At 60.3% G+C, this 115,343-nt stretch carries 103 protein-coding genes and 1 pseudogene (2 of these 104 only partly in view); 40 read left to right on the top strand and 64 right to left on the bottom strand.

The genetic code is table 11. The features are described 5' to 3' along the window. Window positions 1-1,309: the 5' portion of a HipA domain-containing protein gene (locus HU739_RS18060; RefSeq protein ID WP_186546153.1), read on the bottom strand. The gene continues 41 nt to the left of window position 1, outside the view; 1,309 of the gene's 1,350 nt are visible here — the first part of the coding sequence; the start codon lies at window positions 1,307-1,309; its stop codon lies beyond the left edge, outside the window. Window positions 1,310-1,672: 363 nt separating this feature from the next. Between HU739_RS18060 and HU739_RS18055 the strand changes: the two genes are divergently transcribed. Beyond that, window positions 1,673-3,862: an autotransporter outer membrane beta-barrel domain-containing protein gene (locus tag HU739_RS18055; protein WP_186546154.1), complete on the top strand. Its 2,190-nt coding sequence runs from the start codon at window positions 1,673-1,675 to the stop codon at window positions 3,860-3,862. 197 nt (window positions 3,863-4,059) lie between these two features. On the opposite strand, the gene oadA is transcribed toward HU739_RS18055, so the two are convergent. Beyond that, a complete protein-coding gene (oadA, locus tag HU739_RS18050) occupies window positions 4,060-5,868 on the bottom strand; it encodes a sodium-extruding oxaloacetate decarboxylase subunit alpha (protein WP_186546155.1) in 1,809 nt (602 codons plus the stop codon). A gap of 11 nt (window positions 5,869-5,879) precedes the next feature. After that, a complete protein-coding gene (locus HU739_RS18045; protein WP_186546156.1) occupies window positions 5,880-7,295 on the bottom strand; it encodes an acetyl-CoA carboxylase biotin carboxylase subunit in 1,416 nt (471 codons plus the stop codon). 189 nt (window positions 7,296-7,484) lie between these two features. Between HU739_RS18045 and HU739_RS18040 the strand changes: the two genes are divergently transcribed. After that, window positions 7,485-8,447 (top strand): LysR family transcriptional regulator, encoded by a 963-nt coding sequence (locus HU739_RS18040; RefSeq protein ID WP_186546157.1) that lies wholly within the window; start codon window positions 7,485-7,487, stop codon window positions 8,445-8,447. Here HU739_RS18040 and HU739_RS18035 read toward each other — a convergent pair. From HU739_RS18035 to HU739_RS18025, 3 genes are all read right to left on the bottom strand, one after another. Further along, entirely contained in the window at window positions 8,389-8,592 is a 204-nt protein-coding gene (locus HU739_RS18035) for a PA3496 family putative envelope integrity protein (protein ID WP_186546158.1), read from the bottom strand. The two genes, HU739_RS18040 and HU739_RS18035, sit on opposite strands and share 59 nt — an antisense overlap. A gap of 242 nt (window positions 8,593-8,834) precedes the next feature. Next, window positions 8,835-9,701, bottom strand: coding sequence for a transcriptional regulator HexR (hexR, locus tag HU739_RS18030; RefSeq protein WP_007962240.1), 867 nt, complete (start codon window positions 9,699-9,701; stop codon window positions 8,835-8,837). Between the two features lie 127 nt (window positions 9,702-9,828). After that, complete coding sequence (locus HU739_RS18025; RefSeq protein WP_186546159.1) at window positions 9,829-12,702, bottom strand: putative bifunctional diguanylate cyclase/phosphodiesterase; 2,874 nt, start codon at window positions 12,700-12,702, stop codon at window positions 9,829-9,831. A 258-nt stretch (window positions 12,703-12,960) separates the two neighbouring features. Here HU739_RS18025 and uvrD point away from each other — a divergent pair, with 258 nt between their 5' ends. From uvrD to HU739_RS18010, 3 genes are all read left to right on the top strand, one after another. Continuing rightward, window positions 12,961-15,144 carry a DNA helicase II gene (gene uvrD, locus HU739_RS18020; protein WP_186546160.1) on the top strand — a complete coding sequence of 728 codons (2,184 nt, stop codon included), beginning with the start codon at window positions 12,961-12,963 and terminating at the stop codon, window positions 15,142-15,144. Window positions 15,145-15,433: 289 nt separating this feature from the next. Then, window positions 15,434-16,309, top strand: coding sequence for a Tim44 domain-containing protein (locus tag HU739_RS18015; RefSeq protein ID WP_186546161.1), 876 nt, complete (start codon window positions 15,434-15,436; stop codon window positions 16,307-16,309). A gap of 135 nt (window positions 16,310-16,444) precedes the next feature. Next, on the top strand, window positions 16,445-16,852 hold the full coding sequence (locus HU739_RS18010; RefSeq protein WP_003187120.1) for an SMI1/KNR4 family protein: 408 nt from the start codon (window positions 16,445-16,447) through the stop codon (window positions 16,850-16,852). A 21-nt stretch (window positions 16,853-16,873) separates the two neighbouring features. Here HU739_RS18010 and HU739_RS18005 read toward each other — a convergent pair whose 3' ends face one another. Further along, on the bottom strand, window positions 16,874-18,637 hold the full coding sequence (locus HU739_RS18005; protein WP_186546162.1) for a cation:proton antiporter: 1,764 nt from the start codon (window positions 18,635-18,637) through the stop codon (window positions 16,874-16,876). 280 nt (window positions 18,638-18,917) lie between these two features. Here HU739_RS18005 and HU739_RS18000 point away from each other — a divergent pair, with 280 nt between their 5' ends. Continuing rightward, on the top strand, window positions 18,918-19,400 hold the full coding sequence (locus tag HU739_RS18000; RefSeq protein WP_041073853.1) for an acyl-CoA thioesterase: 483 nt from the start codon (window positions 18,918-18,920) through the stop codon (window positions 19,398-19,400). A gap of 117 nt (window positions 19,401-19,517) precedes the next feature. Here the strand turns inward: HU739_RS18000 and pdxY are convergent, their stop codons facing one another. Further along, entirely contained in the window at window positions 19,518-20,390 is an 873-nt protein-coding gene (pdxY, locus tag HU739_RS17995) for a pyridoxal kinase PdxY (protein WP_186546163.1), read from the bottom strand. 117 nt (window positions 20,391-20,507) lie between these two features. Between pdxY and HU739_RS17990 the strand changes: the two genes are divergently transcribed. Then, window positions 20,508-20,921, top strand: a complete 414-nt coding sequence (locus tag HU739_RS17990; protein WP_186546337.1) for a DUF3301 domain-containing protein — start codon at window positions 20,508-20,510, stop codon at window positions 20,919-20,921. A 6-nt stretch (window positions 20,922-20,927) separates the two neighbouring features. On the opposite strand, the gene HU739_RS17985 is transcribed toward HU739_RS17990, so the two are convergent. Further along, the gene (locus HU739_RS17985) at window positions 20,928-21,893 is read right to left on the bottom strand and encodes a CobW family GTP-binding protein (protein WP_186546164.1); all 966 of its coding nucleotides are present in this window, start codon (window positions 21,891-21,893) and stop codon (window positions 20,928-20,930) included. Window positions 21,894-21,934: 41 nt separating this feature from the next. Between HU739_RS17985 and HU739_RS17980 the strand changes: the two genes are divergently transcribed. After that, entirely contained in the window at window positions 21,935-22,291 is a 357-nt protein-coding gene (locus tag HU739_RS17980) for an NADH:ubiquinone oxidoreductase (RefSeq protein WP_186546165.1), read from the top strand. Window positions 22,292-22,294: 3 nt separating this feature from the next. On the opposite strand, the gene HU739_RS17975 is transcribed toward HU739_RS17980, so the two are convergent. Further along, the gene (locus HU739_RS17975) at window positions 22,295-22,945 is read right to left on the bottom strand and encodes a DUF1826 domain-containing protein (RefSeq protein ID WP_186546166.1); all 651 of its coding nucleotides are present in this window, start codon (window positions 22,943-22,945) and stop codon (window positions 22,295-22,297) included. Further along, window positions 22,945-24,150: a zinc metallochaperone GTPase ZigA gene (zigA, locus tag HU739_RS17970; RefSeq protein ID WP_186546167.1), complete on the bottom strand. Its 1,206-nt coding sequence runs from the start codon at window positions 24,148-24,150 to the stop codon at window positions 22,945-22,947. The genes HU739_RS17975 and zigA overlap by 1 nt, the downstream gene beginning before the upstream one ends. A gap of 179 nt (window positions 24,151-24,329) precedes the next feature. Between zigA and HU739_RS17965 the strand changes: the two genes are divergently transcribed. The 7 genes from HU739_RS17965 (at window position 24,330) to HU739_RS17935 (ending at window position 30,093) form a co-directional block, all read left to right on the top strand. Beyond that, on the top strand, window positions 24,330-24,707 hold the full coding sequence (locus tag HU739_RS17965) for a glutamine synthetase (protein WP_186546168.1): 378 nt from the start codon (window positions 24,330-24,332) through the stop codon (window positions 24,705-24,707). A 179-nt stretch (window positions 24,708-24,886) separates the two neighbouring features. Further along, entirely contained in the window at window positions 24,887-25,783 is an 897-nt protein-coding gene (folE2, locus tag HU739_RS17960) for a GTP cyclohydrolase FolE2 (RefSeq protein WP_186546169.1), read from the top strand. Further along, window positions 25,780-26,448: a metal ABC transporter ATP-binding protein gene (locus HU739_RS17955; RefSeq protein WP_186546170.1), complete on the top strand. Its 669-nt coding sequence runs from the start codon at window positions 25,780-25,782 to the stop codon at window positions 26,446-26,448. The genes folE2 and HU739_RS17955 overlap by 4 nt, the downstream gene beginning before the upstream one ends. Then, on the top strand, window positions 26,448-27,314 hold the full coding sequence (locus HU739_RS17950; protein ID WP_186546171.1) for a metal ABC transporter permease: 867 nt from the start codon (window positions 26,448-26,450) through the stop codon (window positions 27,312-27,314). The genes HU739_RS17955 and HU739_RS17950 overlap by 1 nt, the downstream gene beginning before the upstream one ends. An 11-nt stretch (window positions 27,315-27,325) precedes the next feature. Beyond that, on the top strand, window positions 27,326-28,201 hold the full coding sequence (locus HU739_RS17945) for a metal ABC transporter substrate-binding protein (RefSeq protein ID WP_186546172.1): 876 nt from the start codon (window positions 27,326-27,328) through the stop codon (window positions 28,199-28,201). Further along, window positions 28,198-28,758: a gamma carbonic anhydrase family protein gene (locus HU739_RS17940; RefSeq protein ID WP_186546173.1), complete on the top strand. Its 561-nt coding sequence runs from the start codon at window positions 28,198-28,200 to the stop codon at window positions 28,756-28,758. The genes HU739_RS17945 and HU739_RS17940 overlap by 4 nt, the downstream gene beginning before the upstream one ends. Window positions 28,759-28,761: 3 nt before the next feature. Continuing rightward, entirely contained in the window at window positions 28,762-30,093 is a 1,332-nt protein-coding gene (locus tag HU739_RS17935) for a dihydroorotase (RefSeq protein WP_186546174.1), read from the top strand. A gap of 71 nt (window positions 30,094-30,164) precedes the next feature. On the opposite strand, the gene HU739_RS17930 is transcribed toward HU739_RS17935, so the two are convergent. Then, window positions 30,165-30,683, bottom strand: coding sequence for a DUF3617 domain-containing protein (locus HU739_RS17930; RefSeq protein WP_186546175.1), 519 nt, complete (start codon window positions 30,681-30,683; stop codon window positions 30,165-30,167). A gap of 131 nt (window positions 30,684-30,814) precedes the next feature. Here HU739_RS17930 and cls point away from each other — a divergent pair, with 131 nt between their 5' ends. Beyond that, complete coding sequence (cls, locus tag HU739_RS17925; protein ID WP_186546176.1) at window positions 30,815-32,254, top strand: cardiolipin synthase; 1,440 nt, start codon at window positions 30,815-30,817, stop codon at window positions 32,252-32,254. A 29-nt stretch (window positions 32,255-32,283) separates the two neighbouring features. Here cls and cfaB read toward each other — a convergent pair whose 3' ends face one another. The 5 genes from cfaB to hflK (HU739_RS17900) form a co-directional block, all read right to left on the bottom strand. Beyond that, entirely contained in the window at window positions 32,284-33,471 is a 1,188-nt protein-coding gene (gene cfaB, locus HU739_RS17920; protein WP_186546177.1) for a C17 cyclopropane fatty acid synthase CfaB, read from the bottom strand. A gap of 177 nt (window positions 33,472-33,648) precedes the next feature. Continuing rightward, window positions 33,649-35,556, bottom strand: a complete 1,908-nt coding sequence (locus HU739_RS17915; protein WP_186546178.1) for a heavy metal translocating P-type ATPase — start codon at window positions 35,554-35,556, stop codon at window positions 33,649-33,651. Next, complete coding sequence (hflK, locus tag HU739_RS17910) at window positions 35,553-36,602, bottom strand: protease modulator HflK (RefSeq protein WP_186546179.1); 1,050 nt, start codon at window positions 36,600-36,602, stop codon at window positions 35,553-35,555. Before hflK (HU739_RS17910) ends, HU739_RS17915 begins: the two co-directional genes overlap by 4 nt. Then, window positions 36,599-37,639, bottom strand: a complete 1,041-nt coding sequence (gene hflC, locus HU739_RS17905; protein WP_186546180.1) for a protease modulator HflC — start codon at window positions 37,637-37,639, stop codon at window positions 36,599-36,601. The genes hflK (HU739_RS17910) and hflC overlap by 4 nt, the downstream gene beginning before the upstream one ends. Continuing rightward, window positions 37,636-39,594 (bottom strand): protease modulator HflK, encoded by a 1,959-nt coding sequence (hflK, locus tag HU739_RS17900; RefSeq protein WP_186546181.1) that lies wholly within the window; start codon window positions 39,592-39,594, stop codon window positions 37,636-37,638. Before hflK (HU739_RS17900) ends, hflC begins: the two co-directional genes overlap by 4 nt. Window positions 39,595-39,802: 208 nt before the next feature. On the opposite strand from hflK (HU739_RS17900), the gene lpdA reads away from it, so the two are divergent. After that, complete coding sequence (gene lpdA / locus HU739_RS17895; RefSeq protein ID WP_186546182.1) at window positions 39,803-41,203, top strand: dihydrolipoyl dehydrogenase; 1,401 nt, start codon at window positions 39,803-39,805, stop codon at window positions 41,201-41,203. Between the two features lie 102 nt (window positions 41,204-41,305). On the opposite strand, the gene HU739_RS17890 is transcribed toward lpdA, so the two are convergent. After that, entirely contained in the window at window positions 41,306-41,779 is a 474-nt protein-coding gene (locus HU739_RS17890; RefSeq protein ID WP_186546183.1) for an Lrp/AsnC family transcriptional regulator, read from the bottom strand. 143 nt (window positions 41,780-41,922) lie between these two features. Between HU739_RS17890 and HU739_RS17885 the strand changes: the two genes are divergently transcribed. After that, the gene (locus tag HU739_RS17885) at window positions 41,923-42,552 is read left to right on the top strand and encodes a LysE family translocator (protein WP_186546184.1); all 630 of its coding nucleotides are present in this window, start codon (window positions 41,923-41,925) and stop codon (window positions 42,550-42,552) included. Here HU739_RS17885 and HU739_RS17880 read toward each other — a convergent pair. From HU739_RS17880 to HU739_RS17850, 7 genes are read right to left on the bottom strand one after another with little or no spacing between them, the layout of a single operon-like run. Beyond that, window positions 42,549-44,684 carry a hypothetical protein gene (locus HU739_RS17880; RefSeq protein WP_186546185.1) on the bottom strand — a complete coding sequence of 712 codons (2,136 nt, stop codon included), beginning with the start codon at window positions 44,682-44,684 and terminating at the stop codon, window positions 42,549-42,551. The genes HU739_RS17885 and HU739_RS17880 overlap by 4 nt on opposite strands. Continuing rightward, complete coding sequence (locus tag HU739_RS17875; protein ID WP_186546186.1) at window positions 44,671-45,855, bottom strand: DUF3142 domain-containing protein; 1,185 nt, start codon at window positions 45,853-45,855, stop codon at window positions 44,671-44,673. Before HU739_RS17875 ends, HU739_RS17880 begins: the two co-directional genes overlap by 14 nt. Window positions 45,856-45,906: 51 nt before the next feature. Next, a complete protein-coding gene (locus HU739_RS17870; RefSeq protein WP_186546187.1) occupies window positions 45,907-46,734 on the bottom strand; it encodes a class I SAM-dependent methyltransferase in 828 nt (275 codons plus the stop codon). Continuing rightward, on the bottom strand, window positions 46,728-47,882 hold the full coding sequence (locus tag HU739_RS17865) for an acyltransferase family protein (RefSeq protein WP_186546188.1): 1,155 nt from the start codon (window positions 47,880-47,882) through the stop codon (window positions 46,728-46,730). Before HU739_RS17865 ends, HU739_RS17870 begins: the two co-directional genes overlap by 7 nt. Continuing rightward, window positions 47,879-48,754, bottom strand: a complete 876-nt coding sequence (locus HU739_RS17860) for a class I SAM-dependent methyltransferase (protein WP_186546189.1) — start codon at window positions 48,752-48,754, stop codon at window positions 47,879-47,881. Before HU739_RS17860 ends, HU739_RS17865 begins: the two co-directional genes overlap by 4 nt. Then, entirely contained in the window at window positions 48,751-50,055 is a 1,305-nt protein-coding gene (locus HU739_RS17855) for a glycosyltransferase (RefSeq protein WP_186546190.1), read from the bottom strand. Before HU739_RS17855 ends, HU739_RS17860 begins: the two co-directional genes overlap by 4 nt. After that, window positions 50,049-51,665, bottom strand: coding sequence for a glycosyltransferase (locus HU739_RS17850; RefSeq protein ID WP_186546191.1), 1,617 nt, complete (start codon window positions 51,663-51,665; stop codon window positions 50,049-50,051). The genes HU739_RS17855 and HU739_RS17850 overlap by 7 nt, the downstream gene beginning before the upstream one ends. A 428-nt stretch (window positions 51,666-52,093) precedes the next feature. Between HU739_RS17850 and HU739_RS17845 the strand changes: the two genes are divergently transcribed. From HU739_RS17845 to HU739_RS17810, 8 genes are read left to right on the top strand one after another with little or no spacing between them, the layout of a single operon-like run. Beyond that, window positions 52,094-53,008, top strand: a complete 915-nt coding sequence (locus tag HU739_RS17845; RefSeq protein WP_186546192.1) for a GDP-mannose 4,6-dehydratase — start codon at window positions 52,094-52,096, stop codon at window positions 53,006-53,008. Continuing rightward, window positions 53,005-53,976 (top strand): GDP-mannose 4,6-dehydratase, encoded by a 972-nt coding sequence (gmd, locus tag HU739_RS17840; protein WP_186546193.1) that lies wholly within the window; start codon window positions 53,005-53,007, stop codon window positions 53,974-53,976. Before HU739_RS17845 ends, gmd begins: the two co-directional genes overlap by 4 nt. A 3-nt stretch (window positions 53,977-53,979) precedes the next feature. Further along, the gene (locus HU739_RS17835) at window positions 53,980-55,422 is read left to right on the top strand and encodes a mannose-1-phosphate guanylyltransferase/mannose-6-phosphate isomerase (protein ID WP_186546194.1); all 1,443 of its coding nucleotides are present in this window, start codon (window positions 53,980-53,982) and stop codon (window positions 55,420-55,422) included. Continuing rightward, window positions 55,423-56,220 carry an ABC transporter permease gene (locus HU739_RS17830; RefSeq protein ID WP_186546195.1) on the top strand — a complete coding sequence of 266 codons (798 nt, stop codon included), beginning with the start codon at window positions 55,423-55,425 and terminating at the stop codon, window positions 56,218-56,220. Next, the gene (locus HU739_RS17825) at window positions 56,220-57,485 is read left to right on the top strand and encodes an ABC transporter ATP-binding protein (protein WP_186546196.1); all 1,266 of its coding nucleotides are present in this window, start codon (window positions 56,220-56,222) and stop codon (window positions 57,483-57,485) included. The genes HU739_RS17830 and HU739_RS17825 overlap by 1 nt, the downstream gene beginning before the upstream one ends. Then, window positions 57,482-58,858, top strand: coding sequence for a glycosyltransferase family 4 protein (locus tag HU739_RS17820; RefSeq protein ID WP_186546197.1), 1,377 nt, complete (start codon window positions 57,482-57,484; stop codon window positions 58,856-58,858). Before HU739_RS17825 ends, HU739_RS17820 begins: the two co-directional genes overlap by 4 nt. Beyond that, on the top strand, window positions 58,842-59,972 hold the full coding sequence (locus HU739_RS17815) for a glycosyltransferase family 4 protein (RefSeq protein ID WP_186546198.1): 1,131 nt from the start codon (window positions 58,842-58,844) through the stop codon (window positions 59,970-59,972). The genes HU739_RS17820 and HU739_RS17815 overlap by 17 nt, the downstream gene beginning before the upstream one ends. Beyond that, on the top strand, window positions 59,973-61,103 hold the full coding sequence (locus HU739_RS17810) for a glycosyltransferase family 4 protein (protein ID WP_186546199.1): 1,131 nt from the start codon (window positions 59,973-59,975) through the stop codon (window positions 61,101-61,103). It abuts the gene before it with no gap. Between the two features lie 131 nt (window positions 61,104-61,234). On the opposite strand, the pseudogene HU739_RS17805 reads toward HU739_RS17810, so the two are convergent. From HU739_RS17805 to serC, 9 genes and pseudogenes are all read right to left on the bottom strand, one after another. Next, window positions 61,235-61,966, bottom strand: a pseudogene (locus HU739_RS17805) (flavin reductase family protein); the annotation flags it as partial. 16 nt (window positions 61,967-61,982) lie between these two features. Further along, window positions 61,983-62,117, bottom strand: a complete 135-nt coding sequence (locus HU739_RS26915; protein WP_264082155.1) for a hypothetical protein — start codon at window positions 62,115-62,117, stop codon at window positions 61,983-61,985. A gap of 22 nt (window positions 62,118-62,139) precedes the next feature. After that, window positions 62,140-62,766 (bottom strand): glutathione S-transferase family protein, encoded by a 627-nt coding sequence (locus HU739_RS17800; RefSeq protein ID WP_186546200.1) that lies wholly within the window; start codon window positions 62,764-62,766, stop codon window positions 62,140-62,142. A gap of 103 nt (window positions 62,767-62,869) precedes the next feature. Further along, window positions 62,870-63,796 (bottom strand): LysR family transcriptional regulator, encoded by a 927-nt coding sequence (locus HU739_RS17795; protein ID WP_186546201.1) that lies wholly within the window; start codon window positions 63,794-63,796, stop codon window positions 62,870-62,872. A gap of 348 nt (window positions 63,797-64,144) precedes the next feature. Further along, a complete protein-coding gene (glyA, locus tag HU739_RS17790; protein WP_186546202.1) occupies window positions 64,145-65,410 on the bottom strand; it encodes a serine hydroxymethyltransferase in 1,266 nt (421 codons plus the stop codon). 25 nt (window positions 65,411-65,435) lie between these two features. Beyond that, window positions 65,436-66,617: an aspartate aminotransferase family protein gene (locus tag HU739_RS17785; RefSeq protein WP_186546203.1), complete on the bottom strand. Its 1,182-nt coding sequence runs from the start codon at window positions 66,615-66,617 to the stop codon at window positions 65,436-65,438. Window positions 66,618-66,640: 23 nt separating this feature from the next. Further along, on the bottom strand, window positions 66,641-67,486 hold the full coding sequence (locus HU739_RS17780) for a YggS family pyridoxal phosphate-dependent enzyme (protein ID WP_186546204.1): 846 nt from the start codon (window positions 67,484-67,486) through the stop codon (window positions 66,641-66,643). Beyond that, window positions 67,486-68,739 carry a benzoate/H(+) symporter BenE family transporter gene (locus HU739_RS17775; protein ID WP_186546205.1) on the bottom strand — a complete coding sequence of 418 codons (1,254 nt, stop codon included), beginning with the start codon at window positions 68,737-68,739 and terminating at the stop codon, window positions 67,486-67,488. The genes HU739_RS17780 and HU739_RS17775 overlap by 1 nt, the downstream gene beginning before the upstream one ends. A gap of 123 nt (window positions 68,740-68,862) precedes the next feature. Beyond that, entirely contained in the window at window positions 68,863-69,945 is a 1,083-nt protein-coding gene (gene serC, locus HU739_RS17770; RefSeq protein ID WP_186546206.1) for a 3-phosphoserine/phosphohydroxythreonine transaminase, read from the bottom strand. Window positions 69,946-70,079: 134 nt separating this feature from the next. Here serC and pdxR point away from each other — a divergent pair, with 134 nt between their 5' ends. Then, complete coding sequence (gene pdxR, locus HU739_RS17765; protein ID WP_186546207.1) at window positions 70,080-71,576, top strand: MocR-like pyridoxine biosynthesis transcription factor PdxR; 1,497 nt, start codon at window positions 70,080-70,082, stop codon at window positions 71,574-71,576. Here the strand turns inward: pdxR and HU739_RS17760 are convergent. Together HU739_RS17760 and HU739_RS17755 are read right to left on the bottom strand one after the other, a co-directional pair. Continuing rightward, on the bottom strand, window positions 71,573-71,749 hold the full coding sequence (locus tag HU739_RS17760; RefSeq protein ID WP_186546208.1) for a hypothetical protein: 177 nt from the start codon (window positions 71,747-71,749) through the stop codon (window positions 71,573-71,575). The two genes, pdxR and HU739_RS17760, sit on opposite strands and share 4 nt — an antisense overlap. A 30-nt stretch (window positions 71,750-71,779) precedes the next feature. After that, the gene (locus HU739_RS17755) at window positions 71,780-73,078 is read right to left on the bottom strand and encodes a serine hydroxymethyltransferase (protein ID WP_186546209.1); all 1,299 of its coding nucleotides are present in this window, start codon (window positions 73,076-73,078) and stop codon (window positions 71,780-71,782) included. A 259-nt stretch (window positions 73,079-73,337) separates the two neighbouring features. Here HU739_RS17755 and HU739_RS17750 point away from each other — a divergent pair, with 259 nt between their 5' ends. The 5 genes from HU739_RS17750 to HU739_RS17730 all read left to right on the top strand — a co-directional run bounded on the left by HU739_RS17750 (window position 73,338) and on the right by HU739_RS17730 (window position 77,922). Further along, a complete protein-coding gene (locus HU739_RS17750; RefSeq protein ID WP_186546210.1) occupies window positions 73,338-74,552 on the top strand; it encodes an MFS transporter in 1,215 nt (404 codons plus the stop codon). 156 nt (window positions 74,553-74,708) lie between these two features. Next, window positions 74,709-75,671 (top strand): AurF N-oxygenase family protein, encoded by a 963-nt coding sequence (locus tag HU739_RS17745; RefSeq protein ID WP_186546211.1) that lies wholly within the window; start codon window positions 74,709-74,711, stop codon window positions 75,669-75,671. Then, window positions 75,668-76,729: a 2Fe-2S iron-sulfur cluster-binding protein gene (locus tag HU739_RS17740; RefSeq protein WP_186546212.1), complete on the top strand. Its 1,062-nt coding sequence runs from the start codon at window positions 75,668-75,670 to the stop codon at window positions 76,727-76,729. Before HU739_RS17745 ends, HU739_RS17740 begins: the two co-directional genes overlap by 4 nt. Before the next feature lie 37 nt (window positions 76,730-76,766). Continuing rightward, a complete protein-coding gene (locus tag HU739_RS17735) occupies window positions 76,767-77,477 on the top strand; it encodes a glutamine amidotransferase (protein ID WP_186546213.1) in 711 nt (236 codons plus the stop codon). A 76-nt stretch (window positions 77,478-77,553) separates the two neighbouring features. After that, window positions 77,554-77,922, top strand: coding sequence for an antibiotic biosynthesis monooxygenase family protein (locus HU739_RS17730; protein ID WP_186546214.1), 369 nt, complete (start codon window positions 77,554-77,556; stop codon window positions 77,920-77,922). A 200-nt stretch (window positions 77,923-78,122) separates the two neighbouring features. Here HU739_RS17730 and glmS read toward each other — a convergent pair whose 3' ends face one another. From glmS to rpmH, 21 genes are all read right to left on the bottom strand, one after another. Beyond that, a complete protein-coding gene (glmS, locus tag HU739_RS17725; protein WP_186546215.1) occupies window positions 78,123-79,955 on the bottom strand; it encodes a glutamine--fructose-6-phosphate transaminase (isomerizing) in 1,833 nt (610 codons plus the stop codon). A 2-nt stretch (window positions 79,956-79,957) separates the two neighbouring features. Continuing rightward, window positions 79,958-80,734, bottom strand: coding sequence for a DeoR/GlpR family DNA-binding transcription regulator (locus HU739_RS17720; RefSeq protein WP_186546216.1), 777 nt, complete (start codon window positions 80,732-80,734; stop codon window positions 79,958-79,960). A gap of 211 nt (window positions 80,735-80,945) precedes the next feature. Further along, on the bottom strand, window positions 80,946-82,313 hold the full coding sequence (glmU, locus tag HU739_RS17715) for a bifunctional UDP-N-acetylglucosamine diphosphorylase/glucosamine-1-phosphate N-acetyltransferase GlmU (protein ID WP_186546217.1): 1,368 nt from the start codon (window positions 82,311-82,313) through the stop codon (window positions 80,946-80,948). A 117-nt stretch (window positions 82,314-82,430) separates the two neighbouring features. Further along, window positions 82,431-82,856 (bottom strand): F0F1 ATP synthase subunit epsilon, encoded by a 426-nt coding sequence (locus HU739_RS17710; protein WP_016772407.1) that lies wholly within the window; start codon window positions 82,854-82,856, stop codon window positions 82,431-82,433. Window positions 82,857-82,901: 45 nt separating this feature from the next. Then, window positions 82,902-84,281 carry a F0F1 ATP synthase subunit beta gene (atpD, locus tag HU739_RS17705; RefSeq protein ID WP_034152182.1) on the bottom strand — a complete coding sequence of 460 codons (1,380 nt, stop codon included), beginning with the start codon at window positions 84,279-84,281 and terminating at the stop codon, window positions 82,902-82,904. A 27-nt stretch (window positions 84,282-84,308) separates the two neighbouring features. Next, on the bottom strand, window positions 84,309-85,169 hold the full coding sequence (gene atpG, locus HU739_RS17700; RefSeq protein WP_007911960.1) for a F0F1 ATP synthase subunit gamma: 861 nt from the start codon (window positions 85,167-85,169) through the stop codon (window positions 84,309-84,311). Window positions 85,170-85,219: 50 nt separating this feature from the next. Further along, window positions 85,220-86,764 carry a F0F1 ATP synthase subunit alpha gene (atpA, locus tag HU739_RS17695; protein ID WP_103302851.1) on the bottom strand — a complete coding sequence of 515 codons (1,545 nt, stop codon included), beginning with the start codon at window positions 86,762-86,764 and terminating at the stop codon, window positions 85,220-85,222. Between the two features lie 21 nt (window positions 86,765-86,785). Then, entirely contained in the window at window positions 86,786-87,322 is a 537-nt protein-coding gene (locus HU739_RS17690) for a F0F1 ATP synthase subunit delta (protein ID WP_016772404.1), read from the bottom strand. Window positions 87,323-87,334: 12 nt separating this feature from the next. Then, window positions 87,335-87,805, bottom strand: coding sequence for a F0F1 ATP synthase subunit B (locus tag HU739_RS17685; protein WP_016772403.1), 471 nt, complete (start codon window positions 87,803-87,805; stop codon window positions 87,335-87,337). Window positions 87,806-87,863: 58 nt separating this feature from the next. Then, the gene (gene atpE / locus HU739_RS17680; RefSeq protein ID WP_003097235.1) at window positions 87,864-88,121 is read right to left on the bottom strand and encodes a F0F1 ATP synthase subunit C; all 258 of its coding nucleotides are present in this window, start codon (window positions 88,119-88,121) and stop codon (window positions 87,864-87,866) included. A 133-nt stretch (window positions 88,122-88,254) separates the two neighbouring features. After that, complete coding sequence (atpB, locus tag HU739_RS17675; protein ID WP_016772402.1) at window positions 88,255-89,124, bottom strand: F0F1 ATP synthase subunit A; 870 nt, start codon at window positions 89,122-89,124, stop codon at window positions 88,255-88,257. 16 nt (window positions 89,125-89,140) lie between these two features. Then, window positions 89,141-89,548, bottom strand: coding sequence for a F0F1 ATP synthase subunit I (locus HU739_RS17670; protein ID WP_008084411.1), 408 nt, complete (start codon window positions 89,546-89,548; stop codon window positions 89,141-89,143). A 148-nt stretch (window positions 89,549-89,696) separates the two neighbouring features. Next, entirely contained in the window at window positions 89,697-90,569 is an 873-nt protein-coding gene (locus HU739_RS17665; RefSeq protein WP_186546218.1) for a ParB/RepB/Spo0J family partition protein, read from the bottom strand. Between the two features lie 9 nt (window positions 90,570-90,578). Beyond that, window positions 90,579-91,376 (bottom strand): ParA family protein, encoded by a 798-nt coding sequence (locus tag HU739_RS17660; RefSeq protein WP_186546219.1) that lies wholly within the window; start codon window positions 91,374-91,376, stop codon window positions 90,579-90,581. Window positions 91,377-91,394: 18 nt separating this feature from the next. After that, entirely contained in the window at window positions 91,395-92,039 is a 645-nt protein-coding gene (gene rsmG, locus HU739_RS17655) for a 16S rRNA (guanine(527)-N(7))-methyltransferase RsmG (protein WP_186546220.1), read from the bottom strand. Then, window positions 92,036-93,934, bottom strand: a complete 1,899-nt coding sequence (mnmG, locus tag HU739_RS17650) for a tRNA uridine-5-carboxymethylaminomethyl(34) synthesis enzyme MnmG (RefSeq protein ID WP_186546221.1) — start codon at window positions 93,932-93,934, stop codon at window positions 92,036-92,038. Before mnmG ends, rsmG begins: the two co-directional genes overlap by 4 nt. Before the next feature lie 552 nt (window positions 93,935-94,486). Then, window positions 94,487-95,854 carry a tRNA uridine-5-carboxymethylaminomethyl(34) synthesis GTPase MnmE gene (mnmE, locus tag HU739_RS17645; protein WP_186546222.1) on the bottom strand — a complete coding sequence of 456 codons (1,368 nt, stop codon included), beginning with the start codon at window positions 95,852-95,854 and terminating at the stop codon, window positions 94,487-94,489. A gap of 81 nt (window positions 95,855-95,935) precedes the next feature. After that, window positions 95,936-97,618 (bottom strand): membrane protein insertase YidC, encoded by a 1,683-nt coding sequence (gene yidC / locus HU739_RS17640; RefSeq protein ID WP_093096467.1) that lies wholly within the window; start codon window positions 97,616-97,618, stop codon window positions 95,936-95,938. Window positions 97,619-97,620: 2 nt separating this feature from the next. Beyond that, window positions 97,621-97,866, bottom strand: coding sequence for a membrane protein insertion efficiency factor YidD (gene yidD, locus HU739_RS17635; RefSeq protein ID WP_010465488.1), 246 nt, complete (start codon window positions 97,864-97,866; stop codon window positions 97,621-97,623). After that, window positions 97,859-98,260 (bottom strand): ribonuclease P protein component, encoded by a 402-nt coding sequence (gene rnpA / locus HU739_RS17630; RefSeq protein ID WP_217844315.1) that lies wholly within the window; start codon window positions 98,258-98,260, stop codon window positions 97,859-97,861. Before rnpA ends, yidD begins: the two co-directional genes overlap by 8 nt. Before the next feature lie 16 nt (window positions 98,261-98,276). Next, on the bottom strand, window positions 98,277-98,411 hold the full coding sequence (rpmH, locus tag HU739_RS17625) for a 50S ribosomal protein L34 (protein WP_003213577.1): 135 nt from the start codon (window positions 98,409-98,411) through the stop codon (window positions 98,277-98,279). Window positions 98,412-98,976: 565 nt separating this feature from the next. Between rpmH and dnaA the strand changes: the two genes are divergently transcribed. Genes dnaA through gyrB form a run of 4 tightly spaced genes read left to right on the top strand, consistent with a single transcriptional unit; the run spans window position 98,977 to window position 105,187 of the window. Further along, window positions 98,977-100,503, top strand: a complete 1,527-nt coding sequence (gene dnaA / locus HU739_RS17620; protein WP_186546223.1) for a chromosomal replication initiator protein DnaA — start codon at window positions 98,977-98,979, stop codon at window positions 100,501-100,503. Between the two features lie 39 nt (window positions 100,504-100,542). Beyond that, on the top strand, window positions 100,543-101,646 hold the full coding sequence (gene dnaN / locus HU739_RS17615; RefSeq protein WP_186546224.1) for a DNA polymerase III subunit beta: 1,104 nt from the start codon (window positions 100,543-100,545) through the stop codon (window positions 101,644-101,646). 14 nt (window positions 101,647-101,660) lie between these two features. Beyond that, entirely contained in the window at window positions 101,661-102,764 is a 1,104-nt protein-coding gene (gene recF / locus HU739_RS17610; RefSeq protein WP_016772389.1) for a DNA replication/repair protein RecF, read from the top strand. A gap of 5 nt (window positions 102,765-102,769) precedes the next feature. Next, window positions 102,770-105,187, top strand: coding sequence for a DNA topoisomerase (ATP-hydrolyzing) subunit B (gene gyrB / locus HU739_RS17605; RefSeq protein ID WP_186546225.1), 2,418 nt, complete (start codon window positions 102,770-102,772; stop codon window positions 105,185-105,187). 105 nt (window positions 105,188-105,292) lie between these two features. Here the strand turns inward: gyrB and HU739_RS17600 are convergent, their stop codons facing one another. Further along, entirely contained in the window at window positions 105,293-106,012 is a 720-nt protein-coding gene (locus HU739_RS17600) for a response regulator transcription factor (RefSeq protein WP_186546226.1), read from the bottom strand. Window positions 106,013-106,179: 167 nt separating this feature from the next. Here HU739_RS17600 and HU739_RS17595 point away from each other — a divergent pair, with 167 nt between their 5' ends. After that, window positions 106,180-107,712 carry a sensor histidine kinase gene (locus HU739_RS17595; protein ID WP_186546227.1) on the top strand — a complete coding sequence of 511 codons (1,533 nt, stop codon included), beginning with the start codon at window positions 106,180-106,182 and terminating at the stop codon, window positions 107,710-107,712. A gap of 166 nt (window positions 107,713-107,878) precedes the next feature. On the opposite strand, the gene HU739_RS17590 is transcribed toward HU739_RS17595, so the two are convergent. From HU739_RS17590 to glyQ, 4 genes are all read right to left on the bottom strand, one after another. Continuing rightward, on the bottom strand, window positions 107,879-108,658 hold the full coding sequence (locus HU739_RS17590) for a lysophospholipid acyltransferase family protein (protein WP_186546228.1): 780 nt from the start codon (window positions 108,656-108,658) through the stop codon (window positions 107,879-107,881). 82 nt (window positions 108,659-108,740) lie between these two features. Continuing rightward, complete coding sequence (gene gmhB / locus HU739_RS17585) at window positions 108,741-109,280, bottom strand: D-glycero-beta-D-manno-heptose 1,7-bisphosphate 7-phosphatase (protein ID WP_186546229.1); 540 nt, start codon at window positions 109,278-109,280, stop codon at window positions 108,741-108,743. 4 nt (window positions 109,281-109,284) lie between these two features. Continuing rightward, window positions 109,285-111,339, bottom strand: a complete 2,055-nt coding sequence (glyS, locus tag HU739_RS17580; protein ID WP_186546230.1) for a glycine--tRNA ligase subunit beta — start codon at window positions 111,337-111,339, stop codon at window positions 109,285-109,287. After that, entirely contained in the window at window positions 111,336-112,289 is a 954-nt protein-coding gene (gene glyQ / locus HU739_RS17575) for a glycine--tRNA ligase subunit alpha (protein WP_003187265.1), read from the bottom strand. The genes glyS and glyQ overlap by 4 nt, the downstream gene beginning before the upstream one ends. 81 nt (window positions 112,290-112,370) lie before the next feature. Here glyQ and tag point away from each other — a divergent pair, with 81 nt between their 5' ends. The 3 genes from tag (at window position 112,371) to HU739_RS17560 (ending at window position 114,178) form a co-directional block, all read left to right on the top strand. Further along, window positions 112,371-112,928, top strand: a complete 558-nt coding sequence (gene tag / locus HU739_RS17570) for a DNA-3-methyladenine glycosylase I (protein ID WP_186546231.1) — start codon at window positions 112,371-112,373, stop codon at window positions 112,926-112,928. 40 nt (window positions 112,929-112,968) lie between these two features. Further along, window positions 112,969-113,856: a lysophospholipid acyltransferase gene (locus HU739_RS17565; RefSeq protein ID WP_083367454.1), complete on the top strand. Its 888-nt coding sequence runs from the start codon at window positions 112,969-112,971 to the stop codon at window positions 113,854-113,856. Between the two features lie 82 nt (window positions 113,857-113,938). After that, window positions 113,939-114,178, top strand: coding sequence for a PilZ domain-containing protein (locus tag HU739_RS17560; RefSeq protein ID WP_186546232.1), 240 nt, complete (start codon window positions 113,939-113,941; stop codon window positions 114,176-114,178). A gap of 1 nt (window position 114,179) precedes the next feature. Here the strand turns inward: HU739_RS17560 and HU739_RS17555 are convergent, their stop codons facing one another. Both HU739_RS17555 and trkA read right to left on the bottom strand, forming a co-directional pair. After that, on the bottom strand, window positions 114,180-114,494 hold the full coding sequence (locus tag HU739_RS17555; RefSeq protein WP_186546233.1) for a tetratricopeptide repeat protein: 315 nt from the start codon (window positions 114,492-114,494) through the stop codon (window positions 114,180-114,182). Between the two features lie 134 nt (window positions 114,495-114,628). Then, window positions 114,629-115,343, bottom strand: partial view of a Trk system potassium transporter TrkA gene (gene trkA / locus HU739_RS17550; protein WP_186546234.1) — the 3' portion only. 662 nt of this gene lie beyond the right edge of the window; the window shows 715 of its 1,377 coding nt (coding positions 663-1,377); its start codon lies beyond the right edge, outside the window — the gene reads right to left on this strand; it ends in the stop codon at window positions 114,629-114,631.

The raw sequence follows: 115,343 nt of genomic DNA, 5'->3' as shown, positions 1-115,343 counted from the left end.
TCAGATGAATGCCCGGGTGGTTCATGGTTCTGGCGGGCAAACCGCTGGCCGCGAGAATATCCGGCAGCGCGGCCAGACGTCGGGCATCCGCGCGTAATTCATCGAACAGCTCCGAGGCATCAAGTACTGCCAAAGGTTCGTCCGGATCTGCGCTATCGGCCAATATGCGACAGACACCTCGCCAATCGACATCTCCCGCCCGCTCCAGCTCTTTTGGCCATTTGGTCGTACGGGTCACACCTTCGTCATCCATGACCATCGGGGCCAAGTCGTAAATCGGTGCCAGTTGAAATGCGTTCTCCCGACGGATGATCGCCGTGTTACGGCCGTGGTTATCCGAGTTTCCGAGGATCTTGTTGATCAGATCCCGGCGAAGGTAATCCGCGACCAGAGCAGGAATCTGGCTGGCCTGCCCCGCTTGGCGCCAGAACCCGGCGAGCATGCGGATGACTTCCAGATGATTCATGGCGCTGCCTGGCGTCGTCACTCCCGCCAGGGAGTAAATCGATTCGACGGCATACCGGCTGACTGCGCCGTCCTTAACTTCTCGATCAAAACGCTGCATCCACAAACTCGGTTTGTTCGCCTCTTCCAAGGCAAGGCCTTCTGCCGCGACCGTTTCGATTCCCAATATCTGCAACGCTTTGTAGTAATGGAATTCACTGCGCAGGATGTCCTGATCGGTCTGCCCCCCCTTGTTTCTGGCAAATTTCACGAACCAGTGCTGTTGGACGTCAACGTCATCCAGCACTGCATCCGGATACAGAAGACCGGCATGGTTCTGCGCCAATAAAAGTTTCGGAGCTTCACCGCCCGCTCCTGTCGCGCCACCAATGGCCGCACCCTGCTCGTAGGCGTATTCAAGAAAGCGGTTGTCGCGGTGGATAACCTCCGCGCGCTTGAATCCGATCGGCCTTCTTTCATCGACTGCTTCTGCCGATTCCTTGATTCGCATGTTGCCAATGGGAGCCGGTGTGCGGCGGCCCAGCAGAAACAGATCGGGGCTGATCTCAGCGGGTCTTTCCTGGCCTAAGCGAGCGAGCAGAAATCGCTTGGCTGCGCCTGCCGGAGCGATGTCATGTACAAAGGCTGGCGTTTTCGAGCGCTGACCATCCCAATCCAGAGGATAGAGGGCGCTCACGGCTTTGGAAAAAGGCGACCCGATGGATTCAATGTTATTCAACAGATAGCCCGCCTCGTAACCGAAACTGCAGCGGCTTTCGAAGCCTTTTTCAGGATCATCGAAGTTGAGAACCATCGCGTCCTGCCAATACCCGGCGGTGAAAATCTGTAGCGTCAGCTTATGCATGTCGGTCCAATGTGCATTTTAATGCGCGTCAAGGAGGAAAAATCTTCAATAGATGCAATATAGTGCATTCAAGCAGCTTCATGTGCGGGTGAATCTGCAACAAAATGCAGATAACCACTTGAGCGCTTCAGCATGCGTAAAACGATGCAGCACTTGGTCATGTGCTATAGGCGACCACTGCGGTAATGAACGGCTGTAGGAAAAAGAACAGGCGCCGCGGCGCAAAAGCTTTGTTTGCGAAATCCAGTGAGGATTTACTACAGAATGATCCGACGTCGGCTGCATGGCTACGGGAAGCGGCCGACAGCGCTTTTTGTGGTGCATCAATAGAGTTGGGGCCTCCATACAAGGAGGTTGAACTCGATGACCGCTCAATACGTATTCGCACCAAAACACTTGGCTCTGGCTATTTCGCTGGCAATGGGTTGCGTAGCACTGGCCAACGCCGAGCAATCCGCTGAAGGCACCGAGCCGCCCCCAAGCGTGGACGCGACCGAGGTGCCGGAAACAAGCCCTAAAGAAAAAGCCGTGCAACGACTTCAGGGCTTTCTCAGCGACGCGAGCACGGTCCCCATCACCTTCACAGCACCGGAAACCGCTTTCAACGGTACCGACGTCAACGACCTGATCATTCTCAAGGACGGCGCCAGCTTCACTGGCCGGCTGGATGGGGGTAAGGGCGATAACGTGCTGCTCCTGGATGCTGCGAACGGCGGCACGCTGAGCGACACGCGCAACTTCAATGGACTATTCATCGCCCAGGGCGACTGGACGCTGAGCCCAAAAGGTAGTTTTCAGGAAGGCGTGCTGGTAAACAGCGGCGCAGCCCTGACCAACCTTGGAAGCATCAAGGGTCATGTTTATGTCCAGAAGGGCGGCGGCTTCGCAGGTAAAGGCACAGTGGGAAATCTTGAGGTCGACGGGTTGCTCACCGTCAATGAAGCCCTCGGCAGTCCGCGAGTGAAAGGCAATCTGCATTTGTCCCCCACTGCCGAACTGGCTTACGAGGTTACTCCCGGCGGCGCTCAGACTATCAAGGTCGATGGCACCGCCCAGCTGGAAGGCGCCACCCTGAAAATCGTTGCAGCTCCCGGTGAATATCCACAAAGCAGCCAATACAAAATCATTGAAGCGCGCGAGGTGAAAGGCCAGTTCGGCAGGATCGAGAACGATCTGGCGTTCATGACCGCCACAGCCCAGTACAACAAGAAATCCGTCGGACTGACTTACGCTCGCAACGAGGTAGAGCTGCCGAGCGTTGCCACCACAGACAACGGCCGGGCAATTGCCGAAAGCATTATCGAAGCGCCGACAGCCCCTCTATCGCCGTCGCCATCAGCATCGGCACTGCCATCCGCGATACCGGCATCAGCGGTTGCATCGACCCCCGCTGCAGGTCCGGTGGCATCTTCATCAACCGCCCCTCTGCCCTCGCCAATGCTTGACGAGACTGTCACCGCACAAATTGACGAGGCGCCCGAACAGCCAATCGTCGAGCTTGCGAAACCCGCTAACGCAGCCGTCGCTGCATTGCTGACCAGCGATAAAACCACTGCTCCCATTGCGCTGGAACAACTCGCCGCCGGCAGCAACGCCAACCTCGCCAAAGCCACGCTGAACAGCATCATGCCGGTCAGTGCGAGCATGCTCTCGGCGATGCGGCAACTGGACAACCGTTCCGGCGCAACTTACGGCTCGCGCAGCTCACCTCGCCAAGCGGCGGGCGGCGAAGATTCCGGTCGGGTCTGGATTCAGGCGCTGGGTCATGGCGGCAACGTTGATCGCAACGTCGACACCACTCTCAAGCACGCCACCCAAGGCCTGGTCATGGGCGCCGACTGGCGACTCGACGAGCAATGGCATGTCGGCCTGCTCGGCGGCAAATCACAGACGCAGCTCGATGCCCGTCAATACGATGGTGATCTCGACAGCTGGCATCTCGGCGCCTACGCCGTGCGCCAGGACGGCCCGTTGTCTCTGCGCCTCGGCGCCACCTACGCCCGCCATGACGGCAGCAGCACACGGCGGGTCGCCTTCAAGGGCTTCAGTGATCGCCTCAAAGGCAACTACGACGCCACTACTCAACAGGCGTTTGCCGAGGCCGGGTTCAATCTGGGCCGCGACCATCTGACCCTCGAGCCTTTCGCCAGCCTGGGTTATCAGCGCTATCAGCGCGACACCTACAGCGAAAAGGGCGGCGACGCGGCGCTGAAAGTCTACGGGCAGACCCGTGACAATTTCAGCAGCACCTTCGGCCTGCGGGTTGCGAAGATCAATTCGCTGGATAACGGCATGCACCTGACTCCACGGCTGAGCGCGGGCTGGAAACACACCTTCGGCGAGATCGAAAGCGATACCCGCCAGCAACTGCTCAAGGGCGGCAAGCGTTTCGAGGTGGCCGGTGCCGCGCTGGATCGAAACAGTCTGTCCATGGAGGCGGGGCTGGATCTCGGACTGTCGGCGGCGCACACCCTCGGTGTAGGGTTAACCGGCGAAATGGGCAATGACAGCCGAACGTATGGCGTGGCGGGTCAGTGGCGCATGGCGTTCTGACAGAACGCGTTACTGTGTAGGAGCGAGCCTGCTCGCGATAGCGGTATATCAGACGATAAATCATTGACTGACACGACCCCATCGCGAGCAGGCTCACTCCTACAAGGGGATCTGCGTAATAGCGGCAAAATCGCAGGCAAAAAAAAGGGGAGCACATGCTCCCCCGAGGTTTAAAGCGTTGGATCGCGGCGGTTATCTCAGCCTTCGATCTCGATGAGAATTTCGCCCGGATTGACCCGGTCACCCTTGGCCACATGGATCGCGGCGACCTTGCCGGCAATGGCGGCCTGGACTTCGGTTTCCATCTTCATGGCTTCAGTGATCAACACAGCCTGGCCAGCCTTGACGGTGTCACCCTCCTTGACCAGCACATCGACGATGTTGCCCGGCATGGTGGTGCTGACGTGGCCCGGTGCCGAAGCCTGTTTGCGTTTGCTGCTGCCCCCGCCGACAAATTCGTTGAGTGGCTCGAACACCACTTCTTCCGGCATGCCGTCGATGGACAGATAGAAGTGACGCTTGCCTTCGGCCTTGACGCCGACACCGGTGATGTCGACGCGGTAGGTTTCGCCGTGGACGTCGATGACGAACTCGGTCGGCACGCCTTCACCGCCCACCGAGGCGACCGCGCCCGCTTCCGGAATCGGCAGCAGCACTTCGGGCGTAAGGGTGCCGGCAGCGCGCTCTTCGAGGAACTTGCGGCCGATGTCGGGGAACATGGCGAAGGTCAGCACGTCTTCCTCGGACTTGGCCAGTGCACCGATGTCGGCACGCAGCTTGGTCATTTCCGGTTTGAGCAGGTCCGCCGGACGCACGTCGATGACGTCTTCGCTGCCGATCGCCTGACGGCGCAGCTTCTCGTTGACCACGCCCGGCGCCTTGCCGTAGCCGCCCTGCAAATAGAGCTTCACTTCGTTGGTGATGGTCTTGTACCGCTCACCGGCCAGCACGTTGAAGAACGCCTGGGTGCCGACAATCTGCGACGTCGGGGTCACCAGCGGCGGGAAGCCGAGGTCTTCACGCACCCGCGGGATCTCCGCGAGCACTTCGGCCATGCGGTTCAGTGCGCCCTGTTCTTTCAACTGGTTGGCGAGGTTGGAGATCATCCCGCCCGGCACCTGGTTGACTTGCACGCGGGTATCGACGGCAGTGAACTCGCTTTCGAACTGATGGTACTTCTTGCGCACCGCATAGAAGTACAGACCGATTTCCTGCAGCAGTTCCAGATTGAGACCGGTGTCGTACTCGGTGCCCTTGAGCGCGGCGACCATCGATTCGGTGCCCGGATGGCTGGTGCCGGAAGCGAAGCTGGAGATTGCGGTGTCGATGTGATCGGCACCGTTTTCGATCGCTTTAAGCTGACACATTGCCGCCAGGCCAGCGGTGTCGTGGGAGTGGATGAACACTGGCAGCGACTGTTCGGCTTTCAACGCGCGCACCAGTTCACCGGTGGCGTATGGCGTCAGCAAGCCGGCCATGTCCTTGATCGCCACCGAATCGCAACCCATGGATTCCATTTGCCTGGCCTGCGCCACGAAGGCATCGATGGTGTGCACCGGGCTGGTGGTGTAAGCGATGGTGCCTTGCGCATGTTTGCCGGCCGCCTTCACCGCTTCGATGGCGACACGCAGGTTACGCACATCGTTCATGGCATCGAAGATGCGGAATACATCGATGCCATTGACCGCAGCCTTGGCGACGAAGGCCTTGACCACGTCGTCGCTGTAATGGCGATAACCGAGCAGGTTCTGCCCGCGCAGCAGCATCTGCAGGCGTGTGTTGGGCAGCGCCGCACGCAGTTGGCGCAGACGCTCCCACGGGTCTTCCTTGAGGAAGCGCACGCAGGCGTCGAACGTCGCGCCGCCCCAGCATTCCAGCGACCAGTAGCCGACCTTGTCGAGCTTGTCGCAGATCGGCAGCATGTCTTCGGTGCGCATGCGGGTGGCGAGCAGCGATTGGTGGGCGTCGCGCAGGATGGTGTCTGTTACGAAGATCTTCTTGCTCATTCGGGTATTCCTCACAGGCCTGCGTGGGCGGCGATGGCGGCGGCGATGGCCAGGGCCAGCTCTTCGGGTTTGCGCTTGATCGAGTAGTTGGTCAGTTCCGGGTGGCTTTCAACGAAGCTGGTGTTGAACTGGCCGCTGCGGAATTCCGGGTTGCGCAGGATTTCCTGGTAATACGCGGCGGTGGTTTTCACACCTTGCAGACGCATGTCGTCGAGGGCGCGCAGGCCACGGTCCATCGCTTCTTCCCAGGTCAGTGCCCAGACCACCAGCTTCAGGCACATCGAGTCGTAGAACGGCGGAATGGTGTAGCCGGTATAGATTGCCGTGTCGGTGCGCACGCCCGGACCGCCGGGAGCGTAGTAGCGGGTAATCTTGCCGAAGCTTGGCAGGAAATTGTTCTTCGGATCCTCCGCATTGATGCGGAATTGCAACGCGAAACCACGGTGCTGGATGTCTTCCTGCTTGACCGACAGCGGCAAGCCGGAGGCGATGCGGATCTGCTCGCGGACGATGTCGATGCCGGTGATTTCTTCGGTGATGGTGTGTTCCACCTGCACCCGCGTGTTCATCTCCATGAAGTACACCTCGCCCTCGGCGAGCAGGAACTCCACGGTACCGGCATTTTCGTATCCCACCGCCTTGGCCGCCCGCACCGACAGGTCACCGATATAGGCGCGCTGTTCCGGAGTCAGTTGCGGACTCGGTGCGATTTCAATGAGCTTCTGGTTGCGCCGCTGGATCGAGCAGTCACGCTCGAACAGGTGCACGACGTTGCCGAAGCTGTCGCCGAGAATCTGCGCTTCGATGTGCTTGGGATTGACGATGCATTTTTCCAGAAAGACTTCCGCCGAACCGAAAGCCTTGGTGGCCTCGGAAATCACTCGGGGAAAGTTCTGTTCGAGTTCTTCGCGACTGTTGCAGCGGCGAATACCACGGCCGCCGCCACCGGAAGTGGCCTTGAGCATCACCGGGTAACCGATGCGGTCGCCTTCGATCAGTGCCTCCTCGATACCGGCAACGTTGCCTTCGGTACCAGGCGTCACCGGTACGCCGGCCTTGATCATGCTGCGGCGCGCTTCGGTTTTGTCGCCCATGCGCCGGATGACTTCCGCCGACGGGCCGATGAATTTGATACCACGCTCGGCGCAGATTTCCGCCAATTCGGCGTTCTCGGAGAGGAAACCGTAGCCGGGGTGCAGCGCATCGCAGCCGGTTTCCACCGCCAGATTCACCAGCTTGCGCGGGTTCAGGTAGCCAGCCAGTGGCTCGGCACCGACACTGTGGGCCTCGTCCGCACGCTTCACATGCAAGGCATGGCGATCAGCGTCGGAGAAAATCGCCACCGAGCGAATGCCCATTTCGGCGCAGGCTCGTACGATTCGTACGGCAATCTCACCACGGTTGGCGATCAGGATCTTTTTTATCACTTGGAGGTTCCCTTGAGCCGGTGGCACCACGACCTGCTAGAGCAGGTCGACGCGTGACCAAATGTTTCAATTCAGTCGCAGGCCCACACTAGCGCTCACAAGGGATTAACAAAAATGAATAAAAATTGGGTCAGGCATAAGTAAACACTTATAGTTGAAGCATCCGCTTGTGCCCAGAGCCAGAATAAAATGCGTAAGTCATTGATGCGTATGACGTTGCGTCAGTTGCAGATCTTCAATGAAGTGTGCGATTTGCGCTCTTACAGCCGCGCCGCCGAAGAAATGTCGTTGACCCAACCGGCCGTCAGCCTACAGATTCGTCAGCTCGAAGAGCTGATCGGCCAGCCATTGTTCGATTATGTCGGCAAAAAACTCTACATGACCGAGGCCGCCGAAGCCCTTCAGCGCGCCAGTCGTGACATCTTCGGGCGGCTGGAAAACCTCGATATGCAGCTGTCGGATATGCAGGGCTCGCTACAGGGTCAGCTGAAACTGGCGGTGGAATCCAGCGCCAAATACTTCGTGCCGCACCTGTTCGCCGCTTTCAAGCGCCAGCATCCGGAAGTGAACCTGCAACTGACCGTGGTCAACCGTGGCCAGGTGATCCGGCGCCTGTCGGACAACCGCGACGATCTGGTGATCATGTCGATGGTGCCGCAGGACATGGGCCTGGAGTTCTTGCCATTTCTCAACAACCCGATTGTCGCCGTGGCCCGTCCGGATCACCCGTTGGCACATCTGGGGCCGCTGCGTCTACAGGACCTTGAGCCCTACACGCTGTTGATCCGCGAATCTGGCTCAGGCACGCGACTGGCGTGCGAAGAGTATTTCAAGGAAAAGCGCGTGCATTTCACCCAGACCCAGGAAGTGGCCTCGGCCGAAGCTCAGCGCGAATGCGTACTGGCGGGTCTGGGCCTGGCGCTGTTGACGCGCCACGCCCTGAACCTGGAGCTGGCGACCGGCGGGCTGGTCGAGCTGCCGGTCGAAGAGTTGCCACTGCTGCGCAGTTGGTGCCTGGTGCAGGCCAAAGCCAAACGGCTGTCACCGGTGGCGCACGCCTTCCTGGCGTTTATCCGCAGCGAGCGCACGCAGATCAGCGCGTTGGTTGAGCGTTTCGACGGGAAGCTGCGGGCGCTGCCTGCCAATGAGTGATCTCGGGGAAATCGCCGATTTCAGCCTGAAGCTGGCGAAGTTCGAAGCGATCCTCAATCGCGCGGCGAAATTCCATGCGGCGCTGGTCTTCCTGCTGACGGCGGGTTTTCGCGGCGCTGTTGCGTTCTTCGTAGGGCTGAGCCATTTCGAGTCTCCCAAGGCGATGACGGGAGTTTCAGGATAGGCAGACAGGATGACGGTTTGGCTGCGCCGGGGTTACAGACTGATGAAAGTTTCGCAAATGTGCGGTGTGGTTGAGGACGCCTTCGCGAGCAGGCTCGCTCCCACATTTGATCTCGACATGATATGGAAATTTGTGTTCACAGGGAGATCCCCTGTGGGAGCGAGCCTGCTCGCGATCAAGGTCGGAACGACCTTGTGATGACATCAGTCATCCAAGGCTTTCACGGCTTTGGGCGACAAGCGCAAACTGCGCAAACTGCGTTTCACACTCTTGAGGTGATTGACCAGACTCGGCCCACGCGCCATGGCCACGCCCATTGCCAACACGTCGATCACCACCAGGTGGGCAATCCGCGAAGTCAGCGGCGTATAGATCTCGGTGTCTTCGTGCACATCGATCGCCAGGTTCACGGTCGACAATTCCGCCAACGGCGTCTGGCTCGGGCAAAGGGTGATCAACGACGCTCCGCTTTCACGCACCAGATTGGCGGTAATCAGCAAATCCTTGGAGCGCCCCGACTGGGAAATACAGATCGCCACATCGGTCGGCTTCAAGGTCACGGCCGACATCGCCTGCATGTGCGGATCGGAATACGCCGCCGCTGTCAGCAGCAAGCGGAAGAACTTGTGCTGCGCATCCGCCGCCACCGCACCCGAGGCACCAAATCCATAGAATTCGACCCGCTGGGCCTGGGACATCAGCGTTACCGCACGCTGCAGCTCCACCGGATCGAGCTTCTCGCGAACCTCCATCAAGGTGTGCAGCGTGGTGTCGAAAATCTTCAGGCTGTAATCGGCGACAGAGTCGTCTTCGTGGATCGCGAACTGGCCGAAGCTGGCCCCGGCCGCGAGGCTTTGCGCCAGTTTCAGTTTCAGATCCTGAAAGCCCGAGCAACCGATGGCGCGACAGAAACGCACGATGGTCGGCTCACTGATACCGACGCTGTGGGCCAGATCGGCCATGGAACTGTGCATCACGGCCGCAGGGTCAAGCAGCACGTGGTCGGCGACCTTGAGCTCCGACTTGCGTAACAGGTGACGTGACTGGGCGATGTGTTGCAGCAGATTCAAGGGGCTGGACTCTTCTTATGGGCAGGGATGTAGCACGCTTGTAGTTATACTACATGAATTGGCATTTTGCCTGCTCAATGCGTAACTCGATGTCCCCGAATCAGGCATGATCAAGTGCATGTAGCCCTTAAAACGGATTGAGCTGTTCACGCAAAATCCCGGCCAGCCCAGCGGCCTCCACGGGACGGCTGATCAGATAGCCTTGCACTTCATCGCAGCCTTCGGCGCGCAGAAACGCCAGCTGATCTTCGCGTTCGACGCCTTCGGCCACCACTTTCAACGACAGCCCGTGGGCCATGGCAATGATCGCCCGGGTGATCGCCGCGTCTTCGCTGCCCTCGCCCAGACCGCGGATAAAAGCCTGATCGATCTTCACGTAATCCACCGGAATCCGCTTGAGGTAGCTCAAGGACGAATAACCGGTGCCGAAATCGTCGATGGCCAGTTTCACCCCCAGCTCACGCAATTGCCGGAACGTCGCAATGATGTGCTCGACGCTGTCGAGCAAGTGACTTTCAGTCAGTTCCAGTTCGAGGTAGTGCGGCGCCAGACCGGTTTCCTCCAGGACCTGACGCACCAGGCTGACCAACTTGCCCTGACGCAGTTGATGCACCGACAGGTTCACCGATACGCGGATCGGCGCCAGCCCCTCGCGCTGCCATTGGCACGCCTGCCAGCAAGCCTGACGCAGGACGAACTCGCCAATCGGCCCGATCAGCCCGGTTTCCTCGGCCAGCCCGATAAAATCCCCCGGCGGGACCTGACCCAGCGTCGGATGGTCCCAACGCACCAGCGCTTCGGCGGCGTTCATGCGCCCGGTGGCCAGGCACAACTTCGGCTGATAGAACACCTTGAGGTGTCTGTCTTCAATGGCTTTGCGCAGCTGATTCTCCAGTTGCAGACGCTCCAGCGTGCTCGCTTGCAGACTGTCGGTGTAAAACTGGAAATTGTTACCGCCCAAGTGCTTGGCATGTTGCATGGCCATGTTCGACTGACTGACCAGTGCGGCAATTTCCCGCGCATTGTCCGGCAACAGGCTAATGCCCATCGAAGCGCTGACCACCAATTCATGCCCGTCGACGCTGAGTGGCAGACGCAACTTGGCCGATAACCGCGTCGCCACCCGAGCCAGACTGGAAAGATTGCCGTACGCATCGAACAGCACCGCAAACTCGTCGCCGGACAAGCGAGCGATGGTGTCCGCCTCGGGTAACGCGTTAACCAGTCGACGGGCCATTTTTTGCAGCAACTGGTCGGCGATTTCGTGGCCCAGACTGTCATTGAGCAACTTGAAACGATCCAGGTTGATGTGCAGCAGCGCCAGACTGCGCCGCCCGCCCTGCCGAACCCGCTGATGGGCTTCGTGCAGGCGCTCGCGGAACAGCGAACGGTTGGCAAGGCCGGTGAGTTCGTCGTAGTGGGTCAGGTAGCGCATCCGCTCTTCGGACTCGCGCCGAGCCGAGAGATCAGCGAAAAAGCCGACGATATGGCTGACATTGCCTCGGCTGCCGCGCACGGCATTGAGTTGCAGCCATTGGGGATACAACTCACCGTTCTTGCGCGTTTCCACCAGTTCGCCCTGCCAAGTGCCGTGCTGCTCCAGCGCGTGGCGGATCGCGACGTAGTGACGACGGGCATCGCGACTGCACGGCAGCTCGACGACGTTGCGCCCGAGCATGTCGTCGATTTCATAGCCGGTGACGCGGCTGAAGGCCTGATTGATCGCAATCAGCGCGTAATTCGGGTCCAGAATCACGATGCCTTCGCTGGCTGCTTCGAATACCGTGGCTGCCAGCCGCTGCTGCTCTTCCAGGCTTTTGCTGGCGCTGATATCGCGACGGGTACCGACCATGCGGATCACCCGACCGCTGTCGCTGCGCTCCACGGCACGACCGCGGTCCTCGATCCACACCCAGTGGCCGTCGCCATGGCGCAGGCGGTATTCGACTTGATAGTCCTCCGTGCGCCCCTTCAGATGTTCGACCAGCGCGAACTTGAGTGACGGCACGTCTTCGGGGTGCAGTCGCGGTTTGAGGTCGCGCAGCAGCGCCGTGACGTATTCCGGGGCAAGGCCGAACAGTTCCTGAATCTGCGTGTGATGGACTTCATCGGTTTGCAGGTTCCAGTCCCACAGCCCGAGTTCGCTGGCCTTGAGTGCCAGTGCCAGCCGCGTTTCGCTTTTGCTCAAGGCCTGATTGGCGGCATCGAGTTCACGGCTGCGCTGGGCCACGCGGTCTTCGAGATCGACCTGCGCTTTACGCAACTGCGCTTCTGCACAACGGCGCTGTTCGATCTCCTTGCCCAATTCCTGGTTGAGCTGTTCGCTGCGCGTCTGCGCTTGCTGCAAATGCTCGATCAGGTGTTGATTCTGGAAACGCCGCAGCAATCCGCGATCGATCAGTCGATTGACCTGCCACGCCACCACACTCAGCGAGCCGAGCAGAATCAAGCCGAGCCAGCCCCAGCCACGCGCCTGATCGTCGCCGCCCCAGAACAGATAGCCGATCGCCGGCAGCAGGCACGGCAAGGTAAACGACAGGAATGCCGGCAGGCTCACCGCATAGGCCACGCTGGCCGACAGGGTCGCCGCGCCAATCAGGCCGAAAACCCAGGCTTGCTGGATAAAATTGTCCGCAGGCACCAAGGCGATGCCGGCACCGGCCAGGGTCAGGCCAGTCAAGGTCGAGCCGAGCAGGAACATGCGAAACCAGATTGGCTGGGCCTGGCGCTCGGGGATCGCCGAATCGAACGCGGCCACCTGTATCACCCGCAATGCGACGAGCGACAGCAACCACACCAGCCAGACACTGACCACGAAGTAGCGCTGCGGGCTCCAGAGCAAAGCGGCGCAGATCAGACCATTGATCAACATGAACAGCGTGGGCAGCAGCGAGCCCTGATACAGCAGTCGCGTACGCTCCACCGCCATTTCGACGGCATAGTGCTTGCGGATCACCCGGGGTTCCACGAAGGGGCCCGACAGTTCGGCGCTGAGGGTCATGGGCAACGTTCTTATTCTTATAAGGAAGGGCCTGCGCCCGAAACGTGGACGGAGCATACACAAGGCGATCCCGTTGCCAAACTGCTGCAGATCAGAATTTGCGCGAAATTTCCCGCTGCCCGGACGCCGCTTCACCCCCTCAAGCGAGACGGGCCGAAGCCTGCAGCCAGTGACCGACCGGTCGTCCTCGACGGCGCTTTCATCGGCTAATGCAAAGCTCGGTTTGCCCGGGCCTGCGGCGCACCCTAGAATGCCCCGATGCGCGATGATCTCTCCCTTCTGCTGAACTCCCTCAACGATGCCCAACGCCAGGCCGTAGCGGCCCCCGTTGGCCGTCAGTTGGTCCTGGCCGGTGCCGGTTCCGGTAAAACCCGAGTGCTGGTGCACCGTATCGCCTGGTTGATCCAGGTCGAAAACGCCTCGCCTCACTCCATTCTGTCGGTGACCTTCACCAACAAGGCCGCTGCCGAGATGCGTCACCGCATCGAGCAGTTGCTGGGCATCAACCCGGCCGGCATGTGGGTCGGCACCTTCCACGGCCTCGCGCACCGCCTGCTGCGGGCGCACTGGCAGGAAGCGGGCCTGAGCCAGACCTTCCAGATTCTCGACAGCGACGACCAGCAACGCCTGGTCAAGCGGGTGATCCGCGAGCTGGGCCTGGACGAGCAGCGCTGGCCGGCCCGTCAGGCCCAGTGGTTCATCAACGGACAGAAAGACGAAGGTCTGCGTCCACAACACATTCAGGCCAGCGGCGACTTGTACCTGGCGACCATGCGCGGCATTTACGAAGCCTACGAGGCAGCGTGCCTGCGTGCCGGCGTGATCGACTTCTCCGAACTGCTGCTGCGCGCCCTCGACCTGTGGCGTGACCACCCCGGCCTGCTCGCGCATTATCAGAAGCGCTTCCGGCATATTCTGGTCGACGAGTTCCAGGACACCAACGCCGTGCAGTACGCCTGGTTGCGCCTGCTCGGCAAGGGCGGCGACAGCCTGATGGTGGTCGGCGACGACGATCAGTCGATTTACGGCTGGCGCGGCGCGAAGATCGAAAACATCCATCAGTATTCGTCTGACTTCCCGGACTCCGAGACCATTCGCCTGGAGCAGAATTACCGCTCCACCGCCGGGATCCTCAAAGCCGCCAACGCCCTGATCGCCAACAACACCGGGCGCCTGGGCAAAGAGTTGTGGACCGACGGCGGCGATGGCGAAGCGATCAACCTGTACGCCGCGTTCAACGAACACGACGAAGCGCGCTACGTGGTCGAAACCATCGAAAGCGCGCTGAAAACCGGTCTGGCCCGTAGCGACATTGCGATTCTGTACCGCTCCAACGCCCAATCACGCGTTCTCGAAGAAGCCCTGCTGCGCGAGCGTATTCCGTACCGCATCTATGGTGGTCAGCGCTTCTTCGAACGGGCGGAAATCAAAAACGCCATGGCCTACCTGCGCCTGCTCGAAGGTCGCGGCAACGATGCGGCGCTGGAGCGGGTAATCAACGTGCCGGCCCGTGGCATCGGCGAGAAAACCGTCGAAGCGATCCGCGAACATGCGCGCCACAGCGACGTGTCGATGTGGGAAGCGATGCGCCAACTGGTCGCCAATAAAGGCCTGACCGGACGCGCGGCAGGCGCCCTCGGTGCCTTTATCGAGCTGATCGAAAACCTCGCCGCCAAGTGTGCCGAGATGCCGCTGCACCTGATGACCCAGACCGTTATCGAGCAATCCGGCCTGATCGCCTACCACGAAGCGGAAAAAGGCGAGAAAGGTCAGGCCCGGGTGGAAAACCTTGAGGAACTGGTCAGCGCCGCGCGCAACTTCGAGAACACCGAAGAAGATGAAGAGCTGACACCGCTGGCCGCGTTCCTCGGCCACGCTTCGCTGGAGGCCGGCGACACCCAGGCCGACGAACACGAAGACAGCGTTCAACTGATGACCCTGCACAGCGCCAAAGGTCTGGAGTTCCCTTACGTGTTCCTGGTGGGCATGGAAGAAGGTCTGTTCCCGCACAAGATGAGCCTGGAAGAACCGGGTCGCCTTGAAGAAGAGCGGCGTCTGGCCTACGTGGGCATCACCCGGGCCATGCAGAACCTGGTCATGACCTATGCGGAGACCCGCCGTTTGTACGGCAGTGAAACCTACAACAAGGTCTCGCGTTTCGTCCGTGAAGTGCCGAAAGGCCTGATTCAGGAAGTTCGCTTGTCGAACAGTGTCAGCCGCCCGTTCGGCGGCAACCAGTCGATGAGCGGCAGCAACCTGTTCAGTGGCAGCGAGATCCCGGAAACCGGCTTCAGCCTCGGTCAGACCGTGCGCCACTCGATCTTCGGCGATGGCGTGATCCTCAACTTCGAAGGCTCCGGTGCCCAGGCGCGGGTGCAGGTCAACTTCAGTGAAGGCAGCAAGTGGCTGATGCTCGGCTACGCCAAGCTGGAAGCCATCTAAAGCCCAACTCGATTGCTTTTCTGTAGGAGTGAGCCTGCTCGCGATAGCGGCCTGTCTATTATCAATGTATTGACTGACACACCCTCATCGCGAGCAGGCTCACTCCTACAGGAGGCGTTATCTTTCTGAACCAATCGTCTTTTCCTACAGCCAAAAGTACATCGGCCGATTGCCTCGCCAAGCTGAACGCAACCTGTCAGGCAAAAGCCCGAAACACTCTCTCGCTAGCCAGTAACACTTCAGCTGTGCAACATGACGCGCGAGTCTCCACAAAACGGGAATACCTTTTATGAAACGTTTTCTTAGCATCGCCATGGCGTTGTGCATCGGCCTGACGATGAGCCTCGACGCCAACGCCAAGCGCTTTGGTGGTGGCAAAAGCGCCGGCGCTGCGCCGACGCACCAGACCAGCCAGATGGCTCCTTCTTCTCCAGGCGTCGGCGGCGCTGCCGCAACCGCGGGTGCTGCCGGTGCGGCGGGCACTGCGGCCAAGGCCGGCGGTGCCTCGAAATGGCTCGGCCCGCTGGCCGGTATCGCTGCCGGTGGCCTGCTTGCCTCGATGTTCATGGGCGGCGGTTTCCAGGGCATGCAGATCTTCGACATTCTGATCATGGCCCTGATCGCGTTCGTGATCTTCCGCTTCATCGCCGCCCGTCGTCGCAAGCAGCAGGAGCAATTCGCTCCGGCCGGCGCGCCGATGCAGCGTGAAGCCTTCGAGCAAAAGCCTGCTGCCATGGGTTCGATCTTCGGTGGTTCGGCCGCGCCTGCCGCCGCCCGCCCAGTGATCAACGCACCGGCTTGGTTCAACGAGCAGAACTTCCTTGAAGCCGCGCGTAGCCACTTCCAGTCGCTGCAGCAGCACTGGGACGCCAACGAAATGGACAAGATCGCCGAGTTCGTGACCCCGCAAATGCTCGACTTCCTCAAGCGTGAGCGTGCGGACCTGGGCGAGGGCTTCCAGTCGACTTACATCGACAACCTGCAGGTGCAACTGGACGGCGTCGACGATCGTGCCGACAAGACCATCGCCACCCTGACCTTCACCGGCGTTTCGAAAACTTCGCGTTTCGACCAGGGCGAAGTGTTCAGCGAGAGCTGGAACATGGAGCGTCCGCAGGGCGAGAACCAGCCTTGGCTGGTGGCCGGTATCCGCCAGAACGGCTGATCCCTTCCTGCGCTTCACTTGTGGTAACAGACCCCGGCCCAGGCCGGGGTTTTTCATTTCACGGTTGCATCTATAGCGAGCTACTGTATAAACCGGCCCATATGAACCGCGCCATTCAGCAAGAGGATCCCGGACGTGGAAGAAATCATCGAACAACTGCGCGAAGCCAACGAACCCGTGCCGGTTCCGCTGGAGTTGCCTGACGAAGACCTGCTGGTGGAAATCGAAGAACAACTGTTCATCGATATCCCGTTTGTCTTCAGGGAGTTTTTGCTGACGGTCAGCGATGTGGTGTACGGCAGCCTGGAACCGGTGACGGTCACCGACCCGCAATCACACACTTACCTGCCGGACGTCGCCGCCAATGCCTGGGATGCCGGTGTCGATCGCAGCCTGATCCCTATCTGCCAGGACGGCGACGATTACTACTGTGTCGAAGAAGACGGCACTGTGGTGTTGTGGCAGGCCGAGGAAGAGCTGATTGCCGAAGAGACCTGGGAATCGGTCTGGCACTGGGCGCGGGACGTCTGGCTGGAAAGCTGATTCGCCTGACGCCCCGAGTGGTCAATGCCCCGACGACTCCTTGTGGTTGTCGAGGGTTTCCAGCAAGGCCACCTGCATCCGCGTATGCACACGGATGAACCAGCGCCAAAGCAGCGCCGCCACGGCGGCCGCGACCACGGCAATCAGCACCAGCAACTTGTTGGTCGGCAGGATACTGGCCGACAAGGCTGCCAACAGCAGGAAAATCACCAGCAGCGAGAGGATCGGAATCACTTCGGCGATCACCCGGCGCACTCGCTGCGTGTGACGCCCGGCCATTTCCGGCTTGACGCCCATCTCCGCCAATAGCATCGACAGCGCCTTGAGCTTACGGTACGCAGCTATCAGGAACGGCAGCGACACCAGCAGCGCCCCGCCCCAGATCAATGCCTTCTGCCAGCTCGGGTCGCCAATCCAGTCTTGCAGCCACAGCGACATGCGCTCGGCGAAATACGCGCCGGCAAAGAAGATCGCAATCACCAGCGCCAGATTCACCCCGACCTGCAAAAGAATCCGCCGGATCATCGACGCCAGCATCGCGCCCTCGCCTTGCGGCTGAATGCTGCGCAACCATTCGCCGTACATGCCCAGCACGCGGCCAAGACGCCTGGGCACGACGGCAGACAGCTTGATCGACAGCGGATCCGCCGCGCGGATCAGGTATGGCGTCAGCAGCGTGGTGATCACCGACACGGCCACGGCGACCGGATAAAGGAAGTTGCTGGTGACCTGCAAAGTCATGCCCAGCGCGGCGATGATGAAGGAGAACTCGCCGATTTGGGACAGACCCATGCCAACCCGCAATGAGGTTCGTCCGTCGTTGCCGGCGATAAACGCGCCGAGGCCGCAGGACAACATCTTGCCGAGCACCACAGCCACGGTGATTACCGCGATCGGCCAGGCATATTCGATGAGGATCAGCGGGTCGAGCATCAGGCCGATTGCGACAAAGAAAATCGCACTGAACAGGTCGCGAACCGGCTCGACCAGCCGTTCGATCTTCAGCAGTTGCCGCGACTCGGCCATGATCGCGCCGATCAGGAAGGCGCCGAGGACCATGCTGTATTCGAGCTTGACCACGAGCAGGCAGAAGCCGAAGCACAGGCCGAGCACGGTGATCAGCAGCATCTCGTTGCTGTCGAATTTCGCCACATAGGCCAGCAGACGCGGCACCAGGAGGATGCCGATGACCAGCGCGACAATCATGAACAGCGACAGCTTGCCGACTGTGGAAAACACCTCGCCGGAGCTCACCGTGCCGCTGACGGCAATGCTCGACAGCAAGGCGATGATGCCGATGCCAAGGATGTCCTCGACAATCAGCACGCCGAAAATCAGCTGGGCAAAGCGCTCGTTTTTCATCTTCAGGTCGTTCAGCGCTTTAACGATGATGGTCGTCGAGGAAATCGCGAGGATCGCGCCGAGGAACAGCGAGTCCATGGTGTTCCAGTCGAACCAGCGGCCGATTTCGTAACCGATCCAGATCATCAGGATGATTTCGAGAAACGCCGCGATAAACGCCGTGGCGCCGACCTTGAACAGCTTGCGCAGGCTGAACTCCAGGCCGAGGCAGAACATCAGGAATATCACCCCGAGCTCGGCGAGGGTCTTGATGGTTTCTTCGTCGTGGATCAGGCCGAACGGCGGCGTGTGTGGGCCGATGATGAAGCCGGCGACGATGTAGCCAAGCACCACCGGCTGCTTGAAACGATGAAACAGCACGGTCACCACACCTGCGACCAACATGATCACTGCCAGATCCTGAATGAAACTGATGGCATGCATGGCGTGGGCTCCTTGATCACGAGGCTCATGGACAGACGTCAGAACGGTCTGCGCGAGCAGGGTAAAAATCCGCTTTTGGTGTGGGAATTGCCCTTGGGCAGGGCTTTTGCAGGTTAACACCGCGACTTCCGTCTGAAAGCCGGTGCAATATATGGAAACAGATCGACACCCCGCGTGACGGCGACCCGTCGCCCGGCGTCCCGATAACGGTGCTTTTTGAAAAGCGACCAGGCGCCCGCAGAGGTGCTTCCAGCAATCAGCCTTGATCCGTGAGAACGTTATGGAACCCGGAAACGCCCAGCTGTCGATGACGGTACTGATGACCCCTGACATGGCCAACTTCTCTGGCAATGTCCACGGCGGCACCCTGCTCAAATACCTCGACGAAGTGGCCTACGCCTGCGCAAGCCGCTATGCCGGCCGTTATGTGGTGACCTTGTCGGTGGATCAGGTGATTTTCCGCGAGCCGATCCATGTCGGCGAACTGGTGACCTTCCTCGCCTCGGTCAACTACACCGGCAATACTTCGATGGAAGTCGGCATCAAGGTGGTGACCGAGAACATCCGCGAACGCTCGGTGCGTCACACCAACAGCTGTTTCTTCACCATGGTCGCGGTGGATGACCAGCGCAAGCCTGCCCCGGTACCGCCGCTGCAACCGCAGAACAGCGAAGACAAGCGCCGCTACATGCAGGCGCAGCAGCGTCGGCAGATTCGTCAGGAGCTGGAGAAGCGTTATCAGGAGATCAAGGGCGACGCTTGATCAGACGCTGGATTGATGCCGGCTGATAGATAGCTTTCGCGAGCAGGCTCGCTCCCACAGGTGGAACGCATTCCAAATGTGGGAGCGAGCCTGCTCGCGAATAAAGACGACTCGGTGTTACAGACTGATCGCTGTCGCCTCGAACTTTACCCGCGGATGCGCTATCCGGTCCTGCGCCCGCACCAGCTGCAACTCATAACTGGCGCACGCCTGAGTTTCCAGCAGCACCTCGTGCACCGCCGCTGCAGTGAACTCGAACGCCGCCAGCAGGCTGTCGCCGAGCAGCACCCGCGCCAGAAACAGGCCGGACGTCAGGTCGCCGACACCCACCGGCTGACGCGGAAACGCCAGCAATGGGCGGCGCAGATGCCAATTGCCCTCAGCCGTCACCAGCAGCATCTCGAAGCCATCCGCCGGTTTGCCCGGGTAATCCAGATGCTTGACCAGCACTGCCTTCGGCCCACGCGCCAGCAGCGCTCGCGCCATGGCCAGGCAATCGAACAGCGACTGCGGCTTGCGCCCGGAAAAGCTGTCCAGCTCCAGTTGGTTCGGACACAGGATGTCCGCCACCGCCGCCGCTTCGTCCAGCAGGAAATCGCTGACCTCGGTCGGCACGCTGCAGCCCTTCTCGGGATGCCCCATCACCGGATCACACAAGTAGAGCATTTTCGGATTGACCGATTTGATGCGCGCCACGCCGCTGAGAATCGCCCGGCCCTGGGCGGCACTGCCCAGATAACCCGACAGTACCGCATCGCAGTTGCCCAGTTCACCAATCGCGGCGATGCCTTCGATCAGCTGGGGAATCTGCTGCGGTGCCAACACTTCCCCGGCCCACTGACCATACTGAGTGTGATTGGAAAACTGCACGGTATTGAGCGGCCAGACGTTGACCCCGACCCGCTGCATCGGAAAAACCGCTGCGCTGTTGCCGGCGTGGCCGAACACCACATGGGACTGGATGGCGAGCAGATGAGGCGTACGTTTCATTCGGGGCATTCCGTAAAACGATTGAAATTCAAGCCGCGCAGTATGCGACGAAACACAGCCTGTACGACAGACCGGCGACGCAGTTAAGCTGATGCCATCTTTTGGAGTTCGATGTTGATGCTGACCCTGGAAAACATCTTTGTGCTGATGCTGTTCGCCGCTGCCGGTGCGTGGTTATGGCACAACCACGGCTTGCGCGAACGGGCGCTGGAACGGGTCAAGCAGCATTGCCTCAACGTTGGCGTCGAGTTGCTTGACGGCAACGTGGCCCTGAAAAAGATCGGCTTGATCAAGGACGCCAACGGGCGACGCCGCCTGGCGCGGGTCTACAATTTCGAGTTCACCGTGACGGGCGAAAGCCGCCATAACGGTACGGTCACACAATTCGGCGCGCACAGCGCACAGATCGAACTGGCGCCCTACCCCGCGCCGTTCGACGACACACCGCCGGTGGTTGAGGTGCAAAAGCCGCGGGCGCAAGTGGTGGAGCTCAGCCAGTGGCGGCAGGAACACACGAAGTGGAAACCTTAAGCTGATTCACCGAATCCGGCATCGCGCCAGACCCGCCTGTAACTCATCGACATTCTGCGGCTCGGTAAAAATCAGCTCAAGGCGCGAGTCTTTTCGCCATTCGCTGGCGCGCCAGGTCAGTTCGGCATTATCCAGCGCATTCGCCGACACCCAACCATCCGCGCTGTGGATAACCAGCTTGGCCCTTTGCCAATCAAGGCGTGTCAGCCACTTGATGATGCCTTGCTTATCGAACATCTGCCCCGGATGCCAGCGCCAACCGATGCTCCAGCCCCCCGCCTGGGCCTGACTCAGGCAGATCGGCAGCGCCGGATCGCTCCAGACGGCCGGGATCTGGCCCAGCCCTTTGGGCGTCACCAGCTTATCGACGCCCGTCGAGGCTCGTGCCGTCCGTCCCGGCAACTCGCTCAAGGACAACTGTGCCTGCTGCGTCCAGATCAGGCTGACGGGTGGCAACTGGCTGGCGATTTCTTCTCGCGCCGCTTGATCAAGGTTTTCCGCCTTGTTCAGCAGCAACAGACCTGCGTCAGTCAGTGCTTGCCGTTGGGCCTGCGGCAACGGTTTCCCAGCGTGCAGAGCCTGCGCGTCGAGCACCAGCACACAGGGCTGAACCGCCAGCACACCCAGCCACGGAGCCTCGTTCAACTGCTTGAGGAGCTGCGCCGGATGACCCAGTCCGGACGGTTCGATAAACAGCCGGTCTGGCCTGGCCTTGCGCAGCAATCGGCCAAGGCCGATCTGGAACGGCGCGCCGTTGACGCAACACAAACAGCCGCCGGCCACTTCGCCCAGTGCGATACCATCGGCGTCACTGCTCAGGAGCGCCGCGTCCAGGCCAATCTGGCCGAACTCGTTGATCAGCACCGCCCAGCGCTCGCCCTCCGGTCGCTGCGCCATCAGGTGGCGAATCAGGCTGGTCTTGCCGGCGCCCAGGGGGCCTGCGATGACATGGGTCGGAATGTTCTGCAGCATGGTGGGCATTTCTTTGAAGAACGTTTTTGAGGAGTTTGCAAATGCGCTGGATGGGATGGTCGTTGCTGTTGCTGCTGGTGTCGAGCGAAGCGTTGGCTCAGGCCTGTCTGGTGCACAGCCAGGGCGAGCGCCTCGATGTCAAAGTCTGCCAGCAGAATCGCTCCATCCCGAAAAAACTGTTCAGCGGCGGTTTCTGCCAACCGACGCTGGCCGGGCAGAAAGTCGAGGTGCAATACCTCGACCAGTGCCCGAGCGGTGCGTTCGGCGTGTGCAGCAACGCGCAGGTTGCCAATATGCCCTATCGCCAGGATATCCACTATTACGGCGTGGCGACCGATGCAGCCTACCTGAAGCCCTATTGCGAAGCACAAAGCCGCGGATCATGGCGCAAGCCTTGACGGTCAGCCGAGCCAGTCGAGGGTCACTATCAGCCGACGTTCGCCGACGGCCAATTGCGGCGAACGGTGGATCAGCCCGAACCCCTCGTTACCGTGCCACTTCTCGCCTTTCAGAAGCGCGACCTCGCCGCTGCCGAGTTGCTGAATCTGTGCGGCATCCTCAGGCTCTGCGTTGGCCTGACCCAGTTGCCTGCGATCCATCACGCCATCCTCAAGCCATTGGCTACCCACGCCGGCGTAGGTGGTGATCAGGCGTACGGGCACGTGATCGACATGGAAACGGGGACACATCGCCTTATCCAACGTGCGCAGACGCAGGCCGATGCGTCGCGCGCCTAACAGACAGGCGAAGGCACCAACCAGCCATTTGAGGTCGGCAATAAAACCTTCGTAGCCCTCAAGGTCGCGAAATCCTGCGGCCAGCCCGGCCAGGTCCGGCTCGCTGTCCTCATCCGCAAGCTCAAGGCACAACGACTCCGCCAGGGGTTCGTCGAGCGACAGCAACAAACGAGCAAAATCTGCGATGTGCACGGGTAATTGCCGCTGCCAGATGGCGAGGTTGACGTCGTCATCGAGGATTCGCGCCAGCGTTGTAGGCGTCGGCCCCTGATGGTGCAGGCGAGTTCGCTCTTGTAATGGTTTCAGTGCAAGCATCAGGCGGCCTCTTCGTCCCAGGCGCCGAACGGATCCGGCAACAACCGCCAAGCCTCGACACCCAGTGCCATTTCATCATCGGTCAGCAGGCATTCGTCCAGTTCGGCAGACAATCGGGCGAAATCGATGTTCTGCCCGATGAACACCAGCTCCTGGCGACAATCGCCGACGCTCGGCGTCCAGTTCTCCATGATGGCGCGGGTATTCTCCTGGTCCTGTGGCCACTGGTCCTTCGGCACAAAACGCCACCAGCGGCCGGCGAAACCATGGCGCATCAAACCGCCGGCCTGCGACCAACTGCCCGCGTCCGTGGGCTTGCTGGCGAGCCAGAAAAAGCCTTTGGAACGCAGCAGTTTGCCGTTCGGCCATGGACGGTCTATGAAACTGAAGAAGCGTTGCGGATGAAAGGGCCGGCGCGCACGGTAGGCCGTTGACGCGATGCCGTATTCCTCGGTCTCCGGTGTGTGCGTACCGCGCAACTCTTGCAGCCAGCCGGGTGCCTGTGCGGCTTTGTCGAAATCGAAACGACCGGTGTTAAGGATTTTCTCCAGCGGTACCTCACCCATCACCATCGGGATGATTTCGGCGTGGGCGTTAAGGCGTTGCAGGATCGCGATCAATTCTTCGCGTTCACGCTGGCTGATCAGGTCGATTTTGCTGATCAGCAACACGTCAGCGAACTCGATTTGCTCGATCAGCAGATCGGTGATGGAGCGTTCGTCTTCTTCCCCGAGAATCTCGCCACGCGAGGCGAGGCTTTCGGCAGCCTGAAAGTCCGGTAGAAAGTTCATGCCGTCGACCACCGTGACCATGGTGTCCAGACGCGCGATGTCACTGAGGCTTTGCCCGTGCTCATCGCGAAAGGTGAACGTTTCCGCTACGGGCAGTGGCTCGGAGATGCCGGTGGACTCGATCAGCAAATAATCGAAGCGATCTTCGCGGGCGAGCTTGCTGACCTCTTCCAGCAGGTCTTCGCGTAACGTACAGCAAATGCAGCCGTTGCTCATCTCGACGATTTTCTCTTCCGCGCGGTTCAGGCTGACATCACGCTGAACTTCACTGCCATCGATGTTGATTTCGCTCATATCGTTAACGATGACGGCTACACGCAGTCCGGCCCGGTTACGTAGTACGTAATTAAGAAGCGTACTTTTTCCGGCACCGAGAAATCCTGAAAGTACGGTCACAGGCAGTTCGGCTGACATTGGATAATCCTCTACAGGTGGCAGCCGATGTGCGCCTTTGCTGGCGCATTGCGTTTTAGCGCTGGTAATCGGCAGTGCCCAGGCTGGCTTCGAATTTATGTTATAGTATAACAACATAAATAAGCGAGCCCTCCTTTGGCTTCCCTTGGTAAAGAGTGAATCAGACTCAGGACGCGACGATGAAAACTACGCTGAGGCGCCTGATATTTAGCTTGGCGTTACTGGCGACGGGCAACGCGTGCGCGCAACTGCCGGAACTCGCCACCTGCACGCGTAGCGCAAATCTGCTGGCGTGTCAGGATGCCGAGGGCAACGCCTATAGCGTCAATACCGTCGGTACGACGCTGTACTTGCGCGGGTTCGAAAAGAACGGCAATCGGTATTGGGCACAGACCAATAGCCGCTTTGGCCAGTTGACCTTCTTCACCGGGATCGCCTCCGATGGCGAAGCATGGGTTGGCTACACCCGACGGGTGGGCTGGACCACCATCAATCGCTTCTCGAGTTCGGGGGGAAGCAGGGCGAAATTCACGTGCAGCCGGGTAACCGGCTGTTAGATCGTCGTTTTGCCCAATGCATTCCGGACGGGATTAGCCTTGGCTGTAGCGCAGAATGCGGTGTTTCACGTGGAACGCTCGGGCTGCGGATGTAACATGAAAGTGTGTTCATGAAAAAGCTATCGTGTTATTTATTGTTATAATATAACATTAAATGAAATCACACGATGAGTCTGAACATGAACGCGTTGACGCTACCGGACATCGCCGCGCAGGCCGCTCGTGAGGCCCTGCCCCTCGACTGGGTGGGCATGCGCGGCATCGCATTGCCTGTATGGCTGGAGGGGCAACGGCTGAACGCGAAGGCCGATGCAGGCGTCAGTCTGGATGATGGTGAGGCACGCGGCATTCATATGTCGCGCCTGTTTGTGGCATTGGAGCCTCTCGAGCAAGAGGCACTTTCCCCCGCTTTACTGCGCCAAGTTCTTGAGCAGTTTCTGCAGAGCCACGCGGGTTTATCGCACTGCGCGTACCTGAATATCCGCACCGAATTACTGCTGAACAGACCGGCGCTGGTCAGTCCTCTCGCGGGATGGAAATCCTATCCGGTGAGAGTTTCCGCGCGCTTGAAGAACCAAATGTTCCACGTGGAACTAGAAATCGAAGTGCCCTATTCCTCCACTTGCCCATGTTCTGCAGCATTAGCCCGCCAGCTGATTCAGCAGCAATTTATCGACGACTTCGCCAACCAATCACTTGAGCACGCGGATGTTTTGGCCTGGCTGGGTTCGACCAAAGGCATCGTCGCGACACCGCATAGCCAACGCAGCACCGCGCAGTTACGCCTGCACCTGAACGAGTCCCTCAGCGAGTTGCCGCTGATCAAGGTTATTGATGACGTCGAAGCAGCGCTCGGCACCGCCGTACAAACCGCAGTGAAACGCGCCGATGAACAAGCGTTCGCGCTCGCCAATGGCCAGAACTTGATGTTCTGCGAAGACGCGGCGAGGCGCTTGAATCTGGCGCTGCGCCGCACCCAAGGCGTCAGCCAGTTCCACTTGAAAGTCATCCACGCTGAAAGCCTACACGCCCATGATGCTGTGGCTGAAAGCAGTTGGCGTCGGGAGCAAGCATGATTCGCTGCCATTCCCTGAGTTGGGGTGCACCCGGCCAGCCACTGACGACACCGCTGGATCTTGAACTGGAAAGCGCGAGCCTGACCGCCATTATTGGCGCTAACGGCTGTGGAAAAAGCAGCCTGCTCAAGGTCATCGCCGGGCTGCAAAAACCCTTGGCGGGGCACGTGGCGCTGAGTGTTCCACGCCAGAGCGGGCTCTCGTTCCTGCCCCAGCAGCAGCACTTGGATCGACAATTCCCGATCAGCCTGGAAGAGTTGGTCGCCGCCGGGTTCTGGGGACGCAGGCTCTCGACGCAGCTGCGCACGCAACGCCTTAATGCCGCATTGGAAAACTGGCATCTGAGCGGCCTCGGCCATCGCCCGTTGATGGCCCTCTCCGGCGGTGAATTGCAACGTGCCCTGCTCGCGCGGCTAAGCCTCGCCGACGCCCCGATATTATTGCTGGACGAGCCTCATGCTGCCCTCGATGAACTGGGCCAGGCGCTGCTTTGGCAACACATCCACGCCTGGCACGCCGAAGGCCGAACGATCGTTGTGGTCTGCCACGATCTCAGCGCTGTGCGCCAACACATCCCCCAGACATTGCTGATCAAGAACAGCCGTTGCGTCTATGGTCCCAGCACCGAACTGATTCAACAGACACCGCATGCGCAGGTGGCCTGATGCTCACCCTCGCTCACTTCTGGCAACCGTTCAGTGAGTTCATGTTCATGCGTCGCGCCTTGCTGGGCGGATTGGTACTGGCTTGCAGCACGGCGCCATTGGGCGTGTTTCTGATTCTGCGGCGCATGAGCCTGATCGGTGACGCCGTCGCGCACGGTATCCTCCCCGGCGCGGCGTTGGGCTTCTGGTTCGCCGGCCTGAGCCTGCCGGCGCTAACGCTCGGCGGTCTCGGCGCGGGCATGAGCATGGCAGGGCTCGCGGCCTGGATCACTCGCCGCACCGGCCTGCGCGAAGACGCCAGCCTTGCCGCGATCTATCCAATTTCCTTGGCGAGTGGCGTACTGATACTGGGCATTGCCGGTAAACGTCTGGACCTGTTGCATCTGCTATTCGGCTCGGCACTGGCCGTCGACGGCCCGACACTCCACGGCATGCTGTGGGTCTCGGCGATCAGCCTGATCACCTTGCTGCTGATCTACAAACCGCTGCTGCTCGACACACTGGACCCGTTATTTCTGCGCACCGTCAGCCGCCTCGGCCCCCTCGCCCATGGCGTATTCCTGACGTTGGTCGTGCTCAACCTGGTGATCGGGTTTCAGGCCATCGGCGCGCTGATGGTTGTCGGACTGATGATGCTGCCCGCCGCCGCGTCTCGATTCTGGAGCCGCCGCCTGCCGATGCTAATCGCAATCGCCGCGCTGATCGGCTGCCTGTCGGTATGGCTCGGATTGTTGCTGTCGTTCTATTACTCGCTGCCCAGCGGCCCGGCCATCGTGCTGGTTGCCGGAGCGGGTTATCTGCTGTCCGTAGTGTTCGGGCCGGTTCACGGTTTGTTGCGCCGCCCTCCTTTGCTCACATCCCTATGAGGTGTTTCCCGATGCGCGTCTTGGTCGTGCTGTTCAGTCTGTTGCTGTCGATGTCATTGTCGGCGGCGGAAAAATTGCCGGTGGTCACCAGCTTCAGCATTCTCGCCGACATGGTTCATCAAGTTGGCGGTGATCATGTGCAGATCACCAGCATGGTCGGCCCGGACGCCGATGCCCACACTTACGAGCCGACCCCGGACGACGCCAAAGCCTTGCTCAAGGCACGCGTGATTATCAAAAACGGTCTCGGTTTCGAGCCTTGGCTGGATCGCCTCGTGGCCAGTACCGGCACCAAAACCACAGTCATCAGTGCCAGTCGCGGCGTGATTCCGCGCTCACTGGATGAAGATGGCGAAACCGTTCCCGACCCGCACGCCTGGCACAATCTGGCTAACGCCGAGTTGTACGTTGGCAACATCACCAAGGCGCTGATCGCTGCCGACCCGGCGAACAAGGCGGACTACGAGCGCAATAGCCAGACCTACCTCAAGCAGATCTACGCCTTGCTCGCTGAAGCAAAAACCAAACTCGGTGCGCTGCCAGCGGGCAACCGCAAGATCGTCACCAGCCATGACGCCTTCGGCTATCTCGGACAGGCCTACGGTATCGACTTCATGGCGCCACAGGGACTGTCCACCGAGCGCGAACCGTCGGCCGCCGAAGTAGCTGCACTGATTACCCAGATCCGTCAGGCCAAGGTCAAAGCGGTGTTCATGGAAAACATCAAGGACGCACGCCTGCTCAAGCAGATCGCCGATGAAAGCGGCGCGCACATCGGCGGCACGCTGTACTCCGACGCCCTGGCTGCCAGCGGGCCGGCGAGCACGTTCACCGGACTGTTCGAATACAACCTCAACACCCTTTACAACGCGTTGAGCCAACCATGATCCGCAAGAATCCTTCGGGCGATTTGCCAACCATCGCTGAGTCGGCCTACGTCGATAAAACCGCAATCATCTGCGGCAAAGTGGTGATTGGCGAAAACGTCTTCGTCGGTCCCTACGCGGTCATCCGCGCCGATGAAGTAGATGCGTCAGGCGAGATGGAGGCAATCACCATTGGCGCCAATTCGAACATCCAGGATGGCGTGGTGATCCACTCGAAATCCGGCGCGGCAGTGACCATCGGCGAGTTCAGTTCGATTGCCCATCGCTCGATCGTGCATGGTCCCTGCGTGGTCGGCGACCGGGTGTTCATCGGGTTCAACAGCGTGCTGTTCAACTGCGTCGTCGGCAACGGCTGCGTGGTGCGGCACAACTCGGTGGTCGACGGACGAGACTTGCCCGATGCGTTTTACGTACCGTCTACCACGCGCATCGGCCCGACCACCGACCTCACGCAATTCCCGCCGGTAAGCGTCAGCGCATCGGAGTTTTCCGAAGACGTGGCACGCACCAATGTCGATCTGGTACGTGGCTACAAAGCCTTGCAGAACGAGTTCTGAGCCATGAACAGCGTGCTGATTCGTAACGCAAGGCTGGTCAACGAAGGGCGCGAAGTAGAAGGCGATCTGTTGGTCAGCCATGGCCGCATCGTCAAAATCGCCCGCAGCATTGAAGGCGAACGGGCGACGCTGGAGATCGATGCAAACGGCCAATGGCTCGTCCCGGGCATGATCGACGATCAGGTGCATTTCCGTGAGCCCGGGGCGCCGGCCAAGGGCAGCCTTTACACCGAGTCGCGCGCAGCGGTGGCAGGCGGCATCACCAGTTTCATGGACATGCCCAACACCCAACCGGCGACGCTGACCCTCGAAGCGCTGGCAGACAAGAAGCACCGGGCGGCAACCACTTCGGTGGCCAATTACGGCTTTCACTTCGGTGTCAGTCACGACAATCTCGATACAGTGGCCGCGCTCAATCCCTGCGAAGTGGCCGGTGTGAAAGTGTTCATGGGGGCGTCGACCGGCAATCTGCTGGTGGACGACCCGGCGACGCTCGAGCGGCTGTTTGCCGAAGTGCCGACGATTCTGTTGGCCCACTGCGAACACACGCCGAGCATCGACGCCAATGCAGCCAACCTGCATGCGCAGTTCGGTGAACGTCTGCCGCCGGCAGCGCACGCACTGATCCGCAACGCCGAAAGCTGCTATCGGTCTTCAAGTCTGGCGGTGGAACTGGCCCGACGTCACGGCACCCGCTTGCATGTCCTGCACCTGACGACCGCGCGTGAACTGGCGCTGTTCGAAGATAAACCACTGGCGCACAAACGCATCACCGCGGAAGTCTGCCTGCACCATCTGCTGTTTGACGATCGCGACTATGCCGACCTCGGCAACCTGATCAAATGCAATCCGGCGATCAAGACCCAGGCTGACCGCGACGCCCTGCGTGCGGCGTTAAACAGCAATCGCCTGGACGTCATCGGCAGTGACCACGCACCGCATACCTGGGAAGAAAAACAACGGCCCTATGCCCAGGCGCCTGCCGGTCTGCCATTGGTGCAACACGCCTTGCCGGCGTTACTGGAGCTGGTCGAAGAGGGCGTGCTACCGATCACCACGCTGGTGGCGAAGACCAGCCATCGCGTGGCAGATCTGTTTGCGATTCCGGATCGTGGATACTTGCGCGAGGGCTACTGGGCAGATCTGGTGCTGATCGCTGCGCAGGCATTTGAAGTGAATCAGCAGCCGATTCTGTCGCAGTGCGGATGGACGCCATTTGCCGGGCGCAGCTTTCGGCACCGGGTGAGCCTGACCATGGTGTCGGGGCAAATCGCCTGGCATGAGGGTCGGATAAATGAGCAGTGTCGGGGGTTGGCGTTAAGGTTCATGCGCTGACTTGGCTGAGGTTTTCGCGAGCAAGCTCGCTTCCGCAAAAAACGGGAGAGCGAGCTGGCGGGCGACAGGGTTCAGGCGCGCGGTTTGACGGTGCCGCAGTCCTGACCCAGCCACACGGCGCGGGTTTCCAGGCTGCCTTTCTGGTTGATGCCGATGGCATTGAACGTGCCGTTGGCCACCGTGGTGAATTCTCGATCGCTGAGGAATGTCGCTACACCCGTCCCTTGGGCTTTCGGGCAACTGAAGCGGAATTTCCACTGGTTGCCGTTACGCTCGGTGATCTGCTGTTTGCAGCCCGATTGCGGGTCGGCCAAAGGGATATCGTTGGTCGCTACTTGCTCAGGTGTCAGGCAGGCACGGATCCCCTTGCCGCCGATATTGATGCCGTTCTTTTCCAGCGCAGCGCGCTGTTGCGGCGTGATCTGACCTTGAATCTGGCCAAGAATCGATTGCACATCCATCGCCTGGTCATCGACCTTCAGATTGCTCGAAGACATCTCCCACAGCCCTGGCTGCAGCATCTGCGCTTGCGCAACCACCGGCAATGCCAAACCCAGGCCCAGCGCCAAACCCAGCAGACGAACGTTCATCGAAAAACTCCTGATCAGTAGTGGCCGTTAGACGTCGGCCAATCGCTTCGGTTCATGCCCCAATTAAATAGCGACATTCGCGGTAGAACATGGTCTGTTAAGCATTGATTCTCGCGGAGCAAGGCTGCCCCATGGATTACTTCGGACCGCACCTTTTCGGTTATCTGATTGCCCTGCTACACACCCTCGGCCTTATCGCTGCCCTCCATGCGGTGCTCACCGTGCGCACTGCGCAAGGCTCGATCGCCTGGGCATTGTCGCTGATCTTCATTCCTTACCTCACGCTGATTCCTTACCTGGTGTTCGGCCGCAGTACTTTCGATGGCTATATCAAGGCGCGGCGCCAGGCCAACGAACAGATGCGCCTGGCGATTTCCGAGTTGAACTGGCGGCCGTGGGTGGAAGAAGCCCTCGCCGCTCGCGCATCGAATGCCTATGGTTCCTTGCGGGCCATGCCCAAGCTGGGCCGCATGCCCTGCCTGGCCAACAACGAAGTGCAATTGCTGATCAATGGCAACGCAACCTTCAACGCAATCTTCCAAGCGATCGAACATGCGAAGGAAGCGATTCTGATCCAGTTTTTCATCATTCACGACGACCGGCTCGGCCAGCGCTTGCAGGATTTGTTACTTAAAAAGGCCGCTGAAGGCGTGATCATTCATCTGCTCTACGATCGCATCGGCAGCCACGCCCTGCCCCACCGCTATGTGCAGGCCTTGCGCGATGCCGGCGTCGAGGTCAAAGCCTTCGCTACGCGCAGTGGCTGGCTCAATCGGTTCCAGGTCAACTTCCGCAACCACCGCAAAATTGTCGTGGTCGATGGCGTGCTCGGGTTTGTCGGCGGGCATAACGTTGGCGATGAATACATGGGTGAAAAGCCGCCGCTGGCACCGTGGCGCGATACCCATGTGCAGGTCCGTGGCCCGGTGGTCGCGTGCATGCAGGAGTCGTTTGCCGAGGACTGGTTCTGGGCCGCGCGGACCTTGCCGCCGTTGATCCTTCCGGACGCGTACCCCGAAGACGGCGTGCTCTGCCAACTGCTCGCCAGCGGTCCGGCGGACGCCTACGAAACCTGTTCACTGTTTTTCGTCGAAGCAATCCATGCGGCAACCGAACGGGTGTGGATCACCAGCCCTTATTTCATCCCCGATGAAGCCGTGTTCGCCGCGCTGCGCCTGGCGGTTTTACGCGGCGTGGACGTCCGTCTGTTGCTGCCGTCGCGGCCCGATCACCGCATCGTCTATGCAGCTTCCAGTCTGTATGCCTTCGAAGCGGTACGAGCCGGGGTGCGAGTGTTCCGCTATCAGCCCGGGTTTCTCCATCAGAAAGTGGTATTGATCGACCGCGAGATCAGCGCCATCGGCAGCGCCAACCTCGATAACCGTTCGTTCCGGCTGAATTTCGAAGTGATGTTGCTGACCGTCGACAGCGAGTTCGCCACGTCCGTGGAACAGATGCTGATCGATGACTTCGCCCAGGCCAGTGAAATTGCCAAAGAGGAAAGCCGGGAGATCCACCGCCTGCAACAGGTCGGCATGCGAATCGCCCGGCTGATTTCACCGATCCTCTGAACAGCCTCAGCGTCTCAACCAGCTGAGCATCAGGGGTGGTAGAGGTCGTCGCGCGTCCACGGCAATTCATGGCTACCGTCGGGATGCGCTTTCACCGCGAGAATCTGGTGCAGATTGATCCAGCCGCGTGCGAAAGCGTAAGCGCAACCGGCCAGGTAAAGGCGCCAGATACGCAGGGCTTGCTCTGGCACCAGTTTCGCGGCGGCTTCGAGGTTGTCCTCCAGCCGCTCACTCCAGTGGTCCAGCGTGCGCGCGTAATGCAGTCGCAGGCTCTCGACGTCGACGATTTCCAGCCCCGCTTCGCTGATCTCGGCGCTGATCATCGACAGGTGCGGCAGTTCGCCGTTGGGGAACACGTATTTCTCGATGAAATCCCCGGCGCCTCGCCCGACCGGGCGGCCATCGGTGTGCTTGGCCGTGATGCCGTGGTTCATCACCAGCCCGCCCTCTTTTACCGCGCCAAACAGGGCTTTGCAGTACTGCGCGAGATTGGCGTGGCCGACGTGCTCGAACATGCCCACGCTGACGACTTTGTCGAAGCGACCATCCTGGGGCAGATCGCGATAATCGAGCAATTGCAGTTCGATCTGGTCGTCCAGGCCCTCGGCCTTGACCCGTTCGCGGGCCAGTTCCAGTTGCGCCTGGCTCAAGGTGATACCGAACACCCTGGCGCCGAACTCGCGGGCAGCAAAGCGGGCCAGACCACCCCAGCCGCAACCGACATCCAGCAGGTATTCGCCCGGCTGCAAACGCAACTTGCGGCATAAATGACGGAATTTGGCTTGTTGCGCTTGCTCAAGCGTCTCGCTGCCGGTTTCGAAGTACGCGCAGGAATACGCCATGTCGCTGTCCAGCCAGAGCTGGTAGAACGCGTTCGACAGGTCGTAGTGGTAGGAAATGGCTTTGGCGTCGGTTTCCTTGTCGTGCAGTTTGCGCTCGGGATGACTGCCTTCGTTTTCATCGAGCAAGGCACTGCTCAATTCGTCACAGACCCGAATCACCTCGCTGATCGAACCCTCCAGTTCGAGTTTGCCTTCGACGAAGGCGGCCCCGAGGGCGTCCAGGCTTGGATGGGTAAACTGACTGACCATCTGTGGGTCCTTGACCACGATGGTAACGCTGGGCGTTGGCCCCAGATTGAACTCATGGCCGTCCCAGAGACGCAGGCGCAGCGGAAGCTGCAGATTCTGTAAGGCCGGTGGAAGTTGCGCGAGCATGGAAATCCCCCCTTGTTTCAGACGTCAGATCTGAGGGTAGCCCATTGCGGAAAAATAGCAGGCTATCGATATGATTAGCCGTATCTATCGCTACGGACGCTTCAGCCAGGCAGTCATTGGCAAACGCCCTCAGAATAAAGGACTGCCAACGTCAGGCGCAGTTCGATGAAATTCTTGTCATGTATCGGCCTCGAGCTTGAGCAGCGGCTCTTGAAAGCGTAACAAGCGACCAGCATTGCCCAACACCAGCAACGTGCTGAGGTTATGCAACAACGCGGCAATCATCGCCCCGGCGGCACCCAGCCAGCCGAACGCGGCGAACACCACGATGGCCAGCGTCCAGCCCAGCCCAATGATGACGTTGACCTGCAATGTCCGCCGGCATTGGCGGCTGAGCCGTACACAAGTACCCAGCCTGCGCAGATCGCTGCCGATCAGCACGATGTCCGCCGAGGCCAGCGCGATATCCGCGCCTCCCGCGCCCATCGCCACACCGACTACGCCGGCCTTCAAAGCCAGCGAATCGTTGATGCCATCGCCCACCACCATCGGGCGGAAGCCGCTGTCGATTTCCTTGAGCACCCGATTCAGTTTGTCCTCGGGCAAGGCCTGGGCTTCGATCTCGTGCAAGCCGACCTCCTCGGCCAGCGACTGCGCCACGCTCTGACGGTCACCGGTCAGCAGCAATTGGCGGCCGAGGCCCAGTTCGCGCAATTCGCCGAGGGCAGATCGCGCTTCCGGTTTGACCGTGTCGGCGAGCAACAGCCAGGCGAGAAATTCACCGTTCAACGCCAGGCCGGCAATCGGCCCGTCGTGGGCCGGGACAGGTGTGGTGACTACGCCCAGTTGCGCAAACAGCTCTGGCCGGCCTAGCGCGGCCTGGCCCTGCGCGGTCATGGCAACCACACCAAGGCCCTGCCGTTCGTGGATGTCGCTCAGTGGCAGCCCATCCTTTTGCTGGCCCAGTCCGGCGAGCGCCCGGCTCACCGGATGACTGCTTGCCGCGCCCAAACTGGCGGCCAGCGCCAGGAGCGTCGAGGTGTCCGCGTGCAGCGTGTTGATCGAGTGCAAACGCAAAGTGCCGAAGGTCAGAGTGCCGGTCTTGTCGACCACCAACGAGGTGAGGTCGGCCAACTCCTCGAGAAACGCCGAGCTGCGGATCAGAATCCCGTGCCGCGCAGCGACGGCAACCCCGGCAATCGCGGTGGCTGGCGCCGACAGGACCAACGCGCAGGGACACGCCGCCACCAGCACCGCGAGCATCGCTTGCGCGTCGTGGGTAATGAACCAGGTCACCGCCGCCAGCATCAGCACCAACACCATGTAGCTGCCGGCGTACCGTTCGAGCAAACGGGTGATTGGCGGTTTCGAGCGCTCGGCGTTTTGCATCAGTGCGATGACTTTGCCGAGCGTCGATTCATCCCCGGTGCGCGTGACTTCGATGCGCAGCAGCCCATCGAGGTTGATCGCGCCGCCAAACACCGACATGCCGACGCCCGCTTCCACCGGCACCGATTCACCGGTAATCGACGCGGTGTCGAGGCTCGCCTGGCCGGCCAGCACTCGCCCGTCCGCGGGCACCCGATCACCGGCACGCACCTCAACGGTGTCACCGGATCGGAGTGTGCCGTTGTCCACCTCGACGATCATGCCACCGGCCAGAACCTTGCGAGCGTGGCTGCGGGTCAATTGGCCGAGCGCATGAATGGCTTCCTGGGAGCCGATGACGCTACGCTCCTCCAGCACGTGGCCGAAAATCATGATGATCGGCAGCAACGCAGCGGTCAGCAGATCGCCGGTCGCCCACGCGCCCAACATCGCCAGGGCGATTAATTGATCGGTGATGCCGTGCAGACTCGGATACCGCAGGCTGTACCAGGCCGAACGCATCACCGGGACGGCCACCAACAACGAAGCGACGCCGAGCAGCAACTGACTGACGCCGGTCTGCTCCGGCAGCAGCCAGCGCCAGATCAGACCGAGGCCCAGCAGACCGAGCGCCAGCATCGCCAGGGTCAGTTGACGGGCGGCGCGGCGTTGCTCGGCCGAGGACAACAGACTCGGTGCAGCGGTGGATGCAGTCATTGGCTGGCTCCCTGAATGATCAGGCGGGAATCGTCTTTCGGGTCGACTGTGGTCACGGAACCGGCCTGACCAAGAGTTTTCGGCATGCGCTCACGGTAGAAACGCAGGAGCAATTGCGGATCCCGGGTATTGCCCAGGCTCAACACGGTGGCCGTGTCGGCGCTGGCCTTGGCCAAACGTTCGCCGGCTTGCGCGTGGGCCACTTGGCGGGTTCGATCGGCCTGTTCGTTGGCCATCTGGGTGACTTTTTCGGCGTCGGTGCGCGCATTGGCGACTGCCTTGTCAGCTTGCTGACTGGCCGTCAGAACCGCGTTGAACGCGCTGACGGCGGGATCCGGCAAGCTCGATTGCACATCGACCCGCGCCACTTCAATACCGATACCCTGCCCCGCTGCCTTCAGTTCGGCCAAGCGTTGGTTGATGCCGTGGACCAGATCGCCACGCAGGCGTTCGCGGCGCTCGGCGGCCTGATTGTCAGATCCGAGCAATTCCGGGCGAGCGACCAGAATGGTATCCAGGTCACGGGCAGCGGTGAGCGCCACCGCACTGCGCGTCACCAATCTGTCGAGTGCCGGCAGCACGTGATCGGCCTGCAGGACGAAATCATAGGGGTCGGTGACTTTGTAGAACACTCGCACATCCAGTTGCACCACACCGGCATCACCGGTCAACAGATAACCGGAGCCGGCCAGCGCATCGCTCAACGGTGTGGCAAAGGACGCGACTCGATCGGCCTTTAGCGCTTCATCGCTGCGCAGCAGATTCTCGACTCGGCGCTCAATCACCCGATCCGCTGCCGGCAGCAAAACCACCTGCTCGAACGGCTGTGGCCAAGCCAGCAACAGACCGGCATTTTGCACCCGGTCGAGGGCGCCGAAGTGCAAAACAACTGCGCGATATTGCGGATCAATCTGCCGGACGTTGGAGAATGCCCAAGCCAGCGCGGCCAGCACCGTCACCGCATACAGGGCTAAAAAAGCCAAACGTCCGGCCTGAATCCACGGACTGTTCGTTATGGGTGTTCCACGTGGAACTTCATCATTCATGGCTGCGACCCGGCTTTGCTGTCCAGTGTCGGCGGGCCGTCTACCAGTACGCGGAAAGGTGCGGCGTCAGTACGCAAAATCAATTTGGTGTCAGGGGTAACGATGGTGCCGAGGGTATCCAGCGAGCGCAGCAAGTTGTAGAGCTGCGGTGAGCTGGCGTAGGCGCGGCCGTAAATCTGCGCGGCTTCGACACGCGACTGCGCTTCGATCTCGGCGGCCTGCACCGTCGCGTCTGCTTGGACGATGCGTGCGTCGCGCTCGGCAGCAGAGCGAATCTGCGCCGCTTCGCGTTTGCCGATCGCGGTGCGCTCCGTGGCGATGGTTTCACGCTCGGCGCGCATCCGGTCGACCGTGGCCGTGAGCGTTACGGACGGCAATGTCAGCCGCTCAACGCCGACCTGCAACACACGCACGCCATAAGTGGCGAGCAACTGCTGATCAATCTGCTGGCGCAACTGCGCCTCGAAATCGCCGATGCGCACCTGACTGGCATCGGTGTTGACCAGACTGGCCAGATCAAAACTGCTGGCAGTGGTCTCCAGCGCAGAACCGATGAAGGTCCGAATCTGCCGCGCGGCTTCGTCCGGCTGATTCTGCACCGCACGCATAAAGCGCTGTACGTTGTCCGGATCGCCCTGCACCTGCCACGCCACGTAAGCCTGCACGATGATGCGCAAGCCGTCGCGCGTGCCGACATCCTGCAAGCCACTGGAGGTGGTCCGCAGGCGCAGGTCGACAGGAATTGCCGCTTCGAACGGTGCCGGCCAGCGCCCGCTCAGGCCCGGATCAAGCAGGACCCGCGCAGGATTGCCGAAACGGGTAATCACAGTCGCTTCACCGGAACGCACTTGCACCAGGCTTGCGGCCGCCAGCGCAAACGCGACCAACAGCGCCGCCCATGCCATGCGCCGCCAGGGAAACGGTCCCGCCGCTTCCTCCCCTGCACCGTGGTGATGATGCCCATGATGGTGGTGCCCGCCGTGGTGATGAGCGTGACCGCTGTGATCGTGATGGTCGTGAGTGGGCGACTGGCTCAAGGGGCGACTCCTGGTTGAACGGTGGTGCGCGCGGGCGTCGGATCAGCCGGCAGCGTAAACGTACGCAGGTCGATGGTCGGCGCATTGCTGCTGCCGCCCAGACGGTGGTCGAGCAGCAACAGTTTGGCCTTGCCCAGGCCCTGGCTGAGTTGCGCGAAGTATTGTTCCAGCACAAAAGCCTGACCGGCACTGGCGTAGGCTTTTTGCTCGGCGCTGAATTTAAGGTCAGCCGCTTGCGCGGTGGCCTGATTCTCGCGGGCGCTGGCGCTGGCTTTGTCGCGCGCAAGCGTGGCTTGCAACTGCGCCTGATTGCTGGCTTGCGCGGCGGCACCGCGTTCCCGGGCGATCAGCGCCTGCGCGCCAATCTGCGCCGCTTGCACGCCGTGGTAAGCATTCGCCGCGCCGGCGGGTGGATGAATGGCTTCGACGACCGTGGCGAGTATTTCCACCCCGCTGTCGAGTGTCTTCAGGTCGCTTTGCACCGCGCGACCGATTTCCTCGGCCAGACCGACCCGGTCCTGTCCGAGCAAACCGTCCAGCGTGCGCGAGGCAAAGTCGTGCACCAGAATTCGACTGGCGGTGCTGCGAATCAACGTCGGTACATCGGCGTGATTGTAGGTAGCGGCCAGGGCCGCTTGATCGTCCAGACCGATCCGGTAAACGAAGCGCACGTCCATGTTGACGATCTGGAAGCTCTGTTGCCCGCCCCGGCTGCTGGCAATCACCTGCGACTTATCGTTGACATGACTGGCGTCCCACAACCGGTTGGCCGCAAGCGGTGCCGGGCCTTCAGCGGGATCGAGTGAGGCCGGCGCAGGATTGGCGCCGACGCTGGTGGCCAGCTCATGCACCACGCCATTCTCAACGCTCAACACCCGCCCTAACGGCCAGGGCCAGCCGACGTGCAGGCCGGGGCCGAACACCTGCACCGGTTTGCCGAACCGCTCATAAATGCCCCGACCTTGCAGTGGAGTTTCATGAATGCCGGTCAGCAGCCAGGCCACCACAGCGACCAGCGCCAGCACGGGCAGCAACGCGCGGCGCATGTAGCTGAACGCCCAGATCTGCCGTAAATCGATGCCGAAACGGTTGTGCAGTTCATCCTGCAAGGCAAGCAACGGTTGTGGCGGCCAGCGCAGCAGATCGGCGACAAAACTGCGCGCCAGCAACGCCGGTTCAAGCTGTTCGCGGCGAGGCGTGAACAGCGACAGAACCGCGCGCAGCAGCAGCTCGATCGCGACCAGGCTTGGCAAGAGGCCGATCAACACGGCCAGGCGCACCGGCCATATCGCGCCCTCGCTGGCAAACAACAAGCACAGCCCGCCCAGCACCAAACTGATAATCGGCACCCGGACCAACCGGGCAAGCGCTGCCGCCTCAGGCCATTGCGCCGGGTGCTCCTGAGCCAGTTGCCGCTCCACGACCAACAGGCCGAACGCCAGCGACAACGCCAATGCCGCGCCGACAGAAGCAGACACACCCAACGCTGCGCTCGGCAACGTCAGATCCCAGACCTGTTCGATGCCGAGCAACACCAGCACCGCCCATCCACCCAGCCACAGCGTCGCCGGGCCGATTTGGTCGAGCGCCTGGGCACCGCGCTGACTCAGCCGGTCCAGCAGCCGCTCATACCAACCCTCAGGCGGCACGGGCTCATCCTGCGAAGGCGGCGCCTCCACGGGCGTAATCACCCGCGCGCGCCATTGCGTCACCCGCCAGGCCGATTGCAGCCCGGCGACCAGCAGCCATAGCGCCGCCCCCTGATTAACCAGCCACGGGATCCACAGCGATTGCGCTGCAAACAGCGCAACCAACAATGCCAGTGCCCATGAACCACCGGCCAGTGTGCCGAGACCGAAGGCCAGCCTGCGCAATCGTCGCCCCTGCATCGCCGCCTGCTGAAAGCGCGGCAATGCGCTGACTGACGTGCCATCAACCTGCAGATCGACTTGCATATCACCCCAAACTCTTTGGCTCGCCATTCATAGCGTTACGATATAACGAAAAACGTGAAATATTCGTACACAATCAGGTTTATTAAAAGGCTGGCACCTGTCGCTTGGCTGAAGCCTTGACCGAAAGCTCTCGAAAGCAACATATTACGTCCGTAATCTTGGCCAACCACGTGTAGCGATCCGCATCCCTCAATCAGGAGCAAGGCGCATGAGCAACTATGACGTAGTGATTCTCGGCGGTGGCCCCGGCGGCTATAACGCCGCTATCCGTGCAGGACAGCTTGGCCTCAAGGCCGCGTGTGTCGAAGGCCGTGCGACCTTGGGCGGCACCTGCCTGAACGTCGGTTGCATGCCATCCAAAGCCTTGCTGCATGCTTCTGAGCTGTACGACGCGGCAATGGGCGCGGAGTTTGCCAACCTCGGCATCGAGGTCAAACCGACGCTGAACCTTGCGCAAATGATGAAACAAAAAGACCAGAGCGTGACCGGTCTGACCAAAGGCATCGAATTCCTTTTTCGCAAAAACAAAGTCGACTGGATCAAGGGCTGGGGCCACATCGACGGACCGGGCAAGGTCACGGTCACCGATGATCAGGGCGGCAAAATCGGGCTGACCGCCAAAGACATCATCATCGCCACCGGCTCCGAACCCACTCCCCTGCCGGGCGTCGAGATCGACAACCAACGTATTCTGGACTCCACCGGCGCGTTGTCCCTGAGCGAGGTGCCGAAACATCTGGTGGTGATTGGCGCCGGGGTCATCGGCCTCGAACTGGGCTCAGTATGGCGTCGTCTGGGCGCGCAGGTGACAGTGATCGAATACCTTGACCGGATCTGCCCCGGCGTCGACGGCGAAGCCGGAAAAACCTTGCAGCGCGAGTTGAGCAAACAGGGCATCGCGTTCAAGTTGAGTGCGAAGGTTACCGGCGCGACGACGTCAGCCACTGGCGTACAGCTCAGTGTTGAGCCAGCAGCAGGCGGTAGCGCTGAGTTGCTCGAAGCCGACTACGTGCTGGTGGCCATCGGTCGGCGTCCTTACACCCAAGGGCTGGGCCTGGAAAACGTCGGACTGAGCACCGACAAGCGCGGCATGCTCGCCAACCAACAACACCGCACCGAAGCCCCGGGCGTCTGGGTCATCGGCGACGTGACCTCCGGGCCGATGCTCGCGCACAAGGCCGAAGACGAGGCGATGGCCTGCGTCGAGCAGATTCACGGCAAGGCCGGCGAGGTCAATTACACGCTGATCCCCAACGTGATCTACACCAAACCGGAACTGGCCAGCGTCGGCAAGACCGAAGAACAGCTCAAGGCCGAAGGACGCGCCTACAAGGTCGGCAAGTTTCCGTTCACTGCCAACAGCCGGGCAAAAATCAACCATGAGACCGAGGGCTTTGCCAAAGTCCTGGCTGACGAGCGCACTGACGAAGTGCTCGGCGTGCACCTGGTCGGCCCGAGTGTCAGTGAAATGATTGGCGAGTTTTGTGTGGCGATGGAGTTTAGTGCATCGGCCGAAGACATCGCCCTGACGTGCCATCCACATCCGACCCGCTCCGAGGCGTTGCGCCAGGCGGCGATGAATGTCGAGGGGATGGCGACGCAGATGTAGGTTTCGCCAATTTTATTGGCTGAACCGGCGCTTTCGCGAGCAGGCTCGCTCCCACATTCGAGCGTATTCCTTCAGGAGAAATGCGCTCGAATGCGCCCCGGTTCACAGCGGCAGATGCCCCAACGGCAACGGCCCCGGCGCCTTCACCGTGTGAATCGCAAAGTTACTGCGAATGTCGCTCACCCCCGGCAGTTTCAGCAGACAGCCGCTGAGAAACCGGTCATAAGCGCGCAGATCCGGCACCACCACTTGCAAGAGAAAATCCGATTCACCGGATACCAGAAACGCGGAAATCACTTCCGGCAGTGCCGTCACCGCTGCATAAAACGCCTCCGCCTGTTGATCGTTGTGGCGCTCGACCTTGACCCCAACAAATACCGTCAGGCCCAGCCCGACTTCGTCGCGATCGAGATTGGCCTGATAACCACGAATCACCCCGGCCTCTTCCAGTATCCGCACCCGACGCAGGCACGGCGAAGCGGACAAACCGATTTCGTCGGCCAGCTCGATGTTGCTCAGACGACCGTTGCGTTGCAGGGCCGCGAGAATCTTGCGGTCGAAGGCATCAAGTTTCATGTTTGGCAGATTCCGATAGTTGCTGCACGTAGAGCGGCAGACTATGCCAATCCAACGTGGATTTGAAGCTGACTACGCAAGCACCTGCCCCACCCTTCAGCCCTAGACTTGGCGGACCGAATCGACAACGAAAGGGCTGCGACATGGCGAATCTCTGGCTGTTTTTCCTGGCATTGGCCGTGGTCTTTCTATTGCCCGGCCCGGACATGATCCTGCTGCTGCAAACCGGTGCGCGCCAGGGACGCGGCGCGGCGTTGGCCACCGCGGTCGGCCTTGCTGTCGCCCGAGCTTGTCATGTGGCGCTGGCAGCGCTGGGCATGGCGGCACTGTTCAAAGCGGCGCCATGGACATTCGAGGTGGTGCGCTTGGCGGGGGCGGCGTATCTGCTCTGGCTCGGCATCCAGTGCCTGCGCAGCACATTGCTGCCGAGCCTTAATACTGACAAGGCTGGCGATACCCACGGCCAATGGCGCGAAGCGATCCGTCGGGGATTGCTGACCAACCTGCTCAACCCCAAGGCACTGTTGTTCTGCTCGGTGCTGCTGCCGCAATTCATCGTCAATGACGGCGCCTCCGTGCTCAGCCAATTTGCCGGGCTCGGTCTGCTGCTGGTCGGCGTCGGCCTGCTGTTCGACAGTGCCTACGCCCTCGCCGGCGCCGCGCTGGGCCGTTGGTTGCAACACAATCCAACGGCGCAACGCGTCCAACAATGGCTGTTCGGCAGCCTGCTGATCGGTTTCGCCGTGCGCCTGGCCTTCGTCCAGCAGGCTTAGTCCCGGCGGGCCTTGCGTTGGCGACGGGTAATCAGCAGTAACGCGGCGGCCGTGACCAGTACAATCGCCCCAACCTGCACTGGCCACTTGTAAGGGCGCAACGTGGCGCGCACGGCATCGGTGACCTGGGTGACGTAACGTTTATCGGCGTTTTCAAAATCCGGGTACGGGCACTGGTTGCCAAAATCCACCGCCCACGGTACGAACGGACCTTCTTTCACATAACGCTGATACAGCGCGCTCTGATCTTCCAGGCTGCTGTTCCAGCCGGCCGCATTACACAGCACAGCGGCAAACGCCTGGCTGGTGTGCGGCAAGTTATCAGCAGCGCGTGCCGCCAGCGCAGTGGCGACGAAACGGTAGTGGTAGCGCTGATCCGGTTTCGCTGCACTGGCGACCTGACGCTGTACTTCGGCCTCGCTCACCAGCGGACCGACTTGCAGCTCGGCGCTCTCCAGCGCGTAGTTGCCGCCGAATGTGGCGTAGTCGGGCGCCATCTCGTAACCGAGAATATCCATGCCCCATTCACGTGCCGTCCAGGCGGCGTTGTACAACGCACTGGCGCGTTTGGTCGGCCACCACGCGGCGTCAGCCTTCAGCCGTTGTTCACCGTAGATCTGCGCTTTTTTTTGCAGGTCGCGATTGTCGAAATAAGCCACAGCTTCCGCGTAGCGGCCCTCGCGCAGCAATCGCCGGCCGAGCAAGTTGCGCAGGCTGGCAGCGACCGGTAGCGGCACGTAGTTGTCGCGTTCTTGCTGGGTCAATGCTGGCGGTGCGGGAACGTTTTCGTCGACGTACTGCTTGAGCTCGGCAACCGTCAGCACCCGTTCGGCGACGGTTGCGGCATCGAACCAATAAACGCTGTTGCTGCGGTACAACTGCACGAAAGCTTGCAGGTATTCGCCGCGCTGCAACGCGAGAATCGCGCTTTCGCCCTCGACCCGGCACTTGGGCTGCACGGTTTCAAACGCCCAGTCCGGCGTACGCCGGTAGCCCCAGTCTTCGTTCTGCGGGAAGGCCTGCGCGGCTTTGGCATAGGCGGCAGCTGCCGCGTTCCTGTCGCCGTCACGCACCGCCAGTTTGGCCCGCAGCCACCAGGCCAGCCCGCCGTCGCCGGCGTTTTCCAGAAAGGCCTTGGCACCGGCGTAGTCGCCTTGTTGATAACTCATCGCGGCCAGCCGATCGGCGTTTTCGAGGCTGCCACGGGTGCTGTCCTGCAGTAGCTTCACCAGTTTTTTCTGGTTCGGTGGCTCATCGCCAAACGACCAGCCCTGGCGGCTGACCAGCGACGCGGTGACCAGTTGCTGCACTGCTTTGTGCTCCAGCAACCGTGCCAGCTGCGCTTCGGGCAACTCGGCCAGTTCGTTCATCACCTGTTTGAGCGAGGTATAGCCGACGGCGGAACCGTGCAGGTTCTGCGCTTCATACAATTGGATGGCGCCGCTCCAGTCGCCAGCGGTGCGCAACACCCGCGCCTCCTCGCCCAGGCTGGCGACACCCAGTTCGAGCGGATCGCTGAAGCCGTCGATGCTCAACTGGCGGGTCTGGCGAAAGGCATCCCGCGCCTGCTCCAGCGCCTCGATGCGGTTCTGCGCCGCACTGCTCGTGGCGAAGGCGAGACGCCCCAAAGAATAGGCCGCCCAGGTGCTGCGCAATGGACGCTGGTCCGCCGGCAATGCCAAGACCTTGTTGAAGTAGTCGGCTGCCATTTGATGATCGCCGGTGGCAAAGGCCACCGCACCGGCCACGTACAAACGAATTTCCGCGGGCAGACTGGCGCCCTGCTCTTCAACCTGACGGGCATCGCTCAACCCGCGCAAGCGTTTGACCACGCCTTGTTGCTCGGCGCTCAGGCCCACCTGCTCAGCCTGTTCGCGGGCCATTTCAGAAGCATTGTCTTCGGCGTAATCGTTGGGGTTATGGGTCGCTGCCGTGACGTTTTTCAGGCCGGCGATGGTTTTGCCAAGGCGACTGACTTCGAAGCTGAAGCTGCCCTCCGGCAGATCGGCCAGCGTCTGCGCGCGATTGTCGAGCAGCCGCATCGGGAAGTCCGGCCCACAGGCCAGCGCCGAACCCAGCGGCAGGCTGAGGCTCAGACAGAGCAGATGGCGAGGCCAGTTACGGGTCAACATGCGAACCTCCTTGATCAATGATTGCGCAACGCGCCCAACCGATGGCGCGCTGCCCGCCCGCCGGCAAGCGGCCGTCGTGCAAGCGGGTGAAGGTAAGCAGATCCGGACGCTGTTGCAACGAGTAACCGGCAAGCGCATCGGCGCTCTCACAGCCTCGGCCCGTTAAGGTGATGCGCGCTGGCCAGGCGCTGTCGAGATTGCCCGGGTTGTCGAGCTGAATATCGTAAAGGCCGTCCTGTGCGCTGACTGTCACGCCGAGACGGCTGCCCAACGCATCCCCCCGGGCGACGGCGCGCAGCGTGGTCAGGCTCCAGGCACGACGATCGTTGGCCAAGGGCAGGCGAAACCAGATCAGCCCGGCCAGGTGTGGTGGCGGATCGTCGCGCAGGGTTTTGCCCAATTGGCTCAGTTGCAGCGGATCGGCAAGCAATTCCCGACGCTGCCCGCCCCGCTCAACCTGCACTTCGCTCTCTATCTGTGGCGCACCGCCGTCATCCGGCAATAGCGCCACGCCGTAAGCCGGCAGCGCCAGATAAAAAGGCTTGTCCGTGCTGCGCGCCCAGGCCTTTGCCCATTTCAACGCTTGCTTGGCATCGAACAAACCACGGCGCGGATCGCTGACCGCGTGGACTTGCAGCACGCTGCTGTCGACGGTTTGCAGCAACGCCGGCAGTTGCGCGCTGTTGAGCCAGGCTGGCAGCGCGGTGATGCTCAACGGCAGGGAGGTCGGCAATGCCGAGCGCAGATGGCTGAGGAATTCGGCATACGCCGGCAACCGCGCAGTGCCCGCGTCGTGGTCGATCTCGACACCGCTCGGCACCAGCCCTTGCGCCTGCCAGTCGCTCAGCACCTGCAGAATCTGCGCGGTGACTTGATCCCGATCCAGCGACTTGAGCTGTCCGTCGAGACGAATCACCGCGATCAAGGGACGGCCATCGGCTTTCAATAAGCGCGCGTCGATCCGCGCCCGGCTCACTCCCGTATTGGGGAAGGCCTGCAGCGCCAGCACACGTAGGGTCGAGAAGTCCGCGCGGCTGTCACGCAACGCCTGTTCATGGGCCGGCGTCCATTGGCGTTGCCAGATGTAGAGTTGTTGATCGAGAGCGGGCGCGTCCTGCTGCCGGCAAGCAGAAAGCACCATCAACGCAAACAGACCGACGATAAAGCGCATACCTTGCAGATCCCTGACACTACGAGGCTGCAAGGTTACACAAATTCACGCTCAGGGCTTGCGGGCAATAATCACCTGGCTTTTCGCGACCACCGCATCCAGCGCCTGTTTGATCTGCGCGCCGCGCGGTGAATCGAGCACGGCCTGCCAGGTCTCGGCCCAGTGATTGAGCAGCGGATGATCCGGGTCGCTGAAATCGACCTTGGCTTCCCAGAACAGCAGCATCCACATCGACCAGTAAAAACCGTACTGGCTGTGGCTGATGATCTCCAATCCCGCCTCACTGACCAGCGCCTTGAACTGCGCCTCGCTGAGGATGCGAATGTGGTTGGGCTTCTGAAAATACTCGGGCGCGGCGAGGTCTTTTTGCAGGTCCTCGGAACTCGGGTGCGGCACGCTCAGCAGGTACAGCGCGCCAGGTTTGCCGACACGGACCAACTCGGCAAGAAACTGCGCAGGATCGTCGACGTGTTCAATCACTTCCGTGGATACAACGCGCGACGCGGTGGCGTCGGCAATCGGCAACGGATTGCAGTCGGTGACGTGACACTCGACGTCACGCGCGGGGGTATCGCTCAAGCGCTGGCGGGTCGCTTCGACCTTGGCGGCATCGATGTCGGCAATGATGATCTTCGCCCCGCGCATGCCGCAGAAATGCACGTTGCCGCCGTCGCCGCAGCCGACATCCAGCAGGGTGTCATCGGCAGACACCACAAAGCCTTTGAACAGCTCGTTGGTCTCCTGGTTGAACCAGCCGCTGAGCTTGGCATCGTACAGCCCGAGCATGTACGGATCGACCTTGCCGGCGGGCGGTTCCGCGGGCGCAGTCGGGGCCGGCGCTGGCGTCGCCGCTGTGAGTTTCTTCAATAGGCTCAGCATGGGGTGGCTCCAGAGGTTGGGACGACGGATCGGGACGTGCCGAGGCGACGCACAAGTGCAGCACCGCGGTTGCGCATGGGCATTTCGACCAGGCGGTAATTGAGCTCGCTGAGCAGCACGATCAGACAGAAAGCGATCAGCACCGTCAGCACAGGGTGGCCAGCGGGACTGGGCAGACCGGCGCTCTGCAGGCGGAAGATCAGTTCACGTACCAGTTGATAGGCGGGTATGTGAATCAGGTAGATGCCGTAGGAGCGGCTGCCGATCCAGCCCAGCAGCCGCTGCACGGCGCCAGCGGGCATCAGGTAATCGCGGTTATACGAGGCAATCCACACCAGTATCGCGCTCAGCACGGCGATTGAACCGATGCGATACCAGGCGAGCGTGAAGCGGTCAGTGGCCATGAAGCTCAGCAGCGCGCCGATCATGATCAACGCCGAAATCCCGAGCCAAGGCCGCGCGAGAAACGCCGGCCGCCACCGTTGATAACCCGGCTGCGCACTCCACATCGCCAACAGCACACCGAGGGCCAGCGCATCGGTGCGCACCACCATCAGCAACGGCGTGCGCACGCTGAAAATCTGTACCACGATCAGCGCCAGCAATGCCCAGACCAGATGCTTGCGACAGAACAGGATCAGCAGCGGAAACAGCAGATAGAACTGCTCCTCCAGTGACAGGCTCCAGTAGACGAAACTGCTGCCGTACTCGTAGCGAAAGAAGCTGTCGGCAAAACGGAAGTTGGCGTATTGCAGCACCCCGGCCAGCGTCGCCTGCAGGTTGGCGGGCAACGTGCCGAACGCCCCCGAGCGATTGACGAACACGCACGCCAACAACATCAGCGCCAGCCATAACCAGGCAGACGGCAACAAGCGGAAAGCCCGACGCAGCCAGAAGTTGCGCGTCTGTTGCCAGCGTTCCTGGCTGCTTGTGCAACCTCGCAGCGCCGGAATCAGGCTACGGGCAATGACAAAACCGGAGATCGCAAAAAACAGGTCAACGCCCCACCACGGTTGCGCCCAGGCATGAATTTTTTCCAGCGTCGGCACGACATCGGTAAACAGGCTTCCCTGCAAGTGATGGAACAACACGCCCAGCACGGCAATGGCGCGCAGCACTTCGATGTCCATGATGCGCTTGCCGTTCATGGCGCCTCCCTCGCAGCCATTGGCTTGCGCGCAATGATCACCTGGCTCTTGGGCATGAAGCGGTCGAGCGTCTGCTTGATCGCCAGTCCGTCCGGCTGCGCGAGCAGGTCCTGCCAGGTCCTCGCCCAGCTTTCCATCAACGGCATGAACGGCGCCTGAATACGGTCACGCACCGCTCCGCCCGGATCACGCCCGGCGGCCCGTTCGCCGGCCCAGAAAAAAATCATGCCCATCACCCAGAAAAATCCGCTGGCCTGACGGTGCTCGATTACCAGCCCGGCCTCCTCTACCAGCGCAGCGAAGCGCTCGGGGGTGAAAATCTGTACGTGATTGGGCGACCGATAGTAGCTGTCGGGAGCGATGCCTTTTTGCAGGTGCTCGCCCAGCGGTGCCGGCACGCTGAGCAGATACTGCGCACCGGGGCGCCCCATGCGCACCAGTTCAGCCATGAACGGCTCAGGCTGCTCAATGTGCTCCAGCACTTCCATGCACACCACTTTACTGGCGCAGCCGCCAGCCAGCGGCAGCGGCAGGCTGTTGCTGACCAGTCCCAGACTGGCGTTGTCGCTTTGCGCGTCGACCTGCCGCGCAAGGTCGCGCACCTTGGCATGTTCGCTGTCGGTAAAAATCACCGAAGCGCCCTGACGCACGGCAAACAGCGTCGCCACGCCTTCGCCGCAACCGACATCGAGCAACGTGTCGTCAGCCGTTATTGCAAAGCCCTTGAGCAACTCGCCGCTGTCGTTCAGGAACCAGCCGTCGAGCACTGCGTCATGCAGACCGACATCCCGTGGCGACACTTTGGCCGACGGTGCCGGCACCGCTTGCACGGCACGCGCCGACCGCCATCGGCCGAGCAAACGGCGGATCATGCGAGCGTGACTTGCGCAGGCAACGATCCGACGGTGCGCAGGGGCTGGGCGAAAAATGCGCGCAGTCGCTGCTCGGTACTGGCCTGGCTGCAGAAGCGCTGCAAACTACCAATCGCCGCGGCGGACATTGCGGCGTAACGCGGCTCATCAGCTTTTGCCACGTCATAGCTGGTGCGGTACGCCAGGCACAACGAATCCCAATCGGTGATGTAGCGCAGCGTGCGATAGGCCGCGCGCGGGTCGTGCGGCCAGGCGGTGAGCTCTTCGGTGAAGTCGACGATAAAGGCGTTATCGCTGCTCACATAATCGGCCATCGCCGTGTTCAACGGCGCAATCGCCGGTTTGCCGCAGGACATGAACTCCATCAGCGGCAGGCACTGTCCTTCTCCGTAGGAACTGTTGACCACATAGCTGGTGGCCTGCACCAGCGCTTCGTAATCGACATCGGCCAGATAGCCGTGGATCAGCACGATCCGGCACTGGTACGACTGGTTCTTGTACAGGTGATGCAGCATGTCGGTCAGCGCATCGGCGATGTCATGGTGGGTCAGCTTGAGCACCAGCGTCGCATCGCTGATGTCGCGAAACGCCGTGCAGAACGCGCTGATCATGTCCTGCCAGTTCTTGCGACCGTCGTAAGGGTTGAACACCGAGGTGTAGACCACCCCTTCAAGCTGCAACTGGCAATCCGCGGCCGGTGCGGACAAGTCTAACGGCGATCCGTCACGCAATCCCGGAGGACCGTAGGGACGCAAATCCGTGCGCCGGCTGTCGATCAGCAATCCACGCAAATTCAGCGTGACCGGGTCAATCACCGGACGCTTGGCCAAGGACGCGCCACGCGCGGCAAAGCGGTCCCATACCGGTGCCGGGATCGCGCAGATCGGATAGTCCGGCCCCATCACGTCACGCACCGCATTCACCGTGAACGTTGAATGGGTAATCGCCCGGCCACAGGCCTGAAGCACCGTACGCCAGTCGTGACGCGGCTCGCCTTGCCAGCTTTCAGTGGGGATCGTGCTGAATTCCCAGGCGAACACCGGAATGGTCGGGCAAGCGTAATGAACGGGCGTGCGGTGCGGCGGCGAGAACGACAGAAAGACGCAGTCTTCGCCCCGGCTCAAACAGTCGAAATACAAACGATCCACCAACTCGTCAGGGTGGCTGACTTCCAGTACCTGGCCGATGCGTTCCAGAACGGGACGAAACTCCTTGAGCACGAAGTAATAGCTGTACTCAGGCCGACCGAGGTTCTGCTGGATGTTGCTCTTGTTGGTTTCCGAATGAATGATGATCAGCATGACGCCGCTCCGGTCGCAAGTGCCATGGCGCTGCTTTCGCTAGTAGCCTTCAGACCAAAAAACGCCTCTACGCGCTGCTGCACCGGGGCGAAACCGCAATATTCATGCATGCGTTCATTGGCGGCAGCGGCCATCGCTAGGTAGGCCTCTGGATGGTTCTTGGCCATGGCGTAGCTGTCCTCATAAGCGGCTTTCAAGGAGCCCCAGTCGGGGCGATGACGCAGGGTCCGATAGAGGATGCGTGCGTCTTCCGGCCAGATGGCCGGCTCGCGGCCGGACTTGACGATGAACGCCACGCGTTCGTCGATGTAATCGCCCATCGCCGTGTGATTCGGCGCAATCACCGGGCGTGCACATGACATGAACTCCATCAGCGGCAGACACAGTCCCTCGCAGCGTGACGCATTGACGTAGAAACTGGCAGCGCCATACAGCCGGGCGAATTCCTCGTCTTCCAGATAGCCATGCATGACCACCACGCGACAGGCGAATGGCGAGAGCTGCGAGAGCAAGGTAATGAGGTGAACGTAATAGCTCGACAGGTCGTTCTGGGTGATTTTCAGCACCAGAGTCGCGTCGTCGGCATCGCGCATGGCCCAGCAGAACGCGGTGATCAAGTGATGCCAGTTCTTGCGTCCGTCCTCGGGGTTGAACACGCTGACATACACCACGCCGCTGACGTCGATCTGCACGTGTTGACGAGTATCGGGCAGCAAGGCTTGCGGATGCTCAGGCTGCGCCGGCACTTCAGCCACCGCAGGAGCGGGCGGCGCTGGCTCAAGCAGCTCAGGGCGTTCCTCGCGGATGGCACTTGGCAGCAGATCACTGACCGCTTCGCGATACCACTGCCGCAGGTTGTGCTTGAGCAAAAACAGCGGTGTGTGCTCGGAGGGCCTCGCGAGGGCCTTATAGCCTTCGTACAAATAATGCCGGGTGATGAAAGCCCGCCGTCGCAGGGTCAGTTCGGGCGGCGGTTCCGGAGTCGGCTCCGGCACTGGCTCGATCGCCTCTGGCTCGGGGATTTGCTGCTCATCGAGTATCGGTGCGATCAAGCCATCCGCCGACAGTCCCAGCGCGTGGCTGTCGATGATGCAGCCCTTGATCTGCAATGTGCTGCCGGGGTTTACCGGGACACTGGGATAGTCGCGCCGTACCTCGGCGAAGCGTTCCCACAGCGGTGTCGGCAATACCAGTACCGGGAAATCTTCACCGAGGCTGCGACGGATGGCCTGTGCCGTGTGGGTCGACAGAGTAATCACCCGGCCATGGCGCGCCAGTGTCTGGCGCCAGTCGTGGCGAGGATCGTCATCGCTGACCTCGGACGGAATCGAGTCATACTCCCAGGCGATCACGCAGACCATCGGGCAGTGCAGGTCGATCGGGGTCTTGTGCGGCGGCGCAAACGAAAGAAAGAGGCTGTCCTGACCGGCCTGTTGCAGTTGCCGATACAGCGGATCGACCTCGGCCGCCGAGGACACGACGTGCACTTGTCCAAGGCTTTCCAGCACCGGGCGGTAGGCCTTGAGCACGAAGTAATAACTGTATTCGGGACGCCCGAGACTTTGGCTGATGGTGCGGTCGTTGACGTCCGAGTAAAGAATGAAATTCATGGCATCCCACGATGAAGCAGCCGTCCCGGCAACCTCATGCTATGACGACCGGGCGCTGGAGCAAGCCGGCAGCGCCGTTGCTTGTCCATCATCCTCAGTTACGTCTTCGTTCTTGTTTTAGTGGTCAGTTTCACCCTGTTGCGCTGCGCCCGCGGTGGACCGGGGAAGCGGCGACGAGGGCCATTCTAAACACATCCATCAACGATCCGGGAACCGCCCGACAAGAATAAATCGGACTACGCTGACGAGAACTGACCGGTCACGGTTTGCCCTGTTGAAATTGCCGCGCAATTGGCACAGATTGGCAACCAAACAACTACAACAACGACTTCGCCTGTTTTCCTGTCGGACCTTTCTATCGGTCAGACAGACGTTTCCCACAAAGCCTGTGGGAAACTGGCGCAAGTCAAAGACCAAGGGGTCGCTGTTTGAAAAAGCGTCTGTTCGTCACGGGCCTCAGTGGCTTCGTGGGGCAACATCTTCAATCACGTCTGGCCTTGCCCGACTCGTCGTGGGAGCTGCTGCCTGCCGCCGCCTCTTACGACCTCACGGATGTCGGCAGCCTCACTGATCTATGGCCACAAATGCCGGACGCGGTCATACATCTGGCCGGCCAGACCTTCGTGCCGGAAGCCTTTCGCGACCCGGCCCGCACCCTCGACATCAATCTGTTCGGTACCCTCAATCTATTGCAGGCGCTAAAGGCGCGTGGCTTTTGCGGCACCTTCCTGTATGTCAGCTCGGGCGATGTTTACGGTCAGGTCGAAACCAGCGCCCTGCCGATCACCGAGCAACAAGCGCCCCTGCCGCGCAATCCCTATGCAGTGAGCAAACTCGCGGCGGAATTTCTTACGCTGCAATGGGGCCTGAGCGAAGCCTGGCCGGTGTTGGTCGCGCGGCCGTTCAACCACATCGGCACCGCGCAGAAGGACAGCTTCGTCATCGCCAGTGCCGCCCGGCAGATCTGCCGCATCAAACAGGGTCTGCAGGCGCCACAACTGGAAGTCGGCGATATCGACGTGACCCGCGATTTTCTTGATGTCAGCGACGTGGTTTCGGCCTACCTCGCACTCTTGGAAAACGCCACGCCGGGGCAGGTCTACAACATCTGCTCGGGCCGTGAGCAAAGCATCCGCAGCCTGATCGAGCAATTGGCTGATCTGGCCGAAGTCGAAGTGCAACTGGTTCAGGACCCGGCGCGCATGCGCCGTGCCGAGCAGCGCCGCGTTTGCGGCAGCCACGCCAGACTGGCGAAAACCACCGGATGGTCGCCGGCCATCACCACACAACAATCCCTGCGGGCGATTCTGTCCGACTGGGAGACGCGAGTACGACAAGAATGACAAAAAGTGCATTGATCACAGGGATCACCGGTCAGGACGGCGCGTATCTGGCCAAACTGCTGCTGGACAAGGGCTACAAGGTCCACGGCCTGGTGGCACGACGCAGCAGCGATTCGCGCTGGCGCCTGCGCGAGATGGGGGTCGAAGCCGACATCGTCTATCTGGACGGCGACATGGCCGATGCCTGCTCGGTCCAGCGCGCGGTCATCAAGTCTGCGCCGGACGAGGTCTATAACCTCGCCGCGCAGAGTTTTGTCGCCGCGTCCTGGGATCAACCGGTGACCACCGGCATCGTCGATGGCCTGGGCGTCACCCACTTGCTCGAAGCGATCCGCCAGTTCAGCCCGCACACGCGCTTTTATCAGGCCTCGACCAGCGAAATGTTCGGCCTGATCCAGGCTGAGCAGCAGGACGAGAACACCCCGTTCTACCCGCGCAGCCCTTACGGCGTGGCCAAGTTGTATGGTCACTGGATCACCGTCAACTACCGCGAAAGCTTCAACCTGCACGCCAGCAGCGGCATCCTCTTCAACCATGAATCGCCACTGCGCGGCATCGAATTCGTTACCCGCAAAGTCACCGATGCCGCCGCACGCATCAAGCAGGGCAAACAGCAGACGCTGGCCCTGGGCAACATCGACGCAAAACGCGACTGGGGCTTTGCCGGCGATTACGTCGAAGCCATGTGGCTGATGCTGCAACAGGACAAGCCTGACGACTATGTGGTCGCCACCGGCGTCACCACCACGGTGCGCGAGATGTGCCGCATCGCTTTCGATCATGTCGGCCTCAATTACCGCGACTACGTCAAGATCGACCCGGCGTTCTTCCGGCCGGCGGAAGTCGAAGTGCTGCTCGGCAACCCGGCCAAGGCCCAGCGCGTGCTGGGCTGGAAACCGAAAACCGACCTGGACACCTTGATCCGCATGATGATGGATGCGGACATGCAACGCGTTGCCAAGGAGTAGGCCATGCTGATTCCCGTGATTCTGTCCGGCGGTGCCGGCACCCGTTTATGGCCGGTGTCCCGCGAGGGCCACCCCAAGCCGTTCATGATTCTGCCCGACGGCCAGTCGCTGCTGGGCAAGACCTACCAGCGGGCTGCCGCGCTGCTCGACGGCTGGGGCGACATTGTCACGGTGACCAACCGCGAGTACTACTTCCAGAGCAAGGATCACTATTGCGCGGCTCAGGTATCACGCCATCGCGGCCACTTCCTGCTGGAGCCGAGCGGACGCAACACGGCTCCCGCCATTGCCGCGGCAGCGCTCTCATTGCAAGCCTTGCACGGTGACGACGCGATTATGGTGGTGATGCCCGCCGACCATCTGATCGTCAATCAGGACGCGCTGAAAAGCGCCGTCGAACATGCCGTAAATCTGGCGAAAGACGGTTATCTGGTGACCTTCGGCGTGATCCCGACCGCACCGGAAACCGGCTTCGGTTATATCGAGACCGGCGCGCCACTCGATGCCAGGGGCGCGGCGAAAGTCCAGCGCTTCGTCGAGAAGCCGGACCTGCAAACCGCCACGCACTACCTGGAAAGCGGCGACTTTCTGTGGAACTCAGGCATGTTCTGCTTTACCACCGCGACGCTGATTGCCGAGCTGCAAGTGCATGCGCCCGAGCTGCTGGAGCAGACCCGAGCGTGCATGGCCGCCAGCGCTCCGGTGGAAAACGCCGGTTGTCTGCAACAGGAACTGGCGCCGGCGCTGTTCGCTGAAATCACCGATATCTCCATCGACTACGCGTTGATGGAACGTTCCGACAAAGTCGTCGTGGTGCCCGCCGGCTTCGACTGGAGCGATATCGGTTCGTGGGGCGCCGTCGCCGCGCTGATACCGGCCGATGCCGACAACAATCGCGCCAACGGCGAAGCGATTTTCATCGACAGCCATAACAACTTCGTCCAGAGCGACGGGCGCCTGGTGGCCACCGTCGGTGTGGACAACCTGATCATCGTCGACACCGCCGATGCGGTGCTGGTAGCGCATGCCGACCGCGCCCAGGACGTGCGCCGCGTCGCCAGGCAACTCAAGGACAAATCCCACGAGGCCTATCGCCTGCACCGCACGGTCAGCCGCCCGTGGGGCACCTACACCGTGCTTGAGGAAGGTCCGCGCTTCAAGATCAAGCGCATCGTGGTCAAGCCCGGCGGCAAGCTGTCGCTGCAGATGCACCACCATCGCAATGAACACTGGGTGGTCGTCGAAGGCATGGCCAAGGTCACTAACAACGGCTCCGGCACGACGCTGGTCGCCAAGAACGAATCGACATTCATCGCCGCCGGCCACAAGCATCGTCTGGAAAACCCCGGCGTGATCGATCTGGTGATCATCGAAGTGCAGAGCGGCGAATACCTGGGAGAGGACGATATCGTCCGCTTCGAAGACCAATACGGCAGGACGGTCTGAATGCTGCTTTCCCTTTACCGCTCGCTGCGCAGCTACCGCGGATTCATCTTCGGCAGCGTCAAGCGCGAATTCCAGACGCGCTATCGCAATTCGCTGTTCGGTGCGCTGTGGACGGTACTCAATCCGTTATCGATGATCGTGGTGTATACCGTGATCTTTTCTCAGATCATGCGCGCCCGCCTGCCCGGCGTAGAGGATGGCCTGGCCTACAGCGTGTACCTGTGCGCAGGCCTGTTGACCTGGGGCCTGTTCGCCGAGATCACTACGCGCAGCCAGAGCATGTTTCTGGAAAATGCCAACCTGTTGAAGAAAATCAGCTTCCCGCGCATTTGCCTGCCGGTCATTACGCTGCTCAATGCCGGGGTCAATTTTGCAATCATCCTGGGCCTGTTTTTCGGTTTCCTGTTGATCAGCGGACGTCTGCCCGGCATGGCGTTGCTGGCGCTGATACCGTTGCTGATGTTGCAAGTACTGTTTGCCGCCGGACTGGGCATGTTGCTCGGCGTCCTCAATGTGTTCTTTCGTGATGTCGGGCAGATGTTCGGCATCTGCCTGCAATTCTGGTTCTGGCTGACCCCGATCGTTTATCCGCTGTCGATTCTCCCCCCCGGCATCCAGCACCTTATCGGCCTCAACCCGATGACAGCGCTGATGACCAGCTACCAGAACGTTTTCCTCTACAACCAATGGCCCGACTGGCATTCCCTGTTGCCGCTGCTGATCCTCGGCCTGCTGTGCTGTGCCATGGCCCTGCGCCTGTTTCGTCAGCGTGTCGGTGAAATGGTGGACGAACTCTGATGGGACATATACGCGTCACGGGCCTGGCCAAGGCCTACAAGCAATACCCCAATCGCTGGAGCCGCCTGCTGGAGTGGCTGGTGCCGTTCTCACGGCCCCGCCATCACTTGCACTGGATCCTGCAAGACGTCGATTTCGAGATCAAACCCGGTGAAGCCGTGGGCATCGTCGGTGTCAACGGCGCGGGTAAAAGCACCCTGCTGAAAATGATCACCGGTACCACGCAACCGACCCGTGGACAGATTCAACTGCAAGGCCGCGTGGCCGCCTTGCTCGAACTGGGCATGGGCTTTCACCCAGACTTCACCGGCCGCCAGAACGCGTTCATGGCCGGGCAGTTGCTGGGCATGCAGGTCGAAGAGATCGAAGCGTTGATGCCGCAAATCGAGCACTTTGCCGAAATCGGCGAGGCCATCGATCACCCCGTACGCACCTATTCCAGCGGGATGCAGATGCGCCTGGCGTTCAGCGTCGCGACCGCGCGACGTCCGGACATCCTGATCGTCGACGAGGCGTTGTCGGTGGGCGATGCCTATTTCCAACACAAAAGCTTCGACCGCATCCGCAGCTTTCGCAAAGCCGGCACGACCCTGTTGATCGTCTCCCATGATCGTTCCGCCATTCAGTCGATCTGCGACACGGCCATCCTCCTGGAAAACGGTCGTCTGGCCATGCGCGGCAAGCCGGAAGAAGTCATGGACTACTACAACGCCATGCTCGCCCAGCGCGAAGGCCAGACCGTGCGCCAGGAAATGCTCGCCAACGGACAGGTGCAAACCATTTCCGGTACGGGTGAGGCCGGCATCGTCAGTGTGCGCTTGCTTGATGCGCAGGGCCGCAGTCTGGAAGTGGCCGAGGTCGGCCAGCCCGTGGTGCTGGAGGTGCAGACCGAAGTGCGTCAGGACATCGAGCGTCTGGTGCTGGGCTTCATGATCAAGGATCGCCTGGGCCAGGCGATCTATGGGATCAACACCCACCGACTGGACAAGGCCGTCACCGACCTGACCGCCGGCGAGCGCGTGACCTTCCGTTTCGCCTTCGACATGCGCCTGGGCAAGGGCAATTATTCGGTGGCCCTGAGCCTCTCGCGCCTGGACTCGCACCTGGACCGCAATTACGAATGGCGCGACTACGGGCTGGTCTTCCACGTGATCAACAACCGCCAGGAAGATTTTGTCGGCTGCTCGTGGCTCCAGGCGCAGACCGCCATCAGCCGAAGCAGTGACCACCTTGAACAAGCGCCGGATACGGAGATGCTGCGATGACGCGATTGTTGGTTGAATGCACTTACGTCTTCGAACACCCCACCGCCAACTCGGGCATTCAGCGGGTGGTGCGTAACGTCATTCAGCAACTGCCGCCGCCCAACGAAAAAACCCAATGCATCCCGGTGGTGATGATCAATGGCGGCCTGTATGAGGTAAAAAGCCTGGCACCGTTGAAGTCGCCGAAGCTCGATCTGACCGGCCTGCGGGTGAAGCTGGAGCAATGGAGAAACGGCTTCTGGCTACGCCATCGCGCCGTGGAGCGGCGGCGTCCCTTCAGTCAGTCACACTTTGCCCGCCGGGTGCTTTACGTCGGCTGCCGGCTCACGGCACTCGCCTGTTTCAGTGTGCCGATGCGCCTGCTCGATCGGGTGCTCAGGGGCCAGCAGATTCCGCAACGCTGCGTGCCACTGGCGCACCGGGCCGGCGATCAACTGGTGCTGCTCGACTCGTCCTGGCACGCGAATTTTTTCCCGTTGGCCGAACAACTCAAACGTGACGGCGTGGGCATCGTGTCGGTCATTTATGACCTTATTCCATTGACTCACCCACAGTTCTGCGACGCCGGACTGGTCAAGGTCTTCAACGACTGGTTCGACTGGATCGCCCGCACCGCCGACGGCTATGTGGCGATCTCGACCACCATTCGCGATCAGGTGCGCGAGGAAATGCTGCGCAGGATCGGCGCACAACAGGTCGCACACCGCTGGTTCGATTATTTCCACCTGGGCTCGGAACTGGATTTGAGTGCTGCCGACGTTGCCGTCGACCGGAACTTGCTGAAGATGTTTGAAAAACCGCAGCCGGTGTTTCTCATGGTCAGCACCATCGAGCCGCGCAAAAACCATGCTTATCTGCTTGATGCGTTCGAACGTGCCTGGGCCGCAGGCGGCAACGCCAGGTTATGCATCGTCGGCAAGATCGGCTGGAAGTGCGAGGCGCTGATCGAACGCATCCGCCAGCACCCCGAATTGAACCGACGCTTGTTCATGTTTAACGAACTCTCGGACAAAAGCCTGGAGCACGCCTACTCCCACGCTACGGCACTGGTGTTCCCGTCCCACGTCGAAGGCTTCGGCCTGCCGCTGGTAGAAGCCATGCAACGCGGCTTGCCGGCGATGGGTAGCGATATTCCGGTGTTTCGCGAAATCGGTGGCGATTACATGGCCTATTTCAACCTCGCCGACCCGCAGAGCCTGACCGATCTGCTGATCGACATGGAGCGCACCCGAGTCTTCCCGGCGCCATTGAGCCTGGAACACTGGCGCTGGCTGAGCTGGCGCGAGGCAAGCGCACAATTGGTCGAGCGTATCGAACGTCACCTCAACCCTGCCCTGCCAGCGCTTGAAGGTCAGCATGCGCATTGCTCTTAACGCGCGGATTCTGCAGGCGCCGCGCACCGGCATCGGCCATTACGTGGCTGGACTGGTCAACGCCTTGCGCAACGAGCCCGACGTTGAGGTGACGCTGTTCCATGGCTGGGGCTGGAGCTCGGTGCTGCCGCAAGCGGCCATGCCTGGTTACTCGCGTCTGACACCGCTGCTGCGGCAGATCCCCGGGGCGTATCAGGCGCGCCGCTGGCTGGAGCAGAAACGCTTCGATCAGGGCCGCGCGCAAGGCATCGACCTTTATCACGAGCCGAGCCTGTGGCCGCTGGCCTTCGACGGCCCGACGGTAATCACCCTGCATGATCTGACTCATCTGCATTTCCCGCAGACCCAGCCACCGGCACGGCTCAAGGAGATCGAGCGGCGACTGGCCCTGGGCGTGCAGCAGGCACACGTGATTCTCACCGACTCGCAAGCCATTGCCGACGAAGCCCAAGACTATTTCGCCCTGCCTGCCGAACGTTTTGTGGTGGCGCCGCTGGGGGTCGCCGAACGCTTTCATCCGCGCGAAGCGAGCGCCATTGATGCAGTGCTCAAGGCCCATGCGGTGACGGCGCGCGAATATTTCCTCTGTGTGGGCACGCTGGAGCCGCGCAAAAACCTCGGCCTGGCCTTGCGCGCTCACGCGCTGTTACCCGAAACCGTGCGCCAGCGCTTTCCGCTGCTGATCGTGGGCATGGCCGGGTGGCAACGCGAGCAGTTCAACGACCCCCTGCGTCAGGCGCTGGCCAGCGGACATGTGTGCCTGCTCGGTTATTTGCCCGATGAACAGGTAGCGCAATTGTTGGCTGGCGCCAAGGCGCTGATTTTTCCGTCGCGGTATGAGGGATTTGGTCTGCCGGTACTGGAGGCCATGGCCAGCGGTACACCGGTGGTGCTCACTGACGCTTCGGCCATGCCGGAAGTCGCGGGCCCGGCGGGCAACTACATTGAAGCTGACGATGCAGAAGGCTTGCGTGATGCGCTGAGCCGGCTGATCGACGATCACGCGCATTGGCAGGCATGCCGACACGCCGGATTGCAGCAGGCACGGCTGTTTTCCTGGGAACGTTGTGCACAGGCCACGGCCGGTGCCTACCGCCAGGCCATGGGAGGTTGAATGCGAGTTCTTCATTTTTTCAAGACGTACCTGCCGGACTCGGTCGGTGGCATCGAGCAAGTCATCTTCCAGCTCTGCGAGAGCGGTGCCCAGCATGGCATTGACGGCCAGGTCCTGACGCTCAGCGCCGACCCGACGCCGGCGGTGGTGCAATTGGGTCAGCATGAAGTCCACCGGGCGCGCCTGGATATTCAGTTCGCCTCCACCGGTTTTTCCTGGAGCGTGTTCAAGCAGTTTCGCGAATTGGCCGCTGAAGCCGACGTGGTCAATTACCACTTCCCGTGGCCGTTCATGGACCTGGTGCATTTCGCCAGTGCCCTGAACAAACCGAGCGTGGTCACCTACCACTCGGACATCATCCGCCAGAAACACCTGCTCAAACTCTACCGACCGCTGATGAACCGCTTTCTCGCCAGCGCCGATCGCATCGTCGCGGCCTCGCCGAACTACCTGCACACCAGCGATGTGCTGCAGCAATTTCAAGACAAGACCCGGGTCATCCCCTACGGCTTGAACAAGGCCGGTTATCCACAGGCTGACAGCGAGCGCATGAATCGCTGGCGCCAGCACCTTGGGGATAAGTTTTTTCTGTTCGTCGGCGTGATGCGTTATTACAAAGGCTTGCACATCCTGCTCGACGCCATGAAAGACGTCGACTATCCGGTGGTGATTGTCGGCGCCGGTCCGCTGGAGCTGGAACTGCATGCCCAGGCGCAGGCATTGGGCCTGCGCAACGTTCACTTTCTCGGACGTCTGGGTGATGAAGACAAGGTGGCGCTGCTGCAATTGAGCTACGCCATCGTCTTCCCGTCTCATCTGCGCTCGGAAGCGTTTGGTATTTCGCTGCTGGAAGGAGCGATGTACGGCAAACCGATGATTTCCAGCGAGATTGGCACCGGTACCAGCTACATCAATATCCACAACGAAACCGGACTGGTAGTGCCACCCAGTCATCCACAGGCATTTCGCGAGGCGATGCGCACGCTCTGGGACAACCCGGATCGTGCCGCGGCCATGGGTCTCAAGGCCGAGGCGCGATACCGGCAGCTATTCACCGCCGATGACATGGGTCGCAAGTGGACAGCGCTGTATCAGGAACTGCTGGAAGAAAAGGCCCTGTCCTACGCTTGATTCAGGTCGAAACACATTCACCCTGTGGGAGCGAGCCTGCTCGCGAAAGCGTCAAGTCAGCCGCTGAAGTCTTTACTGGCAGTCCGCATTCGCGAGCGGGCTCACTCCCACAAGGTTCCGATGGGTGCGCTTTAGAGATCCAGCACCAGCGGCTGTGCACTCTGCGCCGGCACCGCACAGCAAATAAGCACATGCCCCGCTTCGGGAATCTCCGCCGGCACCTGTGGATAATTTACCGCACCACTGACCAGGCGGGTCTTGCAGGTGCCACACGAACCGCCGCGGCAACTGAATTCCGGGCGCAATCCGCGGCTTTCCGCCAGTTCCAACAGGCTGCCGCCCTCTGGCTGCCAACGCGCCTCTTTCGCCGAGCGCTCGAACACCACCGGCACCGAAGTGGTCGCTGCTGGCGGTTGTTCGATGACGATCGCATCCGCATCCGCTTGGCGTTTCAAGGTCGACGGGCCGAAGGTTTCCGCATGAATATGTGCGTCCCGCACATCCAGTTCACGCAGGCTGTCGTACAGCCCCTGAGTGAAACCGCCGGGACCACAGAGCACGAAGTCGATCTGGTCGAAATCGTCGACGTCGAGCAGATTACGCAACACGGGGCCATCGATACGCACAGTCAGATCGAAATCTTCGCCCTCGTGCGCATCGGCCTCCGGTTGGCTGAGCAAGCGCAGGACCCGCACGGCCTCACCGGAGCGCTCGAGCAAGCGGTCCAGTTCCTGACGAAACGGCTGATCGGCGAGGCTGCGCGAACTTTGCAGCAACAATGTCGGGCGGATCCCGCGCGTGCGCAGCCCTTGATAAACCACCTCGCGCAACATCGACAGCAACGGCGTGATGCCGACAGCCGAGCAGCATGAATGGCAATTACCGGTAGAATTCGCGGTGCTGATCCGGCATCCAGCTGCGAATGACTTTGCGTCCGAACGCTTCCATGCGTTCAGCCACTCCTGCATGGGACTGCAACTGCTGCTCGCCGGCGTGCCAAGGTGAACGTTCCATCACGATTCCCCCCCTGCGCCTGTCAGGCTGAAGTTTGCAGACCGGCGATCGTGCGCGGCATGCCGACGAAACCGGGCAAGGCTTCGACCCGGGCCAGCCAGGCGCGAACGTTGCCATAGTCGTCCAGCGAGACATTGCCCTCCGGCGCGTGGGCGATATAGCTGTAGGCGGAAACGTCGGCAATGCTCGGTTCGGCGCCGGCCAGGAACGCAGTTTTGCCCAACTCGACATCCATTACCTTGAGCAGATTGTGCGCACGGGCGATCGCTTCTTTAGCGTTCAAGTGGGCACCAAACACTGTCACCAAACGCGCGGCCGCGGGGCCAAAGGCAATCGGGCCGGCCGCGGCGGACAACCAGCGCTGCACCCGCGCCGCACCGACAGGGTCGGCCGGCAACCAACGCCCGTTGCCGTATTTTTGCGCCAGGTACACCAGAATCGCGTTGGAGTCGGCGAGCACCACGCCGCCGTCATCGATGGCCGGCACCTGACCAAAACTGTTGATCGCCAGATAGGCAGGCTGCTTGTGCTCGCCTTTCGCCAGATCGACGAAAATCAGCTCGGTCGGCAACTGCAACAGGGACAACATCAGCTCGACGCGGTGGGCATGGCCGGAACGCGGGAAGTTGTAGAGTTTGATCGCTTGCATGGTCGACTCCGCTGGGTGAGGGTGGCGTCCGAGTTGACGTCACCGATGGCAGCAATCTTCCACGTTTGTTCAAAACAACAGAATAACCAGCAACCGCAATCGATTATTTCACTGGGTGTAATAACGCTGCGTTCTGCAGGGCCGGGTGCTCGCGCAAGGCCTGCACGGTGAAGTCGACGAAACTGTGCACCCGTGCTGCAGCCTTGCGTCCGCCCTGATAGACAACATGAATGGGCAATGCCGGCAGCTCGAACTCGGCGAGGACGATCTCCAGTTCGCCGGCCGCCACCTTGCTTGCCACTTGATACGACAGTACCCGCGTCAACCCCAGGCCGAGACAGGCCGCCGTGATAGCCGCCTGGTTAGCAGTTACCACCAGCCGCGGCTCAGGGCGCACGAGCAACGGTTCGCCGTGTTCCAGAAACGGCCAGTTGCGTGGCTGCCAGGCAGCAGAAGTCGCCACCACCGGCATTGCGGACAGCGCCTGCGGATGTTGCGGCCGACCATGTTGCGCCAGGTATAGCGGCGAACCACACACCACGCGCCGCACCTCGCCGACGCGAATCGCATGCTGACTGCTGTCCGGCAGTTCACCGATGCGCACCGCCACATCAATGCCCTCCTCGACCATGCTCACCACCCGATCGAGCAACAGCGCATTGATCGAAACGTCCGGATACTGCGTCAGATACGCCGCCATCAGCGGCGTCACGAACAGCTCGCCAAACAACACCGGCGCCGTCACCGTCAATTGCCCGCGCGGCTGCGCATGGCTGCCCGCCGCCGAATCCTCAGCTTCCTGCACTTCCAGCAGAATCCGCCGACAGTCGTCCAGATAACGCTGACCGGCTTCGGTCAGATGCACGCTGCGCGTGGTCCGCACCAACAACTGCGTACCGATCCGCAGCTCCAGCGCCGCCACCGCCCGCGTCACACTCGCCGCCGACAACCCCAGCCGCCGCGCAGCGGCAGAGAAACCCTGCTCTTGAGCGATGGTGATGAAGATGTGCATTTCCTGGAAGCGGTCCATGAAAATCCCCCGGGTCGGACACAACAATCGCAGCCGAAGCTGCGATTGTTGGAGTGTTGAATTTTGTGAATCAGAACTGTCGCACTGGGCTTGATGCCGCCCTGACAGTCAGTCATGCGAGCAGTGAAACATCAACATTGCCGTCCCGGTACATTGGGCGTAAAGCGAATTGATCACAATGATCAATTTATTAGAGTCGCAAGCGCCTGTTGTCCTGGCATCTGGATGCGGCTTTGGAGGATTGTGGGCAATTGCCAGGTCAATGGTGCGTGGGCGTGGCCAAAGGGGTCGCCTGATAAAACAGTTAATACCAGGCCACCACCCGATCAGGCAATGGCCGGGCCAGACTCAGCGATAGACCGGAAAACGACGGCACAGCGCGACAACCTGTTCGCGCACGTGGTGCCCGACCTTGTCACTGCTTCCGTTTTCCAGGGCGTCCAGTATGTCGCATAACCAGCCGGCCACTTGCTCGCAGGCTTCCACGCCAAACCCGCGGGTGGTCACCGCCGGGGTACCGATACGAAGGCCGGATGTCACAAACGGTGAGCGCGGGTCATTCGGTACCGAGTTTTTGTTGGCGGTGATATAGGCATTGCTCAGGGCCGCGTCTGCCTCCTTGCCGGTGTAGGGCTTGTCGGACAGGTCGATCAGCATCATGTGGTTGTCGGTGCCGCCCGAGACGATCTTGTACCCGCGCTTCTGCAACACCCCGGCCATGGCCCGAGCGTTGATGACCACTTGGGTCTGGTAGATGCTGAACTCAGGCGCAAGCGCTTCCTTGAACGCCACGGCCTTGGCCGCGATCTGGTGCATCAGCGGCCCGCCCTGCACGCCGGGAAACACAGCGGAATCAAGCTTTTTGTAGAAAGCTTCATCCTGTCCCTTGGACAAAATCAAACCGCCGCGTGGCCCACGCAGGGTTTTGTGTGTGGTGCTGGTGACCACATGCGCATGGGGCAGCGGGTCTGGGTATTCGCCCGCGGCGACCAGCCCGGCGACGTGGGCCATATCGACCCAGAAAATAGCCCCGACCTTGTCGGCAATGCTGCGCATGCGTGCCCAGTCCTTGTACCGCGAATACGCAGAAAAACCACCGATCAGCATTTTTGGGCGTGTCTGCAGTGCGATTCGCTCCATCTCGTCATAGTCGAGAAAGCCGGTTTTCGGGTCCAGTCCGTAAGGCACGATGGTGTAGTGACGCCCCGAAAAATTGGCCGGGTTGCCGTGGGTCAAGTGACCGCCCTGGGCCAGGTTCATACCCATCACCGTATCACCGGGGTTGATCAGCGCCAGGAAGACCGCCGCGTTGGCCTGGGCGCCCGCATGGGGTTGCACGTTGGCGTAGTCGCAATCGAACAGGGCCTTGACCCGCTTGATGGCCAGCCGCTCGGCCACATCGACGTACTCGCAACCGCTGTAATAGCGCTTGCCGGGGTAGCCTTCGGCGTACTTGTTGGTGAGCACCGTGCTCTGGGTTTTCATGACCAGCGGGCTGGCATAGTTTTCCGAGGCGATCAGCTCGATATGGTCTTCCTGGCGATGCTCTTCGTTTTGAATCGATTCATACAGCTCAGGATCGAAAGCGTGGAGGGTCAGCGTCGAGTCGTACATGGGCAAAGTGTCCTTGGTCAAGAATTCAAGCGGCGGGTGACAGCAGGCGGGTGATGCGCGCGGCGATGTCGTCGATCTGTGCGTCATCGCAGATCAGCGGCGGCAACAGGCGCACGGTGTTGCCGCGTGTGACGGTGATCAGCAGACGTTGTTCTTCACGGGCCCGGCCGACCAGTTCGGCGCACGGGCCATTGAGTTCAATGCCGATCATCAAGCCGATGCCGCGAACGGACACCACCTGAGGATGGTTGCCCAGCGCGAGCTTCAAGGCCGCCAACAAGCGGCGGCCCGACGCTGCGGCGCGTTGCGGGATGTGATCGCGCTGCATGATGTCCAGCACTGTGCAGCCCACGCGGCACGCCAGCGGGTTACCGCCGAACGTGGACGCATGGTGGCCGGGGGAAAACAGCTGGGCGGCCTTGCCCCGCGCCAGGCATGCGCCGATGGGGAAACCGTTGCCCAGCGCTTTGGCCAGGGTAATGACGTCCGGCTTGATGTCCGCATGCTCAAAGCCAAACCAGGTACCGGTGCGGCCCAGCCCGGTCTGCACTTCATCGATCATCATCAGCCAGTCGTGTTCATCACACACTTGGCGCAGGGCCTGCAGGTAGCCGGCAGAGGCGGCGTGCACGCCCCCCTCACCCTGCACCGGCTCGACGAGCACCGCGACGATATCGGGAGACTGCGCCGCGATCTGGCGAATCGCCTCGATGTTGTCGAAAGGCACCCGCACAAAGCCCGGCATCAGGGGCTCGAAGCCGCGATGCACGGCGGGGTTGCCGGTGGCGGCGAGAGTGGCCAGGGTGCGCCCGTGAAAACTGTTTTCCATCACCAATACTTGCGGCTGGGCCACCTGCCGCGCGTTGGCATGCAGGCGGGCCAGTTTGAGCGCCGCCTCGTTGGCCTCCGCTCCGGAGTTGCAGAAAAACGCCCGTTGCATGCCCGATAACAGGCACAGTCGTTCGCCCAATTGCTCCTGCCATGGGATGCGAAACATGTTGGTCGTGTGCAGTAACACCGAGGCCTGTTCGGCGATGGCCGCGGCAATTTCGGGGTTGGCATGCCCCAGGCTCGTCACCGCCACGCCGGCGATGGCATCCAGGTATTCAACACCCTCGGTGTCCCACAACGAGGCGCCCTGGCCTCGGCTGAACGAAACCGGTTGTCGGGCTGAGGTGTGCATGAGGTAAGCGGGTACAGCGGACATTGCGGGCCTCCTGTAGAGGGGGATCAACGGCTGGGTGTGATCGATAACAACGTGTCTTCAATGGGAGGGCGGGCATCAGCGGTCGGCCAGTAATACGCATCCGGCATGGCTCGGGCACCGAAGATCGCCTGCCCGACGCGCACCACGGTCGAGCCCTCTTCAATGGCGACTTCAAAATCACCCGACATGCCCATCGACAACTCTTGCAGCGACACCCCGTCAGGGGCGCAATGACGCAACCGGTCGCGCAATTCACGCAGCCGGACGAAGCAAGGGCGTACCCGCAGCGCGTCGGCCGAGAACAGCGCCAGCGTCATCAACCCGCGAACCCGCAGCGTCGGGAACGCTGGCATTGCCTCAAGGAAAGCCGCCACGTCATCGGGCGCCAGCCCGTACTTGCTGGCTTCGCCGGAGGTATTGACCTGAACGAACACGTCCATCTGCCGATCCAGAATGCGCAGGCGACGGTCCAGCGCCTCGGCCACCCGCAGGCTGTCCAGGGCCTGGAATTCACTGGCGAAGCGCGCGACCTGCTTGGCCTTGTTGGTCTGCAAGTGGCCGATCACCGACCATTGCAAGTCTTGCAGGTCGGTCATGGCTTCCCACTTGCGCTGTGCTTCCTGCACCTTGTTCTCGCCCAACAGGCGGCAACCGGCGGCATAGGCCAGACGCAGATGAGCTTCATCAAAGGTTTTACTGACCGGCAGCAAGCGCACACCGGCCGGATCCCGCCCTACCCGATGGCACGCTTGGACAATGCGTTGCTGCACGGCGGCCAGGTTGCGGCGAAAGTCTTCGACACTGTCGGCCTGTGGGTAACGACCATGGCGCGCATGCAGGATGTTGAGGTCTTCGGTTTGATCAGGCATCAGTTGGCTGCTCCCTTGGTAGACACTGCAACCGGTTCGGCCTGTGGGCCTGCAGTCTTTTCACGACGCGGCAACTGCCCATTGAGTACGACATAGGCGGCCAGGCCGATGACCAGACCCCAGAACGCGCCACCGATGCCCAGCAAGGTGATATTGGCCGCGCAGGCCAGGAACGTGATCAGCGACGCTTCCCTCGATTTCACGTCCGCCATGGCATTGGCCAGGCTCGCGCCGAGTGTGCCCAGCAGAGCCAGCCCGGCCAGGGTGGTGATGAAGGTCGCCGGGAAGGCCATGAACACCGCCGCCAGGGTTACGCCGAAGATCCCCACCAGAATGTAGAAGATGCCCGCGGCCACGCCTGCGATCCAGCGTTGGGACGGGTCTTCCGACGCTTCCTTGCCCGTGCAGATAGCGGCGGTAATGGCCGCGATGTTGAAGGCATGAGAACCGAACGGCGCCATCAGCAGAGAACCCAGCCCGGTCACGCTGAGGATCGGGTTGGCACTGGTGTTGAAGCCGTCACTGCGCAGCACCAGCATGCCCGGCATGTACTGCCCGGTAAGGGTGATCAGAAACAGCGGCAACGCCACGCTCAACAACGCATTGATCGAGAACTCCGGGCGGGTGAACACCGGTGTCGCAAACTCCAGCGCCAGCCCTGTGAAATCCACGCGTGCCTGCATCAGCAGAAAGCCAAGCCCCAGCAGCAGAATGCCGACGACCGCGTAGCGCGCACTTAAACGCTTGAACAGAATGTAGGCGCCGATCAACACCCCGACCAATAACGGGTCGACGCTCATGCTGGCAAACGCACCGATGCCGAACTGCAACAAGATGCCGCCCAACAAGCCCGCTGCTACACCCGGCGGGATCAGGCGGACGGCTTTTTCAAAGTAACCGGATACGCCCAGCAGCACGAACGCTGCAGCCGAAATCATGTACGCCCCAATGGCTTCGGCGTAGGGTGTGGTCGCCAGGGCGACGATCAAAAATGCCGCCGCCGGGGTCGACCATGCGGTGATGATCGGCTCGCGGCTCATCCAACTGAGGAACAGCCCGGTCACCCCTACCCCGATCGACACAGACCAGACCCACGAAGCCGTCAGCTCGGGGCTGAGCCCTGCGACCTTGGCGGCCTGAAACACCAGGATGAAGGTGCCGCCGTAATTGACGATCACCGAAATCAACCCGGCAACCACCGGGTGCAGCAGGTCCCGCAGACGCAGGGACGAGAGGGATTGAGTAGATGACATAGGTCTTGGCTCCTTGCTGGACGATGCATCCGGCCGCTGGTAGGCGGTCATTTATAGCGGTTGAATGGCGGGTTTTACCCCTACGCTTTAACGCAGCAGACCAGACCACTTTTTGTGGTCGGCTCAGCCGTGCTCACGTGCAAAGGCGCTCATGAAATCGCACAGCGCTTCGACCGCCGCCACTGAAACGGCGTTGTAGAGGCTGGCGCGCAGGCCGCCGACGCTGACGTGGCCTTTGAGGCCGTTGAGGCCGGCCTGCTCCGCTTGCCGCAAAAAGGTCTTCTCCAGCGCCACTTCTGCCAAGCGGAAGGGCACGTTATTGATGGAGCGATAGGGTGCCTGCACCGAGTTGCGATAAAACCCGTCACTTTCATCGATGGCGCGGTAAAGCATTCGCGCCTTGGCCTGGTTGCGCTGATGCAGGGCCTGCAGACCGCCACTGCGCTTGATCCACTTGAGCGTCAGGCCTGTGAGGTACCAGGGGAAGGTCGCAGGGGTATTGAGCATCGACTGCGCGTCGCTGATGCGCGCGTAGTTGAGGATGTCCGGGGTAAAGGCATGGGAACGCTCCAGCAACGCCGGGTCCACGATGACCACCGTCAACCCGGCCACGCCCATGTTTTTCTGCGCGGCGGCATACACCAGCCCATGCCTGGCGATGTCGATCGGCTTGGACAGCAGGCTTGAACAGGCATCGCATACCAGCGGCGCGTCGCTCGAGGGCGTGTCGATGAACTGCACGCCGTGCACCGTCTCATTCTCGGTGTAGTGCAGGTAGGCGGCGTCGGCGTTAAGGCGCCAGTCCGAGGCGTGGGGGACATGGTCGAAACCGGACGCGTGGGCGCTGGCAACCACGCGCACATCGCAGTAGCGCCGGGCGGCCTCGATCGCCTTGCCCGACCAGAGGCCGGTGTGCAGGTAATCCGCCGTGCCTTTATCGCCGATCAGGTTCATCGGCACTTGTGCGAACTGCAACGAGGCGCCGCCTTGCAGGAACAGCACTTTGTAGGCGGGCGGCACCCCGAGAATATCGCGCAGGTCCCGTTCGGCATCACGGGCCACCGCCATGAATACCTGCGAACGATGGCTGATTTCCATCACCGACATGCCGGTGCCGGCAAAATCGAAAAACTCCTCGTGCGCCTGAGTGAGGACGTCCAACGGCACCGCGGTGGGGCCTGCACTGAAGTTGTGTGACCGAGCCATGGTTGAGTAACTCCTGTTCGAGAACGCTCGCCCTCGCGTCATCAATCGAGGTAAAGGTGCAGTAGCGAGGGCCAGAGTCTACGGATAAACTGGCCTGCCTTTACCTGCCAGTTCATGGAAAGAGAGCAGACCACATGGCCAAGACCTTCGAGCTGGAAACCCTGAAGATGCGCCTCAACGACGCTGAATTTCAGCTGCTGGATCTGCATCAGCGGATCCAGCGTGCATTGCGTGCGCTGATTCTCGACGGCGCCCTCGGCCCCGGCTTGAAACTGCCCGCCACGCGGGTGCTGTCCAAATCACTGGGGTGCGCCCGCGATACCGTTGAGAATGCTTATGTGCAGTTGCATCGGGACGGGTTTATCGTGCGCCGCGAAGGCGCCGGCAGTTACGTCTGCGACACGGTGGGCGTCGAATTGCGCGGTGCTGGCCGCCGACGCCTCAGGGCTCAGGAGATCAGGAGCAGCGTCGCCGCACCGGGCGCAGCACTCAGCCAACGCGGACGCATGATTTTCGACACCGGCGGCGTGCGCGATCAGCAAGTCATCAAGGCATTCGCCACCGGCCTGCCGGAAACCCGCAGTTTCCCGACGGATGTCTGGGAGCGTTTGCAGCGCCAGGTCATGAAGGACTATCGCGCAAGCGTGCTGCTGCATGGCGATCCACAAGGGGCTGAGCCCCTGCGCAAAGCGATCGCCACCTACCTGAACCTCGAACGCGGCGCCAAATGCTCCCCCGACCAGATACTGGTCTTGAGCAGTACGCGTCAGGCGTTGTATCTGTGCGCGCAATTGCTGGTAGACGCCGGCAAGCCTATCCTGATGGAAAACCCCGGCTACTATGGCGCCCGCAAGGCCTTCCAGATCGCCGAAACCAAGGTGATGCCCATTGATGTCGATGAACAGGGCATCCGTACCGACCTGTTGTACGCCGACCGCAGCGGCGCCAATTGCGTGTATGTCACGCCCTCTCACCAATACCCCACCGGCGCGACATTGCCGCTGGAGCGGCGTCTTGAGTTGATCAATTGGGCGGCGCAAAAAGGCAAGTGGATCATCGAGGACGACTACGACAGCGAGTTCCATTACGACGGGCAACCCACGGCGTGCGTGCAAGGCCTGGACAAGTATCAGCGCACGCTCTACATCGGCACGTTCAGCAAAACCCTCTACCCCGGACTGCGCATGGGATACATGGTGCTGCCCTGCGAACTGGTCAAGCCCTTTGCCTATGCGCGCAGCATGATGGACGGCCACACTCCGCAAACGCTGCAACTGACGCTGGCGCGCTTTATGGAGGACGGCCATTACAACGCGCATGTCCGGGCCATGCGCAAGCTATATGCCGGACGCCGATCGATCATGCACGACGCCATCGGCAAGTACTTGAGCACGGTGGTCAACGCCGAACTGCCGCCGGGCGGGTTGCAAATCCCCTGCTTGTTGAAAGCCGGATGGTCCGAGGAAAAAACCATCCGCCAGGCCGCCACCGCCGGTATGCAACTGTCCGGCCTCAGCGGCTTGTACGCGGGCGAACCGAAGCAACAGGGCTGGCTGCTGGGTTACTCCTCACTGACCGCGTATGAAATAGAAGCCGCCATGTTGCGTCTGGCCAACGCCCTGAAAATCTAATGGCCCAGCGCATAGTTCATCAGCAACTGCTGGGCCTGGACGGCCATCCGCGCACGCCGGGGCAGCATGGAGTGTTCAACCGTGCTGACGGGTTGCGGCTTGGCGGTGGTGAACAACCTGAAACGTGACGTGCGGGTAGCCGCCAGGCGGCCGGTGGGGATGATGTCGGGCATCGGATTTCCTTTGCAAAAAAGCGCAGACGGTTAATACGGCAGCCTGAAACGCTTGGTCAGGTCGCTGATACCTTCACGAATCGAGCGTTCAGTGCGGCCGTCAAGGGCACCGCTGCGTACGCCACCGAGCATGGCCAGAATCATGTCGCCGATCTCTCTGAATTCATCGACCCCCATGCCACGCGAAGTGCACGCCGCACTGCCGAGACGAATCCCGGACGTCACGGTGGGCTTGACCTCATCGCCGGGCACCACATTTTTGTTCACGGTAATACCGATTGCCTCCAGCGCTCGTTCGGCGACATTCCCCGCCAGGCCCCACGGCCGCAGGTCAATCACCCCCAAGTGACAGTCGGTCCCTCCCGACACGACCAACAACCCACCTTCAGCCAATCGGCCGCACAAGGCCTGGGCGTTGGCGACCACGGCGTGGGCGTAAGCGCCGAACGCCGGTTGCAATGCCTCACCCAGCGCCACGGCCTTGGCTGCAACGATATGCATCAGTGCTGCGCCCTGCAGGCCGGGGTACACCGCTGCATTGATCTTCTGCGCAATGGCCTGCTCATTACACAGGATCATCCCGCCACGCGGGCCGCGCAATGTGGCATGGGTACTGAGGGTAGTGACATGGGCGAACGGCACAGGAGACGGATACGCACCACCTGCGACCAGCCCTGCAACGTGGGCAATGTCGGCCATCAGGTACGCACCCACCTCGTCGGCAATCGCACGAAACCGGGCGAAATCCAGCGCTCGTGAATACGCCGAGGCCCCTGCGATGATCAGGCGTGGACGTTCTTGTCGGGCGATCTGCTCGACCTGATCCATGTCGACCCTGTGGGTCACCGGGTGCACGCCATAGCTGAGGGCCTGAAACCAGCGCCCGGACAAGTTGAACGCAGCACCATGGGACAGGTGCCCACCGGACTTGAGGTCAAGGCCGAGGATCTTGTCCCCCGGCGCCAGCAGAGCCAGAAACACCGCCTGGTTGGCCTGGCTGCCCGAATGAGGCTGCAGGTTGGCATAGGCACAGCTGAACAGCTGCCTGGCCCGTTCGATGGCGAGCTCTTCAATTGCATCGACATTGCAGCAACTGGCGTAATAGCGACGCCCTGCGTAGCCCTCGGCATATTTGTTGGTCAGTACCGACCCTTGGGCCTCGAGCACCGCACGACTGACCACGTTCTCAGCGGCGATCAGCTCGATTGACTGCACTTGGCGCTGGCGCTCGGCGTCAATGGCGCGCCACACCTGCCCGTCCACCTGGGGCAGCGCAACGCCACTGACCCCAGGCAGCGCGTGGCCCTCCTGATAAGCGAAATGCGGCATGGTCACTCCTTTGTAAACGCCCGATAACACGCCGCACTACCCTAGCCGCCCACGGGCCGGCCAACCATACCAGTTCGCTCGGTTGTTGCAGACCACCGCACCCAAAGTCCTTGCCACGCGTCTAAGCGGGGGCAGGCGTGGTGAAATCGCCGCCATTAAAAGTGGTCTGGTGGCCGCATCGGTAATGGACTATCGCGCAAGACCGGCGCCTTATTAAGCTCTGCGCCGGATTTGCCATGCTCACTACACGGGTTTCGCCATGACGATTCGTATCGGGTTGCTGCCTCAGGTCGCCGCCGCACACTTTGTCAGTCATTTGCACATCATGGTGCTGGCGGCGCTATTCCCCTTGCTTCCGGCTTTTTTCAACGTGGAATATGTGGAGCTGGGCCTGGCGTTGAGTCTGTTCAATATCGTTACGGCGCTGGTGCAGGCACCCATGGGGTTTGCCGTGGACCGCTACGGTGCCAGGCGTTTGCTCTCGGTCGCGCTGGCACTGGGCAGCAGCAGTTTCCTGCTGATTGCACTCATGCCCGGCTACACCTGTTTGTTGATCGGCATGGTGCTGGCCGGTGTCGCCAACGCCATTTATCACCCGGCCGACTACGCCCTGCTGTCGCGCCACATTGACCCCGCCCACATCGGTAAGGCGTTCTCCGTGCATACCTTTGCCGGGTTCCTTGGCGCGGCCGTGGCCCCGGTGTTTTTGCTGAGTATCGCGATGGCGAGCAACCTGCCCATGGCCTTCGCGGCTGCGGCCCTGGTGGGCTTTTTCGTGCTGGCGCTATTGTTGCTCCCTGGCTCCGCACTGGCCCGAGTCACTCACGTGTATCCCGCTGCAGAGCCGACACCCATCGGCGCCAGTCGCCTGTCGCTGCTCTCGCCTATGGTGCTCAGCCTGACCCTGTTGTTCGTGCTGCTGAACCTGAGCACCGGCGCGATTGAGAAGTTCTCGGTCGCCGCCCTGATGCAAGGTCAGGGCGTGGCCTTGACTTGGGCCAACTCGGCGTTGACCGCCTTCCTCTTTGCCAGCGCTTTCGGCGTGCTGGCGGGGGGAGCATTGGCCGACCGGACTCGCCGCCATGGCGTAGTCGCGGCCAGCGCGTTCGCCTTGGCCACCGTGCTGATGCTGCTGGTCGCCACGGCACGCTTGAGCGAGCCCGCACTGCTGATCGTGCTGGGGGCTGCGGGCTTTCTGACTGGAGTGATCGCCCCGTCCCGCGACATGCTGGTACGGGCGGCTGCCCCGAAGGGTGCTGAAGGCAAAACCTTCGGCATCGTCTCTACCGGCTTCAACATCGGTGGCGCCATCGGGCCAGTCGGGTTCGGCTGGCTGCTCGACCAAGGTCAGCCCAACGCCATTTTCTGGGCCAGCGCCGCCTTCATGAGCCTGACCGTTGTACTGACCCTGATACAGGAGCGGTCCATGGCAAGGGTCCGAAAAATGGCAGCACTCCAAGTGGCTTTCAAGTGACCTGAATCAATAGCCGCCACGTGTTTTTGCCGCAGACTTGAAGGGCGCCGTCCCGCATTTATTGCGCTGCACCCCTCGCTTGTGCGCACTCGTTATTTTTGCAAGGACTGCACGGTAAACCCCAACACCAATAGCCGATTCCCTTGGAGTTAAAACATGGAACGTTTGAATTGTGGTACCGATGACGTAGTAAAAAACATGCTGGCCAAACTCTCCACGCTCTGGAAAACCCGCGCGGCCGTCAACAACCCGCAACCGAACTACTGGGGCCTCGCCTTCGATGCCGACAAGCACGACTTCAGTCTGTCGCTGTTACCGTTTCGTCATCACCAGGCCTGGCTCGAAGCCCCTCAGGACCTGCAATCCAAATGTCTGTCCTATGCGTGGGGCATCTACAACCTAAAGACCATCTACATCGAATGCAATGTGGTCGTGCCGGCCTGCGAGGACATTATCAAGACCCCGCCGCCGAGCAACAACCGCGCCCTGCTGCAAGACGTGATGTCTCAGGCACTGCTCGACGAAGCCCTGCACACGCGCATGTCCATCATGGCCTGCAACTATATCTATGACATGCGCAAACTCCCCCCTCTGGACTTCAGCGCGTTCAACCTGGTGACCTGGCGCGAGGCCCTCTTGGCCAACTGCACTGCCGAATGGGAGCGACGCCTGACCCGCTTCGGCGTCGCGTGTGCCAGCGAAACGCTCATCACCGACTACCTCAAGACCATGGCCGAGGACGCCAGCATTCAGGCGGTGTGCCATGAGGTCACGCGCACCCATGCCATGGACGAGTGGAGCCATTCCAGCGTCTTCAGCTTCGTCGCTTCCGACATCGTCAATGGCCTGAGCCGCAAGGAACGCGAGTACCTGCGCGCGATCATCCTGCGCACGGTGCAGATGTTCGCCAATAACGAAATGGGCGCATGGTCCAACGTGTTTTCGATGCTGGATTTCCCCCACGCCGGCGAGATCGTGCGTGACGTGGGCGACAACAACGAAATCAGCGTCTACACCGACTCGCTCGAAGCCCTGATAGACCGGATCGGCTTGACCGGCAGCGGCCTCAGCAGTGCCGAGCATGCCATTGAAACCTTAGGCGAGAAGGCCCGCGCATGAACGGCATGGCATTCCTCACGGCCCTGTGCGAACACGTAAGCACTGAAACGGCCAACGTAAAAGTCTTCACCCTGCGCGCGGTGGACGCCCCCGTCGAATTTCTCGACAGCCTGGAGGCTGGCAGACACGTGGCCCTGCACGCCGCTGACATGGCGGGCACCTATCACCAACGGTTGTATTCGATCACGCGCAAGCATGGCGTCGACCGGTTCGACATTGCGATCAAGCGTGAAGGCCATGGCGGAGTTTCGGACCAGTTGCACACTACGCTGCAAGCCGGCTCAAGCATCGCGATGCAGTTTGTCGCAGGTGATATTTCGCTGGAGTCGGTTCTGGGTTGCCGCCAGGTCGGCATGCTCGCCGGCGGCATCGGCATCACCTTGCCGATTGCATTGTTGCGTGGCCTGGCCGAGCGTGCGCGACGCGGATTGGCGGTGCCCGATGTGAGCCTGCTGCTGTGTGTGCCGTCCATCGCCGAGATTGCGTTTCTACAGGAGTTGCTGGAGCTTGAGCTGACCACATCGTGGTTCTCCTTGCAGGTGTTCGTAACCCGCGAAGCGGTCAACAACAACGGACACTTCAGCGCCGGTCGTCCCCAGATCCAGGACCTGAGCCGGCTGGGTAATCCCGACCGCGTGGTGATCTGCGGCAGCCATGGCTTCGCCCAGGGCATGCGCGAACACACCCTGGCCATGTTCTCCGCGAGCCGCTTGCTCATCGAGTCATTCACACCACCGGCCGCGCCGGCCTGCGCCGCTCAGCCGCAGGCTCAAGCCGACGCGACGCTGCGCCTGCACTTGAACCACAACGATCAGGTGCTGGAGCCGCCCGCCGGCAAGAGTTTGCTGGAGATGCTTGAAACCAGCGGCATCGCGGTGCGCAGCCTTTGCCGCGCCGGCATCTGCGGTCACTGCCGGCTGAAGGTATCGGAGGGTCACTACACCCTTGAACCCGACTTTTGCCTGACCGACAAGGACAAGGACGACGGCTACGCCCTCGCCTGCTGCACCTTCCCGCAATCCGGGACGATCAAAGTCGACCTCTCAACCACGGTATGAACACTTACCGCCCTTACTTCAACAACTGGTTTTTTCCATGAAAACTGCCATTGCATTGCGCCACATTCACTTCGAAGACGTTGGCACCCTGGATGCCGTTCTCGCCGAAGCAGGCTATACGCTGATTTACCTGGACCCCACGGTCGACGCCATCTACAGCGAGCCGGTGCTGCAGGCCGACTTGTTGATCGTGCTCGGCGGCCCGATTGGAGCCTATGACGAGCAGTTGTATCCGTTTTTGCACGACGAGTTGAAACTGGTGCGCCAGCGCGTTGCGTCGGGAAATCCCCTGCTGGGCATCTGCCTCGGTGCGCAACTGATCGCCCGGGCCATGCAGGCCGACGTCTACCCGATGGGGGTCAAGGAGATCGGTTTTTCACCGCTGACCCTGACCGCGGCCGGTCAAGACTCGCCGCTCGCCGCACTGATGGACACCCCCGTGCTGCACTGGCACGGCGATCAGTTCGATGTGCCAGAAGGCGCTGTGCTGCTGGCCAGTACCCCGGTGGGTGCTCATCAGGCGTTCGCCGTGGGCAACACGATTCTCGGCCTGCAATTTCACCTCGAAGCCGATACCGCCAACATCGAGCAATGGCTGGTTGGCCATGCCAGCGAACTGGCACAGACCGGCATCGACCCTGTTGCGCTGCGCAGCGAGGCCATTCACCTCGGCGACCGCCTCACCCGCGCCGCGAGCCAAGTCATGCGGGCCTGGCTGAACAACCTGGGCACCCCGATAAAACACTGATAGCGGTCGGGCACCCGCCCAGCGCATTTGTACCGTGTAAAACCACCTGAAAAATATCAAGGATGAGGAATCAAAAATGATCGTCGTTTTGTTTGAGTTACAGGCACTGCCAGGCCAGGGCGAGACCTATGTTGACCTGGTCAACAAGCTGACCCCGCTGCTTGAACCCATGGACGGGTTTATCTCCGTCGAGTGCTTTCAAAGCACGCTCAACCCCAAGAAGGTGATGTCGGTCACTACCTGGCGCGATGAGGAGGCCGTGGTGCAATGGCGCAACGTGACAGCCCACCTGTCGGCACAGCGCGCCGGACGCGACAAAATCTTCGATGACTATCGCGTGCGTGTGACATCGGTGATTCGTGATTACGGTCTGCGTGATCGCGAACAGGCACCGTACAACGTAGTGGTCGACGGTGAACCCGGCGCGGCTGCCGCGGTGGTTTAACGGCGTATTCTCGTCACCTGCACAGGGGCGAGAAATTTATTGCCGACTGTGGTGAGCAGGGCTCACCGCAACCCGCTCTTCGACATCGATAATCCCGCAACGCCCATTCGTGCATTCGGTAGAAGCCCTTAAATAGAAAAAGCCCCTGAAATCAGGGGCTTTGGCATTGCTCGAAAATCTATTCTTTAGCGGTGGATAACTTACTCCACCGTCACCGACTTCGCCAGGTTACGCGGCTGGTCAACGTCCGTGCCCTTGAGCACCGCGACGTAATACGACAGCAACTGCAGCGGAATCGTGTAAAGAATCGGCGAGAGGATGTCGTGGATGTGCGGCATCTGTACGACGTGGGTGCCTTCGCCGTTGGTCATTCCGGCTTTCTCGTCGGCGAACACCACCAGTTCGCCGCCGCGGGCGCGGACTTCCTGCAGGTTGGACTTGAGCTTTTCCAGCAGTTCGTTGTTGGGCGCGACGGTGACCACCGGCATGTCGTTATCTACCAGCGCCAGCGGGCCGTGTTTCAACTCCCCGGCCGGGTAGGCTTCGGCGTGGATATAGGAGATTTCCTTGAGTTTCAAGGCACCTTCCATCGCCACCGGGAACTGCGCGCCTCGGCCGAGGAACAAGGTGTGGTTTTTCTCGGCAAACAGCTCGGCGATTTTCTCCACGGTGCTGTCCATCGCCAAGGCTTCGCCCAGACGGGTGGGCAGGCGGCGCAGTTCTTCGACCAGTGTGGCTTCGACGCCTTGGCCCAACGTACCGCGAACCTGACCCAGCGACAGGGTCAACAGCAGCAGGCCGACCAGTTGCGTGGTGAAGGCTTTGGTGGAAGCCACACCGATTTCGCGACCGGCCTGGGTCAGCAGGGTCAGGTCCGATTCGCGCACCAGCGAGCTGATGCCGACATTGCAGATGGCCAGACTGGCGAGGAAACCCAGCTCTTTGGCATTGCGCAGGGCCGCCAGGGTGTCGGCGGTTTCGCCGGACTGCGAGATCGTCACGAACAAGGTGTCCGGCTGAACCACGACTTTGCGATAGCGGAACTCGCTGGCGACCTCGACCTGGCAGGGGATGCCGGCCAGTTCTTCAAGCCAGTAGCGGGCAACCATGCCGGCATGGTAACTGGTGCCGCAGGCGACGATTTGCACGTTGCGGACCTTGGCGAACAGCTCGGGCGCTTGCGGGCCGAAAGCCTGTACCAGCACTTGCTGGTCGCTCAGACGGCCTTCGAGCGTGCGTTGTACCACCGCCGGTTGTTCGTGGATTTCCTTGAGCATGTAGTGGCGGAATTCGCCTTTGTCGGCCGCTTCGGCACCGTCGCTGTATTGCACAGTCTGGCGCTCGACCGCTTTGCCGGTGATGTCCCAGATTTGCACGCTGTCGCGACGGATTTCGGCGATATCGCCTTCTTCCAGGTACATGAAACGGTCAGTAACCTGACGCAGGGCCAGTTGGTCGGACGCGAGGAAGTTTTCACCCAGGCCGAGGCCGATCACCAGCGGGCTGCCACTGCGCGCGGCGACCAGACGATCCGGCTGCCTGGCATTGATCACCGCCAGACCGTACGCACCGTGCAATTCCTTGACCGTAGCCTTGAGCGCAACGGTCAGGTCAGGCTGGTCCTTGAGCTTGTGCGTCAGCAAGTGCGCGATCACCTCGGTGTCGGTGTCCGAGGTGAACACGTAACCCAGCGCCTTGAGCTGTTCGCGCAGCGCTTCGTGGTTTTCAATGATGCCGTTGTGCACCACCGCGATATCGCCGGAGAAATGCGGGTGAGCGTTGCGCTCGCACGGGGCGCCGTGGGTGGCCCAGCGGGTGTGGGCAATGCCAAGGCGACCCACCAGCGGATGCTCGGCCAGCGCGGCGTCAAGTTCGCTGACTTTACCCGGGCGGCGCATGCGCTCAAGGGTTGCGTCGTTGGTTAAAACCGCTACACCGGCACTGTCATAGCCGCGGTATTCGAGGCGCTTGAGGCCTTCGAGGAGGATGGCAGTGATATTACGTTCAGCCACTGCGCCAACAATTCCACACATATTTAATTCTCCTGACTGACAGCCGCGCAAATCACGGTGATACCGCGGGATTGGAGCTGATCGCGTGCAGCATCGGGCAGGCGATCATCGGTAATGAGGGTATGGACGCTGCTCCAGGGCAACTCCAGATTAGGAATCTTGCGACCGATCTTGTCGGCTTCGACCATGACAATGACTTCGCGCGCGACTTCGGCCATCACGCGGCTCAGACCCAGCAACTCATTGAAGGTGGTGGTGCCACGCACCAGGTCGATGCCATCGGCACCGATGAACAACTGATCGAAGTCATACGAGCGTAGTACTTGCTCGGCGACCTGGCCCTGAAAGGACTCCGAATGCGGATCCCAGGTACCGCCGGTCATCAACAGCACCGGCTCGTGCTCAAGTTCGCTCAGGGCGTTGGCGACGTGAAGGGAATTGGTCATCACCACCAGACCCGGCTGCTGGCCGAGTTCGGGAATCATCGCCGCGGTGGTGCTGCCGCTGTCGATGATGATGCGCGCGTGTTCACGGATGCGTTTGACCGCCGCACGAGCGATCGCCTGCTTGTAGCTGGAAACGCTCTGGGCAGGTTCCGCGACCAACTCTTGGGGCATGGTGATCGCCCCGCCGTAGCGACGCAGCAACAGGCCATGGGTTTCCAGAGCCGCCAAGTCCTTGCGAATCGTAACTTCGGAAGTTTCGAAGCGTCTGGCCAGCTCGTCGACACTGACCTCGCCCTGCTCGTTGAGCAAGGCGAGAATATTGTGGCGACGCTGGGGCGTATTGCGTTTCGACATGGCGGCTTAAGTTTCGATTCGAAAGATAACGAAAGCAATCAAAACCTATTACATGAAAATCGTCAAGTTGCTGATTGATTATTTACAGACGTGATAAACGAATGTGGGAGCGGGCTTGATCGCGAATGCGGTGTACCAGGTGCACATTTCGGCACTGACACTCCGCATTCGCGAGCAAGCCCGCTCCCACATGTTTTCCGCTGTGGATAACTCAGTCTTTCTTGATCTTTTCCGGCCGCTTCCAGCCGTCGATGTTCTTTTGCCGTGCACGGCCAACGGCCAATTGCGCGTTATCCACATTCTGCGTAATGGTCGAACCGGCCGCGGTGGTTGCACCGTTGGAGATATCCACAGGCGCGACCAGCGAATTGTTCGAACCGATGAACACGTCGGCACCCAATACGGTTTTCCACTTGTTGGCGCCGTCGTAATTGCAAGTGATGGTGCCCGCCCCGATGTTGGTGCGCGCGCCGATTTCGGCATCGCCCAGGTAGGTCAGGTGCCCGGCCTTGGCGCCCTCGCCCATATGAGCGTTTTTCAACTCGACAAAGTTACCCACATGCGCGCGCGCTTCGAGCACCGTGCCAGGACGCAGCCGCGCGAACGGGCCGGCATCGCTGCCCTCGCCCAGCACAGCGCCTTCGATGTGGCTGTTGGCCTTGACCACTACGCCTTTACGCAGGGTGCTGTCCTTGATTACGCAATTCGGGCCGATGACGACGTCGTCTTCGATCACCACATGACCTTCGAGGATCACGTTGATATCGATCAGTACGTCGCGGCCCACAGTGACTTCACCGCGCACATCGAAGCGCGCCGGGTCACGCAGGGTCACGCCTTGCGCCATCAAACGGCGACCGGCACGCAGTTGGTAATGACGCTCCAGCTCGGACAGCTGTTTGCGATCGTTGGCACCCTGCACTTCCATCGGATCGTGCGGCTGTTCGGTGGCCACCACCAGACCATCGCTGACCGCCATCTCGATAACGTCGGTCAGGTAATACTCGCCCTGGGCATTGTTGTTCGACAGGCGGCTCATCCAGTCGGCCAGGCAATTGGCTGGCACGGCGAGGATTCCGGTGTTGCCTTCAGTGATTGCCCGTTGTGCTTCGCTCGCATCTTTGTGTTCTACGATCGCCGCAACTTTGCCATCAGCGTCGCGCACGATGCGGCCATAACCGGTCGGATCGTTCAGCTCAACAGTGAGCAACCCCATCTGCCCGGGCACGACATGCTTGAGCAGGCGCTGCAAGGTCTCGACTTCGATCAAAGGCACGTCACCATAGAGGATCAATACCGTGTCGGCGCTAATGAATGGCACTGCTTGAGCCGTGGCGTGACCCGTACCCAGTTGCTGGTCCTGCAGAACGAAATTCAGATCGTCGGCGGCCAGACGCTCGCGTACCGCATCGGCACCATGGCCAATGACTACATGAATGCGCTGTGGATCAAGTTGCCGCGCGCTGTGGATAACATGACCCAGCATGGAATTGCCGGCAATCGGGTGCAATACCTTCGGCAATGCCGAGCGCATACGAGTGCCTTGACCGGCCGCGAGGATAACGATTTCGAGAGACATGACTGGCTACCAATCCTGGGTGGTCAGCAACTGCGACCGGGGTTTGAAATTCGGAAAAGAAAAAAGGGTAGCCGAGGCTACCCTTTTTTATCAATCGCACAACAAGCGGCTGACGGATTAACCGCCAAACTTCTTGCGGATCTGCTGGACGGTGCGCAGTTGGGCTGCAGCCTCGGCCAGACGAGTGGCAGCGGCGCCGTAATCGAAGTCCGCGCCTTTTTCGTTCAGGGCATTCTCGGCAGCCTTGAGCGCTGCCTGAGCCTGAGCTTCATCCAGGTCGGCGGCACGTTGCACGGTATCGGCAAGTACCTTGACCATGTTCGGCTGAACCTCGAGGAAACCACCGGAGATGTAGAACACCTCGGCTTCCCCGCCTTGCTTGATCAGGCGGATCGGACCCGGCTTGAGATTAGTGATCAGCGGCGCGTGACCCAGAGCGATACCAAGATCACCCAGTGCACCGTGCGCAATCACCATCTCGACCAGGCCGGAAAAGATTTCCCCTTCCGCGCTGACGATATCGCAATGGACTGTCATAGCCATCTGATTGCCTCAACCTAAATTAGCGCCCGTTGCCGGGCGCCGGGATTACAGTTTCTTGGCTTTCTCGATCGCTTCTTCGATGCCGCCAACCATGTAGAACGCTTGTTCTGGCAGGTGGTCGTAGTCACCGTTGAGGATGCCTTTGAAGCCAGCAATGGTGTCTTTCAGGGAAACGTATTTACCCGAAGCACCGGTGAAGACTTCAGCCACGAAGAACGGCTGCGACAAGAAGCGCTGGATCTTACGAGCACGGTTTACCAACTGCTTGTCGGCTTCCGACAGCTCGTCCATACCCAGGATCGCGATGATGTCTTTCAGCTCTTTGTAACGCTGCAGAACGTACTGGACGCCGCGAGCGGTGTCGTAGTGGTCCTGGCCGATCACGTTCGGGTCCAGCTGGCGCGAAGTCGAATCCAGTGGATCTACCGCCGGGTAGATACCCAGGGAAGCGATGTCACGGGACAGAACGACGGTGGCGTCCAAGTGGGCAAAGGTGGTCGCTGGCGACGGGTCGGTCAAGTCGTCCGCCGGTACGTATACCGCCTGGATCGAAGTGATCGAACCTTCCTTGGTGGAAGTGATACGTTCCTGCAGAACGCCCATCTCTTCAGCCAGGGTCGGCTGGTAACCTACTGCCGAAGGCATACGGCCCAGCAGTGCGGATACTTCGGTACCGGCCAGGGTGTAACGATAGATGTTGTCGACGAACAGCAGAACGTCGTTACCTTCGTCACGGAACTTCTCGGCCATGGTCAGGCCGGTCAGTGCTACGCGCAGACGGTTTCCCGGCGGCTCGTTCATCTGACCGTAAACCAGTGCCACTTTGTCCAGAACGTTGGAATCCTTCATCTCGTGGTAGAAGTCGTTACCCTCACGAGTACGCTCACCCACACCTGCGAACACGGAATAACCGCTGTGCTCGATGGCGATGTTACGGATCAGTTCCATCATGTTTACGGTTTTGCCTACACCGGCACCACCGAACAGACCGACTTTACCGCCCTTGGCGAACGGGCAAACCAGGTCGATAACCTTGATGCCGGTTTCCAGCAGATCGTTGCCGCCCGCTTGCTCGGCGAACGAAGGAGCTGGACGGTGAATGCCCCAGCGCTCTTCGGTGTCGATCGGGCCAGCTTCGTCGATCGGGTTACCGAGGACGTCCATGATCCGGCCCAGAGTCGCTTTACCGACCGGTACGGAGATGGCTGCGCCAGAATCGGTGACTTCCAGACCGCGCTTCAAGCCTTCGGTGGAACCCATCGCAATGGTGCGAACCACGCCGTCGCCCAGCTGCTGCTGAACTTCCAGGGTGGTTTCAGCCGCGCTCATTACTTTCAGCGCGTTGTAGATGCTCGGTACGCTGTCGCGTGGAAATTCCACGTCGATAACGGCGCCGATGATTTGAACGATACGTCCGCTACTCATAGCTGGATCCTCTGAATATTTGAACCGTTAAACCGCGGCAGCGCCGCCGACGATTTCCGAGATCTCTTGGGTGATCGCAGCCTGACGCGCCTTGTTGTAGATCAGCTGCAAATCGCTGATCAAATCACCGGCGTTGTCGGTAGCGTTCTTCATCGCGATCATCCGCGCAGCCTGTTCAGCCGCGTTGTTCTCGACCACCGCCTGGTAGACCTGCGACTCGACGTAACGGACCATCAAGCCGTCAAGCAGCTCTTTGGCATCCGGTTCGTAGAGATAGTCCCAGTGGTGCTTGAGATCCTGATCCGGGGTTGCCACCAGTGGAATCAACTGCTCCACGGTAGGCTGTTGCGTCATGGTGTTGATGAACTTGTTGGACACCACGGACAGGCGGTCGATACGGCCGTCCAGGTAGGCATCCAGCATCACCTTGACGCTGCCGATCAGATCATTGATCGACGGCTCTTCACCCAGGTGGCTGATAGCTGCAACGACGTTACCGCCGAAGTTGCGGAAAAAGGCCGCACCCTTGCTACCGACTACACACAGATCGATCTCGACGCCGTTTTCGCGGTTTACCGCCATGTCCTTGACCAGGGCCTTGAACAGGTTGGTGTTCAAGCCGCCGCACAGACCACGGTCACTGCTCACCACAACATAACCAACGCGCTTGATTTCGCGGTCGATCATGAACGGGTGGCGGTATTCCGGGTTGGCGTTGGCCAGATGCCCAATTACCTGGCGGATACGCTCCGCATAAGGACGGCTAGCAGCCATGCGCATTTGTGCCTTGCGCATTTTGCTGACCGCCACTTTTTCCATGGCGCTGGTAATCTTTTGCGTGCTTTTGATGCTCGCAATCTTACTGCGAATCTCTTTTGCGCCTGCCATGTAACACCTATCAGGTTAGCAAGCGGGAGCCTCGCGGCTCCCGCTGCGGCTTACCAGGTTTGGGTGGCCTTGAACTTCTCGATACCGGCTTTCATGCCAGCGTCGATTTCGTCATTGAAGTCACCTTTAACGTTGATCTTGGCCATCAAATCGGCGTGATCGCGGTTGAAGAAAGCAATCAGCGCTTGTTCGAAGCTGCCGATCTTGGCGATTTCAATGTCAGTCAGGAACCCACGCTCAGCGGCATACAGCGACAGCGCCATGTCAGCGATCGACATTGGTGCGTATTGCTTCTGCTTCATCAGCTCGGTAACGCGCTGACCATGCTCAAGTTGCTTACGGGTCGCTTCGTCCAGGTCAGAAGCGAACTGGGCGAATGCCGCCAGTTCACGGTACTGAGCCAGAGCGGTACGGATACCACCGGAGAGCTTCTTGATGATCTTGGTCTGAGCGGCACCACCCACACGGGATACCGAAACACCGGCGTTCACTGCAGGGCGGATGCCCGAGTTGAACATGGCCGATTCCAGGAAGATCTGACCGTCGGTGATGGAAATCACGTTGGTCGGAACGAACGCGGAAACGTCGCCAGCCTGGGTTTCGATGATCGGCAGTGCGGTCAGGGAACCGGTTTTGCCGGTCACTGCGCCGTTGGTGAACTTCTCTACGTATTCTTCCGAAACGCGGGATGCGCGCTCCAGCAGACGGGAGTGGAGATAGAACACGTCGCCTGGGTAAGCTTCACGGCCTGGTGGACGGCGCAGCAGCAGGGAAATCTGGCGGTAAGCCACTGCTTGCTTGGACAGATCGTCATAAACGATCAGCGCGTCTTCACCGCGGTCGCGGAAGAATTCACCCATGGTGCAACCGGAGTACGGTGCCAGGAATTGCAGCGCAGGAGATTCCGAAGCACTGGCAGCCACGATGATCGTGTTGGCCAGGGCGCCGTTTTCTTCCAGCTTGCGAACCACGTTGGCGATGGTCGATTGTTTCTGACCGATAGCTACGTAGACGCAGAAAATGCCGCTGTCTTTCTGGTTGATGATCGCGTCGATTGCCAGAGCGGTCTTACCGATCTGACGGTCACCGATGATCAGCTCACGCTGGCCACGGCCGACAGGAATCATGGCATCGACAGCCTTGTAGCCAGTCTGTACAGGCTGGTCTACCGACTTACGCCAGATCACGCCTGGAGCAACTTTCTCGACCGCGTCGGTCTCGGTGTTGCCCAGTGGACCTTTGCCGTCAACAGGGTTACCCAGTGCATCGACTACGCGGCCCAGCAATTCCTTACCAACAGGAACTTCAAGGATGCGGCCGGTGCACTTGGCGCTCATGCCTTCAGCCAGCGACTGGTAGGAGCCTAATACCACTGCACCTACGGAGTCCTGCTCCAGGTTGAGGGCCATACCGTAGACGCCGCCCGGAAACTCGATCATCTCGCCGTACATGACGTCGGCCAGACCGTGAATCCGCACGATGCCGTCAGATACGCTGACGACAGTGCCTTCGTTACGGGCTTGGGAGGTCACATCGAGCTTGTCGATGCGGCCCTTGATAATTTCACTTATTTCGGAAGGATTGAGTTGCTGCATTGCTCTGCTGCCCCTTCAAACTCAAGATTTCAATGCTTCGGCAAGTTTCGCGATTTTGCCGCGAATCGAGCCATCGATAACCAGGTCGCCGGCGCGGATAACGACACCACCTATAAGGGCAGCATCCTCCGCAACTTGCAGGCGCACTTCCCGGTTGAGTCGTGCACTGAGAACCTTGGCGAGTTTGTCTTGCTGTTCTTGGTTCAATGCGAAAGCACTGGTTACTTCAACGTCTACCGATTTCTCTTGTTCGGCCTTGTACAGGTCGAACAGAGCGGCGATCTCCGGCAGAAGCAGGAGACGGTCGTTTTCGGCAACGACGTTGATGAAATTGCGTGCCTTTTCATCAAACTTGTCGCCGCACACGTCAATGAACGTGGCGGCCTTTTCTGCGCTCGTCAGTCGCGGGGCCTTGAGCACGCGCTGCAGGGTGTCGTCTTGCGACACCGCCGCTGCCAGGCCGAGCATGGCTGACCAATTGGCCAGTTGCTGGTGGGCCTGAGCGTGCTCGAAGGCCGCCTTAGCGTAAGGTCGGGCCAACGTGGTCAGTTCTGCCATGATCGCCCTCGCTTAGATTTCAGCAGCCAGTTGGTTAACCAGCTCTGCGTGCGCGTTTTGATCGATTGTGGCACCCAGGATCTTCTCGGCGCCGCCAACAGCCAGCAAGCCCACTTGGGCACGCAGCTTGTCTTTGACGCTGTTCAGTTCCTGTTCGATCTCGGCTTGAGCCTGAACCTTCACACGGTCAGCGTCGATACGGGCTTTTTCAACAGCCTCTTCGACGATCTGGTTACCGCGTTTCTTGGCTTGCTCGATGATTTCAGCTGCCTGAGCTTTCGCTTCGCGCAGTTGCTGACCCGCTTTTTCTTGGGCCAACTCCAGGTCGCGAGCTGCACGGCTGGCAGCGTCCAGACCATCAGCGATCTTCTTTTGACGTTCGTGCAGAGCAGCGATGACCGGTGGCCATACATACTTCATGCAGAACAGTACAAAAATCAGGAACGCAACGGACTGGCCAATCAGGGTCGCATTAATGTTCACGCCAACACCTCGCAGTTACGTTGTCCATCACACCAAATTACCCGGAATATCCGAGTAATCAGCCAGCGATCTGACCAACGAACGGGTTCGCAAAGGTGAAGAACAGAGCGATACCAACACCGATCATGGTTACGGCGTCGAGCAGACCGGCAACGATGAACATTTTAACTTGCAGCATTGGCACCATTTCTGGCTGACGCGCGGCGCCTTCCAGGAACTTGCCGCCCAGCAGGCCGAAACCAATTGCGGTACCCAGTGCGCCCAGGCCGATCAACAGTGCAACAGCGATAGCGGTTAGACCAACTACAGTTTCCATCTTTCCTCCCGACTTTTACGTCGTATGGTTTAGGTTTTTTAGATTAAAGCGGTAAAACAAATCGTTTCAGATGCCCCGTCAGGAGCCCCTTCCCGTTTTACCGGGAAGGACATCAGACTAGTCGAGACTGGTCTTAATGGTTTTCTTCGTGCGCCATCGACAGGTAGACGATGGTCAGCATCATGAAGATGAACGCCTGCAGGGTGATGATCAGGATGTGGAACACAGCCCACGCCCACTGCAGAACAACGCCCAGGCCACTCAGCCAGAGCAGGCCGCTGCCGAACATCACAGCGATCAGAATGAACACCAGCTCGCCGGCATACATGTTGCCGAACAGACGCAGAGCCAGAGAGATCGGCTTGGCGATCAGGGTCACGAACTCCAGCAGGAAGTTCACCGGGATCAGCAGGGCCTGAACGAAAATGTTCTTGCTGCCGAACGGGTGCAGGGTCAGTTCGCCGATGAAGCCGCCGATGCCCTTGACCTTGATGCTGTAGAAGATGATCAGTGCGAACACCGAGAAGGCCATGCCCAGGGTCGCGTTCGGGTCGGTCGTCGACACGGCGCGGAACGGGATGTGCGCATCACCGGAGATCAGGATGGCCAGCTGAGGAATCCAGTCGACCGGTACCAGGTCGACAGCGTTCATCAGGAACACCCAGACGAAGATGGTCAGTGCCAGCGGTGCAATCACCGGGCTACGGCCATGGAAGCTGTCTTTCACGCTGCCATCGACGAATTCGACCAATACTTCAACGAAGTTCTGCAAGGCACCCGGCTGACCCGAAGTCGCTTTCTTTGCCGCCATGCGGAAAAGAAGAACGAAGATCAGACCCAGCGCGACCGACCAGCCGAGAGTATCGACGTGGAAAGCCCAGAAGCCCATTTCCTTGGCTTCTGCTGCGGTGTGGGCAAAGCCCCAGCCGCCGTTGGGTAGCTGACCGAAAGTCAGGTTCTGCAAGTGGTGCTGGATATAGCCCGAAGCGGTTGTTTCTGCCATGGTTGCCTCAAACGCCCTAAGGTCTCGAAAGTCTTGTTCTCATCAGCAGGGGAGCGAACCAGCTGACCGACTGAGTCAGCACGAACACGCCGAATACTGCGATCGGCGCCAGTGGCTTCACACCTGCAAACACCAGTGCAAACAGCACTGCCGTCAAAATCAGTTTGCCTGCCTCGCCGGCATAAAAAGACCGGACGATGGACTGGGCTGCTCGGGCGCCGGAAAACCGAAATGCCTTGTGAGCGAAATAAACATTGGGCAGCAAGGCTATCAGGCCTCCGCAAAGTCCCGAGTATCCGGCAACGACTCCATGCCATTGCCAGAGCGCCAAAGCGGCAATGAGCAAAATGACAAATTGAGCCATCAGCACCGGAAAAACTGCCAGGCGATGGAAGGGCAGGCGGTTTGGCTTGCGGGTTTCCATCACGTTTGCTCTCCAATGGTCGGCTGCCAGAATTCAATAACTTGGCATAATTTGTGCCGACAAAATGCGCGCAGAGTATAGGGGCGGTTCTGCCCCTATTCAACTGTCAGGTAGTGATTTCCGACTGCGCGCTACATGAGGAATTGTTTCAGCGAATGTGTGCGAGCACGCCTTGCAGCTCATCGAGCGAGTTATAACCAATAACCAGTTGCCCTTTGCCCTTCTTGCCATGGCGAATCTGCACCGCAGAGCCTAGGCGCTCGGCCAGGCGCTGCTCGAGGCGAGCGATGTCCGGGTCGGGTTTGCTTGCTTCCACAGGCTCCGGTTTGCCACTCAACCACTGACGAACCAGTGCCTCGGTTTGGCGCACGGTCAGCCCTCGTGCGACAACATGTCGCGCCCCTTCGACCTGTTGATTGTCCGGCAGACCAAGCAAAGCGCGGGCGTGACCCATTTCCAGGTCGCCGTGGGACAGCATGGTCTTGATCACTTCCGGCAGTGCAATAAGTCGCAACAGGTTAGCCACAGTCACCCGCGACTTACCCACAGCGTCAGCCACTTGCTGCTGGGTCAGCTGGAACTCTTGCTGCAAGCGTTGCAGGGCGACCGCTTCTTCGATCGGATTGAGGTCTTCGCGCTGGATGTTCTCGATCAGCGCGATGGCAATAGCCGTCTCGTCCGGTACATCGCGAACCATGGCCGGGATCGTTTCCTGCCCGGCCTGCTGGCTGGCTCGCCAGCGTCGCTCACCGGCGATGATCTCAAAGCGTCCGCCGCCAATCGGGCGCACCACGATGGGCTGCATGACGCCTTGGGCCTTGATCGACGACGCCAGTTCTTCCAGCGCCTGCGGGTCCATGTCGCGGCGTGGCTGATATTTGCCACGCTGCAGCAGATCCAGCGGCAGGTGTTGCAGTTCGCGGGTGTCGGCCTGCGCAGCTTGTTCTTCCAGCGCGCTGACCGTCGGACCACTCAGCAGTGCATCCAGTCCACGTCCGAGACCTCGTTTCTTGACGGCCATGGGGATTCCTTAAATTGCCTGAGCGGCGGCGGTGCGTGAATTTTTGCGCTGACGGCGAACCATCTCACCCGCCAACGCCAGATAGGCCAGCGCGCCGCGCGATTGCTTGTCGTAGGCCAGCGCCGGCATGCCGTAGCTTGGCGCTTCGGCCAGGCGGATGTTGCGCGGGATTACCGTGTCGTAGAGCTGCTCGCCGAAGTGCTCCTTGAGCTGTGCCGAGACATCGTTCATCAGGCTCAGGCGCGGGTCGTACATGGTACGCAGCAAACCTTCGACCTTCAGGTTCGGGTTCAGCAGCTCGGCGATTCGTTTGATGTTATCCACAAGGTCGCTCAACCCCTCGAGCGCAAAGTATTCGCACTGCATGGGGATAATCACCCCGTCAGCGGCAACCAGTGCGTTGAGCGTGAGCATCGACAGCGACGGCGGGCAGTCGATCAGGATGTAATCGTAATTATCGCGGATCGGCGCCAGCGCACTGCGCAGGCGGCTTTCCTTCATCTGCATTTCCAGCAGCACCACTTCGGCCGCCGTCAGGTCGCGGTTGGCCGGCAGCAACTGATAACCGCCATGCTCGGAGTAGTGCATGGCCTGGGCCAGATCGCATTCGCCGATCAGCAGGTCGTAGACCGAGTTTTCCAGGCCGTGTTTATCCACACCGCTACCCATGGTGGCGTTGCCCTGTGGATCGAGATCGATCAACAGCACCCGGCGCTTGGTCGCGACCAGGGATGCTGCGAGGTTGATGCAGGTGGTGGTCTTGCCCACACCACCCTTCTGGTTCGCTATCGCGAATACCTTAGCCATTCTTGCTTGTGTTCCCAATCATGCCGTGCGGCGCAGTATCAGCAGATGGCGTTGGCCTTGGCAACCGGGTACGGCCAGGGCGTGTTCGCTATCGAGTTTGAAGTCTGCCGGCAATGCTACCAGCTCATCGGCCGGATGAACGCCCTTCATTGCCAGCCAGCGTGTATTGGCATCGCCCAAGTGACGCGTCCAGTGGGTGAAGTTTTCCATGCTGCTGAACGCCCGGGAAATGATCCCGTTGAACGGCTGATCAGGCTGGAACGCTTCGACACGACTGTGGATAACTTGCAGGTTATCCAGTTTCAGTTCGAGTTTGACCTGAGTCAGGAAGCGGGTTTTCTTGCCGTTACTGTCCAGACAGGTCACTTGCGAGTCCGGATACAGGATCGCCAGCGGGATACCGGGCATGCCGCCGCCACTGCCGACATCGAGCCAACGGCCGTTTTCAATAAACGACATCACGCTGAGGCTGTCGAGCAAGTGACGAGAAACCATTTCATCCGGATCGCGCACAGCGGTCAGGTTGTAGGCCTGGTTCCATTTGATCAACAGGGCCAGGTAACCCAGCAGCAATTCATGCTGGGTTTCCGTCAGATGGACACCGAGCGCGCGGGCTCCTGTGGATAACTCTTCGGCGTGCTGCGAAGTGACCTTAGAACTCAAGCGCTTTGCTCCAACTGACGGCCCGCGCCGCGTTTTTTCAAATGAATCATCAGCAGCGAAATCGCCGCCGGGGTTACACCCGGAATCCGCGAAGCCTGGCCCAGCGTCTCTGGACGCGTCGCACCGAGCTTGCTCTGGATCTCCTTGGAGAGACCGGAAATGTTGGTGTAATCGATATCCACAGGCAGTTTCGTGTCTTCGCTGGCGCGCAGACGGGCGATTTCGTCCTGCTGACGGTCGATGTAACCGGCGTATTTGGTCTTGATCTCGACCTGCTCGGCGACCTGTGGATCCTCTGCGCCCTGCCCGGTCACTTCGACCAGACCAGCGTAGTCGATTTCCGGACGACTCAAGAGATTGAGCAGGTTGTATTCGTGGGTCAGCGGTGTGCCGAATTTTGCCGCAATCGCTTCGCCCTGCGGCGTGCCCGGACGAACCCAAGTGCTTTTCAGACGCTGTTCTTCGACCTCGATGCTCTCGCGTTTTTTGCAGAAGGCCGCCCAACGCGCGTCATCGACCAGGCCGAGCTCGCGACCTTTTTCGGTCAGACGCAGGTCGGCGTTGTCCTCACGCAGGATCAGGCGGTACTCGGCGCGGGACGTGAACATGCGGTACGGCTCTTGGGTACCGAGGGTGATCAGGTCGTCGACCAACACACCGATGTACGCCTCATCGCGGCGCGGGCACCAGGCTTCTTTGCCTTTGGCGCGCAACGCGGCATTGGCCCCGGCGAGCAAACCCTGGGCGCCGGCTTCTTCGTAACCGGTGGTGCCGTTGATTTGCCCGGCGAAGAACAGACCGCCGATGACTTTGGTTTCGAGGCTGTACTTCAGATCGCGCGGATCGAAATAGTCGTACTCGATCGCATAACCCGGACGCACGATGTGCGCGTTTTCCATGCCGCGGATCGATTGCACGATCTGCAATTGCACGTCGAACGGCAAGCTTGTGGATATCCCGTTCGGATACAGCTCATGGGTAGTCAGACCTTCCGGTTCGATGAATACCTGATGGCTTTCCTTGTCGGCAAAGCGGTGGATCTTGTCTTCGATCGACGGGCAATAACGCGGGCCGACGCCTTCGATTTCACCGGCAGCCGAGTACATCGGCGAACGGTCGAGGTTCGCCGCGATGATTTCGTGGGTGCGAGCGTTGGTATGCGTGATCCAGCAACTGACTTGCCGCGGATGCTGCTCCTTGTTGCCCATGAACGACATCACCGGGATCGGCGTATCGCCAGGTTGCTCGGTCATCACCGAGAAATCCACAGACTTGCCGTCAATGCGCGGCGGCGTACCGGTTTTCAAGCGGCCTACCCGCAATGGCAGCTCACGCAGACGGTGGGCCAGAGCGATGGATGGCGGATCACCAGCGCGGCCGCCGGAGAAATTCTGCAAACCGATGTGGATAAGTCCACCGAGGAACGTGCCTGTGGTCAACACCACGGAATCGGCGAAGAAACGCAGACCCATTTGAGTGACAACACCGCGCACCTGGTCCTGCTCAACGATCAAGTCATCAGCAGCTTGTTGAAATATCCACAGGTTCGGCTGGTTTTCCAGGATTTCGCGGACAGCGGCTTTGTACAAAATCCGGTCGGCTTGCGCACGGGTCGCCCGTACGGCGGGGCCTTTGCGGCTGTTCAACACGCGAAACTGGATGCCGCCCTTATCGGTAGCCATGGCCATCGCGCCGCCGAGGGCATCGATTTCCTTGACCAGATGGCTTTTGCCAATGCCACCAATGGCCGGGTTGCAACTCATTGCACCGAGGGTTTCCACGTTGTGCGTCAGCAACAGGGTTTTTGCCCCCATACGTGCTGAGGCCAGTGCTGCCTCGGTACCGGCATGACCGCCGCCGATGACGATCACTTCAAAACGGGAAGGGAAATCCACCACGCACCTCGTGCCTGCTTATGTAGGTCATTCAGGAATTAGTTTGAGATCAGGTTTCTGGACCTGGTCGATAAGTATAGGGACTTCGCCCTTCCTAAAGAACCCTTTGCACAAAATTTAACCAGCTGTGGAGAACTCGAGATTAAAAGAATAAAAAAGAGAGAAATTTATAAAACCTTTGTTTTTATGTTTACTCTTACTGGGCAACCTTTCTGTGGATAGATCGCCGCAGGCCTTATTATTCAATGTGTACAGAGATTCAAAACCCTGTGACCATGTGCCAGTGAGGGGCTTGGATAACCGGTGTAAGCCTGTGGATGAAAGAGGTTGTTATCCACAGAGGGGTTTATATCCAGTTTTCAGGCCCTGTTATCAACCGACCTTAGCGGCAGTTATTCACAGGGCTTAATCCACAGATATTGACTGAAAAGGCGAATCGCGGACGCAGAAAATCCTTGTCGGGACCGAAAAGTCAGACAAACAGCGAGCGAAAATAATGCTGAGAGGGGAGATGGCAGGTCGCGAGCGGACCTGCCGGGAGTAGCGAAGGGACTATTTGCCGATGCAGAAGCTGGAAAAGATCCTTCCCAACAGATCATCAGAGCTAAACGCGCCAGTGATTTCCCCCAGGGAATGCTGAGCTTGGCGCAAGTCCTCGGCCAGCAGTTCTCCCGCGCCTGCCAGGGTCAACTGCGCACGGCCGTGTTCCAGCGCCGTACTGGCGTGACGCAACGCTTCGAGGTGCCGACGGCGTGCGCTGAAGCTGCTCTCTGAAGTCTGCTCGTAACCCATGCAGGCCTTGAGATGGTCGCGCAGCAGATCCAGTCCTTCGGCGGACTTGGCGCTGAGACTGATCGTCACATGGCCATCCTCACTGGTTTCCAGGGTAATTGCTTCACCCGTCAGGTCCGCTTTGTTGCGGATCAGGGTAACTTTTGCCGGATCTGGTCGGGTTTCCAGGAATTCTGGCCAAAGTGCAAACGGATCCAGCGCTTCCGGTGCGATTGCATCGACGACCAACAAAACGCGGTCCGCTTCACCGATAGCCTTCAATGCGCGCTCGACGCCGATCTTTTCCACATGATCGTCAGTGTCACGAAGGCCTGCGGTGTCGACAACGTGCAGCGGCATACCATCGATGTGGATATGTTCGCGCAGGATATCCCGGGTCGTGCCGGCGATTTCGGTCACGATAGCTGCTTCGCGACCCGCCAGGGCATTGAGCAGACTCGACTTGCCGGCGTTCGGCCGGCCGGCAATGACCACGGTCATGCCGTCGCGCAACAGGGCACCCTGCCCGGCTTCGCGAAGGACCGTGGATAACTCGTCACGCACCTTGTCGAGCATGCTCAGGACATGGCCATCGGCGAGAAAGTCGATTTCCTCTTCCGGGAAGTCGATGGCGGCCTCGACGTAAATACGCAGACCGATCAGCTGTTCGGTCAGGTTATGCACACGCTGGGAAAACGCGCCCTGCAGTGAACGCAAAGCGTTACGCGCAGCCTGGGCAGAACTGGCCTCGATCAAATCGGCAATCGCCTCGGCCTGAGCCAGATCGAGTTTGTCATTGAGGAACGCCCGCTCGCTGAATTCCCCCGGCCGCGCCAAACGGCAGCCCAGTTCCAGGCAGCGCTTGAGCAGCATGTCCAGCACGATCGGCCCGCCATGACCCTGCAGTTCCAGCACGTCTTCGCCGGTGAACGAGTTCGGCCCCGGGAAATACAGGGCCAGACCTTCATCGAGTACCTGCTGATCATCACTGAAAAATGGACCGTAATGTGCGTAACGCGGTTTCAGTTCGCGGCCGCTGATGGCTTTCGCTGCAACACTGGCCAACGGCCCGGAAATACGGACGATACCCACCCCACCACGACCTTGAGCGGTGGCGACGGCGGCAATGGTTTCACGAGGTGTGCTCATAAACCGGAATCCAGACAAAAGTGGCAGATAGCAAAACGCCCCACTAGGGGGCGTTTTGAGTGGTGTTATCCACAGTGCAAGTTACGCCTCGGCTTTTTTCGTCGCCGCTTCGATCTTACGCGTGATGTACCACTGCTGTGCAATCGACAGGCAGTTGTTCACCACCCAGTACAGCACCAGACCGGCCGGGAACCACAGGAAGAAGAAGGTGAAGATGATTGGCATCATTTTCATGACCTTCGCCTGCATCGGATCCGGAGGTGTCGGGTTCAGCTGCTGCTGGATAAACATGGTTGCGCCCATGATGATCGGCAGAATGAAGAACGGATCCTTGATCGACAGGTCAGTGATCCACAGCATGAACGGCGCCTGGCGCATTTCCACGCTTTCCAGCAGCACCCAGTACAGCGAAAGGAAAACCGGCATCTGCACCAGGATCGGCAAGCAGCCGCCCAGCGGGTTGATCTTCTCTTTCTTGTACAGCTCCATCATGGCTTGCGACATTTTCTGCCGGTCATCGCCATGTTGCTCTTTCAGTGCAGCCAGTTTCGGCGCCACGGCACGCATGCGCGCCATCGATTTGTAGCTGGCGGCCGACAGCGGGAAGAAGATCCCTTTGATCAGCATGGTCAGGAAGATGATCGACCAGCCCCAGTTACCGACAATGGCGTGGATGTGTTGCAGCAACCAAAAGATTGGCTGGGCAATGAACCACAGAATGCCGTAGTCGACGGTCAGTTCCAGACCTGGGGACAACTCTTTCAGCACGGCCTGGCTTTTCGGGCCGGCGTACAGCACAGCGCTGGTTTCAACCTTGGCACCCGGAGCAGCGGTCAACGTCGGACCGGTGTAACCGATGATGTAGTTGCCTTTGCTGTCCTTACGGGTCTGGACGATATTGTTCTCGCCCTTCGCCGGAATCCACGCGGTCACGAAGTAGTGTTGCAGCCAGGCCACCCAACCACCGGTGACGGTTTCCTTGAGCTGCGCCTTGTCCATGTCCTTCATGGAGACTTTCTTGTACGGCTCCGAACTTGTCCACAGGGCAGCGCCCAGGTAAGTCGCGGTACCGGTCGCCGTAGTCGACGAAGGATCAGCGCTGGCGTCGCGCTTCAACTGGGCAAACATTGCGCCGTTCCAGGGCTGAGCGCTCTGGTTATCCACAATGTAGGAAACGGCTACGTCGTACAGGCCGCGTTTCAGTGTGAAACGCTTGATGTAGTTGACGCCGTCCTTGCTGAATTTCAGGTCAACGACCAGTTGGTCCTGACCGTCAGCCAGTTGATAAGTCTTCTTCTCCGAGGAGTAAACCGGACGACCGGCCGGGTTTGCATCCGGGCCGTTGGTGCCGATCAGACCGCTTTGTGCCAGATAAACACGCTCGCCACCGTTATCGAATAGCTGGAACGGCACATCAGGACGATCCTGACGACGCGGATACAGCGGCAGAGTCAGTTGGGCAACGTCGCCACCTTGTGGATCGATCGCCAGATCAAGCACGTCGGTCTTGATCTGGATCAGATCCTTGCTGGCGGCGACCGGCGTTTCGGCAGGTGCGCTGGTATCGCTGGCGGCACGCGGAATATCGTCACTGGCAGCAGCATTAGTGCCTGTGGCGGTGTCCGGCAAACCGGATGTAGTCGTACTGGAAGCAACATTCTGAGTCGGCAGGGCAGCCTGGCCATAGTCCTGGTTCCATTTAAGAACCATGACGTAGGACACGATTGCCAGGGCGACGATCAGGATCGTGCGTTTGATATCCATGATTACTCGGCCATCGAAGAAGAACGGGAGGTAGGGATAGGTGGAACCGGGTCATAACCACCGGGATTCCACGGATGACAGCGACCTAAACGACGAAAGGTCAGCCAGCCACCGCGCAGAAGGCCATGATTTTCAATGGCTTCATACGCGTAGCAGGAACAACTGGGGTAGAAACGACAGTGGCTGGCCATTAAAGGACTAATGGCATAGCGATAAAACTGGATCGGAACGAGGGCCAGTTTACGCATCGGTACTGTCTACCCCTACAGTTTCGGTTTTGACTGCCGGAACGGGCTTGCTGCGTGCCAAACGCTTCCAGAGTTTGCCGAAATGCTGAATCAATTCGGGGTTTTCTACATCACCCAAACCTTTGCGCGCGACGATAACGATATCCCAGCCAACCAGTGAATCCTGGTGCAGACGGAACGATTCGCGCATCAGACGTTTGAGGCGATTGCGCTCAACGGAGAGCTTTACGCTCTTTTTCCCGATAACCAACCCGAGACGGGGGTGATCGAGATCGTTGTTGCGTGCAAGGAGCAGGAGATTTTTCCCCGGAACCTTGCCGGTAGGGGAGTCAAAGACTGCCTTGAAATGCCGGGGAGTAAGCAGACGCTTTTCCCGACTGAAGTCCTGACTCACCTCCAGTACCGGATTATCAAACTGCCAGACGCGCACGACCTTTGGCGCGACGACGCGACAGGACTGCGCGGCCGTTCTTGGTAGCCATGCGAGCACGGAAACCGTGGGTACGAGCGCGTTTGATAGTGCTTGGTTGGAAAGTACGTTTCATGTCGTGTTACCTGGTTCGTCCACAACGGGCCGGAATGGCCCCCGTTTTAAGAGACCGGGGATTCTAGAGAAAGCAAGCCTTCAGGTCAATTTCCAACCAGCGTTTCCTTATAAATAGATCCGGGGCTCGTCTTGCCAGAACACCTGCCCGGTATACATAAAAATAAAGAAGGGAATTATTTAAAGCTTTTCTGTAAAGCTTATAAAAGCTAGACCCGCCTTCCTCTGTGGATAAGTGCCATCAGACCTTTAAAGACAAGGTGTACAGAGAATGACAACTACCGTGGTAAGCGGTGACAAGCCTGTGCTGCGCTGTCGGATAAGCTGTGCGTGGAATGGCTGTTTATCCACAGGCAGGTTATCCACCGAGTTCAACCCCCAGTTGTCCAGTGAGCTCAGTCGGGGTTATCCACAGACCTTATGCACACGCCGTTGGTCGCTTTTTCATCACTTAAGGCGTTGATAAATCATGGTCGGCGGGCAACCTGCATGTGGATAAGTGAACCGCTCGCCGCTACAATGGCCGCTTGTTTTTGCCTCACCGGCTTTCAACTTAGGGGATATCCGTGTCAGTGGAACTTTGGCAGCAGTGCGTGGAGCTTTTGCGCGAGGAGCTGCCTGCCCAACAATTCAACACCTGGATCCGTCCACTACAGGTCGAAGCCGAAGGCGACGAGTTGCGCGTCTACGCACCGAACCGTTTTGTGCTCGACTGGGTCAATGAAAAGTACCTGGGGCGCGTCCTTGAACTGCTGGATGAGCATGGCAACGGCATGGCGCCGGCGCTCTCCTTATTAATAGGCAGCAAACGCAGTTCCGCTCCGCGTGCCGCGCCGAATGCGCCGCTGGCTGCCGCGCAGGTGTCCCAGGCTCAGGCCAATGCCGCGCCGGTAAGCGCTCCGGCGCCAGCTCAGACGCCAGCCCCGGTCGCCAAGCGCTCGACGCAGAAAAGCCCCGAAGTCAGCGATGAACCGTCTCGCGACAGTTTCGACCCCATGTCCGGCGCCGCTTCGCAACAGGCTCCGGTCCGCGCTGAACAGCGCACGGTCCAGGTGGAAGGCGCGCTCAAGCACACCAGCTACCTGAACCGCACGTTTACCTTTGAAAATTTCGTCGAGGGTAAATCCAACCAGCTCGCGCGTGCGGCGGCCTGGCAAGTGGCGGACAACCCCAAGCACGGCTACAACCCACTCTTCCTTTATGGTGGCGTCGGCCTGGGTAAGACCCACTTGATGCATGCGGTGGGTAACCACCTATTAAAGAAGAACCCGAATGCCAAGGTCGTGTACCTGCATTCCGAGCGTTTCGTCGCTGACATGGTCAAGGCGCTGCAACTGAATGCGATCAACGAGTTCAAGCGCTTCTACCGTTCGGTGGACGCCTTGCTGATCGACGATATTCAGTTCTTCGCCCGCAAAGAGCGTTCGCAGGAAGAGTTTTTCCACACCTTCAACGCTTTGCTTGAAGGCGGTCAGCAAGTCATTCTTACCAGTGACCGCTACCCGAAAGAAATCGAAGGCCTTGAAGAGCGCCTCAAGTCCCGGTTCGGCTGGGGGCTGACGGTGGCCGTCGAGCCGCCGGAGCTGGAAACCCGCGTGGCGATCTTGATGAAAAAAGCCGACCAGGCCAAAGTCGATCTGCCCCACGACGCTGCGTTCTTCATTGCCCAGCGTATTCGTTCCAATGTCCGTGAGCTGGAAGGCGCGCTGAAACGCGTGATTGCCCACTCGCACTTCATGGGGCGCGACATCACCATCGAGTTGATTCGCGAATCGCTGAAAGACCTGCTGGCGTTGCAAGACAAGCTGGTCTCTGTGGATAACATTCAGCGCACGGTCGCCGAATACTACAAAATCAAGATCTCCGACCTGCTGTCCAAGCGTCGTTCGCGCTCGGTGGCTCGTCCACGTCAGGTGGCCATGGCCTTGTCCAAGGAGCTGACCAACCACAGCCTGCCGGAAATCGGCGATGTGTTTGGCGGCCGCGATCACACCACCGTGTTGCACGCCTGCCGCAAGATCAACGAACTTAAGGAATCCGACGCGGACATCCGCGAGGACTACAAGAACCTGCTGCGTACACTGACCACTTGATGAACACCAGCGCAGCTTATTAAGGCAAGGGACTAGACCATGCATTTCACCATTCAACGCGAAGCCCTGTTGAAACCCCTGCAACTGGTCGCAGGCGTTGTCGAGCGCCGACAGACCTTGCCGGTACTCTCCAACGTGCTGCTGGTTGTCGAAGGCCAGCAACTGTCGCTGACCGGTACCGACCTTGAAGTCGAACTGGTCGGTCGTGTGCAACTTGAAGAGCCGGCTGAAACAGGTTCCATCACCGTGCCTGCTCGCAAGCTGATGGACATCTGCAAAAGCCTGCCCAACGATGCGCTGATCGACATCAAGGTCGACGAGCAGAAGCTGGTGGTGAAGGCTGGTCGCAGTCGTTTCACTCTGTCGACCTTGCCGGCCAACGATTTCCCTACTGTCGAGGAAGGCCCGGGTTCGCTGACCTGCAGCCTGGAGCAGAGCAAGCTGCGCCGCCTGATCGAGCGCACCAGTTTCGCCATGGCCCAGCAGGACGTGCGTTATTACCTCAACGGCATGTTGCTGGAGGTTTCCGCCGGCATCATCCGCGCTGTGGCCACCGACGGTCACCGTCTGGCCATGTGCTCGATGCAGGCCGATATCGGTCAGCCGGATCGCCACCAGGTCATCGTGCCACGCAAGGGTATCCTCGAACTGGCGCGTTTGCTCACCGAACCGGACGGCAATGTCAGCATTGTCCTGGGTCAGCACCACATCCGCGCGACCACGGGTGAATTCACCTTCACCTCGAAACTGGTCGACGGCAAATTCCCGGACTACGAGCGCGTACTGCCGAAGGGCGGCGACAAGCTGGTGCTGGGCGATCGTCAGGCGCTGCGCGAAGCGTTCAGCCGCACCGCGATCCTGTCTAACGAGAAGTACCGCGGCATCCGTCTGCAACTGGCCAGCGGTCAGTTGAAAATCCAGGCGAACAACCCGGAGCAGGAAGAAGCGGAAGAAGAAGTGGGCGTGGAATACAACGGCGGTTCCCTGGAAATCGGCTTCAACGTCAGCTACCTGCTCGACGTGCTGGGCGTGATGACCACCGAGCAGGTTCGCCTGATCCTGTCCGACTCCAACAGCAGTGCGCTGGTGCAAGAGTCCGACAATGACGACTCGGCTTACGTTGTCATGCCGATGCGTCTGTAATCAGCTGAATCTGGATGTCCTTAAGTCGTGTTTCGGTCACCGCGGTGCGCAATCTGCACCCGGTGACCTTCTCCCCCTCTCCCCGCATCAATATTCTTTACGGCGCCAACGGCAGCGGCAAAACCAGTGTTCTGGAAGCCATACACCTGCTGGGGCTTGCCCGTTCGTTTCGTAGCACGCGGCTGTTGCCGGTCATCCAGTACGAACAATTGGCTTGCACCGTATTCGGCCAGGTTGAACTGGCTGAGGGCGGGCATAGCGCGCTGGGGATTTCCCGCGACCGTCAGGGCGAATTCCAGATCCGCATCGACGGCCAGAATGCCCGTAGCGCTGCGCAACTGGCGGAGATCCTGCCGCTGCAGTTGATCAATCCGGACAGCTTCCGTCTGCTGGAAGGTGCGCCGAAGATTCGCCGGCAGTTTCTCGACTGGGGTGTGTTCCACGTCGAACCGCGTTTCATGGCGACCTGGCAGCGTTTGCAGAAGGCCTTGCGCCAGAGAAACTCCTGGCTGCGGCATGGTACACTTGACGCCGTTTCGCAAGCGGTTTGGGACAGGGAACTGTGCCAGGCTAGCGCTGAAATCGATGAATACCGCCGCGCTTACATCACAGCCTTGAAACCGGTCTTCGAACAGACCTTGAGCGAACTGGTTGAGCTCGAGGGTTTGACGCTCAGCTATTACCGAGGCTGGGACAAAGACCGGGAATTGAGCGCCGTACTCGCCGGTTCCGTACAACGGGATCAGCAAATGGGCCATACCCAGGCCGGACCGCAACGGGCTGATTTGCGCCTCAGATTGGGCGCACACAACGCCGCGGACATCTTGTCGCGGGGTCAGCAAAAGTTGGTGGTCTGTGCACTGCGGATTGCCCAAGGGCATCTGGTCAGCCAGGCCCGCCGCGGTCAGTGTATTTATCTGGTGGATGACTTGCCGTCCGAGCTGGACGAGAGTCACCGCCGTGCGCTGTGCCGCTTGCTGGAAGACTTACGCTGCCAGGTTTTCATCACCTGTGTAGATCACGAATTATTGAGGGAAGGCTGGCAGACGGAAACGCCAGTCGCTCTGTTCCACGTGGAACAGGGCCGTATCACCCAGACCCACGACCATCGGGAGTGAAGGCATTGAGCGAAGAAAATACGTACGACTCAACGAGCATTAAAGTGCTGAAAGGCCTGGATGCCGTACGCAAACGTCCCGGTATGTACATTGGTGACACCGATGATGGCAGCGGTCTGCACCATATGGTGTTCGAGGTGGTCGACAACTCGATCGACGAAGCCCTCGCCGGCCATTGCGACGACATCAGCATCATCATCCATCCGGACGAGTCCATCACCGTTAAAGACAACGGTCGTGGCATCCCGGTGGACGTGCACAAAGAGGAAGGCGTTTCTGCCGCCGAGGTCATCATGACCGTCCTCCACGCGGGCGGTAAGTTCGACGACAACTCCTACAAGGTCTCCGGCGGTCTGCACGGTGTAGGTGTGTCGGTAGTGAACGCATTGTCGGAACAGCTGGTACTGACCGTTCGCCGCAGCGGCAAGATCTGGGAACAGACCTACGTCCACGGCGTGCCTCAGGCACCGATGGCCATCGTTGGCGACAGCGAGACCACCGGTACGCAGATTCACTTCAAGGCTTCCAGCGATACCTTCAAGAACATTCACTTCAGCTGGGACATCCTCGCCAAGCGAATTCGTGAACTGTCCTTCCTCAATTCCGGTGTCGGCATCGTCCTCAAGGACGAACGCAGCGGCAAGGAAGAGCTGTTCAAATACGAAGGCGGCCTGCGTGCGTTCGTTGAATACCTGAACACCAACAAGACTGCGGTCAATCAGGTGTTCCACTTCAACATCCAGCGCGAAGACGGCATCGGCGTGGAAATCGCCCTGCAGTGGAACGACAGCTTCAACGAGAACCTGTTGTGCTTCACCAACAACATTCCGCAGCGCGACGGCGGCACCCACCTGGTGGGCTTCCGTTCGGCGCTGACGCGTAACCTGAATAACTACATCGAGCAGGAAGGTCTGGCGAAGAAGCACAAGGTCGCCACCACCGGTGACGATGCCCGCGAAGGCCTGACCGCGATCATTTCGGTGAAGGTGCCGGATCCGAAGTTCAGCTCCCAGACTAAAGACAAGCTGGTGTCTTCCGAAGTGAAGACCGCAGTGGAACAGGAGATGGGCAAGTACTTCTCCGACTTCCTCCTGGAAAACCCCAACGAAGCCAAGCTGGTCGTCGGCAAGATGATCGACGCCGCCCGTGCCCGTGAAGCCGCGCGCAAGGCCCGTGAGATGACCCGCCGCAAAGGCGCGCTGGACATCGCCGGCCTGCCGGGCAAGCTCGCTGACTGCCAGGAAAAAGACCCGGCGCTGTCCGAACTGTACCTGGTGGAAGGTGACTCCGCGGGCGGCTCTGCCAAGCAGGGACGTAACCGCAAGACCCAGGCGATCCTGCCGTTGAAGGGCAAGATCCTCAACGTCGAGAAAGCCCGTTTCGACAAGATGATCTCGTCCCAAGAAGTGGGCACGCTGATCACCGCGCTGGGCTGCGGCATCGGCCGCGAAGAGTACAACATCGACAAGCTGCGTTATCACAACATCATCATCATGACCGATGCTGACGTCGACGGTTCGCACATCCGTACCCTGCTGCTGACCTTCTTCTTCCGTCAGTTGCCGGAGCTGATCGAGCGCGGCTACATCTACATCGCCCAGCCGCCGCTGTACAAGGTCAAAAAAGGCAAGCAAGAGCAATACATCAAAGACGACGACGCCATGGAAGAGTACATGACGCAGTCGGCCCTGGAAGATGCGAGCCTGCACCTGAACGAAGACGCTCCAGGCATTTCCGGTGAAGCGCTGGAACGTCTGGTGAACGATTTCCGCATGGTGATGAAGACCCTCAAGCGTCTGTCGCGCCTGTATCCCCAGGAACTGACCGAACACTTCATCTACCTGCCGGCCGTCAGCCTTGAAAAGCTTGGCGACCACGCGGCGATGCAAGAGTGGCTGGCTCAGTACGAAGTACGCCTGCGCACCAACGAGAAGTCGGGTCTGGTCTACAAGGCCAGCCTGCGCGAGGACCGTGAACGTGGCGTATGGCTGCCAGAGGTCGAACTGATCTCCCACGGCCTGTCGAACTACGTCACCTTCAACCGCGACTTCTTCGGCAGCAACGATTACAAAACCGTTGTTACGCTTGGCGCGCAACTGAGCACCCTGCTCGACGAAGGCGCGTACATCCAGCGTGGCGAGCGCAAGAAAGCCGTCACCGAGTTCAAGGAAGCCCTGGACTGGCTGATGGCCGAAAGCACCAAGCGCCACACTATCCAGCGATATAAAGGTCTGGGTGAAATGAACCCGGATCAGCTGTGGGAAACCACCATGGACCCAAGCGTGCGTCGCATGCTGAAAGTCACCATCGAAGACGCCATCGGCGCAGACCAGATCTTCAACACCCTGATGGGTGATGCGGTCGAACCTCGCCGGGACTTCATCGAGAGCAATGCGCTGGCGGTTTCCAACCTGGATTTCTAATCGGGGTTGCATAAAAAAAGGCCAACGCATCGCGTTGGCCTTTTTGTTGGCGGATCAAAAGATCGCAGTCGTGCCAGCGTTGCCCGGCCTGCGTCCTGTCGCGGGTTATTCGGCAGCTCCCGCCACACTCTCCAACCGATACCCATACCCATAGATCGTCAATAACTGCCAACCGCGATCAGCGGTCAGCCCCAGCTTGTTGCGCAAGCGGTAGATATGCGTATCCAGCGGTCTCGACGACGCCATTTCTTCGTGCGGCCAGAACCGCTCATACAGATAATCCCGCGACAACGGCCGCCCCAGATTACTGAACAGGCAGCGGGCCAGTCGGTACTCGCGTTCGGTCATGACGATCGGCTTGCCCTCGCGGGTTACGGTCAGCTCGGCATCGTCAAACGTCAGGTCATTAATGCTCAGCACTTCGTTGCTGGCGGTGCGTTGCTGGCTGTGCCGACGCAAAACGGCAGCCACCCGGGCCTTCAGTTCATTGGGTCGAAACGGCTTGCTGACGTAATCATCGGCACCTGCATTCAACGCCTGGACGATATCGTTTTCGCCATCGCGACTGGTGAGCATGATTGCCGCCGGGGGCGCTTCCATGTGTTCGCGAGTCCAGCGCAGCAGCGCCAAGCCGGTGAGGTCAGGCAGTTGCCAGTCGAGGATCAGCAAGTCGAAGGTCTCCCTGCGCAGCTGACGCAGCAGGTCTTCGCCGCGTTCGAAACTGTGCAGCGACCAGACCTGTCCGTCGGCATCGGCAATTTGCTGCAGGGTTTGCTCGACCCGCCGTAACTCGGCGGGCTCGTCGTCCAGAATGGCAACGCGCATGGGTGACGATTCCTTGTTGCTTGGGCGGTGAGTCTCGCACGATAGTGCTTCGATCAACGCGATGAAAGTCAGCAGCCCGATATTGGTCGACGTCCGCTATGATTCCTGGGTCTACGTCTCTGACCTGTGGCCCATGAAACCATTCCCACTGCCCTGCCCTGTTTGCCATGTCTAACCCGCGCCGACGTGAAAGCCGCGAGCCCAGCCAAGTGCAGCGATTGTTTCGGCAATTGGTGCGCGAGTGGTTGTGGATAAGTCTAGTGCTGTTGCCGCTGACTGCACTGTTGTCGTATCGCACACAGGTCAACCTGCGGGATATAGCGCCCATCATCGGAGCGTTGTTCTCGGCAGGGCTGGTCGCCTGTGTGCTTGGGCTGTTGCTGTGGCGTCCACGATTGGCGTTTTGGATCACGCTGACCGGCATGGCCGGTGCGCTGGCGGCCAGCGCCGGTCTGGCCGAAATACAGCGCTGGTGGTCGCCGACACCGGCTGTGCTGGGGATGTTGTTCGGTTATCTGATCTGGAACTGGCGGCGCCTGAGCGTCGTACTGACCTACTTTGGTTGGGAACTGGCGCGTCTGGACAGCGAGCCCAAAGTGTTTCCCGAGCGCCGACGCACACAATTCACTGGCGCTGATCGGTTGCAAGGACAGATCATGGCCCTTGAACAAGCCATGAGCCGCACGCGCGATACGCGTCGCTTCATCGCCGATGGCCTGGAGTACTTGCCCGTGGCGACGCTGATCAGTGACCCGAAGGGGCAGATCCTTTTGGGCAATCGCAAGGCCCGGCAGCTCTTCGACAGCGAATTGGTGGGCGATGGCATTCTCGAACAACTCGCGCGGCTCGGCTATCCCGACTTGTCCACAGGTGCGCGCCCTGCCTTGTCGGCCCTGCCCCTGCTTGAATTTCGTGACCTGCGCGAACGAAGCCTGCGCCTGGAACGTGCAGCATTGCTGCCGGTGGACGGCGACACCCCGATCGGCTGGTTGCTCAGCCTCACCGACCTGAGCGCCGAGCGCGCAGCCGAAGAGCAGCGTGGGGTTTTGTTGCGCTTTCTTTCCCATGATTTGCGTGCCCCGCATTCAGCGATTCTTGCGCTGCTGGATGTGCATCGGCATGAGGCCGGCACCGACGCCCCGCTGTTCGAGCAGATTGAGCGTCAAGTGCGCCGGGCGCTGGAACTCACCGATGGCTTTGTCTTGCTGGCGAGGGCCGAGTCCGAGGCCTATCAATTCCAGCCAAGTCTGTTCGCCATGCTGGTGCTGGATGTATTCGACCAGGCGATGCCCATCGCTCGGCAGAAACGCATCGAACTGCTTCATGATCTTGATGAGGCCTGCCAGGAGCGGCTGATCATGGCGGATCAAGGCTTATTGACCCGGGCGTTGTTTAACCTGCTGGAAAACGCGATCAAGTACAGTCCGGCAGATACATCGATTGAATTGCGCGTCAGTTGCGAAAAGGACTGGCTGTGTTGCGAATTGATGGATCAGGGCAAAGGCATCGCCGCCGACGAGTTGCCGGATCTGTTCAGCCAGTATCGGCGTTTCTCTTCCGCGCAGGGCATCGACGGCGTCGGCTTGGGCCTGTCGATGGTCAAGGCTGTGGTCGATCACCATGGCGGCACGATTGAATGCCATAGCATGGTTAATCATGGGACGACGTTTCGACTCGGCCTGCCATTGGTCGCCGAATGACGAGCGCAAAAAAACCGGCTATATCAGCCGGTTTTTTTACTTCCGAAAAAAACTTATGCACCTTTTACGGTGGTTTAGTCGTTCAAGAAATATATATGAAAATCAACTAGTTAAGCCTGTATCAAGGACGTTATCGAGAAAACCGTACACAGGTTATCCACAAATCTCAGACAGCCAACTGGTCGGTTGCAGCCGGGGCTTGTGGGGCCGCTGGCAACGAGCCCATTTCGCGCTGGGTTTTTTCGTTCCACGCTTGCACACGGTCGTTCAACTCGGCGATGGCACGAGGACCCGTGCCTTCGGCGTACATCGGCTCACCGATGACCACGGTAATCACGCCGGACTTCTTGCCCCAACCGATTTTCGGCCAGAACTTGCCGGCATTGTGTGCAATCGGCAGTACCGGAAGCGCCGCATTCACCGCCAATGCGCTGCCACTGCGTGAGAATTTGCCGACAGTGCCAAAAGGAACGCGCGTGCCTTCAGGGAAGATCAACACCCAGACATTGTCCTTGAGCAGCTCGTCACCCTTGGCCGCCACTTGCTTGAGCGCGGCTTTCGGGTTGTCCCGGTCGATCGCAATCGGTCGCAGCATGGCCATGGCCCAGCCGAAGAACGGCACGTAAAGCAGTTCACGCTTGAGCACCTGGCTCAATGGCGAGAAATAAGCGGAGAGAAAAAAAGTCTCCCAGGTGCTCTGGTGGTTCGATTGAATCACGCAGGGCCGGTCTGGCACGTTTTCCGCGCCTTTGATTTCGTAGCGGATACCGAGAAATACCTTGGTCAACCACAAGGCGCAGCGGCACCAGTACACGTTGATAAAACGATAACGCGCCTTGAACGAAAGAAAAGGCGCGATAAAAAAACTCAAAGTGCACCACAGCAGGGAAGTGGTGCCCAGCAGCAGGTAAAAGAGAAAAATCCTGATGGCCCGCAGTATCGACATAGTGACGTTTACCGTTACGGGGCAATGCCCGACTGTTCAAGCGCACTCCCGATCAATCCCTGGTCAGGAAATCGGAAATACTCTATTTGTGGATAAGTTCTGCGGCAACCGCCGCCAGATCGTCAAAAATCAGAGTGCCAACCGGCAGGGGGTTGCCCTGAGTCTTTTCGCCTTTCCCGGTCTTCACCAAAACTGGCTGTGAATCGACGGCTTTGGCGGCCTCCAGGTCACCAAGGCTGTCGCCGACGAACCAGACGTTGGTCAACGGCACCGTGTAATGCTCGGCAATGGCTTTCAGCATTCCCGGTTTCGGTTTGCGGCAATCGCAACCTTCGTCCGGGCCATGCGGGCAATACACGATCAGACCGAGTTCGCCGCCCTGCGCCGCGACCAGCTCGCGCAGGCGCGCGTGCATGGCCTCGAGGGTGGCGAGGTCGTAGTAGCCGCGAGCAATGCCCGACTGGTTGGTGGCCACCGCCACCGTCCAGCCGGCCTTGCTCAACTGCGCAATCGCTTCGATCGAACCGGGCAGCGGAATCCACTCCTCCACCGACTTGATGTAGGCATCGGAGTCGTAATTGATCACGCCGTCACGATCAAGAATCAGCAGTTTCAACAGCAATCCCTCAACCCAGCAGCGAAATGTCGGCAACACCGAGGAACAGGCCACGCAGACGCGCCAGCAGCGCGTAACGGTTGGCCCGCACATTGGCATCGTCGGCATTGACCATCACCGCGTCGAAGAACGCATCGACCGGCTCGCGCAGTGCCGCCAGGCGTGCCAGCGATTCGTTGTACTGACGCGCCGCGGCCATTGGCTGCACCGCTTGATCCGCTTGCTGGATTGCCGAATACAGCGAGAACTCGTTGGCGTTGTCGAAATACTTGGCCTCGACCACGGTCGGTACCGAGCCTTCGACTTTGCTCAACAGGTTCGACACGCGCTTGTTCACCGCCGCCAACGCTGCCGCTTCCGGCAGTTTGCGGAAGGCTTGCACCGCTTGCACGCGCTGGTCGAAGTCCAGCGCCGAGCCCGGCTTCAGGGCACGTACCGACAGGTAGGTGGCAACATCGACGCCTTCGTCTTCGTAACGCGCACGCAGACGGTCGAAGATGAATTCCAGCACGGACTCGTTGAGGCCGGCAGCCTTGACCTTGCTGCCGAACGCATTCACGGCGAAGGCGACGGCGTCGTTCAGGTCCAGATCCAGTTGTTTCTCGATCAGGATGCGCAGCACGCCGAGGGCGGCACGGCGCAGGGCATACGGGTCTTTGCTGCCGGTTGGCAACATGCCGATACCGAAGATGCCGACCAGGGTATCGAGCTTGTCGGCGATCGCGACGGCCGCACCGGTCAGCGTTGCCGGCAGTTCAGCACCGGCGCCGCGTGGCATGTACTGCTCGTTCAGCGCCAGCGCAACGTCTTGCGGCTCGTTGTCATTCAGCGCGTAGTAGTAGCCGGCGACACCTTGCATCTCCGGGAACTCGCCGACCATTTCGGTGGCCAGGTCGCACTTCGACAGCAGGCCCGCGCGGGCGGCCCAGGAAGCGTTGCCGCCAATGCGTGCGGCAATGTACGCCGCCAGTTTCGACACGCGCTCGGCCTTGTCGTAGACGCTGCCGAGTTTTTCCTGGAACACCACGTTCTGCAGGCGCAGGTTGAAGTCTTCGAGCTTCTGCTTCTTGTCTTGCTTGAAGAAGAACTCAGCGTCGGTCAGGCGTGGGCGCACCACTTTCTCGTTACCGGCGATGATCTGCTGCGGGTCTTTGCTTTCGATGTTGGCCACAGTGATGAAACGTGGCAGCAATTTGCCGTCGGCATCCAGCAGGCAGAAGTACTTCTGGTTGTCCTGCATGGTGGTGATCAGCGCTTCCTGCGGCACGTCGAGGAAACGTTCCTCAAACGAGCACACCAGCGGCACCGGCCATTCAACCAGTGCGGTCACTTCATCGAGCAGCGCCGGCGGCACGATCGCGGTGCCTTCCTGGCGCGTGGCCAGTTCTTCGGTGCGCTTGCTGATGATCTCGCGACGCTCGTTGGCGTCGGCCAGCACGTAGGCGGCACGCAGATCGGCGAGGTAGCTCGACGGCGAACCGATACGCACGGATTCCGGATGGTGGAAGCGGTGGCCCCGGGAATCACGACCAGCCTTCTGCGCGAGGATCGTGCAGTCGATGACCTGGTCGCCAAGCAGCATTACCAGCCACTGGGTCGGACGCACGAACTCTTCCTTGCGCGCACCCCAACGCATGCGTTTCGGGATCGGCAGGTCGTTCAGCGAATCTTCGACGATGGTCGGCAGCAGGCTCGCGGTCGGCTTGCCGGCGATGTTCTGGCTGTAGCGCAGTTTTGGCCCGCTCTGGTCGATTTCGCTCAGCTCGACGCCGCACTTTTTGGCAAAGCCCAGGGCGGCCTGGGTCGGATTGCCTTCGGCGTCGAACGCGGCCTGACGTGGTGGGCCGTCGAGGTTGATGCTGCGATCCGGCTGCTGGGTGGCCAGCGCTGTGATCAGCACGGCCAGACGACGCGGCGCGGCGTAGACGGTTTTGCTTTCGTAGCTCAGGCCGGCGGCTTGCAGGCCCTTGTCGATACCGGCGAGGAACGCTTCAGCCAAAGTGTTCAGGGCTTTGGGTGGCAGTTCTTCGGTGCCCAGTTCAACCAGAAAATCTTGCGCACTCATTGTGCAGCCTCCAGCTTGGCCAGTACTTCGTCACGCAGGTCCGGGGTCGCCATCGGGAAGCCCAGCTTGGCGCGCGCCAGCAGGTAGGCTTGCGCAACGGAACGCGCCAGGGTGCGTACGCGCAGAATGTATTGCTGACGCGCAGTCACCGAGATCGCCCGGCGCGCATCCAGCAGGTTGAAGGTGTGCGAGGCCTTCAGAACCATTTCATAGCTCGGCAACGGCAGCGGCTGGTCGAGTTCGATCAGGCGCTTGGCTTCGCTTTCATAGAAGTCGAATAACTCGAACAGTTTGTCGACGTTGGCGTGTTCGAAGTTGTAAGTGGACTGCTCCACTTCGTTCTGGTGGAACACGTCGCCGTAGGTGACCTTGCCGAACGGACCGTCAGCCCAGACCAGGTCGTAGACCGAGTCCACGCCTTGCAGGTACATGGCCAGACGCTCGAGACCGTAGGTGATCTCGCCGGTTACCGGGTAGCACTCGATGCCGCCGGCCTGCTGGAAGTAAGTGAACTGAGTGACTTCCATGCCATTGAGCCAGACTTCCCAGCCCAGACCCCAGGCGCCGAGGGTCGGCGATTCCCAGTTGTCTTCAACGAAGCGGATGTCGTGGACCAGCGGGTCGAGGCCGACATGCTTGAGCGAGCCCAGGTACAGTTCCTGGAAGTTGTCCGGGTTGGGCTTGAGCACGACCTGAAACTGATAGTAGTGCTGCAGACGGTTCGGGTTTTCACCATAACGGCCGTCAGTCGGACGGCGGCTTGGCTGCACGTAGGCGGCGTTCCAGGTTTCCGGGCCGATGGCGCGCAGGAAGGTCGCGGTGTGGAAAGTGCCGGCGCCTACTTCCATATCGTAGGGCTGAAGTACCACACAACCTTGCTCGGCCCAGTATTGCTGGAGCGCGAGGATCAAGTCTTGGAAGGTACGCACGGCTGGCGTAGGCTGGCTCACGAAATTCACCTGTTTCTTGGGCTGCGATTTAAAGAGCGGGAGTATACCCGATTCGTTGCTGCGCACGCCCCCTGGAGCCTTATGCCACGCTGCTTTTGGTGTACCGAAGATCCGCTGTACATGGCTTATCACGATCAGGAGTGGGGCACGCCGCTACGCGATGCGCAGGGTTTGTTCGAGTTGCTTTTGCTCGAAGGGTTCCAGGCCGGGCTGTCGTGGATCACGGTGCTGCGCAAACGCGAGCGTTATCGTGAAGTGCTGTTCGGCTTCGACGTGCAGCGCGTGGCGCAGATGAGCGACGCCGAGATCGACGAACTGATGCTCGATCCGGGCATCATCCGCAATCGCCTGAAACTCAACGCCGCCCGGCGCAATGCCCAGGCGTGGCTGGCGCTGGAGGATCCGGTGGCGTTGCTCTGGTCGTTCACTGGCGACCGACCGATCATCAATCATTTCAAGGATCGCAGCGAAGTTCCGGCGATCACCGCTGAAGCGCTGGCGATGAGCAAAGCGCTGAAAAAAGCCGGTTTCACCTTCGTCGGCCCGACCATTTGCTACGCGCTGATGCAGGCCTCCGGCATGGTCATGGACCACACGCAAGACTGCGACCGCTACGCGCAGCTCGCCAACGGCGGTTAGAATGGCCGCCTCGCGCACCGCACAAGATCAGGAGTGACCTGTGGAAAAGTTTAAAGGCGCCTTGCTGGTAGGCGCTCTGCGGCTGTTTGCCCTGCTGCCATGGCGGGCCGTGCAAGCCGTGGGTTCGGCGATCGGCTGGATCATGTGGAAAACCCCCAACCGTTCCCGCGACGTGGTGCGGATCAACCTCGCCAAATGTTTTCCCCAGATGGACCCGGCCGAACGCGAGCGTCTGGTCGGTCAGAGCCTGAAGGATATCGGCAAGTCCCTGACCGAAAGCGCCTGCGCATGGATCTGGCCGGCGCAGCGTTCGATCGATCTGGTGCGCGAAGTCGAAGGCCTCGACATCCTCAAGGATGCGCTGGCTTCGGGCAAAGGCGTGGTTGGCATCACCAGCCATCTGGGCAACTGGGAAGTGCTCAACCACTTCTATTGCAGCCAGTGCAAACCGATCATTTTCTATCGGCCGCCCAAGCTCAAGGCTGTGGATGAATTGCTGCGCAAGCAGCGCGTGCAACTGGGCAACAAGGTCGCCGCCTCCACCAAGGAAGGCATTCTCAGTGTCATCAAGGAAGTGCGCAAAGGTGGTGCGGTGGGTATTCCCGCCGACCCGGAACCGGCCGAATCCGCCGGGATCTTCGTGCCGTTCTTTGCCACGCAAGCGCTGACCAGCAAATTCGTCCCGAACATGTTGGCCGGCGGCAAAGCGGTCGGTGTGTTTCTGCATGCCCTGCGCCTGCCGGACGGTTCAGGCTACAAAGTGATTCTCGAAGCGGCCCCCGAAGCCATGTACAGCACGGATACCGCTGAATCCTGCGCGGCCATGAGTAAGGTCGTGGAGCGTTACGTGGCGGCGTACCCGAGCCAGTACATGTGGAGCATGAAGCGCTTCAAGAAACGTCCGCCGGGTGAGGCACGCTGGTACTGAACAGATTCGACGGGATTGGCATGGTCTGTGGATAACCTCATTGGCGAGGTTATCCACAATCGTTCATTCAAGGGCGCAGCAGATGTCCGAACACCGCAAGTCGTTTCGCATCAAGATCACCCACGACAGCTTCGGCGAGTGCCTGGGGCAGACGCGCAACCTGTCACCGACCGGGGTCTACGTTCAGCATCCGAAACTGGCGTCATTGCCCAAAGGTGCGGTGGTCTATGGTCAGGTTCAGGACTTACCCACAGGCGCGCCGAGCGTGCGCATGGAAGTGATCAGCGTAGACGCTGAGGGCATCGGCCTGCGCTATTTGTAGATCAAGGCGCCTGACGCTCGAGCTTCTTCAGAAACACCGTCATTTCTTTCTCGGCCTGCTTGTCGCCATGGGCGCGGGCCGCTTCCAGTCCGTGCTCCCAGGCCTGACGCGCCGCCGCGTGGTCGCCCAGCGCCAAGTACGCCTTGCCCAACAATTTCCACGCCGCCGAGTATTTCGGATCGAACGTGACGCAGCGCTGGAAATGTTCGGCAGCCTTGGCGTGCTCGCCCTGATCCAGATAGCCCTTGCCCAGGCCGAAGCGCAGCAGTGAGTTATCCGCACCCTTGGCGAGCATTTTTTCCAAAGATTCGAGCATCTTATTTACCCTCGCATGATCGTTCCCACGCTCCGCGTGGGAATGCAGCTCGGGACGCTCCGCGTCCCTTCAACAGCCGAACGCGGAGCGTCCGTTGAGGCCTCCCACGCAGAGCGTGGGAACGATCAGGGGGATCAGAAAAAGCTCAACCCCACATGAAACAGCTTCTCCACATCGCGGATATGCTTTTTATCCACAAGGAACAAAATCACATGGTCGCCCGCTTCGATCACCGTGTCGTCGTGGGCGATGATCACTTGTTCGTTGCGGATCACGGCGCCGATGGTCGTGCCTGGCGGCAGGCCGATCTTCTCGATCGGTTTGCCGATGACCTTGCTCGATTTCGAATCACCGTGGGCAATCGCCTCGATGGCTTCCGCCGCACCGCGGCGCAATGAGTGCACGCTGACGATGTCGCCGCGACGGACGTGGGCGAGCAAGGTGCCGATGGTCGCCAATTGCGGGCTGATGGCGATGTCGATGTCGCCGCCCTGGATCAGATCGACATAGGCCGGGTTGTTGATGATCGTCATGACCTTCTTCGCCCCCAGCCGTTTGGCCAGCAGCGACGACATGATGTTGGCTTCGTCATCGTTGGTCAGGGCGAGGAAAATATCGGCGTCGGCGATGTTTTCTTCCAGCAGCAAATCACGGTCCGAGGCGCTGCCCTGCAACACCACGGTGCTGTCGAGGGTGTCGGAGAGGTAGCGACAGCGCGCCGGGCTCATCTCGATGATTTTCACCTGATAGCGGCTTTCGATGGCTTCGGCCAGGCGCTCACCGATTTGCCCACCGCCGGCAATGACAATGCGTTTATAGGTTTCATCGAGGCGGCGCATCTCGCTCATT

It is taken from the genome of Pseudomonas hamedanensis, from assembly GCF_014268595.2.
Taxonomy (GTDB): Bacteria; Pseudomonadota; Gammaproteobacteria; order Pseudomonadales; family Pseudomonadaceae; genus Aquipseudomonas; species Aquipseudomonas hamedanensis.
The sequence above is the reverse complement of the archived record's forward strand: the minus strand, read 5'-3'. Positions and strand labels throughout refer to the sequence as shown.

Bases quoted from the DNA above. Each gene is read 5' to 3' on its own strand.
- HU739_RS18055 (WP_186546154.1), top strand. From the start codon at position 1,673: ATGACCGCTCAATACGTATTCGCACCAAAACACTTGGCTCTGGCTATT.
- oadA (WP_186546155.1), bottom strand. From the start codon at position 5,868: ATGAGCAAGAAGATCTTCGTAACAGACACCATCCTGCGCGACGCCCAC.
- HU739_RS18040 (WP_186546157.1), top strand. From the start codon at position 7,485: ATGCGTAAGTCATTGATGCGTATGACGTTGCGTCAGTTGCAGATCTTC.
- HU739_RS18035 (WP_186546158.1), bottom strand. From the start codon at position 8,592: ATGGCTCAGCCCTACGAAGAACGCAACAGCGCCGCGAAAACCCGCCGT.
- HU739_RS18025 (WP_186546159.1), bottom strand. From the start codon at position 12,702: ATGACCCTCAGCGCCGAACTGTCGGGCCCCTTCGTGGAACCCCGGGTG.
- uvrD (WP_186546160.1), top strand. From the start codon at position 12,961: ATGCGCGATGATCTCTCCCTTCTGCTGAACTCCCTCAACGATGCCCAA.
- HU739_RS18015 (WP_186546161.1), top strand. From the start codon at position 15,434: ATGAAACGTTTTCTTAGCATCGCCATGGCGTTGTGCATCGGCCTGACG.
- HU739_RS18005 (WP_186546162.1), bottom strand. From the start codon at position 18,637: ATGCATGCCATCAGTTTCATTCAGGATCTGGCAGTGATCATGTTGGTC.
- HU739_RS18000 (WP_041073853.1), top strand. From the start codon at position 18,918: ATGGAACCCGGAAACGCCCAGCTGTCGATGACGGTACTGATGACCCCT.
- pdxY (WP_186546163.1), bottom strand. From the start codon at position 20,390: ATGAAACGTACGCCTCATCTGCTCGCCATCCAGTCCCATGTGGTGTTC.
- HU739_RS17990 (WP_186546337.1), top strand. From the start codon at position 20,508: ATGCTGACCCTGGAAAACATCTTTGTGCTGATGCTGTTCGCCGCTGCC.
- HU739_RS17985 (WP_186546164.1), bottom strand. From the start codon at position 21,893: ATGCTGCAGAACATTCCGACCCATGTCATCGCAGGCCCCCTGGGCGCC.
- HU739_RS17980 (WP_186546165.1), top strand. From the start codon at position 21,935: ATGCGCTGGATGGGATGGTCGTTGCTGTTGCTGCTGGTGTCGAGCGAA.
- HU739_RS17975 (WP_186546166.1), bottom strand. From the start codon at position 22,945: ATGCTTGCACTGAAACCATTACAAGAGCGAACTCGCCTGCACCATCAG.
- zigA (WP_186546167.1), bottom strand. From the start codon at position 24,150: ATGTCAGCCGAACTGCCTGTGACCGTACTTTCAGGATTTCTCGGTGCC.
- HU739_RS17965 (WP_186546168.1), top strand. From the start codon at position 24,330: ATGAAAACTACGCTGAGGCGCCTGATATTTAGCTTGGCGTTACTGGCG.
- folE2 (WP_186546169.1), top strand. From the start codon at position 24,887: ATGAACGCGTTGACGCTACCGGACATCGCCGCGCAGGCCGCTCGTGAG.
- HU739_RS17955 (WP_186546170.1), top strand. From the start codon at position 25,780: ATGATTCGCTGCCATTCCCTGAGTTGGGGTGCACCCGGCCAGCCACTG.
- HU739_RS17950 (WP_186546171.1), top strand. From the start codon at position 26,448: ATGCTCACCCTCGCTCACTTCTGGCAACCGTTCAGTGAGTTCATGTTC.
- HU739_RS17945 (WP_186546172.1), top strand. From the start codon at position 27,326: ATGCGCGTCTTGGTCGTGCTGTTCAGTCTGTTGCTGTCGATGTCATTG.
- HU739_RS17940 (WP_186546173.1), top strand. From the start codon at position 28,198: ATGATCCGCAAGAATCCTTCGGGCGATTTGCCAACCATCGCTGAGTCG.
- HU739_RS17935 (WP_186546174.1), top strand. From the start codon at position 28,762: ATGAACAGCGTGCTGATTCGTAACGCAAGGCTGGTCAACGAAGGGCGC.
- HU739_RS17930 (WP_186546175.1), bottom strand. From the start codon at position 30,683: ATGAACGTTCGTCTGCTGGGTTTGGCGCTGGGCCTGGGTTTGGCATTG.
- cls (WP_186546176.1), top strand. From the start codon at position 30,815: ATGGATTACTTCGGACCGCACCTTTTCGGTTATCTGATTGCCCTGCTA.
- cfaB (WP_186546177.1), bottom strand. From the start codon at position 33,471: ATGCTCGCGCAACTTCCACCGGCCTTACAGAATCTGCAGCTTCCGCTG.
- HU739_RS17915 (WP_186546178.1), bottom strand. From the start codon at position 35,556: ATGACTGCATCCACCGCTGCACCGAGTCTGTTGTCCTCGGCCGAGCAA.
- hflK (WP_186546179.1), bottom strand. From the start codon at position 36,602: ATGAATGATGAAGTTCCACGTGGAACACCCATAACGAACAGTCCGTGG.
- hflK (WP_186546181.1), bottom strand. From the start codon at position 39,594: ATGCAAGTCGATCTGCAGGTTGATGGCACGTCAGTCAGCGCATTGCCG.
- lpdA (WP_186546182.1), top strand. From the start codon at position 39,803: ATGAGCAACTATGACGTAGTGATTCTCGGCGGTGGCCCCGGCGGCTAT.
- HU739_RS17890 (WP_186546183.1), bottom strand. From the start codon at position 41,779: ATGAAACTTGATGCCTTCGACCGCAAGATTCTCGCGGCCCTGCAACGC.
- HU739_RS17885 (WP_186546184.1), top strand. From the start codon at position 41,923: ATGGCGAATCTCTGGCTGTTTTTCCTGGCATTGGCCGTGGTCTTTCTA.
- HU739_RS17880 (WP_186546185.1), bottom strand. From the start codon at position 44,684: ATGTTGACCCGTAACTGGCCTCGCCATCTGCTCTGTCTGAGCCTCAGC.
- HU739_RS17875 (WP_186546186.1), bottom strand. From the start codon at position 45,855: ATGCGCTTTATCGTCGGTCTGTTTGCGTTGATGGTGCTTTCTGCTTGC.
- HU739_RS17870 (WP_186546187.1), bottom strand. From the start codon at position 46,734: ATGCTGAGCCTATTGAAGAAACTCACAGCGGCGACGCCAGCGCCGGCC.
- HU739_RS17865 (WP_186546188.1), bottom strand. From the start codon at position 47,882: ATGAACGGCAAGCGCATCATGGACATCGAAGTGCTGCGCGCCATTGCC.
- HU739_RS17860 (WP_186546189.1), bottom strand. From the start codon at position 48,754: ATGATCCGCCGTTTGCTCGGCCGATGGCGGTCGGCGCGTGCCGTGCAA.
- HU739_RS17855 (WP_186546190.1), bottom strand. From the start codon at position 50,055: ATGCTGATCATCATTCATTCGGAAACCAACAAGAGCAACATCCAGCAG.
- HU739_RS17850 (WP_186546191.1), bottom strand. From the start codon at position 51,665: ATGAATTTCATTCTTTACTCGGACGTCAACGACCGCACCATCAGCCAA.
- gmd (WP_186546193.1), top strand. From the start codon at position 53,005: ATGACAAAAAGTGCATTGATCACAGGGATCACCGGTCAGGACGGCGCG.
- HU739_RS17835 (WP_186546194.1), top strand. From the start codon at position 53,980: ATGCTGATTCCCGTGATTCTGTCCGGCGGTGCCGGCACCCGTTTATGG.
- HU739_RS17830 (WP_186546195.1), top strand. From the start codon at position 55,423: ATGCTGCTTTCCCTTTACCGCTCGCTGCGCAGCTACCGCGGATTCATC.
- HU739_RS17825 (WP_186546196.1), top strand. From the start codon at position 56,220: ATGGGACATATACGCGTCACGGGCCTGGCCAAGGCCTACAAGCAATAC.
- HU739_RS17820 (WP_186546197.1), top strand. From the start codon at position 57,482: ATGACGCGATTGTTGGTTGAATGCACTTACGTCTTCGAACACCCCACC.
- HU739_RS17815 (WP_186546198.1), top strand. From the start codon at position 58,842: ATGCGCATTGCTCTTAACGCGCGGATTCTGCAGGCGCCGCGCACCGGC.
- HU739_RS17810 (WP_186546199.1), top strand. From the start codon at position 59,973: ATGCGAGTTCTTCATTTTTTCAAGACGTACCTGCCGGACTCGGTCGGT.
- HU739_RS26915 (WP_264082155.1), bottom strand. From the start codon at position 62,117: ATGGAACGTTCACCTTGGCACGCCGGCGAGCAGCAGTTGCAGTCCCAT.
- HU739_RS17800 (WP_186546200.1), bottom strand. From the start codon at position 62,766: ATGCAAGCGATCAAACTCTACAACTTCCCGCGTTCCGGCCATGCCCAC.
- HU739_RS17795 (WP_186546201.1), bottom strand. From the start codon at position 63,796: ATGGACCGCTTCCAGGAAATGCACATCTTCATCACCATCGCTCAAGAG.
- glyA (WP_186546202.1), bottom strand. From the start codon at position 65,410: ATGTACGACTCGACGCTGACCCTCCACGCTTTCGATCCTGAGCTGTAT.
- HU739_RS17785 (WP_186546203.1), bottom strand. From the start codon at position 66,617: ATGTCCGCTGTACCCGCTTACCTCATGCACACCTCAGCCCGACAACCG.
- HU739_RS17780 (WP_186546204.1), bottom strand. From the start codon at position 67,486: ATGCCTGATCAAACCGAAGACCTCAACATCCTGCATGCGCGCCATGGT.
- HU739_RS17775 (WP_186546205.1), bottom strand. From the start codon at position 68,739: ATGTCATCTACTCAATCCCTCTCGTCCCTGCGTCTGCGGGACCTGCTG.
- serC (WP_186546206.1), bottom strand. From the start codon at position 69,945: ATGGCTCGGTCACACAACTTCAGTGCAGGCCCCACCGCGGTGCCGTTG.
- pdxR (WP_186546207.1), top strand. From the start codon at position 70,080: ATGGCCAAGACCTTCGAGCTGGAAACCCTGAAGATGCGCCTCAACGAC.
- HU739_RS17760 (WP_186546208.1), bottom strand. From the start codon at position 71,749: ATGCCCGACATCATCCCCACCGGCCGCCTGGCGGCTACCCGCACGTCA.
- HU739_RS17755 (WP_186546209.1), bottom strand. From the start codon at position 73,078: ATGCCGCATTTCGCTTATCAGGAGGGCCACGCGCTGCCTGGGGTCAGT.
- HU739_RS17750 (WP_186546210.1), top strand. From the start codon at position 73,338: ATGACGATTCGTATCGGGTTGCTGCCTCAGGTCGCCGCCGCACACTTT.
- HU739_RS17745 (WP_186546211.1), top strand. From the start codon at position 74,709: ATGGAACGTTTGAATTGTGGTACCGATGACGTAGTAAAAAACATGCTG.
- HU739_RS17740 (WP_186546212.1), top strand. From the start codon at position 75,668: ATGAACGGCATGGCATTCCTCACGGCCCTGTGCGAACACGTAAGCACT.
- HU739_RS17735 (WP_186546213.1), top strand. From the start codon at position 76,767: ATGAAAACTGCCATTGCATTGCGCCACATTCACTTCGAAGACGTTGGC.
- HU739_RS17730 (WP_186546214.1), top strand. From the start codon at position 77,554: ATGATCGTCGTTTTGTTTGAGTTACAGGCACTGCCAGGCCAGGGCGAG.
- glmS (WP_186546215.1), bottom strand. From the start codon at position 79,955: ATGTGTGGAATTGTTGGCGCAGTGGCTGAACGTAATATCACTGCCATC.
- HU739_RS17720 (WP_186546216.1), bottom strand. From the start codon at position 80,734: ATGTCGAAACGCAATACGCCCCAGCGTCGCCACAATATTCTCGCCTTG.
- glmU (WP_186546217.1), bottom strand. From the start codon at position 82,313: ATGTCTCTCGAAATCGTTATCCTCGCGGCCGGTCAAGGCACTCGTATG.
- HU739_RS17710 (WP_016772407.1), bottom strand. From the start codon at position 82,856: ATGGCTATGACAGTCCATTGCGATATCGTCAGCGCGGAAGGGGAAATC.
- atpD (WP_034152182.1), bottom strand. From the start codon at position 84,281: ATGAGTAGCGGACGTATCGTTCAAATCATCGGCGCCGTTATCGACGTG.
- atpG (WP_007911960.1), bottom strand. From the start codon at position 85,169: ATGGCAGGCGCAAAAGAGATTCGCAGTAAGATTGCGAGCATCAAAAGC.
- atpA (WP_103302851.1), bottom strand. From the start codon at position 86,764: ATGCAGCAACTCAATCCTTCCGAAATAAGTGAAATTATCAAGGGCCGC.
- HU739_RS17690 (WP_016772404.1), bottom strand. From the start codon at position 87,322: ATGGCAGAACTGACCACGTTGGCCCGACCTTACGCTAAGGCGGCCTTC.
- atpE (WP_003097235.1), bottom strand. From the start codon at position 88,121: ATGGAAACTGTAGTTGGTCTAACCGCTATCGCTGTTGCACTGTTGATC.
- atpB (WP_016772402.1), bottom strand. From the start codon at position 89,124: ATGGCAGAAACAACCGCTTCGGGCTATATCCAGCACCACTTGCAGAAC.
- HU739_RS17670 (WP_008084411.1), bottom strand. From the start codon at position 89,548: ATGGAAACCCGCAAGCCAAACCGCCTGCCCTTCCATCGCCTGGCAGTT.
- HU739_RS17665 (WP_186546218.1), bottom strand. From the start codon at position 90,569: ATGGCCGTCAAGAAACGAGGTCTCGGACGTGGACTGGATGCACTGCTG.
- HU739_RS17660 (WP_186546219.1), bottom strand. From the start codon at position 91,376: ATGGCTAAGGTATTCGCGATAGCGAACCAGAAGGGTGGTGTGGGCAAG.
- mnmE (WP_186546222.1), bottom strand. From the start codon at position 95,854: ATGAGCACACCTCGTGAAACCATTGCCGCCGTCGCCACCGCTCAAGGT.
- yidC (WP_093096467.1), bottom strand. From the start codon at position 97,618: ATGGATATCAAACGCACGATCCTGATCGTCGCCCTGGCAATCGTGTCC.
- yidD (WP_010465488.1), bottom strand. From the start codon at position 97,866: ATGCGTAAACTGGCCCTCGTTCCGATCCAGTTTTATCGCTATGCCATT.
- rpmH (WP_003213577.1), bottom strand. From the start codon at position 98,411: ATGAAACGTACTTTCCAACCAAGCACTATCAAACGCGCTCGTACCCAC.
- dnaN (WP_186546224.1), top strand. From the start codon at position 100,543: ATGCATTTCACCATTCAACGCGAAGCCCTGTTGAAACCCCTGCAACTG.
- recF (WP_016772389.1), top strand. From the start codon at position 101,661: ATGTCCTTAAGTCGTGTTTCGGTCACCGCGGTGCGCAATCTGCACCCG.
- HU739_RS17600 (WP_186546226.1), bottom strand. From the start codon at position 106,012: ATGCGCGTTGCCATTCTGGACGACGAGCCCGCCGAGTTACGGCGGGTC.
- HU739_RS17595 (WP_186546227.1), top strand. From the start codon at position 106,180: ATGTCTAACCCGCGCCGACGTGAAAGCCGCGAGCCCAGCCAAGTGCAG.
- HU739_RS17590 (WP_186546228.1), bottom strand. From the start codon at position 108,658: ATGTCGATACTGCGGGCCATCAGGATTTTTCTCTTTTACCTGCTGCTG.
- glyS (WP_186546230.1), bottom strand. From the start codon at position 111,339: ATGAGTGCGCAAGATTTTCTGGTTGAACTGGGCACCGAAGAACTGCCA.
- tag (WP_186546231.1), top strand. From the start codon at position 112,371: ATGCCACGCTGCTTTTGGTGTACCGAAGATCCGCTGTACATGGCTTAT.
- HU739_RS17560 (WP_186546232.1), top strand. From the start codon at position 113,939: ATGTCCGAACACCGCAAGTCGTTTCGCATCAAGATCACCCACGACAGC.
- HU739_RS17555 (WP_186546233.1), bottom strand. From the start codon at position 114,494: ATGCTCGAATCTTTGGAAAAAATGCTCGCCAAGGGTGCGGATAACTCA.